Here is a 108,206-nt window from a genome sequence, read left to right as displayed (position 1 = left end):
GCATTGCGTCGGCGTCATCCGCATCCCATTCCAGCTCTGGTGGAACCGATTGTTCAGCGATAAACACCGCCTCACGAATGCGCCGAATCTCAGCGATATCCTTTTGCCAGTCCGCGACACTTACGTGAATCTTATTCATCGGCAAATCCCAGGCTTCCTTGCTTGACCAGTTCGCACAGCAGGTCACGACCGTCTTCGTCGGCCAGCCAGGTGCCGAGGTTTTCGCTGTGCAGGGCGTCGGCCGAGCAGACCAGTTTCAACAGTTCGCGCAGTTTGCCTGGCAGATAACGGCTCTGGCCGCTGGCAAACAGCAGTACGTCATCGTCCACTTCCGACCACGCCATGCGCGCGCTCGGGTTGCGCACCAGAATCGCGCCGTTTTCCAGGCTGCTGATAAAGTCTTCTTCGCCCAATTCTTCACCGGCGACCAGTTCCGGGTAGCGCGGCTCGGTCATGAACTGGCCGAACCAGGTCAGCAGCATGCGCTCGTCGCTCATGTGCTCGGCCAACAGACCTTTGAGGCGGTCGAGTGCATCCGCCTGAATCTGGTGCGGGTCGCTGACTGGTTGGGCGTCGGCGTCCGTGTAGCGCTCTTCATCGGTCAGGTACTGGCTGAGGAAGTCGGTGAAGTGGGTCAGCACTTCGGCGGCGCTCGGTGCGCGGAAGCCCACCGAATAGGTCATGCAGTCATCTTCGGCGATGCCGAAGTGCGCCAGGCGCGGCGGCAGGTAAAGCATGTCGCCCGGTTCCAGCACCCATTCTTCGCTCTGTTCGAATTCTGCGAGGATGCGCAGGTCGGCGTGCTGCAGCAGCGGGCTTTCGGAATTGCACATCTGGCCGATTTTCCAGTTGCGCTTGCCTTGGGCCTGCAGCAGGAACACGTCGTAGTTGTCGAAGTGCGGGCCAACACTGCCGCCGGGTGCGGCGAAGCTGATCATCACATCGTCGATGCGCCAGCTGGGCAAAAAGCGGAAGTGCCCGAGCAATTCGGCAACTTCGGGTACGAACTGGTCGACTGCCTGCACCAGCAGGGTCCACTCACGCTCTGGCAATGTGCTGAACGCATCTTCGGCGAACGGCCCGCGGCGCAGTTCCCATGGGCGCTCGCCGTGTTCGATTACCAGGCGCGATTCAACTTCTTCTTCCAGGGCCAGGCCGGCCAGTTCGTCGGCGTCGATCGGGCTTTCGAAATCAGGGATGGCCTGACGGATCAGCAGCGGTTTTTTCTGCCAGTAGTCGCGCAGGAATTCGCGTGCCGTGATGCCGCCCAGAAGTTGAAGAGGAATATCAGGATTCATGTGTAACCTATTGAAAAAAAGCACTTTTAAGACAGGAATAAAAACGCCCGGCGCGGCCGGGCGTCTCAAGAGGGCTTGCGCTAAATCAGATGCGCTTGGCTTGGGCCACCGCATTGCCGATGTAGTTGGCCGGGGTGAGCAATTTCAGCTCGGCCTTGGCGGCGGCTGGCATGTCCAGGCCGTCGATGAAAGTTTGCAGCGCCTCAGGGCTGATGCCCTTGCCGCGCGTCAACTCTTTCAGCTTCTCGTACGGGTTTTCGATGTTGTAGCGGCGCATTACGGTCTGGATCGGCTCGGCCAGCACTTCCCAGCACGCATCCAGGTCAGCGGCGATCTTCTGCGCGTTGAGCTCAAGCTTGCTGATGCCTTTGAGGCTGGCTTCGTAGGCGATCACGCTGTGGGCAAAGCCCACGCCGAGGTTACGCAGTACGGTGGAGTCGGTCAGGTCGCGCTGCCAGCGCGAGATCGGCAACTTGCTGGCCAAGTGCTGGAACAGGGCGTTGGCGATGCCGAGGTTGCCTTCGGAGTTTTCGAAGTCGATCGGGTTGACCTTGTGCGGCATGGTCGACGAACCGATCTCGCCGGCGATGGTGCGCTGCTTGAAGTAGCCCAGGGAGATGTAGCCCCAGATATCGCGATCGAAGTCGATCAGGATGGTGTTGAAGCGCGCAATGGCGTCGAACAGTTCGGCGATGTAGTCGTGCGGTTCGATCTGCGTGGTGTAGGGGTTGAAGCCCAGGCCCAGCTCATCTTCGATGAAGGCGCGGGCATTTTCTTCCCAGTCGATTTCCGGGTAGGCCGACAGGTGGGCGTTGTAGTTGCCCACGGCGCCGTTGATCTTGCCCAGCAGCGGCACGGCGGCGACTTGAGCGATCTGGCGCTCCAGGCGATACACCACGTTGGCCAGTTCTTTGCCCAAAGTGGTCGGCGAAGCTGGTTGGCCGTGGGTGCGCGACAGCATCGGCACGTCGGCGAAACGGATGGCCAGTTCGCGGATGGCGTCAGCGGTCTGGCGCATCAGCGGCAGCATCACGTCATCACGGCCTTCGCGCAGCATCAGGGCGTGGGACAGGTTGTTGATGTCCTCGCTGGTGCAGGCAAAGTGGATGAACTCGCTGACCTGGGCCAGTTCCGGCAGCTTGGCCGCTTGCTCTTTGAGCAGGTATTCGATGGCTTTAACGTCGTGGTTGGTGGTGCGCTCGATCTCTTTCACACGCTCGGCGTGCTCCAGGGAGAAGTTTTCCGCCAGGGTGTTCAATACAGCGTTGGCTTCGGCGGAAAACGCCGGCACTTCGCTGATGGCGGGGTGAGCGGCCAGGCGCTGGAGCCAGCGCACTTCAACCAGAACACGAGCACGGATCAGACCGTATTCGCTGAAAATAGGGCGCAGGGCCTGGGTTTTGCCGGCGTAGCGGCCGTCAACAGGGGAAACCGCAGTGAGCGAAGAGAGCTGCATGGGGTGTTCTCGGACAGTCGGGCAACGAAATGGGGCGCGTATCATACATGAAAAAATCCGCCGGTCCGTCGCCAACTGACCGGCGTATTACGCGTGAGGCTATAAAAAAACGGGTCGCTGCGACTTATTCGTTGCGCATCAACGGGTAAAGCTCTTTGAGCAATTTGCGTCGGCTGATCACCAACTGCCAGCGATGACCGCCCAACTGGCGCCACAACCGCGCCGAACGAATGCCGGCCAGGAGCAGGGCGCGGATTTTCGAGGCGTTGTTCGGTTGTTGCAGGTTGCGCATGTCGCCGTGCACCTGGATGCGTTGGCGCAAGGTGCTCAACGTGTCCTGGTACAGCGCGCCACAGGCGGCAATCACGTTTTCGTGGGCCGGGCCGAAGTGCTCCACCTGGGACTGAATCTGCGGCAGGCGTTTGCCGATGGTTTCGAGCAGGTCGTCACGCTTGGCCAGTTGCCGTTCAAGGCCGAGCATCGACAGCGCATAGCGCAACGGCTCACGTTGCAAGGTGCTTGGGTCGCGCTCCAGGGCGCCGATCAGCGCACGGTAGCCTTCGCGTAGCGCCAGATCATCACCGCCGTAGACTTCCAGTGTGTCCTTGGGGTCGCGAATCAGCAGGCTGCCGAGCATGCAGGTCAGGCCTGCCTCGGTCACCTGGCCGGTCTTGGCAATCTTGTCGACCAGCACCGCGGCGAGGAAAACTCCGCCGAGCGCCGTCAATTGCTCCTGGGTCGGGCTCATGCCGGGTTGCTCCAGGCTTCGGCGACTTCAATCACGCCGCCACCCAGGCAGATTTCACCGTCATAGAACACCACCGATTGGCCGGGCGTGACCGCGCGTTGCGGGTCATCGAACGTGGCGCGATAGCCGCTGGCGGTTTTTTCCAGGGTGCAGGGCTGGTCGCTTTGGCGATAGCGCACTTTGGCGGTCAGGCGGCGTGGCGTGCTCAGGTCGATCGGGTTGACCCAATAGATTTCCGAGGCCAGCAGCGCGCCCGAGAACAGCAGCGGGTGCTCGTTGCCCTGGCCGACGACCAGCACGTTGTTTTCCAGGTCCTTGACCAGCACGTACCAGGGTTCTTCACCGGCGTCTTTAAGGCCGCCGATGCCCAGCCCCTGACGCTGGCCAATAGTGTGGTACATCAAGCCATGGTGACGGCCGATCACTTCACCGTCGGTGGTTTTGATCTCGCCTGGTTGTGCCGGCAGGTATTGCTTGAGGAAGTCGTTGAAGCGGCGCTCGCCGATAAAGCAGATCCCGGTGGAATCCTTCTTCTTGGCGGTAGCCAGGCCGTGTTTTTCGGCGATCTTGCGCACTTCGGGTTTTTCCAGCTCGCCGACCGGGAACAGGGTCTTGGCGATCTGTTCACCGCCCACGGCGTGCAGGAAGTAGCTCTGGTCCTTGTTCGGGTCCAGGCCTTTGAGCAGTTCGGTACGGCCATCGATATCGCGACGGCGCACGTAATGGCCAGTGGCAATCAGGTCGGCGCCAAGGATCATGGCGTAGTCGAGGAACGCCTTGAACTTGATTTCGCGGTTACACAGGATGTCCGGGTTCGGCGTACGGCCGGCCTTGTATTCGGCCAGGAAGTGCTCGAACACATTGTCCCAGTACTCGGCGGCGAAATTGGCGGTGTGCAGCTTGATGCCGATCTTGTCGCACACGGCCTGGGCGTCGGCCAGGTCGTCCATGGCGGTGCAATATTCCGTTCCATCGTCTTCTTCCCAGTTCTTCATGAACAGGCCTTCCACCTCATAACCCTGCTCCATGAGCAGAACGGCGGAAACGGAAGAATCCACGCCGCCGGACATGCCGACGATGACGCGCTTCTTTTGTGTGTCAGAAGGGGCTGGATCACGCATAGGGTTTCAACGGGTGTCTTGAAAAAGGACGCGATTCTAACAGGCTCACGCCCGCAAGGCTAAAGAGAAGGGCGGATCAATTCGAGGCTATGGCGCTGGCCGGCCAGATAATCATCGATACAGCGGATGATCAGCTCACTGCGCCAGTCGTCGCGCAGGGCCATCAGCTCCTCACGGGTCAGCCAGCGGGCGCGGACGATGCCTTCATCGAGTGTGTAGTCGGGGTGATGTTTCAAGGCTTTGGCGGTAAAGCACACGCGCTGATAAGTCACGCCATTGCTGGGCGCGGTGTACAGGTAGATGCCGACAATGCCGGTGGCCTCGACGTCCCAGCCGGTTTCTTCGAGGGTTTCACGCACGGCAGCTTCGATGAGGGTTTCATGCGGGTCCAGATGGCCGGCCGGCTGGTTGAGCACGGCGCGGCCGCCCTTGAGTTCCTCGACCATCAGGAAGCGGCCGTTGTCTTCGACGATAGTGGCGACGGTGATGTGGGGTTGCCAGGTCATAGGTGCCTCAATGTGTAGTGACTGAAGAAACTCGTTCAGTGTGGGAGCTGGCTTGCCTGCGATAGCAGTCTGTCAGTTGACCCAGATGCAGCTGAACCACCGCTATCGCAGGCAAGCCAGCTCCCACATTTGATCGGGGTTGTTCAATGAAATCGGGGGCACAAACAGAAACCCCGGCACGGGGCCGGGGCTTCTTTGCATCCTTACAACCTTACTTCAACTTGGCAATGGCCGCGTTGAGGGTGTTGCTTGGGCGCATGGCTTTGCTGGTCAGCTCCGGGTTCGCCGCGTAGTAGCCGCCGATGTCCACTGGCTTGCCCTGTACGGCGTTCAGCTCGGCAACGATGGTTGCCTCGTTGTCGGCCAGGGTTTTGGCCAGTTCGCCAAACTGCGCTTGCAGTGCAGCATCTTCAGTCTGTGCGGCCAGGGCTTGAGCCCAGTACAGCGCCAGGTAGAAGTGGCTGCCGCGGTTGTCGATGTTGCCGACTTTGCGCGATGGCGACTTGTTGTTGTCCAGGAACTGGCCAGTGGCCTGGTCCAGGGTCTTGGACAGCACCAGGGCTTTCGGGTTGTTGTAGGTGACACCCAAATGCTCAAGGGACGCGGCCAGGGCCAGGAACTCGCCCAGGGAATCCCAGCGCAGGAAGTTCTCTTCAACCAGTTGCTGCACGTGCTTTGGAGCCGAACCGCCGGCGCCGGTTTCGAACAGGCCGCCGCCGTTCATCAGCGGCACGATCGACAGCATCTTGGCACTGGTGCCCAGTTCCATGATCGGGAACAGGTCGGTCAGGTAGTCACGCAGAACGTTACCGGTCACCGAGATGGTGTCCAGGCCCTTGCGGGTGCGCTCCAGGGTGAACTTCATCGCGTCGACCGGCGACATGATGCGGATGTCCAGGCCTTCGGTGTTGTGGTCTTTCAGGTAAGCCTGAACTTTCTCGACCACCACACCATCGTGGGCACGCTTAGGGTCCAGCCAGAAAATGGCCGGGGTGTTGCTGGCGCGAGCACGGTTGACGGCCAGTTTGACCCAGTCCTGGATCGGCGCGTCTTTGGTCTGGCACATGCGGAAGATGTCGCCGGCTTCGACAGCCTGTTCCATCAGCAGGTTGCCCTTGCTGTCGGTGACGCGGACCACGCCGTCAGCCTTGATCTGGAAGGTCTTGTCGTGGGAACCGTACTCTTCGGCTTTTTTCGCCATCAGGCCAACGTTCGGCACGCTGCCCATGGTGGTTGGGTCGAAGGCGCCATTGGCCTTGCAGTCTTCGATCACTGCCTGGTAGATGGTGGCGTAGCAGCGATCCGGGATCACGGCCTTGGTGTCGTGCAGTTGGCCGTCGGTGCCCCACATTTTGCCTGAGTCACGGATCATGGCAGGCATCGAGGCGTCGACGATAACGTCGCTCGGCACGTGCAGGTTGGTAATGCCTTTGTCCGAGTTGACCATGGCCAGGGACGGACGAGCGGCGTACACCGCCTGGATGTCGGCTTCGATCTGCGCTTGCTGATCGGCCGGCAGGGCCTTGATGCGGGCGTACAGGTCGCCGATGCCGTTGTTCAGGTTAAAGCCGATCTGCTCCAGCACGACAGCGTGCTTGGCCAGTGCGTCTTTATAGAACTCGGCAACGATCTGGCCGAACATGATCGGGTCGGAGACCTTCATCATGGTGGCTTTCAAGTGGACCGACAGCAGTACGCCTTGTTTCTTGGCGTCTTCGATTTCAGCGGCGATGAAGCTGCGCAGGGCATTCTTGCTCAGCACGGCGGTGTCGATGATCTCGCCAGCCTGCAAGCTGGTTTTTTCTTTCAGGACGGTAGCGGTACCGTCCTTGGCGATCAGTTCGATCTTGACGGCGTCAGCCGCTTCGATCTGTACGGCTTTCTCGCTGCCGTAGAAGTCGCCGTTGCTCATGTGTGCGATGTGCGACTTGGAGTCGGCAGCCCAGGCGCCCATTTTATGCGGGTGCTTGCGCGCGTAGTTCTTGACCGACAGCGGTGCGCGGCGGTCGGAGTTGCCTTCGCGCAGTACCGGGTTCACGGCGCTGCCCTTGACCTTGTCGTAACGTGCGCGGGTTTCTTTTTCCGCGTCGGTGGTTACGGTTTCCGGGTAGTCCGGCAGGGCGTAGCCCTGGGCCTGCAGTTCCTTGATCGCCGCTTGCAGCTGCGGGGTCGAAGCACTGATGTTAGGCAGCTTGATGATGTTGGCTTCAGGCGTAACGGCCAGGTCGCCCAGTTCGGCGAGGTGGTCCGGGATAGCCTTGGTGCCCAGTTGCTCGGGGAAGCTTGCGAGGATGCGCGCGGCCAGGGAAATGTCGCGGGTTTCCACGGCAATATCAGCGGAAGCGGTGAAGGCCTCTACGATAGGCAGCAGTGAATAGGTGGCGAGGGCTGGGGCTTCGTCGGTGAAGGTGTAGATGATCTTCGAGCGGGTGGGCATATTCGGATTAACTCTCTTCTTTGCTGAAAGCGTGCGCAGAAACTCGAGATGCGCCGGGTGGAGCGCGTTCGTTCAAAGTCATCCATGAGCGAAATGTCGAGGTTTCTTCGCGGTGATGTTGGGTTGCATCAGTCGAGCGTCAAGCGGGTGGACTATTGTATTAGTCCTGCTTTGTAGCGGAAGGCTTTGTTCTAGAGCGGTCCGCCGTCGTGACTCTTTGGTCAGCGGCGGCATTATACATAGGTCGCTATGCTTACGCTGAGCCTTCATACAAAAGGTGTGTCGTCCATTGGTCTAAAGGTCGCAGGGCCCAGACTGCGACCAAAGTCGCACGATGTGCTCAAGATTGGCGATTTTGTCTTTGCTTTCAGGCTTGTAGGCGACAAATTATGCTGTTTTCGATGCAAATGAGCATGGCGTGAGGTTTCAGTCGCCATTTATCTGGAGTAGGCTCGAACGCAGCCAGATGTTCAATCCATAGATGGAGTTCAGCATGGGATACAAGAAGATTCAGGTTCCGGCAGTCGGCGACAAAATCACCGTCAATGCAGACCATTCTCTCAATGTTCCTGACCAACCGATCATCCCTTATATAGAAGGCGACGGTATTGGCGTCGACATCAGCCCGGTGATGATCAAGGTGGTCGACGCAGCTGTTGAAAAGGCCTACGGCGGAAAACGCAAAATCTCCTGGATGGAGGTGTATGCCGGCGAGAAGGCGACTCAAGTCTACGACCAGGACACCTGGCTGCCCCAGGAAACCCTGGATGCGGTCAAGGATTACGTGGTTTCCATCAAAGGCCCGCTGACCACGCCGGTTGGCGGCGGCATCCGTTCGCTGAACGTGGCCCTGCGTCAGCAGCTCGATTTATATGTGTGCCTGCGCCCGGTGCGCTGGTTTGAAGGCGTGCCCAGCCCGGTCAAGAAGCCTGGCGACGTCGATATGACCATCTTCCGTGAAAACTCCGAAGACATTTACGCCGGTATCGAGTGGAAGGCCGGTTCGCCGGAAGCCATCAAGGTGATCAAGTTCCTCAAGGAAGAAATGGGCGTTACCAAGATCCGTTTCGACCAGGACTGTGGCATTGGCATCAAGCCGGTTTCCAAGGAAGGCACCGAGCGCCTGGCGCGCAAAGCCCTGCAATATGTAGTGGATAATGATCGTGATTCGCTGACCATTGTGCACAAAGGCAACATCATGAAGTTCACCGAGGGTGCCTTCAAAGAGTGGGCCTACGGTATTGCCGAAAAAGAATTTGGCGCGACCCTGCTCGACGGCGGCCCGTGGATGCAGTTCAAAAACCCGAAGACCGGCAAGAATGTGGTGGTCAAGGACGCGATTGCCGATGCCATGCTCCAGCAGATTCTACTGCGCCCGGCGGAATATGATGTGATCGCCACGCTTAACCTCAACGGTGACTACCTGTCTGACGCGCTGGCGGCGGAAGTGGGTGGTATTGGTATTGCGCCGGGGGCCAATCTCTCCGACACCGTGGCAATGTTCGAGGCCACCCACGGTACTGCGCCTAAATATGCCGGCAAGGATCAGGTCAACCCGGGTTCGCTGATCTTGTCGGCGGAAATGATGCTGCGGCACATGGGCTGGACTGAGGCGGCGGATTTGATCATCAAAGGCACCAATGGCGCGATTTCGGCGAAGACCGTGACCTATGACTTTGAGCGTTTGATGGACGGCGCGAAGCTGGTGTCGTCGTCAGGGTTTGGTGATGCGTTGATTGCGCATATGTAAAGCGCTGCTGTAAAAAAGCCGGCCATTCTGATGACTCAGAATGGCCGGCTTTTTTGTGCCGTATTGCTTAAGGCGTTATCAGGCCGTTTGTTTCTTTTTTGATGGGGTGGCCTGACTTGTCCTGGGCTTTGTTTCGTGCGTTTCGTCGTGGATTGTTCCCGATGTAACTGCGCAGGCTGCACAAATTTCGACGGCGTGCAGCCCTTTCGGCCCTTGAATGATTAAAAACTCCACAGGCTGGCCCGCTTTTAGGGTCTTGTACCCATCCATGGTAATCGCTGAATAATGCGCGAAGAGGTCTTCTCCGGATTTTCCATCTGCGTTGATGAACCCATATCCCTTGGCGTTGTTAAACCATTTGACCTTGCCACTGACCTTGACGCCAGACATAACCATATCCCTCTGCACCAGACTCCATCACTGGAGTATCATCCAGTTTATCCGTCCTAACCCGAATAAATAAGGTTGACTGCGCGGACCTTTTTTACCCACTGTGGGTTCTATTGGTTGTAACACCGTTTCGCCGATAGTCAAGGCGACCAACCGGTCAGTAGTTGAAAATCTGACAGGTCGCCCCCACCACTGTATTTGAACCACTGACGAACCTTTCTTTCCATGCATGCAAACAGCCAGATTCGACTAACATTCAATCAGGATCGCCCGGATCAGGAACACGATGACGACGGTTCTGCAGGCATTGCTGTCCAGGAGGCGAAGCCTGCTCTTCAGGCGCCGCCGATGTACAAGGTGGTTTTGTTTAATGATGACTACACACCGATGGATTTCGTCGTCGAAGTGCTCGAGGTGTTTTTTAACCTGAACCGCGAGCTGGCGACCAAGGTAATGCTGGCCGTTCACACAGAAGGACGGGCAGTATGTGGAGTGTTTACCCGTGACATCGCCGAGACAAAGGCCATGCAGGTCAACCAGTACGCCAGGGAAAGCCAGCATCCGCTACTCTGTGAAATCGAGAAGGACGGTTAACGCCGACCACTTGGGTATGAGGTGAAGCTATGTTAAACCGCGAGCTCGAAGTCACCCTCAATCTTGCCTTCAAGGAGGCTCGTTCGAAGCGTCATGAATTCATGACCGTCGAGCACCTGCTGCTGGCACTTTTGGATAACGAAGCTGCCGCCACCGTTCTGCGTGCGTGCGGCGCCAACCTCGACAAGCTCAAGCATGACCTGCAGGAGTTCATCGACTCCACCACGCCACTGATCCCCGTGCATGACGAGGACCGTGAGACCCAGCCAACCCTGGGCTTCCAGCGGGTATTGCAGCGTGCTGTCTTCCACGTACAGAGCTCCGGTAAGCGTGAGGTCACGGGCGCCAATGTGCTTGTGGCGATTTTCAGCGAACAGGAAAGCCAGGCAGTGTTCCTGCTCAAGCAGCAGAGCGTTGCCCGTATTGATGTCGTCAACTACATCGCCCACGGTATCTCCAAAGTGCCAGGGCACGGCGATCATTCCGAGGGTGAGCAGGATATGCAGGACGACGAGGGCGGTGAGTCTTCTTCTTCGGGCAATCCACTGGATGCCTATGCCAGCAACCTTAACGAACTGGCGCGCCAGGGGCGGATTGATCCGCTGGTGGGGCGTGAGCTTGAGGTTGAGCGTGTAGCGCAGATCCTCGCGCGTCGTCGCAAGAACAATCCGTTGCTGGTGGGTGAGGCCGGCGTGGGTAAAACCGCAATTGCCGAAGGCCTGGCCAAGCGCATCGTTGATAACCAGGTGCCTGATCTGCTGGCCAACAGCGTCGTCTACTCCCTTGATCTTGGCGCATTGCTCGCCGGGACCAAGTACCGTGGCGATTTCGAGAAGCGCTTCAAGGCGCTGCTCGGCGAGCTGAAAAAACGCCCGCAGGCGATTCTGTTTATCGATGAAATCCACACCATCATTGGCGCCGGCGCGGCGTCCGGTGGGGTGATGGACGCCTCCAACCTGCTCAAGCCGCTGCTGTCGTCGGGTGATATCCGTTGCATTGGTTCGACCACGTTCCAGGAGTTTCGCGGCATCTTCGAAAAAGACCGTGCCCTGGCGCGTCGCTTCCAGAAGGTCGACGTGTCCGAGCCTTCGGTTGAAGACACCATCGGCATCCTGCGCGGCCTCAAGGGACGCTTCGAGGCGCATCACGGCATCGAGTACACCGATGAAGCCCTGCGCGCTGCTGCTGAGCTGGCGTCGCGCTACATCAATGACCGGCATATGCCGGACAAGGCCATCGACGTGATCGACGAGGCGGGTGCCTACCAGCGCCTGCAGCCGGTCGAGAAGCGTGTGAAGCGCATCGACGTGCCTCAAGTCGAGGACATCGTGGCCAAGATCGCACGTATTCCACCCAAGCACGTCAACAGTTCCGACAAGGAACTGCTGCGTAACCTGGAGCGCGACCTCAAGCTCACGGTGTTCGGCCAGGATGCCGCTATCGACGCGCTGTCCACCGCAATCAAGCTCTCGCGTGCAGGCCTCAAGTCGCCGGACAAACCGGTCGGATCGTTCCTGTTCGCAGGCCCGACCGGCGTCGGCAAGACCGAAGCGGCGCGGCAATTGGCCAAGGCCATGGGTATTGAGCTGGTGCGTTTCGACATGTCCGAATACATGGAGCGCCACACCGTGTCGCGCCTGATCGGCGCGCCTCCGGGCTATGTCGGGTTCGACCAGGGCGGCCTGCTGACCGAAGCCATCACCAAGCAGCCACACTGCGTGTTGTTGCTCGATGAAATCGAGAAGGCTCACCCGGAAGTCTTCAACCTGCTGCTGCAGGTCATGGACCACGGTACCCTGACCGACAACAACGGGCGCAAGGCGGACTTCCGCAACGTCATCGTGATCATGACCACCAACGCCGGTGCCGAGACTGCTGCGCGAGCCTCTATTGGCTTTACGCATCAGGATCACTCGTCCGATGCGATGGAAGTGATCAAGAAGAGCTTCACGCCGGAGTTCCGCAACCGTCTGGACACCATTATCCAGTTTGGTCGCCTCAGCCATGAGGTCATCAAAAGCGTGGTGGACAAGTTCCTTACCGAGCTTCAAGCGCAGTTGGAAGACAAGCGCGTGCAGCTTGACGTAACGGACGCGGCGCGCAACTGGCTGGCCCAGGGTGGCTACGATTCGGCAATGGGCGCTCGTCCAATGGCGCGTCTGATCCAGGACAAGATCAAGCGGCCACTGGCCGAAGAGATCCTGTTTGGCGAGCTTTCCGACCATGGTGGCGTGGTGCACATCGACCTGAAGGATGGCGAGCTGACCTTCGAGTTCGAAACCACCGCCGAAATGGCCTGATAGCTGATCGCAACACAGTAAAAAGGCGCCCAAGGGCGCCTTTTTGCTGTCTTGAATACGTTGGAGATCTACTGTGGGGGCTGGCTTGCCTGCGATAGCGGTGGGTCAGCTGAAGAATATTTTCCTGATAGACCGCCATCGCAGGCAAGCCAGCTCCCACAGGGATTTGTGGTGTTGAACAAAATTGCGCACACACAAAAACGCCCGGTATAACCGGGCGTTTTGTATTGACTTGCTTAACGAGCGCGGTAAGTGATGCGCCCTTTGCTCAAGTCATAGGGCGTCAGCTCGACGCGCACTTTGTCACCGGTAAGAATACGAATGTAGTTCTTGCGCATCTTGCCGGAGATATGCGCGGTTACGACGTGCCCATTTTCCAACTCCACACGAAACATGGTGTTGGGCAGGGTGTCGACGACAGTGCCTTCCATTTCGAAGCTGTCTTCTTTCGACATGCAGTAAAGCCCTCGGTATCCAGTGAATGGCCCGGTGCAACTGCGCCAGGCAAAAGCGGCGTGCATTGTGCCCGAAAAAGGGTGTTTAAGCCAAGGGGTTCTAGTTAAGCGTTACCCATCTTTGATTAATCAGTAGCTCAATGGGCCGATATTGGGTCTTGTAGTTCATCTTTTTGCAGTTCTTGATCCAGTATCCGAGGTACACCGCCTCCAGTTCCAGGCGCGCGGCTTCACCGATTTGCCACAAAATCGCAAAGCGCCCAAGGCTGCGGCGTTCTTCGGCCGGCTCGTAGAAGGTGTAGACCGCCGACAGGCCGTTGGGCAGCAGGTCGGTCACCGCCACCGCCAACAGGCGGCCGTCCAGGCGGAACTCATAGAAGCGCGAGAAGGGCAGGTCGCGCACCAGGAAGGTCGAAAACTGATCGCGGCTGGGCGGGAACATATCGCCGTCCGCATGGCGTTGTTCGATGTAGCGTTGGTAAAGATCGAAATATTCTTCGCTGTACTGCGGCTTGGTGGCCGTGACCGTCAGGTCGGCGTTACGTTTGAGGATGCGTTTCTGGTTGCGGTCCGGCAAAAACTGCGCAACCGGGATGCGTGCAGGCACGCACGCATTGCAGTTCTGGCAATGGGGCCGGTACAGATGATCGCCGCTGCGCCGAAAACCCATCTCTGAGAGGTCGGCATACACATGCACGTCCATCGGCTGGCTGGGGTCGAGGAACAGTGTGGTGGCCTGCTCGTCAGGCAGATAGCTGCAAGAGTGAGCTTGAGTGGCATAGAACTTCAAGCGTGCCAGCTCGGTCATGATCAACCCTCGGGATAAGCTTTGAAATAAGTGTAAGCCAGGTACGAGGAAGTCGCCTAGGAAACCCACGGGCCAGAGCTGGGCTGGTCTAAATGGTTACGCAGGAAGCCGGCAAATTCACTGCGCGGTATGGCGCGGGCGCCGAGGCTGTGCAGGTGATCATTGGGCATCTGGCAGTCGATCAGTACAAAACCCCAGGCCTGCAACTGGCGGGTCAGCGTGGCAAAGCCGAACTTGGAGGCATTGTCGGCGCGGCTGAACATCGATTCGCCAAAAAATAACTGGCCCATTGCCAGGCCATACAGGCCGCCGACCAGCTTGCCTTCATCCCATACTTCGACGGAATGCGCGTAGCCGCGCCGGTGCAGCTCCAGGTAGGCGCTTTGGATACCTTCGGTGATCCAGGTGCCGTCTGCATAAGCGCGGGGCGCGGCGCAGGCCTGGATGACGGCGGCGAAGTCCTGATCAAAGGTCACGCTGTAGCGCTGCTGACGCAACAGTTTGCCGAGGCTGCGTGACACGTGCAGCTCGTCGGGGAATATCACCGTGCGCGGGTCTGGAGACCACCAGAGGATCGGCTGGCCGTCGGAGAACCACGGGAAACAGCCATGGCGGTAGGCCTGGATCAGTCGCTCGGCCGACAGGTCGCCACCGGCGGCCAGCAAGCCATTGGGTTCACGCATGGCTTTGGCCAGCGGCGGGAAAGTCAGGGAATCGCGTTGCAACCAGGTCAGCATGGTATCCAGGCTTACGGTAGGGGAGGGGAGTGGCAGGTATGACGCCTGCCGCATGTGGGATAATTATTGTCGACATGGCGCTGTGGGGCCAGCCCGAATCGGGCATCCGCGCGCAATAGCGTTAATAGGTGTTTCTGCAACTCTACCCTTTGGGCGCGGTCGTAATCGGGTCTGGGCCATGCAGGCCAATTGCCAAGCTTGCCTGCTTTGATAAAAACAGCGCATAAGCCTTTGTCAGCAAAGACAATGCGTGATCAAATTGAACAGGCTATGACACATCATCTGTGCAGGCCGTCGGGTGAGGGCAAGTACGTGGCATCGTCGACGCAAACCCGTACAATGCGGGCATTGTGGCGTTTTCGCCCTTTCACCTGTTCATCACCCAATGTTAAAAGTAGTTTCAGCGACATTCGTTCATTTTTCAGCTGCTCGGATTGAGCAGTGTGCAGTCATTCAACAGATGGACGCGCTAAAGGCGCAGGAATAGACCCGTTTTGAAGAAATCCGCCGCAACACCTAAAGCAGCAGTCGTGCCGGCCTGGCGCCAGCACCTGCATTACCGACTCAAGGAAGGCGCGCTGATCGCTATCGGCGCCCTGTGCCTGTTCCTGATGATGGCCTTGCTTACCTATGGCAAGGACGATCCGGGCTGGAGCCACAACAGCAAGATCGAAGACGTGCAGAACTTCGGCGGCCCCGCCGGTTCCTACAGCGCCGATATCCTGTTTATGGTGCTCGGCTACTTCGCGTATATCTTCCCACTGTTGCTGGCGATCAAGACCTGGCAGATCTTCCGCCAGCGTCACGAACCGTGGCAGTGGAGCGGCTGGCTGTTCTCCTGGCGCCTGATCGGCCTGGTGTTCCTGGTGTTGTCCGGCGCGGCGCTGGCGCACATTCATTTTCATGCACCTACCGGCTTGCCGGCGGGCGCGGGCGGGGCGTTGGGCGAAAGCCTCGGCGACCTGGCGCGCAAGACCCTGAATATCCAGGGCAGCACCTTGATGTTTATCGCGCTGTTCCTGTTCGGCCTCACTGTGTTCACCGACCTGTCGTGGTTCAAGGTGATGGACGTGACCGGCAAGATCACCCTGGACCTGCTCGAATTGTTCCAGGGCGCCGCCAACCGCTGGTGGTCGGCCCGGGTCGATCGCAAACGCATGGTCGCGCAACTGCGTGAGGTGGACACCCGCGTTAACGAAGTGGTGGCCCCGAGTACGCCGGACCGCCGCGAGCAAGCCAAGGTCAAGGAACGCCTTATCGAGCGCGAGCAAGCCCTGAGCAAGCACATGTCGGACCGCGAGAAGCAGGTGCCGCCGGTGATTGCCCCGGCACCGCCCAAAGCGCCGGAGCCGAGCCATCGTGTGCAGAAAGAGAAGCAGGCGCCGTTGTTCGTCGACAGCGCCGTAGAGGGCACCTTGCCGCCGATCTCGATTCTCGACCCGGCCGAAAAGAAACAACTCAATTATTCTCCGGAATCCCTGGCGGCCGTCGGCCACCTGCTGGAAATCAAGCTCAAGGAATTCGGCGTCGAAGTCTCGGTAGATTCGATCCACCCAGGCCCGGTGATTACCCGTTACGAAATCCAGCCGGCAGCCGGCGTCAAGGTCAGCCGTATCTCCAACCTGGCCAAAGACTTGGCCCGTTCCCTGGCCGTGACCAGTGTGCGTGTGGTGGAAGTGATCCCCGGCAAGACCACCGTCGGCATCGAGATTCCCAACGAAGACCGTCAGATCGTGCGGTTCTCCGAGGTGCTGTCGACGCCGGAATACGACAACTTCAAGTCACCGGTCACCTTGGCCCTCGGCCACGACATCGGCGGCAAGCCGGTGATCACCGACCTGGCAAAAATGCCGCACTTGCTGGTGGCCGGTACTACCGGTTCCGGTAAGTCGGTGGGCGTGAACGCGATGATTCTGTCGATCCTGTTCAAGTCCGGCCCGGATGACGCCAAGCTGATCATGATCGACCCGAAGATGCTCGAATTGTCGATCTACGAAGGCATCCCGCACCTGCTGTGCCCGGTGGTGACCGATATGAAGGACGCCGCCAACGCCTTGCGCTGGAGCGTCGCCGAGATGGAGCGTCGCTACAAGCTGATGGCGAAGATGGGCGTGCGTAACCTGTCGGGCTTCAATGCCAAGGTCAAGGAAGCCCAGGACGCCGGTACACCGCTGACCGACCCACTGTACAAGCGCGAAAGCATTCACGACGAAGCGCCGCTGCTGACCAAGCTGCCGACCATCGTGGTGGTGGTCGATGAATTTGCCGACATGATGATGATCGTCGGCAAGAAGGTGGAAGAACTGATCGCGCGTATCGCCCAAAAGGCCCGTGCGGCCGGTATTCACTTGATCCTCGCCACCCAGCGGCCGTCGGTGGATGTGATCACCGGCTTGATCAAGGCCAACATTCCAACGCGGATGGCGTTCCAGGTTTCCAGCAAGATCGACTCGCGCACTATCATCGACCAGGGCGGCGCCGAACAACTGCTGGGTCACGGTGACATGCTCTATATGCCTCCGGGCACCAGCCTGCCAATCCGGGTTCACGGCGCCTTCGTCTCCGATGATGAAGTTCACCGCGTGGTGGAAGCCTGGAAGCTGCGCGGCGCGCCGGAATACAACGACGACATCCTCGCAGGCGTCGAAGAGGCCGGCAGCGGCTTCGACGGCGGTAGCAGCGGTGATGACGATGCCGAAACCGACGCGCTCTACGACGAAGCCGTGGCATTCGTACTCGAAAGCCGTCGCGCCTCGATCTCTGCGGTGCAGCGCAAGCTCAAAATCGGTTACAACCGCGCCGCCCGCATGATCGAATCCATGGAAAACGCTGGCGTCGTAACCGCCATGAACACCAACGGTTCGCGTGAAGTCATCGCTCCCGGGCAGATGCGCGACTGATTCCGTGCTGCGTGACAACACGCAGCGCGCCCTGACGACTCAATGAGGATTCCCATGCGCTTTATCCGCATGCTGTTGTTGCCTGCACTGGCCCTGACTGCTGTTTCGGCCCACGCTGATCCGGCCTCGGTGGCCAGCCTGACTAACCTGCTGGACAAGTCCAAGACCCTGACCGCACGCTTCTCCCAGTTGACCCTGGATGCCGGCGGCACCCAGTTGCAGCAAACCGAAGGCGAAATGGCCGTACAGCGTCCTGGTCTGTTCTACTGGCACACCGAAGGCAAGGCCGAGCAGACGATTGTTTCCGATGGCCAGAAGGTCACCCTGTGGGACCCGGACCTGGAGCAGGCGACCATCAAGAAGCTCGACCCTCGTTTGAACCAGACGCCGGCGCTGCTGCTGTCGGGCGATGTATCAAAGATCAACGACAGCTTCGATATCACCTCCAAGCAAACCAGCAACGTGATCGAGTTCACCCTCAAGCCTAAATCCAAGGACACGCTGTTTGACAGCCTGAACCTGTCGTTCGGCAATGGCGTGATCAACAACATGCGCCTGATCGACAGCGTGGGCCAGCGGACCGATATCCTGTTCTCCGGCGTCAAGGCTAACCAGCCAGTGGACGCATCCAAGTTCAAGTTCGTCATCCCCAAGGGTGCCGACGTGATCCAGGAATAACCTGTCTAGAGGTTTCAAACGCTGCCCATGGATTTGTTTCGAAGTGACCCGATTGCTCAGCCTCTGGCGGCGCGTTTGCGCTCGACCAACCTGGATGAGTACGTCGGGCAGGAACACCTGCTCGCTCGCGGCAAGCCTTTGCGTGAAGCCCTGGAGCAGGGTGCGCTGCACTCGATGATTTTCTGGGGGCCGCCGGGCGTGGGTAAAACCACCCTGGCGCGGCTGCTGGCGAAAGTCTCGGATGCACATTTCGAAACGGTTTCGGCGGTACTGGCCGGGGTCAAAGAGATTCGCCAGGCGGTAGAAGTTGCCAAGCAACAGGCTGGGCAATACGGCAAGCGCACCATCCTGTTTGTCGACGAAGTGCATCGTTTCAATAAGTCGCAGCAAGACGCGTTTTTGCCGTATGTCGAAGACGGTACGTTAATCTTTATTGGCGCTACCACCGAAAACCCTTCGTTTGAACTCAACAATGCCTTGCTCTCGCGAGCGCGTGTCTATGTGCTCAAGAGCCTGGACGAAGCGGCGATGCAAAAGCTGCTGCATCGGGCTCTGAGCGAAGACAAGGGCTTGGGCAAGCGCCAGCTGAGTGTCAGCGAAGAAGGCTTCAAAATTCTGCTGGCCGCCGCCGATGGCGATGGTCGCCGCTTTCTGAACCTGCTGGAGAATGCCTCGGATTTGGCCGAAGACGGCAGTGAGATTGGCGTCGACCTGTTGCAAAGCCTGCTCGGCGACACGCGCCGCCGTTTCGACAAGGGCGGCGAAGCCTTTTACGATCAGATCTCGGCACTGCACAAGTCTGTGCGTGGCTCCAACCCCGACGGCGCGTTGTACTGGTTTGCACGCATGATCGACGGCGGCTGCGACCCGCTGTACCTGGCGCGCCGCGTGGTGCGCATGGCCAGCGAAGACATCGGCAACGCCGACCCGCGCGCCTTGAGCCTGTGCCTGGCCGCCTGGGATGTGCAGGAGCGCCTGGGTAGCCCGGAAGGCGAGTTGGCCGTGGCCCAGGCCATCACCTACCTGGCCTGCGCGCCAAAAAGCAACGCGGTGTACATGGGCTTCAAATCCGCCCTGCGCGCCGCTGCCGAATACGGCTCTCTTGAGGTGCCGATGCACCTGCGCAATGCGCCGACCAAGCTTATGAAACAGTTGGGTTATGGCGACGAATACCGCTATGCCCACGATGAGCCGGACGCCTACGCGGCCGGCGAAGACTACTTCCCCGATGAGCTTGAGCCCTTGCCGCTGTATCAGCCGGTGCCGCGTGGCCTGGAGCTGAAAATCGGTGAAAAGCTCAATCACCTGGCCCAACTCGACCGTCTCAGCCCAAAACAGCGGAGAAAGTAGTGCTCAAGACCATTCTTGCCGTGTCCGCCGCGGGCATCGCTGGTACATTATTGCGTTTCGCCACTGGCACTTGGGTCAGCGCCAATTGGCCGAAGCATTTTTATGCGGCCACTCTGGCGGTCAACCTGGTGGGTTGCCTGATTATCGGCCTGTTGTACGGCTGGTTCCTGTTGCGCCCCGAAGTGCCGATTGAGGTTCGCGCCGGCTTGATTGTCGGTTTTGTAGGCGGTCTTACGACCTTTTCATCCTTTTCACTGGATACGGTGCGCCTGCTGGAAAGCGGGCAAGCTTTGGTAGCTTTCGGTTACCTGGGCATCAGCGTGTTCGGCGGGCTGCTCGCCACCTGGGCTGGCCTGTCCTTGACCAAACTTTGATAAACGAGAGACCGACATGCTCGATTCCAAACTGTTACGTAGCAACCTTCAGGACGTAGCGGACCGCCTGGCATCCCGTGGCTTTGCCTTGGATGTTGCGCGCATCGAAGCGCTGGAAGAACAGCGCAAGACCGTCCAGACCCGCACCGAAGCGCTGCAGGCTGAGCGTAATGCGCGTTCCAAATCCATTGGTCAGGCCAAGCAGCGTGGCGAAGACATCGCGCCGTTGATGGCGGACGTCGAGCGCATGGGCACCGAGCTGTCCGACGGCAAAGTCGAGCTGGAAGGCATTCAGACCGAGCTGGATTCGATCCTGCTGGGCATCCCGAATATTCCGCACGAATCCGTGCCCATTGGTGAAGACGAAGACGGCAACGTCGAAGTGCGCCGTTGGGGCACGCCAAAAGCCTTTGATTTCGAGATCAAGGATCACGTTGCGTTGGGCGAACTGACCGGCGGCCTGGATTTCGAAACGGCCGCCAAAATGTCCGGCGCACGCTTTGCTCTGCTGCGCGGCCCGATCGCGCGCATGCACCGTGCCCTGGCGCAGTTCATGATCAACCTGCACACCGCTGAACACGGCTACGAAGAAGCCTACACGCCGTATCTGGTGCAGGCGCCGGCGCTGATGGGCACCAGCCAATTGCCTAAGTTCGAGGAGGATCTGTTCAAGATCAGCCGCGACGGCGAAGCCGACCTGTACCTGATCCCGACCGCCGAAGTGTCGCTGACCAACATCGTCGCCGGCGAAATCCTCGACGCCAAGCAGCTGCCGATCAAGTTCGTGGCCCACAGCCCGTGTTTCCGTAGCGAAGCCGGCGCTTCGGGGCGTGACACGCGCGGCATGATCCGCCAGCACCAGTTCGACAAAGTTGAAATGGTGCAGGTTGTTGAACCGTCGACCTCCATGGAAGCCCTGGAAGGCCTGACCGCCAACGCCGAGCGCGTCCTGCAACTGCTGGAGCTGCCTTACCGCGTACTGGCGCTGTGCACCGGCGACATGGGTTTCAGCGCTGTAAAAACCTACGACCTCGAAGTGTGGGTGCCGAGCCAGGACAAGTACCGCGAAATTTCGTCGTGCTCCAACTGCGGTGATTTCCAGGCCCGTCGCATGCAGGCGCGTTTCCGCAACCCGGAAACCGGCAAGCCGGAACTGGTACACACCCTCAACGGTTCGGGCCTGGCCGTAGGCCGTACCCTGGTGGCCGTGCTGGAAAACTACCAGCAGGCCGACGGTTCCATCCGCGTGCCGGAAGTGCTCAAGCCGTACATGGGCGGCGTTGAGGTCATCGGCTAAATGGAATTTCTGCCGCTGTTTCATAACCTGCGCGGCAGTCGTGTGTTGGTCGTCGGTGGCGGGGAGATTGCCTTGCGCAAATCCCGGCTGCTGGCCGACGCCGGTGCGTTGCTGCGGGTGGTTGCTCCCCAGATCGAAGACCAGTTGCGAGAACTGGTGCTGGGCAGTGGCGGGGACCTGATTCTGCGCGGTTATCAGGAGGCCGACCTTGACGGCTGCGTTCTGATTATCGCGGCCACGGACGACGAGCCGCTGAACGCGCAAGTGTCCAGCGATGCCAAGCGCCGGTGCGTACCGGTCAATGTGGTGGACGCGCCAGCCCTGTGCAGCGTGATCTTCCCGGCGATTGTCGACCGTTCACCCTTGGTGATTGCGGTGTCCAGCGGCGGCGATGCGCCGGTGCTGGCGCGCTTGATCCGCGCCAAGCTGGAAACCTGGATTCCGTCGACTTATGGCCAGTTGGCCGGTTTGGCGGCGCGTTTTCGCGCCCAGGTCAAAGGTTTGTACCCGGATGTGCAGCAGCGTCGGGCCTTTTGGGAGGAGGTTTTCCAAGGCCCGATCGCCGACCGTCAATTGGCCGGGCAGGGCGACGAAGCTGAGCGTCTGTTGATCGAAAAGGTCAACGGCGCGCCGCCGTACGCGCCGGGCGAAGTCTATTTGGTCGGTGCAGGCCCAGGTGATCCGGACCTGCTGACCTTCCGCGCCTTGCGCCTGATGCAGCAAGCCGACGTGGTGCTGTATGACCGCCTGGTAGCGCCGGCGATTCTTGAGCTGTGCCGACGTGACGCCGAGCGTATCTACGTCGGCAAGCGTCGCGCCGACCATGCCGTGCCGCAGGACCAGATCAACCAGCAACTGGTGGACCTGGCCAAGCAGGGCAAGCGTGTGCTGCGACTCAAAGGTGGCGATCCGTTCATCTTCGGCCGTGGCGGCGAAGAGATCGAAGAACTGGCGGCCCATGGCATCCCGTTCCAGGTGGTGCCGGGGATCACGGCAGCCAGCGGTTGCGCGGCGTATGCGGGGATTCCGCTGACGCACCGTGACTATGCGCAGTCGGTGCGCTTTATCACCGGGCATTTAAAGAACGGGACCTCGGACCTGCCCTGGCATGACCTGGTGGGGCCGTCGCAAACGTTGGTGTTCTACATGGGCCTGATCGGCTTGCCGATCATCTGTGAGCAACTGATCAAGCACGGGCGCGCGGCAGATACCCCGGCGGCGTTGATCCAGCAGGGCACCACGTCCAACCAGCGCGTGTTTACCGGCACCCTGGCGGATTTGCCGCGCATGGTGGCGGAGCATGAAGTGCATGCGCCGACACTGGTGATCGTCGGTGAGGTGGTGGTGTTGCGCGAGAAACTCAAGTGGTTTGAAGGCGCGCAATCCCAGGTCTGACATCGCCGCTGTGGTGAGTGATCTTAATGTGGCGAGGGAGCAAGCTCCCTCGCCACAAGGTGTTTTCAGTTCCAGACACCTTTACCGCTCAACCGCACCCGATCATGCTCGGCATCAAACCTCTGCAACGGCCCCTTCGGCACAATCCCGGTCGGGTTGATGGTCCGATGGCTCGCATAGTAATGCCCCTTGATATGCGCAAAATCCACCGTCTCGGCCACGCCTGGCCATTGATACAGCTCCCTTAGCCAGTTCGACAAGTTCGGATAATCGGCAATCCGCCGCAGGTTGCATTTGAAGTGGCTGTAATACACCGCATCAAAGCGAATCAGCGTGGTGAACAGCCGCACATCGGCTTCGGTCAGGTATTCACCGGCCAGGTAGCGCTGCTCAGCCAAGTGCTGTTCCAGGCAGTCCAGCTCGGTAAACACATCATCAAATGCGCTTTCATACGCCTGCTGCGAAGTGGCAAACCCTGCGCGGTATACGCCATTGTTCACCGCGGGGTAGATGCGCTCGTTCAACGTATCGATCGTCGAACGCAGGGCTTCGGGGTAGAAATCCAGAGTATTGCCGGTCAACCGGTTAAACGCGCTGTTGAACATGCGGATGATCTCCGCTGATTCATTGCTGACGATGCGCTTGAGCTTCTTATCCCACAGCATTGGCACGGTGACACGCCCGGTGTAATCGGCGGTGTCTGCGGTGTAGCGCTGGTGCATGAAGTCGAAGCCGTCGAGCTTATCGCCCGTCGAGCCGTGAGCCTTGTCGAAGGTCCACCCATTTTCCAACATCAGCCAACTGACCACAGACACGTCGATCAAGCTTTCCAAACCCTTGAGTTTGCGCATGATCAGCGTGCGATGGGCCCACGGGCAGGCCAGGGAAACATACAGGTGATAGCGATCAGCCTCGGCTTTGAAACCGCCGTCGCCGCTGGGGCCGGGCTCGCCATCGGCGGTCACCCAATTGCGCCGTTGCGCCTGCTCGCGCTGGAACGCGCCGTCTGCGCTACTTTCGTACCACTGGTCTTTCCAGTGTCCTTCGATCAGCAAACCCATGACTGGCTCCTTGGCTAATAAGCGTTGGAGCCCAGTCTAAAGGGATGAGTTCGAACTAAAAGCGCAAAGACCGGGCGGGAATCATCGATTAAATCGATTTGTCCCGCGCATCCCAGTATTGCTGGGCCAATTCGAACGCCTGTTCCCGAGCGTGGCCGAGGCCGCGCAGGGCCAGGGCCATGGTTGCGATCAGCGCGAGTTGCGGGTAACTGTCCTCGACATCACCGCGCCACAAGGCTTTTAAATGCTCGGGTTCCAGGCTGGCCGGTTTGACGTGCCGCTGGGCGGAGAGGGCGGGCCACTCTTCGTCCCAGCTCTGGCCGCCGGTGGTGCCATACAAATGGCTGAGGGTGTCCGGGTTGATCTCGACTTCGCCGCCATCACCCTTCACCACAATCACATTATCGCCCAGCAGGCCGCTGGCATCGCGGTGTACGCCCTGGTAACCGGGGTGGAAAATACTTTGCAGGCCGCAACGTGCATTCAGCGGGTTGAGCAGGCGCGCCAGGGAGTGAATCGGTGAGCGCAGGCCCAAGGTGTTACGCAAATCGATCATGCGTTGCAGTTGTGGCGCCCAGTCACCCAGCGGGATAAACGCCAGGTTGCCTTGCTCGAACGCCGTCTCGACCTGTTGCCAATTGCGACACAGCGGGATTTGCAGGCCTTGCAACAATTGCTCGGTGTACAAGCGGCCCGCCGTATGGGCACCACCGCCGTGCATCAGAATGCGCACCCCGTTTTGCGCCAGGCACTTGGCCGCCAACAGATACCACGGCAGATGGCGTTTTTTACCGGCGTAGGTCGGCCAATCGACATCCACATTCAGCGCTGGCGCATTCAGGCGCTCGCGCACGGCTTCGGTGAAACCGGCGAGCTCTTCCGGGCTTTCTTCCTTATGGCGCAGCAGCATCAGGAAGGCGCCGAGCTGGGTGTCTTCGACTTTTTCGTCGAGCAACATGCCCATGGCTTCGCGGGCTTCCTCACGGGTGAGGTTGCGCGCGCCGCGCTTGCCTTTGCCCAGGATGCGCACGAACTGCGCAAACGGGTGCTCGGCGGGGGTTTCAAGGGTCAGAGGGGCAAAGTCGGTCATAAGCAATTCGTCGGCCTGGGCAGGCCCGCCAGCTTGGCGGCAAGTTTGGCGGGGGTGCCATTGAAGAGTTTGTTGAGGTGCAGGCTGTTGCCCTTGTCCGTGCCGAGCTTTAAAGCGGTGTACTTGATCAGCGGGCGTGTGGCCGGGGACAGCTGAAATTCTGCGTAAAACCCGCGCAGCAGTTCGAGGATTTCCCAATGTTCGGCGGTCAATTCCAGGGGTTCAGCGGCGGCCAGGGCATTGGCCACGTCGATGGACCAGTCATCCAGGTTGACGAGGTAGCCGTCCTTGTCCAGTTCCAGCGTGCGTTCGCCTACGGTCAGGGTGTTCATAACCAGGTGTTGACCTTGTCGTAGTCGATCGACAGCTGCACAAAACCTGGGTAGTCGACGCTGTCGGCCCAGTCCGGCAGGGGCAGGTTGCGTGCCTGCATGTCTTCGGCCAGGACAAAGACCTTCACGCCCCGGGTTTGCAGGGCTGCGTTGTGCAGGCCGTAGGCGCCATCGCCACACAGCAGGATAGCGTCCTCGGCGCCGCACACGCGCAGGCAACTGGCCAGGCGGCTATCGGTAAACGGGGAGTGAGATACCACGTGCAAAGTCGACATCAGAGGGTCATCACCTGGTCATAACGGTCAATCAATTCGGCGATCGCGGCGCTGTCCAGCGCCTGCGCGCTGGCAGGTGTTGCGAGGCTGCGTTCGGCAAGGCTGTGGCTGCAAGCAAACACCTCATCAATGCCGAACAGGCCCAACGCCTGCAGGTTGGCGCTGAGGTCTTTTTGCTGCACGGCCTTGGCATCCTGATGAGTTGCCAGCTGGAACACGCCATCGTCCATAAACAGCAGGCCGATCGGCAGGTCAAAAGCGCCACCGGCCAATACGATATCCAGCGCCTCGCGCGCACTTGGCCCGGACCACGGTGCCTGGCGGCTGATCACCAATAAAGACTTGGCCATCTCACGGCCCTCCAAAACAGATCAGGCGGTCGGCAGCCTGGATGGCGTCATGCAATTGCCCCAGGCCCGACAACGCCCACGGCGCGTCGAGGTTCACCGCGCTGCGTTGATAACGCGTGGCTTCCTCAGTATTGAGTACGCCACGGCGCAAGGCGGCGGCGATGCACACCACGCCGTCGAGCTGATGCTGGCTGACAAACTCACGCCACTTGCGGGCAATGTCTTGCTCATCCTGGGGCGCAACGATGTTATTGGCAGCGCTGTACACGCCGTCCTGATAAAAAAACAGCCGCACAATCTCATGCCCACCGGCAAGCGCTGCCTGGGCGAATAGCAAGGCGCGGCGCGAGGAGGGCGCATGGGCGGCGGAAAATACTGCAATCGCAAACTTCATGGAACACTCTGCAAGCAAACCTGAGCCAATGATAAAGCCGCCGCCGCGAAAAAGCCCGCCGTGATCAAAACGGTCACTGTCGCTGATCGTTCTGACGATTGCCGCCAGGCGCAAGGCTGCCTAGGCTGTGGGCAGTCGCTACCCAAATGGAGTCTTTATGTCAGGTCCCTTGGCGTCCCTCAAAGTGCTGGATTTTTCCACCTTGCTGCCTGGCCCGTTCGCGTCCTTGTTGCTGGCGGACATGGGTGCCGAGGTGCTGCGTATTGAATCGCCCACGCGTATGGACCTGTTACGCGTGCTGCCGCCCCATGACCAGGGCACCTCGGCGAGCCACGCATACCTCAATCGCAACAAGCGCAGCCTGGCACTGGACCTCAAGCAGGCCGAGGCGCTGCAGATCGTGCGTGAGCTGGTCAAGGACTATGACATTGTCCTTGAGCAATTCCGGCCTGGGGTAATGGAGCGTCTGGGCCTGGGTTATGAGGCGCTGAAGGCGCTCAACCCCCGGCTGATTTATGTGTCGATCACCGGCTACGGTCAAACCGGGCCTTATAAAGACCGCGCCGGGCACGATATCAACTACCTCGCGTTGGCTGGCGTGGCCAGTTACACCGGCCGCCAGGACAGCGGGCCGTTGCCGCTGGGCGTGCAATTGGCGGATGTCGGCGGTGGGTCGTTGCACGCTGTGGTGGGGGTGCTCGCCGCCGTTATTGCCCGCCAGCACAGTGGCGTCGGCCAATACCTGGATGTGAGCATGACCGATTGCTCGTTCAGCCTGAATGCCATGGCCGGTGCGGGCTACCTGGCCTGTGGGGTCGAGCCGGATTGGGAGAGCCATGTGCTCAACGGCGGCAGCTTCTACGATTACTACCGCACGCGTGATGGGCGCTGGATGTCGGTGGGTAGCCTGGAACCGGCGTTTATGCGGCAATTGTGCGAAACGTTGGGAAGGCCGGAGCTGGCCATGCAAAGCTTGAAACCCGAGCAGCAAAAAGCCCTGAAGCTGGCGTTACAGGTCGAGTTTGAGAAGCGCAGCTTTGACGAGCTGCGTGAGTTGTTCGCCGGGGTGGATGCGTGTGTCGAACCGGTGCTGAGCCTGAGTGAAGCGCTGGAGCACCCACAGTTGAAGGCGCGCGAGCTGGTCAGCCAGGTGCCCCGGGGTGATGGCTCGACCCAGGCGCAACTGGCTTGCCCGCTGAAGTTTTCCGAGGGGTTGCCGCAGCCTCGGCATATTGGCGTGGCGGTGGGGGCGCACAGTGATGAAGTGCTGGCTGGGTTGGGGCTCAGTGCTCAGCGGATAGACGAGTTGCGGCGGGCCAAGGTTGTTGGGTGACTGATCGGGCCTGCGATGAGGCCCTTACTCCACCCGAGTTTCCCCGGTGAATACCAAGGTGTGCCGACACCGCCTGCACAAATACCGCCGCCCCTGATTCACCAGCCCATGCCGCTGGGCCGAAAACGGGAAATCGCTGTCGGCACACGGGCAGCGATAGATATACCGGGTCACCTGGCGGCGCTTGATCTCATAAGTGTGGCAACGATCCGGCGGCAGTTCGTAAACCCCGCGCATGATCAATTGCCATTCCTCGCCATGGGGCTGGATGCGCTCGCCAAACAACTGGTGGGCGATCAGATGCGCCACCTCATGGGCCACGGTCTGTTTGAGGAAGTGCTGGCTGTTTTCGCGGTACAACTGTGGGTTGAAGCGCAGCAGGTTCTCGTGCAAATGCGCGACACCGGCCTTCTGGCCCCGCAGCTTGAGGCTGACCTGGGGGCGTTTGAAGCTTCGTTTAAAAAAGGATTCGGCTTGTAGGAAACAATCTTCGACGCGGGTATTGAGTTGCTCGGGCATGCTGACCATATCTCCAGAGACGTCCAGTATGCCGCAAAAGCAGGTGTTTCCGAATCTGTCAGGCGCCGAATGGTCATGCATGACGCACAAAGCCACCTTGCGGTGGCTTTGCCTGCGGTTGATCAGCTTAGTTGGTGTAGATCGGGCCTACGCCCAGCCCCCAGACGATCACGGTAAACGCCATGATTGCCACCAGTACCACCAGGCCCACGGCCAAAACCGAGCTGGAAAACAGAAAGCCCTCGTCCGGGTCGATGTTCATAAACGTCGGCAGCCCCACATACAGCAAGTACACCGTGTAACAGATAGCCGCCGTGCCCACGACCATGCCCAGCCACATATGCGGATAGAGCGCCGCCAGCCCGCCGATAAACAGCGGGGTCGCGGTGTAGGTGGCAAACGCTACGCAGCGCGCCATGCTGGGGCTGGCGTCGTAGGTGCGGGCCATCCAATGGATGAATGCGCCCATCACCGCCACGCCACCGAGCATCGCCGCGTAGGACATGAGGGTCATCCACAACGCACTTTCCTGGGTCAACATGACCGGGGCGCGGCTGCCGATCACCCAGCCGACCCGGGTGGTGCCGATAAAGGCCGATACGGCGGGGATCGCCGCGAGAATCAAAGTGTGAGTGAGGTACATGTGGCCGATACTTTCTTCCTTATCGCCACGAATTTCCCGCCATTCCTGGTCGGGATGGGTAAACAGCCCCACGACGTGATGGATCATGCCAGTCACTCCTGTCGTTATTACCATCGCCCCCCATCGGAGCGCCCACGGGCCAAATGGCCACATAAGGTCCTGGATAGTTGTGCGACCTTACGTCGCAGTATAGGAAGTGATGACCGGAAAAACTGTAGGGCTTTAGAGCAAATTGCGCTGTAAACATGGGCGCTAATCGCGCTGAGGTCTGTCAGTGACCACTGGTCCTACTGTGGGAGCTGGCTTGTCGGGTCGCCGCATCGCTGCGATAGCGGTGGATCAGTGATGTATTAGTTGCTGACACACCGCCATCGCAGGCAAGCCAGCTCCCACATTGGATCGGCGTCGCCCATTGAAGTATTTTTGCGTAAAATGCTGCGCTTTTCGTCACACACCTCTAGCGGATCCAAGCGCCATGGGCACTCTTACGGTCAACCAGAACAAACTGCAAAAACGCCTGCGTCGCCTGGCCGGGGAAGCGGTCGCCGATTTCAACATGATCGAGGACGGCGACAAGGTCATGGTCTGCCTCTCCGGCGGCAAAGACAGCTACACCCTGCTCGACGTGCTGCTGCACCTGCAAAAGGTCGCGCCGATCCAGTTCGAGATCGTCGCCGTCAACATGGACCAGAAACAACCGGGCTTCCCCGAACACGTGCTGCCGGCCTACTTGAAAGACCTGGGCGTCGAGTACCACATTGTCGAAAAAGACACCTATTCGGTGGTCAAGGAGCTGATCCCCGAGGGCAAAACCACCTGCTCGCTGTGCTCACGCCTGCGCCGTGGCACGCTTTACACCTTTGCCGATGAGATCGGCGCGACCAAGATGGCCCTGGGGCATCACCGTGATGACATCGTTGAGACCTTCTTCCTCAATATGTTCTTCAACGGCTCGCTCAAGGCCATGCCGCCCAAGCTGCGTGCCGATGACGGGCGCAACGTGGTGATCCGCCCGCTGGCGTATTGCAACGAGAAAGACATCCAGGCCTACTCCGACTTCAAGCAATTCCCGATCATCCCGTGCAACCTGTGTGGCTCCCAGGAAAACCTGCAGCGCCAGGTGGTCAAGGACATGCTGGTGGACTGGGAGCGCAAAACCCCAGGCCGCACCGAAAGCATCTTCCGCAGCTTGCAGAATGTGCAGCCGTCGCAACTGGCCGACCGCAACCTGTTCGATTTCAGCAGCCTTAAAATTGACGAAACCGCCGCTTCGCGCTTCGTCAATGTGGTGAACCTCTAAGACGTTTCAACGCTCTGAAAGACGGCGCTTACGGGCGCCGTTTTCAATTCAACTGCCAGGAGAGGGCATGCGCGATTACAAGTGGCTGCACGAATATTGTCTGAACCGCTTTGGTTCAGCGGCCGAACTGGAAGCCCACCTGCCTGTACCCAAGACCCCGGCGCAATTGCGCAAGATCAGTGATGATCGCTACCTGTCGACCCTGGCGTTGCGCGTATTTCGCGCGGGCTTGAAGCACAGCGTGGTGGATGCCAAATGGCCGGCGTTCGAGCAGGTGTTCTTCGGTTTTGACCCGGAAAAAGTCGTGCTGATGGGCGCCGAGCACCTGGAACGCTTGATGCAGGACACGCGCATCATCCGCCACCTGGGCAAGCTCAAGAGTGTGCCGCGCAATGCGCAGATGATGCTGGATATCGAGCAGGAAAAAGGCAGCTTTGGCGCGTTTATCGCCGACTGGCCGGTGACTGATATCGTCAGCTTGTGGAAGTACCTGAGCAAGCACGGCCACCAGTTGGGCGGGCTGTCGGCGCCGCGCTTTTTGCGCATGGTCGGCAAGGACACGTTTGTACCGAGTGATGACGTGGTGGCGGCCTTGAATGCACAGAAGATCGTCGACAAGGCGCCGACCAGCCTGCGGGATTTGGCGACGGTGCAGGGTGCGTTTAACCAATGGCACGCCGAGAGTGGGCGGCCGATGTGTCAGTTGTCGATGATGCTGGCTTACACGGTGAATCATTGAGACTGAGTTGATCCGATCGCAGGCAAGCCAGCTCCCACATTTATCCGCGTACATACTTTGGAATGCGGTCGAATGTGGGAGCGGGCTTGCTCGCGAAGACTGACTGTCCGGCGCCAAATTCCTATCAGACTTGCGCCAACCGCCGATTCAACTGATGCCGCCACCGCACATACAACAGCGCGGAACAAAACACCGCCAGACTCGCCAGCATCTCCAGCACCCCGAACCACTGCCGGTTCGGGTCATATGCCGCCAGTGCGCCCTTGATGAAATACAGGTTCACCACAAAGCACATCCACGAATGCCCGCGCGCACTGCCTAACAGCATGCCCGGCGCCAGCACCAGCAGCGGCACCAGCTCGATCAGCAGGATCACCCATGGGCGCGCACCGTGCAGGTCGGCGATGAACAGGTAATACACGCACAGCAAGCCCACCAGCCCTAAAAAAGCCACCAGGCTCAGTACGCGTGCCACCTTGACCCGTGGTTCCAGCCACGCCTGGGGCGGCAGGACCTTAGGCTTTCTGGCCACGGCCGTTCTCCAGCAGCGTGGCGGTGGTGGCAAGACGCAGGCCGAGTGCCCGGCACAGGGTGATTTCGTGCTGATCGAGCATGCGTTTGCCGTCCGGCCCGGAATGGTGGCTGGCGCCATATGGCGTGCCGCCGCCCTGGGTGTCGAGCAAGGCTTGTTCGCTGTAGGGCAGGCCGGTGATCAGCATGCCGTGGTGCAGCAGCGGCAGCAGCATCGACATCAGTGTGGTTTCCTGGCCGCCGTGCAGGCTGGCGGTGGAGGTGAACACGCCGGCTGGCTTGCCGACGAGTGCGCCGGTGAGCCACAGGTTGCTGGTGCCATCGAGGAAGTACTTGAGCGGCGCGGCCATGTTGCCAAAGCGCGTCGGGCTGCCCAGGGCCAGGCCCGAGCAATTCTTCAGATCATCCAGGCTTGCATACAACGCGCCTTCGTCCGGGATGCTCGGCGCCACGGCTTCGCACTCGGTGGAAATCGCCGGTACGGTACGCAGGCGGGCTTCGAGGCCGCCTTGCTCGATGCCCCGGGCAATCTGCCGAGCCATTTCGCTGACCGAGCCATTGCGACTGTAATACAGCACCAGCACATAGGGCGCGGTCACGGCAGCAACTCCAGCACGTTTTCCGGTGGGCGGCCGATGATGGCTTTTTCGGCGGTTGCCAGGATCGGGCGTTCCATCAGCTTCGGGTGCTCGGCAATCGCGGCAATCAACTGCGCCTCGCTGAGGCTGGCGTCGGCCAGGTTGAGGGTTTTGTATTCGTCTTCGCCGGTGCGCAGCAGTTGGCGTGCGCTGAACCCCAGTTTGCTGAGCAAGGCCTTGAGTTGCGCGGCGTCCAGCGGCGTTTCGAGGTAGCGCACAACGGTCGGGGTCAGGCCGCGGGCTTCCAGCAGTTCAAGCGCACCGCGCGATTTCGAGCAGCGCGGGTTGTGATAAAGCGTCAGATCGGTCATGTGCGGGTCGCATCTTGCGTAAGGTGGCGGGTATTCTACCTGCGCGGCGACCCGTCCTTAAACCGTAAGAGGCGATAGGTCGCAGCCAACGTTCATTTTTTGCGAAGGATTTCCCCATGACTAGGCGACTGATCGGTGCATTGGCGATCATCACAACCCTGCTGCTCAGCGGCTGCGGTAACGATTACGGCGTTGACCAATATGGCAAGAAAGTGGCGGCCGAACGCCTGGACAAACAATGGGTGGTGGTCAATTACTGGGCCGAATGGTGTGGCCCGTGCCGCACGGAAATTCCGGAACTGAATACCTTGGCCGAACAGTTGAAAGGCCAGAACGTGGGCGTGTTCGGGGTCAATTTCGACAACGTACAGGGTGAAGAACTCAAGGCCGCCAGCGAGAAGCTGGGGATCAAGTTCACGGTGCTGGCGCAGAACCCGGAAGAGATTTTCGATATTCCGCGCAGCGAGGCGCTGCCGGTGACTTACATCATTGATGACAAAGGCAAGGTGCGTGAACAGCTGATGGGTGAGCAGACGGCAGAAGGCGTGTTGGCCAAGCTCAAAGCCCTGCGTGGTTAAATCTGTGGGAGCAGGCAAGCCAGCTCCCACAGAAAAGCCGATCCAGTCTGACTTTGGATCAGCCTTCTTCCAGCCACAGTCGAATCGGCTTGCCTTCAGCCGGCCAGAACCGGGTTTGCTCGATCGGTGAGATATCCCAGCGCTGCACACCTTGCAGGGCCTGGAAGAAGCGGTGCTCCTGCTCCATCAAGGCTTCGGCGCAGAGTTTGCGGGTGCTGCCGATCTTGCCGAAACTGAGCGTCCGGCCTTCGACGGTGTACGGCGCAAACCAGTGGTTGCAGCCGCCATTGCCGTAGGCGCGGCCATCGGCGCCGAGGGTGACGGTCAGGTGCGCGTAATCCATCAACGGCCGTTCGCCAATCCACTCCACCACGTAGCTGTGGTCTTGCTGCAGCTTTACCGCGTCACCGGCACAGCCCGTCAGGGCTACACCGAGGGCGGCGAGCAGCAGGCCTTTCATTGCGCAGCCTGCTGGCATTTCGGGCAGCGGTGCTTGTCGCCTTCGCTGGCCCAGCCCAGTTCCTTGATGCGCGCATTGGCGGCCGGTTGCAGCGGCTCTTTGGCCAGCTTGGTTTCCACGGCGAATTCAAACTCCAGCAAGCTGTCGCAGCTGTCGCAGTTGACCTTCCAGGTGTGAATTTCCAGCTCGCCGAATTTCGGCCCCTGGGCCATGGCGACCCACTGGCCCGCCGGGCGAATGGAATAGCGCGCGTCACCTTCGACGGTCAGGCGCATCGACAGGGTTTTACTGCCGCGCAGGGTGACGATCAAGACGTCGCCATGCTTGATCGAACCACCGTTGCCGGTGACCTGGTAACGGCCCGGCACCAGGGCGCGGCATTCGATCAGGGTGTGTTGCGGGCTCAGCAAGCTGAAGCGGAAATCGTGTTCGGCCATGGATCCTCCAAATAGGCGCGGCATCCTATCACGGGTGCCGGCCTATCATGAGCCTGGTATATGACCGCTGATCAACCTTGCACAAGGTTCTGCGGCTGGCCATCGGCCCACGCGGCAATGTTGGCCAGCGTGGTGGCTGCGATTGCCGCCAGGGCTTCACGGGTCAGGAATGCCTGGTGGGCAGTGATGATCACGTTGGGAAAGGTCAGCAGGCGTGCGAGTACGTCGTCCTGCAGCGGCAGGTCGGAGCGATCCTCGAAAAACAACTGGGCCTCTTCCTCATACACATCCAGGCCCAGGTAGCCGAGTTGGCCGTTCTTGAGGGCCTCGATCAAGGCTGGCGTGTCCACCAGGCCACCGCGTCCGGTGTTGATCAGCATGGCGCCAGGCTGCATCTGTGCCAGGGAACGTGCGTTGATCAGGTGTTTGCTGTCGGCGGTCAGTGGGCAGTGCAGGCTGATGATCTGTGCCTGGGCCAATAGCTCTGGCAGGTTTACATAGCGGGCGCCAAGGGCCTGGACCTGCGGATTGGGGAATGGGTCGTAGGCGAGTAACTGGCAGCCGAACCCGGCCATGATCTTGGCAAAGGTGGCGCCGATCTGCCCGGTGCCGACCACGCCGACGGTTTTGCCGACCAAATCGAACCCGGTGAGCCCGTGCAGGCTGAAATCGCCATCGCGGGTGCGGTTATAGGCGCGGTGCAAGCGGCGGTTGAGGGCCAGGATCAGCGCAACCGCATGCTCTGCCACCGCGTGGGGCGAGTAGGCCGGTACGCGCACGATACTCAGGCCCAGGCGCTGGGCGGCGGCCAGGTCGACATGGTTGTAACCGGCCGAGCGCAGGGCAATCAGGCGCGTGCCGCCGGCGGCCAGGTGTTCCAGCACCGGTGCGCTGAGGTCATCGTTGATAAAGGCGCAGACCACTTCGTGGTGTTCGGCCAGGGCCACGGTGTCGAGGTTCAGGCGGGCCGGTTGGAATTGCAGCTCTACACCTGCCGGCAGCGGCTCGCCGAGAAAGCTGTCGCGGTCGTAGGTCTGGCTGCTGAAAAGAATGACGCGCATTAAAAATGCTCCCTGCAGTCACTGAGTTTTAGGTAGGCCGATGTGGGCACCGGGCTTTTTGTGGGAGCTGGCTTGCCTGCGATGCGGGCAACTGGGTCTGGCTGTTCACCGCGTTGATGCTATCGCAGGCAAGCCAGCTCCCACACAAGCCCGCTCAACACAGGCCTGGAGAAGCCTCAGGCGCTGACCCGTGCCTCACTGGCCAACCGCGCAATCGCCATGTCCAGTTCATCCAGCGCGGCGATGGCCTTGGCGTCGTCTTGCTTGAGCAAGGTTTCCGCGCGCTGGCAGGCGGCGCGCAATTGAGGCACGCCGCAGTAGCGGGTGGCGCCATGCAGGCGATGCACGCGTTCAATCAGCGCATTGTTGTCTTTGGCTTCACGGGCGGCGGTGATCGCCAGGCGATCGGCTTCCAGCGAGGCCAGCAGCATGGCGAGCATGTCGGCGGCCAGGTCGGCCTTGTTGGCCGCCAGGCGCAGGCCTTCCTCATGATCCAGTACCAGCAGTTGCACGCCGGGTGCCAAGCCGTCAGTCGCGCGCTCCGGCCCTTGATTGCGCAGGGCCAGGCCGGTCCACTTCAACACTACTTGGGCCAACTGCCGCTCGCTGATGGGTTTGGTCAGGTAATCGTCCATACCGCTTTGCAGCAGCGCGCGTTTTTCGTTGGCCATGGCGTGGGCGGTGAGGGCGACCACCGGCAGCGGCGTACCGTGGCGTTCGCTTTCCCATTGGCGGATCGCCTCGGTGCTTTGGCGCCCGTCCATGCCGGGCATTTGTACGTCCATCAGCACCAGGTCGAAGGTTTCCTGCTTCACCGCGTCAATGGCCGCATAACCGCTTTCGACCGCGTGCACCTTGGCGCCCATGTCTTCGAGCAACGTTTGCACCAGCAACAGGTTGGCCGGGTTGTCGTCCACGCAGAGTACGCGCGGCGCTCGGCTGGAGAGCGGTTCGCCGGGTTCGCTGCGCAATGGCCGCGGGCTGATCAAATCGGCCAGTGCACGGCGCAGTTTGCGCGTACACGCAGGTTTGGCCTGCAACTGGCTGTTGGGGTTGGGCACTGACTGGTTGAACAACATCTGTTCGGTGGTCGGGCACAGCACCAGCACCTTGCAGCCCAGGTGTTCCAGGTCCCATAGATGCTGGTTGAGGCGTTCGGGCGGAATGTCATTGGCGGTGACACCGAGCACTGCCAGGTCGATTGCCTGTTCAGTCTGGTGTGCGCTGGTGATGCCGTTGGTCAGGCTTTCCAGGGTATTGAACGGTGTGACTTGCAGGCCGCAATCTTCCAGTTGGTGCTGCAACGCCTGGCGCGCGAGCTCGTGGTTTTCCAGCACGGCCACACGACGGCCGAGCAGCGGCGGGGAGGGCAGGTCTTCGGCGTCGTCGCGGGTTTTGGGCAGGCTCAGGCTGATCCAGAACTCCGAGCCTTCGCCCGGTGTGCTGTCGACGCCGATCTCACCGCCCATTTGCTCGATCAGCCGCTTGGAAATCACCAGGCCCAGGCCGGTGCCGCCGGGTTGGCGCGACAGCGAGTTGTCGGCCTGGCTGAAGGCCTGGAACAACGCACGCACGTCCTGGTTCGACAGGCCGATGCCGGTGTCTTGCACACTGATGCGCAGTTGCACGCTGTCTTCCTGTTCGTCTTCGACCATCGCGCGGGCAACGATAGTGCCTTCGCGGGTGAACTTGATCGCGTTGCTGATCAGGTTGGTGAGGATCTGCTTGAGGCGCAACGGGTCGCCCACCAGCGCCAGCGGCGTGTCGCGGTACACCAGGCTGACCAGCTCAAGCTGTTTGGCATGGGCGGCGGGGGCGAGGATGGTGAGGGTGTCTTGCAGCAAGTCGCGCAGGTTGAAGGGCACACTGTCGAGCACCAGCTTGCCGGCTTCGATTTTCGAGAAGTCGAGGATCTCGTTGATGATACCCAGCAGGTTGTCGGCGGATTTTTCGATGGTGCCCAGGTAATCCAGCTGACGCGGCGACAGCTCGCTTTTTTGCAGCAGATGAGTAAAACCCAGGATGCCGTTGAGCGGCGTGCGGATTTCATGGCTCATGTTGGCCAGGAACTCCGACTTGATCCGGCTGGCCTCCAGGGCCTCCTTGCGCGCCAGGTCCAGCTCGATGTTCTGGATCTCGATGGTTTCCAGGTTCTGACGCACATCTTCGGTGGCCTGATCGATACTGTGTTGCAGTTCTTCCTGGGCATTTTGCAGGGTTTCGGCCATGCGGTTGATGCCCGAGGCCAATTGGTCCAATTCCTGGCTGCCCAACGGCGGCAGGCGGGTTTCGAGGTTGCCGTCCTTGAGTTGGGCCACAGCTTGCTTGATCTGGCCGATGGGCGAGTTAATCGTGCGGCTGATGCGCAATGCCAGGGCGGCCGTGCAGATCAGGCCGATGGCGATCAGCAGCAGGCTGGCAAACAGGCTGCGATAACCGCGCAGCAACATGCCATTGTGCGACAGCTCCACTTCGACCCAACCCAGCAGGCGATCGGCTTCATCGGGGATCAATTCGCCCGCGAGGTTGCGATGGCGACCGAACACCGGCAGCAGGTAGCGCGTGGCGTCATTGCCACTGCGCTGCAGCAGGTGCGAACTGTTGCCGACCGGCGCGAGGTTAAGCATGGTCGGGCCGGCGTGGGCCAGGGACGAGCGGTCCGGTGCCAGGAACGACACCGCGCGCACGTCCGGTTGCTCCAGCGACTGGGTGGCGATGCGTTCAAGCAGGTCGGTGTTCTTGCTGCTCAACGCCGGGGCCACCAGCGGCGCCAATTGCTCGGCGATCATTTCGCCGCGTTGCAGCAATTGGGTCTGCAACTCCGACAGCTGCATCCAGGTGAAATAGCCCCCCAACAACAGGGCCATCAGGCTAGTCGGTAATAAGGTCAGCAACAGTACGCGGCCTTTTATCCCCATTCTTCTAAGCACGCCACTCTCCTGCTACCACACTGTTTTCGTTTATCTGCGCGGGCATCCGGCCCACGCCACCTGCGCAGTGTAGCCATTTGCGCGGTGTGGAACCTCGCAAATTAATGATCGACGTCAATCTCCGACGTCAATCGCCGAGCGCAATCTTCGAACCATTGGCAGCCGGGTGGCGATTGCCTGTCACCGTTTAATCTTGAATAATCAGCGATTGAGAATGACTTGCAGACGCTAATGAATCCCGCAGTTGGCCTACCCAGTATCCTGGCAATCGAAGACGACCCTGTATTGGGCGCCTATGTGCATGAGCAACTGGGCCGCTGTGGCTTCCAGGTCACCTGGTGCCAGAACGGCCAACAGGGCCTGCAGATGGCACGTGACCAGGCGTTCGACGTGGTGTTGATGGACATCCTGCTGCCGGGCATGGACGGTTTGTCGATTCTTACCCATTTGCGCCAGCACCATGCGACGCCGGTGATCCTCATGTCTGCGCTGGGCGCCGAGGCCGATCGCATCAGCGGTTTTCGCCTGGGTGCGGACGACTACCTGCCCAAGCCGTTCAGCATGGTTGAACTGCGCGTACGCATCGAAGCCATCCTGCGCCGCGTGGCCCTGGACCGGCGGCCGTTGCCGCTGCGTTTACCGGCGCATGACGATGCCCGCAGCCTGCGTTTTGACGATGAACTGTACGACGTGTTCTTTCAAGAACACTGGGCCGGGCTGACGCGCAGCGAGTATCGCTTGCTCGAGACCTTGCACCGTAGCGCCGATGAAGTGCTCAGCAAAGCCTTCCTTTACCAGCATGTGTTGCAGCGCGGTTACGCGCCTCACGATCGCAGCCTGGACATGCATATCAGCCAGATTCGCCGCAAGCTCAAGGCCATCGGCTACAGCGAGCGCGAAGTGCGCACGGTGTGGGGCAAGGGTTATGTACTGAGCGGCCATGATGAAGGGCTTTGAGCGGCTGCCCGGCCGGCACTCGTTATTCTGGAAGCTCGCCTGCCTGCTGATCGCCTTCTGTTTGCTGATGATCTGGCTCAGTTGGTCCTGGGGCCGCTATATGGAAGAGCAGAGCGCCTATGTGGCCGAGGAGTCCCGCGAGATTTTGCGCGGCTATGCCGCGGGCGCGGAATTGGCCTGGAGTACCCAGGGCAGTGCTGGCGTGGACGCCTGGTTGCAGCTGATGGCCACGCGCGAATCGACCTGGATCGGGGTGATCGGCCACGACTTGCAGTCGCTGAGCAGCCTGCCGCTGAGCGACAAGGAAAGCCAGCGCCTGACTTTTCTGCGCGGGCTGGAGTGGCCGGTCAGCCGACACGTCAAAGGCCTGCCCTGGGTGAAAATCCCATTCCCGGTCAACCCTGGCGCCGGCTCGCTGGTAATCGAATTACCCAAGCGCTTTATGCCGGGGCGCTATCAGGTGTTCTGGCGCGTGGTGACCAACGGCGTGATTCCCGGCCTGTTTACCTTGCTGCTGTGCGTGGGGCTCTATCGGCTGCTGATCATGCCGCTGAACCAGTTGCGCGAGCAGGCCAACGCCTGGCGCGCCGATCAATTGAATACGCGCATGTCCCGCGAGGCCACCAGCCGCCAGGATGAATTGGGTGAGTTGGGCCGCGCCTTTGACCACATGTCCGAGCGTTTGCAGGGCACGGTGGAGTTGCAGCAACAGTTATTGCGGGACATGTCCCATGAGCTGCGCACGCCGTTGAGCCGTTTGCGCGTGGCCTGTGACAGTGAGCAGGATCTGGCGCAGTTGCGCGAGCGCCTGGGCCGGGAGATTGACGCCATGCAGCGCCTGGTGGAAGACAGCCTGCAACTGGCCTGGCTGGACAGCGAGCGAACGCGGTTACCCGAGGAAGCCATCCAGCTTCCGGCCTTGTGGGACATGCTGCGGGAAAACGCTTGTTATGAAAGTGACTGGCCAGCAGCGCGTTTGCCGTGTCTGTTGCCCGTCGACTGCTGGGTGCGCGGCAACCTGAATGCGCTGGCCCAGGCCCTGGAAAATATCCTGCGCAATGCCATCCGACATTCCCCCGCTCAGGGGCAGGTGACGCTGGACGGCTGTCGCGAGGGCGATGATTGGCATATCTGGCTGCAAGACCAGGGCGGCGGTATTGATGAGCAGGACTTGGAACGTATCTTTGCGCCGTTCACCCGCCTCGAAGGCTCACGGCCGGGTGATGGCGGTTTTGGTCTGGGCTTGAGCATCGCCCGCAATGCGGTACAGCGCCAGGGTGGGACGTTGTGGGCGCAGAACAGCGCGCAAGGTTTGTGCGTGCACCTGCGGCTGCCAGCGCGCTAGCTGTCAGGTGCGTCGTTGTTTGCGCTTCTTCCACTGATGCGCGACCCACCAGCGCCAGTAGCCCATCGTCAGGCAATAGGCCAGCGCGGCCAGCACCAGCCCGCACACCACGGAACCCAACAGGAACGGCTGCCACAGTGTGCCCAGTTGGCTGCTGATCCACTCCCAGGTCAGGTTGTCGGGCAGGCTGCGCGGCGGCGTGTTCATCAGCCAGGCGCCGGTCAGGTAGGTGCAGAAGAACACCACCGGCATGGTGATCGGGTTGGTCAGCCACACCAGGCTCACGGCAATCGGCATATTCCCGCGCACAGCGATCGCCAGGACCGCCGCCAATAACATCTGCAACGGAATCGGGATAAACGCCGCGAACAGGCCCACTGCCATGGCGCGGGCGACGGAATGGCGGTTCAGGTGCCAAAGGTTGGGGTCATGCAACAACGTGCCGAGAAATCGTAAGGACTTGTGTTCCCGGATACTCGTGGGGTCGGGCATGTACCGTTTGAATAAGCGCCGGGGCATAAGGGGTCCAGGTCAGTTCGAGGGGCAAGTATGCCCGCATTCTATAAACAGAAAATTCAGACTTTGTGACAAAACATCAGAGGCCGCGCGGGGTATCCGACTAAGACTAGTGGATCACTGGAAAAGGATGATTCATGAGAACAGGGATGTTCGCGTTCGGAATGGGCTTGTTGTCGCTGCGATTTTTACCCGCATTGCCCGCCACCGCGTGGCTGCTGGCCATGTTGGTAGTGGCCTTGATGTTGCTGCCGTTTCGTACCTATCCGCTGGCGTTTTTGCTGTTGGGCGTGAGCTGGGCGTGCATGAGCGCGCAATGGGCGTTGGACGACCGATTAAGGCCGGCTCTGGACGGTCAGACTCGCTGGGTTGAGGGGCGCGTCATCGGGTTGCCGCAAACTACCAGCACCGGCGTGCGCTTCGAACTGGCCGACAGCCGGTCACGCAAGGCCCGGCTGCCCAAGCGTATCCGGCTGTCCTGGCATGGCGGCCCGCAGGTTAACAGCGGCGAGCGCTGGCGTCTGGCGGTTACGCTCAAGCGGCCGGCGGGCCTGCTCAACTTCCAGGGGTTTGACTACGAGGCCTGGCTGCTGGCCCAGCGCATCGGTGCCACCGGCTCGGTGAAAGATGGCCAACGCCTGGCGCCGGCTCGCCATGCCTGGCGTGACAGCGTCCGCCAGCGCCTGCTGGCGGTGGATGCTCAGGGCCGCGAGGCGGGGCTGGCAGCCTTGGTGCTGGGCGACGGCTCGGGGCTGGCAACCGAGGATTGGCGGGTGTTGCAGGACACCGGCACGGTGCACCTGCTGGTGATTTCCGGCCAGCACATTGGCTTGCTGGCCGGTTTGATCTACGCGTTGGTGGCCGGGCTGGCGCGCTACGGTTGCTGGCCCCGCGCCTTGCCCTGGCTGCCGTGGGCCTGCGGCCTGGCATTTACTGCCGCGCTGGGGTATGGCCTGCTGGCGGGGTTCGGTGTGCCGGTGCAGCGGGCCTGCGTGATGGTCGGGTTGGTGCTGCTGTGGCGTTTGCGGTTTCGCCACTTGGGTGTGTGGTGGCCGTTATTACTAGCGTTCAATGCGGTGCTGGTGCTGGAGCCGCTGGCCAGTTTGCAGCCAGGGTTCTGGTTGTCGTTTGCCGCCGTGGCCGTGCTGGTATTGGCGTTCAGCGGGCGTTTGGGCGCGTGGAGCGTCTGGCAGGCCTGGACCCGCCCCCAATGGCTGATCGCCATTGGTTTGTTTCCGGTGTTGCTGGTGCTGGGGTTGCCCATCAGCCTCAGTGCGCCGGTGGCCAATCTGTTTGCCGTGCCGTGGATCAGCCTGGTGGTGCTGCCGTTGGCACTGCTGGGCACCGCACTGTTGGCGGTGCCGTGGGTGGGAGAGGGCCTGTTGTGGTTGGCCGGTGGCGCACTGGATGGCCTGTTCACAGGCTTGGCGCTGCTGGCCGGGCTGCGCGCAGCGTGGGTGCCCGCCGACGTGCCGTTGGGTTATTGGTTGATCAGCGTCGCGGGCGCGGTGCTATTACTCTTGCCCAAAGGCGTGCCATTACGGCTGCTGGGCTGGCCGATGCTGCTGTTGGCCGTCTTTGCCCCTAAACCATTGGTGCCGCACGGGCAGGTGGAGGTGGTGCAATTGGATGTCGGCCAGGGGCAGGCGGTGATCCTGCGCACGCGCCATCACGCCATGCTCTACGACGCAGGCCCGCGCTCGGGGGTGGTTGACCTGGGCGCGCGCGTGGTGCTGCCATCCCTGCAAAAGGTTGGGGTGGCGGCGTTGGACGCGATGGTGATCAGCCACGCTCACGCTGACCATGCCGGCGGTGCCGCAGCGGTTGCCCGTGTGCTGCCCGTCGGGAGGGTTATGGGCGGAGAGACCGAAGGGCTGCCGGCTTTTCTCGCCGCCCAGCCCTGTAACAATGGCGAGCGCTGGGAGTGGGATGGCGTGTCATTCGAGGTGTGGCGATGGCCTGGCGCCACCAGCAGCAATCCGAAATCCTGCGTCTTGCAGGTACAGGCCCGTGGCGAGCGGTTGCTACTGACGGGCGATATTGATGAGGCGGCTGAAACAGCCTTTCTCGCTTCGCCCTTGGCGGTGCCGACCGATTGGCTGCAAGCGCCGCACCATGGCAGTCGCAGTTCCTCGTCCTGGGCGTTTTTACAGCGGCTTGCGCCCAAGTCGGTGCTGATTTCCCGCGGCCGTGGCAACGCATTCGGGCATCCCCATCCGCAGGTGATGGCGCGTTACCAGGCGCTGGGCAGCCGGGTCTACGACAGCGCCGAGCAAGGTGCCGTGCGTGTGCAACTGGGCAGTTTTAGAGCACCGGTTGTTGCGCGCAGTCAACGGCGATTCTGGCGCGAAGCGTTACCGTAATACAGGCTTACCAAACACCTGGGCCTGCGACAGGCGGGCCTGGCGCCTGCGAACCACGCGGGTGAACCTATATGGTAAAGTGGCGCACTTTTTCGAGGGGACATTCACTGTGTGGGAATTGGTCAAATCCGGCGGCTGGATGATGTTGCCGATTATCTTGAGCTCCATCGCCGCACTCGGCATCGTTGCCGAACGTTTGTGGACCCTGCGCGCCAGTCGCATAACCCCCGAGCATCTGCTGGGGCAGGTGTGGGGCTGGATCAAGAACAAACAGCTGGATAAAGAAAAACTCAAGGAGTTACGCGCCAACTCGCCGTTGGGTGAAATCCTCGCAGCGGGCCTCGCCAATTCCAAACATGGTCGCGAGATCATGAAAGAATGCATCGAAGAGGCCGCTGCCCGCGTCATCCACGAAATGGAGCGCTATATCAATGCTCTCGGCACCATCGCAGCCATGGCGCCGCTGCTTGGTTTGCTGGGCACGGTGCTGGGCATGATCGACATTTTCAGCTCGTTCATGGGTTCAGGCATGACCACCAACGCTGCCGTCTTGGCCGGTGGTATTTCCAAGGCCTTGATCACCACGGCAGCCGGCCTGATGGTCGGTATTCCGTCGGTGTTTTTCCACCGCTTCCTGCAGCGTCGCATCGATGAACTGGTGGTCGGCATGGAGCAGGAAGCCATCAAGCTGGTGGAAGTGGTGCAGGGCGATCGTGATGTCGATTTCGTTGAGGGTCGAGCGTGAAATTTCGCCGCAAGCAACGGGAGAATGTTGATATCAACCTGGCGTCGCTGATCGACGTGGTCTTTATCCTGCTGCTGTTTTTTGTCGTGACTACCACCTTCACCCGCGAAACCCAACTGCGCGTTGATTTACCCGAAGCAGTGAGTGGCTCACCGGCCGAAGACCAGGAAATTAAGCAGCTGGACATTGCCATCAGCGCCGACGGGGTGTTTTCGGTAAATAACCAATTGCTCGAAAAAAATGACCTTGCCAGCCTGATGGATGCCCTGCAGAAAGAGTCCGGCGGCGATACCAATATGCCTCTTTCCATCAGCGCTGACGGCAAAACCCAGCACCAAGCCGTGATCACCGCCATGGACGCCGCCGGCAAGCTGGGCTTCAGCCACCTGCGCATGACCACCGTCGAGGCGGCGAGCCCGCCCTGATGGCTATGTCCGATCGTTTGCTCAAGGCGTGGTACGAGGGCCATCCGGCACTCGTACTGTTGCGGCCGCTGGAATCTATGTACCGTCACGTTGTACAGCGCAAACGCGCGCGCTTCCTGGCGGGCGAGGGTGAGATTTACCAACCGCCGGTGCCTGTGGTGGTGGTGGGCAATATCACCGTCGGCGGCACCGGCAAGACGCCGCTGATCCTGTGGCTGATCGAACACTGCCGGCGCAGCGGCCTGCGGGTCGGCGTGGTCAGCCGCGGCTATGGTGCCAAGCCGCCGCAGTTGCCGTGGCGGGTCGAGGCCAGCCATAGCGCCGAAGTAGCGGGCGATGAGCCGTTGCTGATCGTTCAGCGCTGCGGCGTACCCCTGATGATCGATCCAGACCGCAGCCGCGCCGTCAAAGCCTTGCTGGCCAGTGAACCCCTTGACCTGATCCTCTCCGACGATGGCCTGCAGCATTACCGCCTGGCCCGCGACCTGGAACTGGTGCTGATCGACGCCGCCCGTGGTTTGGGCAACCGCCGTTGCCTGCCAGCCGGGCCTTTGCGCGAACCGGTGGAACGCCTGCATAGCGTGGATGCGCTGTTGTACAACGGCGCCGGAGCCGATCGCGAGGATGGGTTTGCCTTTCGCCTGCAACCCACGGCGCTCATCAACTTGAAAACCGGTGAGCGCCAATCGGTGGAGCACTTTGCCGCCGGCCAGCGGGTCCATGCCGTCGCGGGTATCGGTAACCCGCAACGTTTCTTCAATACCCTCGAAACGCTACACTGGCAGCCGATTCCCCATGCATTTGCCGACCATGCGCCGTACAGCGCAGAGGTGTTGAATTTCACACCGTCATTGCCGTTGGTGATGACCGAAAAAGACGCGGTGAAGTGCCGCGCCTTTGCCCAGCCCGACTGGTGGTACCTTGCAGTGGATGCATTGCCGTCACCGGCGTTTGTGGCCTGGTTCGACACGCAATTGATGCGCCTGCTGCCCGCCCGACTTTTGCCTTAAACCGCTTTTTCCAGGAAATACTCATGGACACCAAACTGCTCGACATCCTCGCTTGCCCGATCTGCAAAGGCCCGCTCAAGCTCAGCGCCGATAAAACCGAGTTGATCAGCAAGGGCGCCGGCCTGGCTTATCCGATCCGTGATGGCATCCCGGTGATGCTGGAAAGCGAAGCCCGTACCCTGACCACCGATGAGCGCCTGGATAAATGACCACCGCCTTTACCGTTGTCATTCCTTCGCGCTACGCCTCCACGCGCCTGCCGGGCAAGCCGCTGCAATTGATCGGCAACAAGCCGATGATCCAGCTGGTGTGGGAACAGGCCTGCAAAAGCAGCGCCGAACGCGTGGTGGTTGCCACCGATGACCCGCGCATTATCGAAGCCTGCAAAGGTTTCGGTGCTGAAGCAGTGCTGACCCGTGAAGACCACAATTCCGGCACCGACCGCCTGGCCGAAGTCGCCACGCAGTTGGGGTTGGCGCCCGACGCGATCGTGGTCAATGTGCAGGGTGACGAACCCTTGATCCCGCCGTGCGTGATCGATCAGGTCGCCGCCAACCTGGCCGCCCACGGCGAGGCGCGTATGGCGACCTTGGCCGAACCGATCGAAGACATCGACACCCTGTTCAACCCGAACGTGGTCAAAGTGGTCAGCGATATCAATGGCCTTGCGCTGACCTTCAGTCGCTCGACCCTGCCTTGGGCGCGGGATGCGTTCGCCAAACAGCCCGACGTATTGCCCCAGGGCGTACCGTACCGTCGCCATATTGGCATTTATGCCTATCGCGCCGGTTTCCTGCATGACTTCGTCAGCTGGGGGCCGTGCTGGCTGGAAAACACCGAGTCCCTGGAACAGCTGCGTGCCCTGTGGCACGGTGTGCGTATCCACGTGGGCGATGCGCTGGAAGCGCCGCCAGCCGGTGTCGACACCCAGGAAGACCTTGAGCGCGTCCGTCGCCTGCTGGGGGCCTGATGGAGGTTCTGTTCGTCTGCCTGGGTAATATCTGCCGCTCGCCCACCGCCGAAGGTGTGCTGCGCCATAAATTGCGCGAAGCGGGGCTGGCCGGCCAGGTTGAAGTGGCGTCTGCCGGCACGGGTGAATGGCACATCGGCAACCCGCCGGACCAGCGCAGCCAGCGCGCGGCGCTGGTGCGCGGTTACGACTTGTCGGCCCAGCGTGCCCAGCAGGTTTCCCGTGCAGACTTTGCTCGATATGACCTGATCCTGGCCATGGATCACAGCAATCTGCGCAACCTCAAGGCGTTGCATCCTGGCCAAGGTAAAGCCGAGCTGGACTTGTTCCTGCGTCGCTATGACGCCGAGGTGAACGAAGTGCCAGACCCTTACTACGAAGGCGAGCAAGGCTTCGAACGGGTTCTGGACCTGATCGAGCGGGCCTGTGATTTATTGGTGATCGAATTGAAGGGGCGGTTATGACCTTGCAAGTGCTTGCGCAGGTATCGCTCAAGCCATTCAACAGCTTTGGCATCGACGTGCGCGCCCAGTGGTTTGCCGAGGCCCGCAGCGACGCCGATGTGCGTGAAGCCCTGGCCTATGCAACGGCGCAGTCATTACCACTGTTGGTGATCGGCGGTGGCAGCAACCTGCTGTTGACCCAGGATATCCAGGCGTTGGTGTTGCGCATGGCCACCCAGGGCGTTCGGGTGCTGCAGGACGACGGTGTAAACGTGGTGGTCGAAGCCGAAGCGGGCGAAGCCTGGCACCCGTTTGTAGTGTGGACCTTGGAACACGGCTTCTGCGGCCTCGAGAACCTCAGCCTCATCCCAGGCACCGTCGGTGCTGCGCCGATGCAGAACATCGGCGCCTACGGTGTGGAGATCAAGGACGTGTTTGCCGGCCTCACCGCACTGGATCGCCACACCGGCGAACTGCGCGACTTCAGCCTGCAAGAATGCAACTTCGCCTACCGCGACAGCCTGTTCAAGCACGAAACCGGGCGCTGGCTGATCCTGCGGGTGCGTTTCGCCTTGAGCCGCGCCAGGCTCCTCAAGCTCGACTACGGCCCGGTGCAGCAGCGCCTGGCCGGGCAGGGCATCACTGAGGCGACGCCGAGTGATGTCAGCCGTGCCATTTGCAGCATCCGCCGTGAAAAACTGCCCGACCCGGCAGAACTGGGCAATGCCGGCAGTTTCTTCAAAAACCCACTGGTGTCCCATGTGTTGGCGGCTGAGCTGAAGGCGCAGTATCCGGATCTGGTGGCATACCCGCAGGCCGATGGGCAGATGAAGCTCGCCGCTGGCTGGTTGATCGATAAAGCCGGTTGGAAAGGCTTTCGCGACGGCGATGCCGGCGTGCATAAACTGCAGGCGCTGGTGCTGGTCAACTATGGCGCGGCCACTGGGCATGACATTGCCAACCTGGCACTGCGCATCCAGCGTGATATTGCTGAGCGTTTCAAGGTCGATCTGGAAATGGAACCTAACCAGTACTGAGCGTTTGCAATCCCGTGAAAACAAAAATGCCCCGTATCTTTCGATACGGGGCATTTTTTATTGCGCTAGCAATCAGTCATCGCGGCTCATGATGCCGAAGATCTGCAGCAGGCTGATGAACAAGTTGTAGATCGACACATACAGGCTGATGGTCGCCATGATGTAGTTACGCTCACCGCCGTGGATGATGGCGCTGGTCTGGAACAGGATGCACACGGAGGAGAACAGCACAAAACCCGCGCTGATCGCCAGCTGCAAGCCGCTGATCTGGAAGAACATGCCGGCAACCACTGCCGCCAGCAACACGAAGAAGCCTGCGGTAATGAAGCCACCCAGGAAGCTCATGTCCTTACGGCTGATCAGCACGTAGGCCGACAGACCACCAAACACCAGGGCCGTCATGGCAAATGCCGAGCTGACCACTTCCGCGCCGCCGGCCATGCCGAGGTAACGGTTGAGGATCGGGCCAAGGATAAAGCCCATGAAACCAGTCAAGGCAAACGCCGACACCAGGCCCCAGGCCGAGTCACGCAGTTTGTTGGTCAGGAAGAACAGACCGTAGAAACCAATCAGCACGACAAAGATATTCGGGTAGCCGACGCGCATCTGCTGCGCCACATACGCCATTACGCCGCTGAACGCGAGGGTAAGGGCGAGCAAGCCGTAGGTGTTGCGCAACACGCGGCTGACTTCAAGCTGCTCAGCCTGCGCGTTACCATTCAGTGCGTAATTCTGTTCGCGCATGGCGACACTCCTTCAGTTTTGAAACATTCAGTCGCAAGGATCATAACAGACGCTCTGTAACAAGCCATGGCAAGAGTTTGACAGTGTGTTTCATTCGGGTATTATGGCGCCCGCTGACACGGGATGGGCTATCATAATCCTGTGAAGCAAAAGGGAAATTGGCAGAGTGGTTGAATGCACCGGTCTTGAAAACCGGCGAACGTTAATAGCGTTCCCAGGGTTCGAATCCCTGGTTTCCCGCCAAATTAAACGATAAGGCCTCGATTAGTCGGGGCTTTTTCGTGTCTGGGGTTTGAGAAGGTTTCTTTCGCTTTTGGCAGGCGTTCCGAAACTTTCGGGTAGGAGTTCCGAAACTTTGCCTATCTGGACGGTTTCGCGGTGGCGCCAATCCTCCTGTAAACCCGCTTTGTGATCTCCTGTTTGCTGTGTCCCAGCAGCAGGCTGGCATCCCCGATATCTATGATTTCCGACGCGGCCTTCGGCCGGATGTCGCGGAACTGAAACCCTCCGATCTTGGCCGCGAGCAGCGGGTCGCCTTGTTCGATGGCGTTCTGCTGGGCTTTTTCCCGCGCCTTGTCCCAGCGCAAGCGCAGCATCCCCTTCGTCATCCGCTTTCCATGCATGTTGATCAACAAGTACTTGGACGGATGCGCGACATTCCTTTCACCGATCTCCCTGACCAATCTCCCCAGGCTATTTTCCCCTGCATCGGTACGCATCAGGATTCGAAGCTTCTGGCCGGTCTTGCCCTGCGTTACCAGGAAGTAGTCACCCTCAGTATCGTCGCTGCGCATGATCAGCACGTCAGCAGGCCGCTGTCCGGTCAAATAGCCCAGGTCCATGGCTTCCTTGAGTTCTTGTTCGGCAACCGCGTAGACGGCATCCCAAACAGCCGCGTTGGCGTAGTAATCACGCGGCGCCTCCTTGTTCTTCCTGATGCCCTGGCAAGGGTTCTCCCGCTCAGTGAGCCCCCACTCCCTGGCCATGTTGAAAACGTGGGACAGGAGCGCGATCTCGCGGTTGGCACGAACCTTTGCTGAGCGGGCATCACGGTAACCGGCGATGTTGAACGGTGTAATTGAGTCGATGGGCGCCTCATCAAACGTAGGACGAAGCTGTTTCAGTTCGGCCATGTTGTCCTTCTGGGTCCGCTCCCCCTTTTTTGGGATGACGTCGCGCACGTATCGGTCGAAGATGCCCTTCATCGTTTTCAGGTCGGCAGGCTTTTCTTTGGCCTCCAGTTCGGCCCACTTCAGCCGGGCTTTGCTCAGGTCTGTTCCAAGCGGAATCTCTTTTCCTGATGAGTCACGGTAGTAGTAGCCGATCCAGACCTTGCCATTTTTCCTTGGGCGCTTGCGGCGCATCATTCCTGGCGGCAAGTCCCTGTTTTCCGTGTTCCGGGGGCGCATATCAGTTCACTCTGGAGAAATCAGGCGTCCAAGCCGGACGCGCCGGCGGCGGGTTTGGGTCAATGATGGTTGCGTTGATCATGCCCAGCTTCATACGGGCAAACATGCGGCCCACCAGCGGCCGGCCACCACGGCTTTCGACGTAGACCCAGTTGCGGTCTTTGAGCCACTTCCGCTGGTGGGCTCGGTGCTTGTAGCCCGTGAGATGAATAAGGTCATCATCTGATAAAATTTCGGTTTCCATAAATACCTTTAGAGTGGCGTTTTTTGAGGTGAGTTTGTCTCGTTGAAATTTCTTGACGTGAGAGGGCATTCGTAGGAGAAAAGAGGCCAAAGTGAAATTGGCTAAACTCAGCGTACCCGGGAGGAATTACAGGCAACTGAAAAGCATACGGACAAAAGCCGCAATGAGTTGATAGAGAGTCTTTTGGTGTAAAGTGTTGTTGTGTAAATGCTCTAGCTTTTGGTTTAGACGGTTTTAAGTTTTAGTTGGTGCTAGTTGTGTCTTGATATGATTATGTCTAATGTAGATAAAATACTAAGGGATTGGGATGAAATATACAGTTTTAGATGATAAGAAAGAGTCTGGCAGGACATGTTTTTTGATAAGGGCGACTTTGTCAGACTATCTGAATACACTGCCCCCTGATTATGCTGCATACGATATACAGCGAGCAATTATAAATAATGTATATCTAGATGGTTTAGTACATACGGTTTTGGGTAGGGGGCATATTCCTTCTATTACCCTTATAGCTAATGGTGAAGATTTTAAAGAGGGTGAGAGCTTAGAGAGCTTCAAGATACTGGATGGTCTGCAACGTACTCATCGTTTGAAGATGATCAGGGATACGAAGGATTTATATCTAGATCGCTTGCTTGATGTTACTCAGGGTATGAGTGACTTCCAGATAAAACGAAAGTTTAGGAGAGAGATTTCCGAAATAGGATCTACGGGGAATATACTTGTCGCCATTAAATCTTTTTATGAGAATCATGGCGAAGATCAGCTGAAGGCATGTTTCGATGATAATTATCAATGGTTTGAGTTGTGGAGGGATTTGACACCTCAGGACGAAGTTAGAAAGATGCTGTTGTTGAATGCGGGTCATAAGCCAGTTAATATCAAGCATCAGTTGGAGTTGCTTTTTAATAATATACTTCCAGTGATGGAGCAGGTGAAGTCTAGATCGGTATATATAATTAAAGAAAAGAATGTATCCTCCTCTAATTTTAATAGTAAGCGTGCTGTCGGCGAGTACCACTTTTCTCACCTTATATCGGCGCTTCTCTCATACGTCCAGAAACGGCCAGTGACTACAAATTCTGACCTCATTCAGAAGATGCAAAATGACGAGGATGGGTACGCTGCTTTAATTGAGTTGTTTACTTATGATTTTTTAGATGGTTTTTTAAGGGCTGTTAAGTTTTTAGATGATCGCGTCTCGGCAGTTTTTGGGGAAGAAGGTGTTTTGTGGTTTGGTCGAGAAGTGACCTTGGCAGCCTTGTTTGCAGCGATTGGAAGCGAGGCGAAGGATCTGAATGATATTCAAAAAATTGTTGAGCCTTTAGGTCACAAAATAGAGCTTTGTAACTTATTGGATTACGAAAGGTCACGTAAAAATTTAGACCCGGCCAAGGTTAATCTTGGTGGGGTTAATAAAAGATATATATTCAATGCTTTCTCTGGTTTTATAAGGTCAGGTTTTCACGATCCTATAAATTGGGTGTCTGTGTTTAAAGGGGCATCCAATGAAGAAGATTAATGCGTTGTATGATTTTTTGATATCTCAGCTTGATATTTTATGTTCCGATAATATCGCAGATATTGAGAGGTATTACGAAGATTTAAGTGATAATGATGCTTTGCTGTTTGATGCATATTTTGAAAAATTAAGTCTTCATCGGGATGCTCTTTGCGCTCATCGAGATGACGCGAATGATGATGGTCACCGAAAAGTTTATCCAGGATTTTCCGAGCTTCTCCTGGAGTTTGAAGATTTTTCATCGAACTTTCAAATGTGCCCGTTGTTGGAGTTTGAACGCATAGGCTTCGTTGTGAAAGTTGCAAAAAAAATTGGTGATCTTACAACAGATATAAATGACCAGGATGTTTTTGGAGGGTTCGATTTTTTTGTCTCGCAGTTAGGGTTTGAGTCAAAAGCATTTTGCTCTAATGTTTCTGATTTAGAACGAAACGTTATCTGGTTTAGAACCTGTGATCAGGAGTCTCTTGATGCGCTGCTGTCCAAAGCAGTTAACTCAGAGCTTCTGTATGTCATTCTGATGATTTCTTCCCGACTGGATTTTACACGTGGTTGCGACGTTGTTGTCTGTCGGGCAGATGGCGCCGTAGAAGCATCTCAGAAGAACGTAATCACATTGTTGAAGCTGTACATGGTTTCATGTGGTGAAAAGATCAATAAGATTAATAAATACCCTTCAAGGCCTGTCAACTCGTCAGTAAGTAAGTTTGACCCGTCTCATAATTACGCCCAGTTTGTTGAAGTAGTTGGGATACTTGGTGAATATATTGAGCGTGAAGATGCTTTATCTAAGTTTTTGTCGATATATCATGTTGTCGAAAATTTTATGTTTCGTGCTCCGATCGTAAAGCTCGAGCGATCTAATAATGGAGCAATGTTTTCTATTCGTGACTTTAAGAGACTGTACAAAGGTGTTGATGTAAATGAGCTTGGTGCATTGGAGTACCTAGTTAGGTCTTCTTTCTCGTTAATCCATCATGTGCCTGAGCCTGTAGCGGTGCCAGCGGTGCCAGCGGTGCCAGCGGTGCTAGCAGTGCCTGTAGCGGTGCCAGCGGCACCTGTGAGTTTTGGACAATTCGCCAAAACCTCTTGGGTAGGTTTTCTTGCTACAAACGTCCAGCAAAAAAATCTGATTGATGATTTTTTGGCGAAGGTTGGTTCCTCATACAATGGAGTGTCCTTTGATAAGTTTTTTGCTTCTCTAATTTATAGGATTAGATGCTCTATAGTTCACAATAAAGAAACTGAATATCATATTTCTTCTGAGAACTATTTTGGCGCTTGCTGTCTGATATTTGAAGGTTATCTTTTACCGATGCTTGAGGAGTTTGTGTTCTTGCTTCTTTGTGAGGATAACTCTTTGGTATGGTATCGGTCTTCTTCGATTGCTCTATGGGACACCGCGTAACACTCATAGCTTGGGCATCGAAAGCTCCTTGGAAAAAGTGCGTTGTTCATCCTGAGATGCTTTCACGTGCGGGTAAGATCTAAGAATGAGTATTTTGCCACTCTTGGAACTTGCCCATTCCCAATGGCTTTAAGTCTGTCCATCCTATAGGCCACCCCATCAGCCACTCGACCCACGCTGGGTTCAGGTGGCCATGGTCGGATGCAAAAACCGCGTGATCCAGTCGATCGTTTACCCTTGATGTTCCGGATTTGCGCGTCAACGTCCCGTTCGAAGATCCTTTCGCCATGCAGGCTACTGGCGTTGGCCACCGGCGGCCGATGTAACCCCAATCCGACGTTTTCTTCATTTCGAAGAATTGCAACGAGCCAAGTCCGATCTCGCTTGTGGGGCGCTCCGCAATCGGATGCTGAAACAATGCACCACTTCGCGTCATACCCCATTTCGGCAAGGTCACCAAGGACCAATGCAAGTCCTCTTCCCACAAGCAGCGGTGAGTTTTCCAAGTAGACGACCTTAGGTCGAACCTCACCGACGATTCGAGCCATTTCACGCCAGAGGCCAGAACGGGCTCCATTGATGCCATCACCGTTCCCCGCAGTTGATATGTCTTGGCATGGGAATCCGCCAGAAACCACGTCAACAAGGCCTCTCCATGGTGTTCCGTCAAAATTACACACGTCAGACCAAATCGGGAAAGTTGGGAGGGTTCCATCGTTCTGTCGTTGCGCCAGAACTTGTGCGGCGTAGGCATCACGCTCAACTGCACAGACGATTCTCCACCCGAGCAGGTGGCCGCCGAGTATTCCGCCACCAGAGCCTGCGAAAAGAGCCAGCTCATTCATTTATCCTCCGTGCTGCCGACATCTTCGCCGGCTGGCGTGATTCGTTGATATGGGGTATTACGGGTGACCGGCATGGGGCCGGATCAAGGAGTGACTGATGCAAGAGATTCGATTGGCGGAAGACCATCTGAGGCCGGCCAAATTTGAGTACAAGGGGATCATTCTGCGGATCAGGTTTAGCTATCCTCAGGGAAGCAATGTGCCGTTGGGTGCTACCATCACAATAGATGACGCACCCAAGCTATTGGACGCCCTTGAGTTGAATGAGCCCACTTATGAGGCGGCGCTTTCTGTCGCACAGCAAGCGGCCAAAGATTGGATCGATAACAATCCATCTACTTAAGCCGCCGCACGCTTTACCAGTACCTGTTGCCGTGCCGCTTCGAACTCGCTGCCGAGGATCTCGGCGGCGCCCTCGATGTTCTCGTTTCCATCTTCAAGCCTGATGCCAAGGTTGAGGTAAACGACCCCATCCAGTTCGAAGAAAACGCCGCCACACATCCATAGGGCGCCTGCGCTCAGGCCGATCGCCTCCCAGGCTTCGTCCATGTCGATGCTTGCCGGGCAATGCTCCTTCCACAGCGCCGACAGGCGCTCATGCTCGGCGGCCTGTGCGGCGCGCGCTTCCTTTGGTGTTCCTTTCGCCGGCTTGGCGCTTGAGCGCAGGGCGCGGTATTCATACTGGTCGGGGCGGCACCAGTGCACATCCAGTTCGCGGCTATCACTGATCTTCACACCGCCGACGTAGCTTCGATTGCCTGACCGCATCGGCGAGGCCGCACCACCGAACACCTGGCCAAGTTTGGCGCGCTGGGCGTCCCACTCTTTGCGTTTTGCTTCCCAGGCTATTACCGCGGCAACCACGGCCGGGGCGGTGGTCTTGTACATGTAGTTGCTCATGGATTATCTCCAGTCAGGCGCCGCCCCCAGTTACCGGTGGTGGCTATGTTTGGGGTGGTTGTGTTTTATAGTGCGACTGACAGCAGCCAAGGAGTAACGGGGCATGAACCAAGTCACAGTCGATGACTTAAATCAGAAAGGCTTTCTATCCCAGGCGATTGAAGTGGTAAGGACGAACCTGAAGGTGACTTACCAAAAAGCGTTCGATGAGGCGGAAGCTGCATCTGGTATTGCTCAGATTTTGGTTATGGGCGCCGGTGCCAAGCGAGATGCCCCTCATCAGATGGCATCACTCGTTTTTTTTCATAAAACAGTTAGGAGCTGCCAGGCGGCAATTTTACTCTGTGAAAGAGGGCTTGTTGTTGATGCTCAAACCTTGAGTCGGTCAGCTGTCGAGGCTCTGTTTCATGCTGCGGCTCTGATCAACGATCCCTCTGTGTTTGCTCGCATGGGTAGGGCTGGGGATATCGAAGACCGAAAGCAGGCAGAGGCTATGATCAGATCATTAACTGGGCTGGGGCTTACTGATCAAAATATCCAAGACTTGAACGAAGTTATCAGTCGAGCTGAAGGCGAAGGCCCCGGATTTTCGACTTATGACGCAGCCCAAGTTGCTGGCTTGACACCTCTTTACGAGACCATGTACCGAGGGCTTTCATCTGTAGCTAGCCACGCAACCTTCAGATCAATGGATTCATCGCTCCTGGTGAGGGATGGCGAGCCTGTGCTTGTCACCGGCCCAACTGAATATCACTTGGAGTTTACACTTGGAATCCTTAAGACCTGTTTGGAAATCGCAAGCAATAGGTTGCGCGATAATTTCGTCTATGAGCAATGAGGCGCGCTTATAAAACCTATGCAGGCTCGATGATCTCGTCGCCCGGGTCTTTCTGGATGGCGAGCAGGCTTTTATTGCGGAATTCCCGCGCCACACTTTCCGTAGGTTCGAAAACGTGGCGCGGCGGATTCAGTAGTGGCTGACACTTCGCGGAGCCCAGCGCATGCAGGTGATGAATCATCAGCGTCATCGCCTCGCCCTGCTCAGTAATGCCTGACCACTCCATCAGGTCGGCCAGCGCCTGCCGCGTACCGGGACGAACCCTGAGCCTCAATTCCTCTTCGGCAAGTGCCACACGCTTCCTGGCGGTTTTCGCCGAGCGCTCCTGCACAGTCTTGGCCATGGCCTACCTCTTCTATTCCGCTGGCCGGCAGTGCGAGCCAGGTTTGTCGTTTACGTTGCTGGGTGCGGGCTATCCGGCGCATGAAGTGCTGCCACGTTGCGCTTTGGGGTAGTCGATGCCGTGGGCGGCAATGATCCGCTCGAAGGCCTTGTTGCCGATCGCCAGCCTGCCACAGCACTGGCGACGGGTGATCCCCAGTTCCAAGAAGGCGCGAATCCGCTCGGCGTACTTCGCGTCGCGGGCCTGAACCTGTTCGCTTCGAACTGCGCCGTTGGCGCCGCCCCGGGTTGGCTTCTTGAAGGTGATGCCGTACTCCTTCGCGAAGCTGTAGAGGGTGCGCCGGCTCAGGCCCAGGGCAACAGATGCCTCCGTCTGCGTGTGAGTGGCTCCCAGTTCCCGAATACGTTCGGCGAGCTCGTCGCGTTCCTGCTGGCGAATATCTTTCGAGTGCAGGGGCAGGGGAGTCGCCTCAATCCGACGACGAACAAATGGCTTCGGCGCTGGCGGCATCTGGTTGCTGTAGGTGATGGGCTTGGGCTTGTAGCCGATGGGCGCCGCTTCTTCAATCTGGCCTCCGGCCGCCAGGTACTGCTCGACCTGCGCGGCCAGTTCATCCGAGACCGGGCGAGCCTGCTCGACCATGCTGAGGTGGTTGCTGATCATGCTGCGATCCCCAAGACCCGATTCATCCGGTCGTCCAAGATTTCGTAGAAGGTGCTGACCCGCTCCGACAGCTTGCGGATCATCGCCTCGTCACGGTAGGCGCGCTTGATGAACAGCGGCATGCCGGGCCAGTAGCAAACGAAGTCGATCCACTCACGCTCCGACACCCATAGCCCCCCCTGGCATTGGGCTACGTGTTCTTTTGGAATCTCGCCGGAGAGGATTACCTCGACCTGGAATTTCGGCAGCTTGGTTTTGATTTCAGTCAGGCCCTTTGCGCTTACCAGCGAGTCAGGCGAGTACCCGGCGCCGTGGTTGAGGATGATCGCTACCTGTTTGGTCTCGATCTCTTCACGCTGTTCGTACAGCTTTCTGGCAACGCCTTCCAGCTCATGGCCGCGCTCGGTGTGCCGGTTGCCCGTGAACGGGTCAGCAGCTTCGCCGGTGATGCGCTCGCCGATGAGCGTGTTCATGTAGGTGAAGGCTCCAGCGCCGAAACCTGCCTCGCCTTTTCCGTTGACCAGCAGGCATTCCAGCTCGGAGCAGGTGACGATACCCAGGCGCAGGGCCAGCCATTCCGGTGAACCCTGTTCTACCTCAGTGATTATCTGCATCAGTATTCTCCTGAGAGGCGGCATGCTGTGCTGCCGACTTGGTGAGCATGCCCAGCACCTGGTCAAAAACTGATTTCTCCACGGATGCTGGGGCGCCGTGGATCTTCTTGAATGCCTCCTTGGCCTTGTCGCTGCACTTTTCAAGCAGCGTCGCCAGTTGTGTGGCCTGGGCCGAGGTAACTCGAGGCGTTATCTGCGCCGCCGGTCCATTGCCATCATCATCTTCGCCAGTGGTGGTGATGTTCAGCAGCAGCCCGGCGGTATAGCGCTTGCCGTAGCTGACACTAGAGGCCACGGCCTGTACGCCGTTTTTGCTGCCAGTGGCATCTACAGGCAGGACGATTGAGGTCACTTCACGGTGCCCGGCGCGGTGACTGAGAACACCCTCAACCTCGATGCCTCGCTCGTTGCGCGGCGTGCGAAAGGTGATGGCGAACCCGTGTTTCGCCATTACCGGCTTGATCATCTCGTTTACGTCCTCCCAGAGCGCATAAGTGCTCTGGATGCGTCCGTTTTTATCCTTGATCCCGCCTCGCTCGCCGATTACGGGCATTTCTTCCTGCATCTGTGCCAATGCTTCGTCGTACAGCTGCTTTGCACTGTGCGCCTGCATGCGCTCATGCATTTCCATCAGGCGTTCAAGCTTGTTGATGTCACAGGAAGGATCGGAAGCCGCACGGCTAATGACAGCCATGATGCTGGTGTCCATTGCGGCCGGGGCGGTCACCTGGCGGCGCGGCTCCGGCATGATGATGTCGGTGGACATGCTGAATACCTCAGAATTGAATGGATACGTTCGGGACTTCGCCGCGAGCGATCTTCAGGACGATGGCCTTGGCCAGCTCTTCGCTGATGTTCATGTCGATCAAAGCCTGCTTGGCTTCGCCCAGGATTTTCGACTTGTGCGCCATGTCGGCCTGGCGCTCCTGCTGTTGGCGCAGGATTTCGTCTGCCGCTGCGTTCGCCCGGGCAACCTCAGCCAGTCGAGCCTGCTCCACGGCTTCCTCTTGTCGGCGGATGGCCGCGAGTCGGTCTTGCTCGGCTCGCTGTTCGGCAGCGACACGGCTCGCTTCTGCCTGGGCCGCCGCTGTGCGTGCCTGTTCGGCCTGTAGCTCCAGTTGCAGGCGTTGGCGTTCGGCGGCTGCCTCGGCGTCCAGTGCCGCCTGTGCAGCGGCGCGCTGAGTGGCAGCGGCCTGGTCCAGCAGTTCCTGCTCACGTCGTGCGGCAGCTTCGCGCTCCGCCTGGGCCTGCTGGTCGGCTTGGAGCCTGGCTTGTTCGGCGGCGACGCGGGCAATCTCTGCATCGCGATCACGCTGGGCCTGTGCTTCAGCCTCGGCGCGCAGGCGCACCAATTCAGCCTGTTCGGCTTCGTACTGAATGCGGTCAGTGTGCAGTGTGCGCAGCTTGACCAGCGTTTCGTCCTTCACCTGGGCGGCCTCGGGCAAAAACTCTTCCCAACTGTCGTTAATCGCAACCAACTCAAGGATGGCAATGATGTGGCCGACCTGATCGGCACTCGGTGCGCCTTCGAAAATTAGAAAGTCCTTCATGGCTTGGATGCCATCGACGTGCTTGTCTTTGCGGGCCTGATCGGCATCTTCCCAATCCGTCAGAGGCTTGCGGGTGGCATCGCGTAAGCTGTCCATCTTGATCACGAACTCTCGCAGCTCAGCCTCGACCACCTTCGGCATTTCCTTAAGGCGCTTCAGGTAGTCGCGGCCAGGTGTCTCGACTGCCTTTTTGGACTTACTTACGGTTGCTGCCAGGCTGGCGATGCGGGCACGGCCTTTAGCGGTCTTGAGGTCTGGAACCTCGGTAGTTACTTCGGCCTTCACCGCATCGAAGAACTGGCTCAGGCCACCGGCTACGTAAATGGCCGGCGCGTTGTCGGCGCTGATGTCGTCGATGGTGATTACTTGCTGTTGTGCGGACACGGTGACTCCCTGCCGCGATGCTCGCAGCGATTGAATGTGTTGGTTATTGAGTGATTCGATCAGCGAGGGCGCTGAGCAACATCAGGAAGGTGCAGATGGAGAGGGCAGAGAAGGAGCCGCGCCAGATGAGTAGGCGCCGGGTGCGCTGGCGGGTGGTCATGGCATGCACCATTGGCTGCCGCAGTAGTAGCGACCATCATCAAAGTTCGGGGGGCCGGATTTGCGCCCGCACCCGCACTCAACTTCCGCCTCGATTTCTTCCTCTGCCTGATCTGGATGATCGGCCAGTTGGCAGTTGGTACCGCCGCAGTGAGGGCATTTGGTCCCGGTGAGATTTCCATATGGCCCAACCCAGTGGATGCCGATCTTGTTGCAATTGCCACAGATCATCACGGCCGAACCCTCACCGCGATCCGTCCGCCCTTGATCGCAGCAGCAAGCTTTGGCGGCAGTGCCGACACAGGCAGGTCGCGCGGCAAGCCGGCGCCGAGGATGATCAGGCTGCGTTCGATCTCGGCGATCTGCTCGTCGATTAGCGATTTAACCGGTGCGGTAGTCATGCGTCCTCCTTGCGCTGCGTGGTGATCTTCAGCAGCCGCTGGCAGTAATGGTTGAATTCTTCGACGGTGATCGCGTCGCCGGTGAGCATGTTGGTGATCATTGGTTGCACTACCACCTGGGCGCCCGGCTCGCTGGCAGGGTGCTCAAGGCATTCAAGCGCCTCATCGATCAGGATGTGCGGGCTCATAGGTCTGCATCCACGTCGTCTTCGCGCTCTTCCCGTTCCGCTGCTACAGCGTCTTCGGCATAGGGCCTCAGCAGCGCCACGGCGATCTTCTCGACCGCTTCAATGGGCCGTTGCTGGCCCAGCAGGTCGGCAGCGTGGGACCGGGCATCGCTCTGGCTGCCGAGCATCGCCGACAGCAGCAGGCGGGCAAACGAATCACGCTGATCCAGGCCGTCTATCTGGCGCTGGTTCAGGTGGCCCTGCAGGACAGTGCAGAACCGGTCGAACGTCACAACCTGCGGCTGGCCGTAGCGCCGCTTCCACTTGATGTCGACGCCGCACACCAGGCGCTCCGCCGAATGCTCAAGCCAGTCAGCCACCTCATCGCTCTCGCTGACCTCTGGAGGCAACTCAGCGTCGAAACGCTCCTGGCAAATATTCAATGCTGCGTTCATGGTCGCCTCCAAGGTGGCGGGTTGTTCACCTGTATTCGTCAACACTCATGCCTCCCGCTGGTTGCCGATGGGCGCGGGGGAGGAGTGCTGACGTAATAGAGGTGGGGAAGGGTAGGTGCCGGTCTTTCCCGGCTGTCATGGGGCTGGTCGTCAGGCTGCGGCCGTGATCACCACCAATACGGTGTTGACCATCGTTCCGGCTTGCTTGAATGAGGCTTCTGGTAGGGTTTCGATACTGCCCCCGCGCTGCTCTACGATCCCGCGAAAGTCCCGGGTCAGAGCGTCATCGCGGAAGGTCACACCGGAAGGCATGATCGCCACAAGCCGACCACCGGGCTTGAGGAACTTCAGGGCGTGAACTACGTGGTGAATGTCGCTGCGCTTCTTGTCGAATGGCGGATTCATCAGCACCCGGTCATAGATGGGCTTCGGCTCGACCTGCAGGAAGTCGCCGGGTTCGAAAACTCCCGACAGTGGCAGCTTCAGCTCGATCAGAGCTTTATGGTTGTCCGGTAGTAGTTCGTGCATGTCGACCATGACGCCTACCGCTGCACCGTTGGCGGCCACCGCCAGAGCGCCGCGCCCTGCGCTTGGCTCCAGCACCATCATTCCGTCACCGATCATGGCGAGATCAGCTGCCTGTTTTGCAACGTGTGGCGGAGTGGGGAAGAAGCCGAAGTCCTGCGGCACGGTAACTTCACCAGTCATCAGGATGTTTTCGATTGCGTCTGCAGCGTCACCGGCGAACAGGTGTGCCTTTGCCTTGGTATTCCACTTGCCGCCGGCGGCCTTCAGCGTCTTATCGAGGCGCTGGTACAGGCTCTTATCGAGCTGGCCGCCCGTAATGAACAGCTTGTTGTCTTCGGTGCGCGAGGCGCTGAGCAGCGCCATTACTTCGTTGTCGACTTTCATGTGTTGCTCTCCGTTGATTTCCAATGCCGCCTCATAGAAGCGGCATCAGTAAATCTGTGGCGCCGTGACCCGCTACTGGCGTCGGTCACTGGCTTGAATCAATTGTTCTTCCAGCCGCGGGCCTTTCGGCTTGTTCTCCCGCTGGATAACTGTTCTTGGCGCTTTACGCTGCACGCCCGGGTCAGTTGCCAACCCTCTGAACCGTTTAGGCCGGTTCATCGCTGCCTTTGAATCTGGGCCGGTGGTGATCCGGCAAGGGGTGTCGCTAAAGAGCGGCGCAGGTTTAGCTGCTGGCCGGCGTTCTTCGTAGCTGGCTTGAGTTGAATTTAAGCAAGCTGAAATTAACGTGTCAAGCATGCTTAATTAAATAATTCAGATTGCTGAAATTTACAGGCGATAAAAAGCCCGCTCATCGGCGGGCTCTTTTATGAGTCGCAGTACTCGCGCCAGCCGATCCGGACGGCTCCGCCTTCCAGGTGCTCGACCCTTATGCCGGCGGTGTCGCCGATATCCTGGATGACCTGGCGCCACGCTTCAGGGCTTTCGTCGTCGCGTCTGGATACCTCCACCAACTGAATCCTCTGGACCCGGGGAGAAGTGATCAAGCCTTGCAGGCGGCGGCCAACAAGCTCGTAGGAGTTTCGTGGTTTTGATGCGGAGTAGGGTGCCTGGTTCATGCGTCGCTCCTTGCGAATACTGTATACATACACAGTATTTGTACTGACATATCTTGGCAAGAGGCCGGCAGCAAGTTTCATGCATAAATGCATATTTTGACGTAAAGGCGAGAGTCGCCAAGGATGCCTGAGCCGCAGGCAAAGAAAAGCCCGCGATGGGGAGTAGCGGGCTTAAAGGGATGTTCACTAGGAGCTGAGGTAACCATAGGTCCTCTACTGTGAAAAGGTTGTGAAAGGTGGCGCTCAGTAGGACGTAGCGATTGCATGAGCCAGTTGCATGTCAGACATCAGTGGCGAGCTGAAGGTCGAGCGATAGTACCTAGATGCTTGCTCAAACTGAGCGCCGCGAATCTCGCCGTCCGATCCGATGAACGCAAGGGCGTCAGCCTTTGCAGGCTTGAAGTTATTCGATGCGAGCATGGTGAACCCGGTAGTGCCTGCAACGGTGTAGGTTGGAGCCATCAGTACAGACAGCATCGAGTTGTTATAGGAGTCATCGGACCCCTCAGAGGCATGAGCGTTGATCGATACCAGTAGGGCTACCGTCATAATCTTCCATGAATCCATTCTTCGTTGCTTCCATTGCGTTTAAAGTAGAGCGCGATCGGGTTCCAGCGGGGGGGAGCCAGAAGGCCGTCACTCAGGCATCTTTAGGTCGACATCAGAGCGAGGTCGCTATCGCCTGCGCCAGCTGCATGTCGGACATATGAGGCGATGTGTAGGCCGAACGATAATACCGGGACGCCTGCTCAAACTCCGCACCGCGAATCTCGCCGCCTGAGCCGATGAATGCTAAAGCGTCGGTCTTGGCCGACTTGAAAACCTTTGGCGGCTCGGTCGTGAGGGATGTGGTCGCCCCAATTAAAATGGTTGGCGCGGAGATTGTGAGAAATATTGCTGCAGCGATAGGGTTAGCGCCATCACCTGATACGGCCTGCGTGCTGACCGATGCCAGTAAGGCGATCGCCAGGGTCTTCCATGAGTCCATGCTTCGTTGCGTCCACTGCGATCAGAGGGGCCACCATAGCAGAGGAGGGCGCTTGGCAGAAACAAGAAGCCCGGCGCTGGGTCGGGCTCGATGATGGCTGCTTATGCTGCTACCGCCAGGGTAACAGCTCTCACAAGCACCAGGATCTTCACAAGGCGGCCTTCAGAAGGACTTTGCATTCGGCGTCGTATTTTTCACGCAGCTTGGCAGTGCTAGCTGGCGTCATCCGCCCTGGTGTCTCTTTGTGCAATTCCACCATTTTTTGCGCAACTTCTTCCTGAGCCTGCGGGGTATAGCCAGCATGCACCAATAGTAAATAGGAGGCTCTTGAGGACTGACTGCGGCTTATGTCTGGCTGGTCACCAGCTACTGAAAGCACTTCGTAGTAGGCCGCGCAGTGGAGATCTCTCTCTTTTGGGGTTTCTGCTTGAGCGGTTAAGGAAATGCAGGTGAATATGGCGCAGAAGGCCAGTGGCATCGAGGATAGGCGCATGAAAACGAGTCCATTCGAGAGGGGCGAAGATTTTATCAGCTCAGATGACAGATACAAGAAGCCCGGCGCTGGGCCGGGCTCTTAATACTCGCAGCAGGGCGAGCAAGAATTACAGAATACTTACAAGATACTTAAGCTCTTTTTTGTAGCGCTCTGCCGAACTATTGACCTGTAGGCGCTTGCCTTCAACATTATGGAAGCTACCAACTTTTAGCTTTTCAATTGGAATACTCTTTGCGCCACTAATTCGGCCGGTAGATACAAAGTCATCAGTAATCACGATGGATTCTGCCGGGTCGCCAAAATCAAAAAGATCAGGGTATTTTTCTGCAACTGAGAGGGCTCTCTCTATATACATGCGAGAGGCACTGTCAGGGGTAGACTTTAGCCTGCTTTTTGCGCCAGCCATAGTTATTACAATGGCCGCCACTTTAGGGGATGATCTGCCTCCGGCCCGATGATTCCATACGGAAAAGTCTTTTTTAGGGTTTGATAGATGATCGAGTGTCAGATCGAGAGAATCTATAGAGTGCTCATCCACCCGAACCGGAATGATAACTGCGTCGGCTGCGCACCACGCCAAGTGAGTACCACCAGCGTAGAAAGGGCTGGTATCCATCAGTATTTTTTCTAGCTTCCGCTCCTTAGCCTCCTTGTCCAGTACAGCCCTGAGGATCTCAAGGAGATTCTTAATGGCCTTGGTGTTTTGCTGGGCATTTGCAATCTGCAACTGCTGGTAAAGAGTCGATGGGAACGCAAACATTTCGGCGTCACCAGGTATTACATAAGAGGTCTTGCCGCCTTTAAATGAATCGCAAGACTGGCTAGCTCGGTATGAAATATCATCTGGCACGTCACCAAACGCCGCGCCTAGTAGCGCGGGCTGCAAGGCGTCGAGCAGCGTGTACTCTGGTTCTATACCTCGCATCAAGTTTTCTGTCAGATTACGTTGCGCACAAAGATCTGCAATCAATAGCGAATGTTTTCGAGAGATTTCATAAGCCAAGTTGAATGAAAGAGTTGACTTCCCCACGCCTCCGCGAAGGGTGGTAACGGCATAATTCCTATATTTTAAATCGCCCTCGCGGACAAAGCCCTCTTCAACCACAAGCCGGTGGTTTTCCAAAATCGTATCAATACTTGAAGTCAATTGAATATCCTTTCGCAAGAGGGCTCGAAATGAGCGTTTCGGCGAAATTAACACGCAGGCGGTGCAGGTGCAACATGATCGTGCAGGCGCAGCAGGTCATGCAGGTGTGGCAGGAGCTGAATAGGTGTGCAGGTGGTGCAGGTGGTGCAGGTGGTGCAGGCGATGCAGGTTAATCCAGTGCCCGTACAATCTTTCCCGCCTTCACCTCATCCGCACGCCATAGAAGTGGTTCAGCGCTATCAGCTCAACCACAGCCACGATGGTGCAAAGCACAACGAAGCCAGGGCTGAACACCCGCTTGCGATTAGATGAACTGTCGTCCGGCCAAATGCCAGCTTCGGCTGTGAAAACCACCATGAGCGCCAGCAGAGTATAGGTCCACACCTTGCTCCAAAAGCTTTGCTCTCTCCATGCGGTCATTGGCACATCCTGGGCAGCCGCATCAGGAAAACCAGCCATACCCAGGGCACTTCATGGCTCTAAGGCGACGCGAAAGCGCTAGAGACTCTGTAAATTGAAAATACGAGGCGCCGAGCTTGGATCGCTGTGAGTACTGCAAAATATCCAAAGTCCGCTGGTAATCTGCGCTTTGCTTGAAGTTACGACACTGCTCAACCCGTTCAGCTTCCGTTACAGGCATCGGTACTGCGTCGATCTGTTTTTCGTACTCAGTTTTTTCTTTTGGCGTGCTGTAGCAGCCGGAGATGAAAAGCGGGGCGACTATTAGAGTCGCGATCCGAAAGGCATTCATTACCACATTCCCTTGTGTATACGAGCGCTAATCAGCTCGCGATATTTCGATTTAGCTTGCCGCTCGGGCATATCCCCCGGGCACACTTGCGGATCAGTAAAACTTCTGCAGCGCCTGCACAACCACGCCCACGATCCGGCAGTGCTCGTCGACGGCCTCGATCGGGTAGCTTGGGTTCAGCGGCTTCAGGAACAGCCGACCACCATCACTGACCAGCTTCTTGAATGTGGCTTCGTTGCTGTCCGGCAGCTTGGCCACGACCAGCTTACCTGGTGCAACCTCAGCCTCAGTGTCCACCAAGATCAGAGTGCCCTCAGTAATGCTCTGGCCGGCGGGCGCCGTCATCGAGTCGCCTTTGACTGTCAGCCAGAACGCAGGGCCTTTGGAGTCGTACTCCGAAAACTCGTAGGTGTCCGAGATACCGGCCGGGTAGGGCTCCACTGCTTCCGCCCAGGCGCCGGCGGCAACCCAGCTCACAACCGGGTAGCGGAATGATTTGGTGGGCTGGGCGGCAGGGGAGACGTTCGACTCTGAAACCTCACGCTCTTCCCCTTCGCCAATAGCAAGCCACTCAGCCCGGAAGCCGGTCGCTTTCGCCAGGGCGTAAAGATTCTCCGGCCGGAGGCTTTTGCTCTCACCAGTGATCCATTGAGTGACGGCAGAGTTTGCAACACCACATAGCGCTGCAATCTCGCCCTTCTTTTTCCCGCTGAGCTGTATGGCTCGGGCAATACGTTCGTGTCTTTCCATGGACTCAATATTAAGTTAACTGAATTTAAGCATGCAGTAGGCAGAAAACGCCGTTGACTCGATAACTTAAGCATGCTGAAATTGCGTCAGAGTCGAACGAGGATGCGCAATGAATACGCATGAAGTCGCCGAATTCTTCGGCAGCAAGACAAAGCTGGCACTGGCCTTGGGCATCCGCCCGAGCGCAGTGACCATGTGGGGGGAAACCATTCCCGAATCCCGGCAGTACCAGATTCAGGTTCTTTCCAAGGGCAAGTTCAAGGCAACAAAGAAGGCCCAGGCCGCCTGACATCCATGTCCGCCGATCCATTGAGCAAATGATCGCTTCTGCATCGGCAGGGCGCCACGGAAACAAATTTGAGGTTTTACGAATGGAAGACTTTTTGGATGCGTGCCAGGCAGCAGTGAAGGGCAACGAGCCCAAGAATCTGGCTGCAAAGATGGGTGTTCCACACGTTGGCCTGCTTCAGCGCGCGAACCCGGACAACGAGGCTCATCACCTGACCGTGGAGCATCTGTTCGGGATCTTGCTGCACACCGGCGACATGCGCCCATTGCAGGCCCTGGCCAATGAGTTCGGCTTTGACCTGGTATCGAAGTCGGCGCCGGAGCCGCAAGCGCTCACCAAGTCGCTGATCAACGTAGGTAAGGAAGTTGCCGACCTGACGATCGCGGTGCACGAAGCGCTGGACGACAACCACGTCAGCTCTTTCGAAAAGAGCCTGATCCGCCAAGAGATCAATCACGTTCGGCAGAGCCTGGACGTGATGGATGCGTCGGTGAAGGCAGCCTGAATAGCAGGCACAAAAAAGCCGACGTTCGAGGTCGGCTTTTTCTACAGCGGTAAACAACTGGAGCGAATCATGCACCAACACACAGAATCGATCAATACCCCCAACATTCCCGCGCCACGTTTTTCGCAATCGCAAAACGTGGCGCGGACAATGTCATCTCGGGAAATCGCCGATCTGGTCGAGGCCCGGCACAACGATGTGATCACCACCATCGAGCGTCTTTTTGCCAAAGGGCTTTTACGATCAGATCGTAAAACTCGTCGTGAAGCCACCGGCGGCCGACCGATTGATGTCTACGACCTGACCGAGCGTGACACGCATCTGGTTGTGGCTGGCTACAGCGACGAGCACCGCGCACGAGTTATCGACCGCTGGCAGGAACTGGAAGGGCAGGTTGCGCAACCACAACAGCTTTCCACCATCGAAATCCTGCAGATCGCCATGGAGTCTGAGAAGGCCCGCTTGATGCTCACCGCCCAGGTCGAGCAGCAGGCGACCAAGATCCACTCCCTGGAGAACCTGTTCAAGGAAGGCATGACCCACACCCAGTTCTGCAAGGGCCTCAATGGGGTCAACGTCATGCAGGTGGGCAAGTACCTGGAAGCACGCAGCTGGCTCTACAACGAGAGCAAGTCCGGCCTACGTCACCGTGTTGGCTCCTATGCGCGCGACAAGTACATGACCGAGCACCAGGTCGAAGTCACCCCGCACGGTAAAGACCCTTTCATCTCCTACACACCGGTTCTGCTGAAGAAGGGCGCCACACGCCTGTACGACCTGTACCTGGCTAGCGAGCTGCCCATGAAGAAGACCTGGGACGGCTTGTTCACGCACGAAAAAGCAATGCGAGGTGCTGCGTGAGCATGGGTCTTATGGTCGCCGCGATGAAGCTTCGCGTCGGCAATCCATTGCGCAAGCTTGTCCTGATCAAGCTGGCCGACAACGCTAGCGACATCGGCGAGTGCTGGCCGTCCTATCAGCACGTTGCCGACCAGTGCGAAATAAGCAAGCGTTCTGTCATGAACCACATCACTGCCTTGTGTGAGGCGGGGCTGTTGCGCAAGGAGATCCGGAAGGGTGGCCCAAAGGGGAATTCGTCAAACGTTTACTTCCTCACCCTCGACGGTGGTGGTGCACCTCCTGCACCAGGGGTAGTGCAGCAGGTTCGCCAGGGTAGTGCAGCAGGTTCACCCCCTGGTGAATCTCCTGCACCAGGGGGTAGTGCAGCAGATGCACCCAGAATCAGTAACTCTCTTGAACCAGTCATGGAACCGGTCATTGAACCAATTACGCCCCAGGCTGCCGCCAAGGTCGTGACGGGGCAGGTCTTGCCATTCGCTCCCCAGCAACCACGAGTTGAGATTCCCGCCGACATGCCGGGGCCGAAAGACCAGGCCTGCAAAACCTTTAAGGTCTGGGCGAACTACGCCATGGCCTACCGCAAGCGTTACGGCGCCTGGCCGGTGTGGAACGCAAAGATCGGCAAGCAGATGGCGCTGCTGGTCGACCGCCTTGGTGCTGACGTCGCACACCACGTCGCCGCCCACTTCCTGAAAGCCAGCGATGCCGCCGTTCTGCGCAAGTGCCACAGCGTCAACGAGCTGTTGGTCAATGCCGAGAGCTATCACACCCAGTGGGTAACCGGGCAGCGCATCAACGGCACAACTGCTCGCCAGATGGAACGGACCGAGGCGAACCATTCCGCAGCCGAGCAGGCCGCCCAGATGGTTCTGGCCAAACGCCAAGCAGGTGACCGCAATGAATACCTTTGAAATGAACGACCAGCAGGTTGCCGGGCTGGCCGCCGCGATCTGTGCCACCGCCGAGGCCATGGGCCAGGAAATGAACCCAGGCACTGCCGCAATGATGGCCGAAGATCTTTGCGCCTACCCGGTGCCGGTCGTCAAAGCCGCGTTGAAGGCCTGCCGCTTTGAGGTGAAGGGCAAGCTGGCGATGGCCGACATCCTGCAGCGCGTCCAGTCCTCCGATGGGCGCCCCGGCAAGGACGAGGCCTGGGCCATCGCCATGACCACCAACGACGAATTTGAAACCGTGGTGCTGACCGACGAGATCCAACTGGCCCTGGCTGCTGCGAAACCCATCTTGGATGGCGGCGACAAGATCGGTGCGCGCATGGCGTTCATTGATGCCTACCAGCGTTTCGTAGGGCAGGCCCGCGAGGATGCGAAGGCAGTCAATTGGCACGTGTCGGTGGGCTTCGACGCCAACCGCCGCATCCAGGCCGTCACCAAGGCTGTGGAACTGAAACGCATTCCCCAAGAGCACGGCCAGAAGTACTTGGCTGACCTGAGCATTGTTCCAGTTACCGAGGATGGCCGCGCCATTGCTGGATTGCTCACAGGCACCGTCACCCAGCCAAAGCCGCTGCTGCGCGCAAAGCTCGAGATTGTGAAGAGCTCGATGCTGGAAATGCGGAATGCCAGCGCCGTGAGAAAAGACGAAATGCGGATTGAAGCTGCCAATGAACTGGCGGATCGCCGGGCGCTGCTGGTCAAGCAGGCCCGGGAACTGGAAGCGAAGAGGGCGGCGCAATGACCGACAAAATCAGCGTCAACTGCCAGGCCAAGCTCTCCGAGGTCATCACCAAAATCAGCGCCATGTACAAAGACAAGAAGTTTGTCGTGGTGACCCTGCGCCCGGGCAAGGACCGCACGCTCGACCAAAACCGGCTGTGGTTCGGGATGTACAAGCGCATCGCCGAGATGACCCAGATCGGCGATGCGGCCGACGCTCGCCGTTACTGCAAGCTGCACTTCGGCGTGCAGATCCTGCTGAATGAAGATGCTGGCTTTCAGGCCGAGTGGTACCGGGTAATGCGTCATCTGCCCTACGAAACGAAACTGGCCATGATGGGCGAGTGCCACTTGTTCGGCCCCGACGGCTTTCCGGTGACCAGCCTTTTCAACCGCGCCCAGGGCATCAATTACACCGATCGCATTGCGGCCTATTTCACAGGCCAAGGTGTGGTTTTCACTGATCTACTCAGCAAGGAGGCTGCATGATCGCCAAGCAACCCAAACCGAAGAAGTGTAGGAACCCAGCATGCGGCATCAGCTTTCCGCCGCAGCGCCTGGGCCAGGCCGTATGCAGCCCGAAGTGCGGCCTGGCCATCAAGGACGTGAACCAGGCGAAGGCGCGCAAGTCGCTGGCCCAGGTCGAGCGCCGCGAGATCAAGATCCGCAAGGAGAAACTGAAGAGTCGCGGCGAACACATGCGCGAGGCTCAGCAGGCGTTCAACGAATACATTCGCGCCCGGGACCAGGCCGCCGGGCACCTCTGCATCTCCAGCGGCAAGCCGTTGGACTGGAGCGGCAACGCAGTCGATGCCGGCCACTACCGCAGCGTTGGCTCCGCGCCGCACCTGCGCTTTGATGAGCGTAACTGCCACGCCCAGAGCAAGCAGGACAACCGATTCCTTTCGGGCAATGCCGTGGATTACCGGATCGGCCTGATCGCGCGAATCGGCCAGGAAGCGGTTGACGCCCTGGAAGCCGACCAGAGCGTGCGCAAGTACTCCGTCGAGCAGATCAAGGGCATCAAGGCCTACTACAGGGCAAAGACCAGAGAACTGAAGAGGGCTGCAGCATGAAGATCAATTCAGCACGCCAGGCGTGGCATGACTGCAACTACAACCCCGCGCCGGGTCAGTCCTCAGATGCCGCGGAGCTTGGGGTGGTGGTGCAGAGCAGCGAACGGGGCCCTACGGCAAATCATGCGGTGCACGGTGCTTTGGCCGGCCATATCCAGTCAGCGATAGCGCGTCTCCACTACCAGTTGCGGGCCTTCGGCAACGCCATGTACGCGGCAGAGCCGACCGATGATGATCGGGAGGAGGCGGAAGATGCGGTTTTCAACCTGGCGTGCTCTCGGGTAGAGCGCATGACTTCCAGTAAGCGTGAACGTGCCGCGTACGTTGCAAAGGGCGTGTTTCGCCGCTATCGCTACATGCACCAGGGGGGGCAGTCTTCCAACCCTGATCCGCTCATCAAGCCAGAGGTCTTTCGTGCATGGGTGGAAGGTCAGTACGGCATCAAGCTCTCCTCAGCAGCTTGGGGGAGGGATTGGGAGCCTTTTGTGCAGCTCTGCTTCGATGCCTGCTACGACATCGACGCCAAAGCACTGAGCCCAATTGGCGGGATAATTTACAAGATGAAAGAGGCCGCTTGACTTCCCGCACGGCTGAGGGCATTATTTCCCCATAGTTAGTATTTTGCCTTCGGCAACTTGCACTGGAAGTTCAAGAAAACCCGGCCATCGAGTCGGGTTTTTTATTGCCCACGGAAAGGGCGATTCAGCAAAAGGAATTTGCAGATGTTGAAAGAATTCAGATGCGGTAACTGCAAAAGACTTCTCGCCCGTACGGGTGGGTTTACAGAGCTCCAGATCAAATGTTCCCGATGCGGGACGTTGAATCATGTGAAGGCCACGAGCCTCGAGCAATCGCCTTTGAGCGACATGAGTGCGGAATCCTCCGCGAACAATCAGTCGACTCAATAGGTAAACAATATGAGTTTTCAATTTACTCCGTTCACAGCCAATGGCAGCTCCGTGCTTCCGCCGCGAAACCTCATGAGCGCTGGCCAGTTTCTGCAGTCTCCTAATAAGCGCTTCCGACTGGTTTATCAGCCGGACGAGAATCTGGCGCTATACGATGGCGAATCAATCGTATGGATCGCAGACGCAAGTAATGCGTACGTGACCCAGATGATTTACAAGTGGAAGGCCGTTTCGACGCCTCAGCTTTTCATGAACTACAGCCTGGTGCTGAACGACTTTAGGCGTCAGCGCATTTGGCAGACAAAAAACAGCGACGTTCCGGGCGGCGATAAGTACTTCGATACCCTTGCACAGCGAACTCATCTTCAGCTGCAGGATGACGGCAATATGGTGATCGTTGAGCTGGCTCCGCTTTGGACCACCTCCGGCCTGCCAATTGTTTACGATCAGCCTTCATACATCTTCCCTCCCAACACTTTCCTTGAGGTCGGCAAGATCTACAGCGTTGGTAGCTATGGCGTGGTATTCCAAAGTGATGGGAATCTGGCTGTCTACGGCCCAGGCAACGCTCTTGTTTGGGCGAGCAACACCCAGGGCAAGGGCGGTACCAGTTGCTTGATGCAGGGTGACGGCAACTTGGTGATTTTCAACGCCAGCGGTGTTGCGTTGTGGCATACGAATACAGGCGGGAATCCAGATGCGGTTCTGAGCCTTCAGGCAAACGGCCGCCTCACCATCACTCAGGCGCGTCCCGCTTGGGCTCGATTTGGCTACACGCCGACGATCCGCGCTCGCAAAGTGTACTACCCGAACAACGCTGATCCGGAGCAAAACAGCACCAGTCCGTACCCGACTTATGGCCATATCGGCTATGAGTTCTAAACACTGACGGATGTGCCTATTCAGGCCTTCGGCATTGCAGTGGGCCTGATTACAAGAAGGTCGAGAACCTCACCTCATCGCCTCTGAGCGACATGAAAGCGGAATCCTCCGCGACAAATCATTCGACTCAATAGGTGACAATATGACTGTACGTACACTCGGTAAAAAATTTCAAAACATCACTATCAACGGCAACGCGGTCTTTATCGCAACATTGATCGCGCCGCAAGACAACCCGCATGGTCTAATTCTGCGATCCTTAACTAACGGCCGCGAAATTACCTATGGCACAAGTCGCCCAACCGGCGACCGGTTTGACTTGACCCAAATTCGAGTTCCGAGTGGGTATTTGCTTACGAACGATCTATTTGTTCCCGCAGGAAATGGTGTATTCATGAATACAAGTGCGGATTTCGTGATCCCAGTCCAGATGTCTTGGGATGTACTAAGCGCCGACGGTACTGTTGCATAAGTTACGACGAAGGACGAGCCCTGCAGCGGTGTAGCGATGCAGGGCTTTCAAGCAATACCGCGCGGCTAAGGTCGCGCACCCATTCAAGGCCCAGCCATCAAGCTGGGCTTTTTCGTTTTCGGCCCCGCCACACCCTTCGCTCTAAGCAGGGAGTGCCGTCGGGGCTGACCTATTTCAAACATGCCCCACGGAGTCGAGCGCATGGAGTATCTACAGCGCCTGCTCGACAAGATCGACAGGTTCGAATTACTGATCGCGGGCCTTGTTGGGGCTGTGATCGCCAGCTGGTGGCACAAGGACGACTTGAACGACTGGCGTGCCTGGATGATCTTCCTCATCACCGGTATGGCCTGTTCGATCTACCTCACCAGCATGGTCAGCACTTACCTCGGCGTGACCGAGCCGAAGATCGTCGCCGGCATCGGCTTCCTGCTGGGGGCATTCGGCGGCTCGCTCCTGGCAGCCATCAATCGGGCCATCAAATCCGCTGACCTCTGGGCGCTCATTCGCCAGCGGTTCGGGGGAGGCAATCCACCATGAATCTTGAACTGATCAACTCCATCGCCTGCGGCCTTATCGCGCTGTGGGCAGCCTGGTGCGTACTGAGTGGGAAGGTGAGGGATGGCATCCTCGGGAAGCTGATTTATTCGGCCATCGCCATCAGCGGTTTTGTCGTTATGGCTCGCAGCCAGAACATCTTCTTCGGCCCGACCAGTGCTGGACTGACGCTGCATGTGTCCCTGGCCCTGGCCGGAGCCCGGCATGTCTTCATGGTCACGTACTGGCAGCCGGTAAAAGCCTGGCTGTGCCGGACGCTGAACTGCGAGCACTGCATGAGCTGTGACAAGGCGCCAGGTGGTGTCGAGCGCCGAGGCAAGTAATCCGCGCCACGTTTTCGAATGCGCCAAATCGTGGCGCGCAATCATGAGGGTTTCAGATGACGACCATTGCCTACAAAGACGGCGTGATCGCCTATGACTCCCGCTGCACCCGTGGCACCACCATCCTGGATGACGACGCCAACAAGCTGTACGCGGTCAAGGGCGTCTCCTTTCTCTGCACTGGTGCGAACTGCGACTTCCCGGCGCTGATTGACGCCTTCTTCGGAGGTGAGGCCCCAGCCGCAGTAGAGGCTTCAGCCTTGGCTTGGGATGGGTGCACGCTTTGGCTGGTCGGGCACGATGACAAGACTGGCGGGTGGAAAGATGCCCTTGAGCTTGATCGGCCATATGCGATTGGCAGCGGATCAGCTCACGCCTTGACTGCTATGGATATGGGCGCCACTGCATCTGATGCGATTCGAATGGCGAAGAAGCGCGACACCTGCACTGGTGGGCGAGTTCGCAAGCTGATGATTCGCAAGGCAGGGTAGGTGTGCCGCAGGTGAGTGCGGCACGCTTTGAGGTTAAGACTATTTGATCACTTTCACCGTGGCGGTGATCTCGTAGGTAGAGAAACCCTTAGCCTGGAAGTCATCCCAAACAGTTTGGGGGTCGAAGCCGATCAGTTTTTCGGATGTATCGAGCTCTCTGAGCTGCTCCTCCACTTGCGGGCCTATCCAGAGCTTTTGTTCATCCGATAGATCGTTCAGCGCTTTGTCTTCTGGAATGGCTAGCGCCCGATGTTTTGACTGGTTGTAGTAAGCCCTTACCTTGAATTTCATCGTCTTGCTCCTTGAGTGTTGGAGCAACATCAATACTGGTAAATGTTCGCATCATCAAGTTACGCGGAGCTTTCAAGAGGGTGATATGACACTAGCTCGCCCATACCCACCATCGACACTGCTGGAGCTGTCCGACCTGAGCGACTTCGGCATCCGCCTCACTCCAGCACCCGAGGCATGGGAATGGTTCCAAACCGAGATACTTGCCGACACCGGCAGCATTCACAACGAAGACCATGCCCATCTACTGGATGCAGACATCCGGATTATGTGGGCGTCGTCGAGCTTCGAGAAGCAGGGCCGCACAGTCCTGGGTCAGGCCGAGCAGGTAGCGTTCCGCGCTGGTGGCTGGCAGAAAGCCCGAATGGAACAACAGATGCGTGATTGGTTCGGCGACGTGCCTGCCTTCATCATCACGTTGGCTGCTGACTACTGCGCCCAATGCAGCGACACCGACTTCTGCGCGCTGGTAGAGCATGAGCTTTATCACATCGCACACGCCAACGATAAGTACGGTCAGCCAGCCTTCACCAAGGAGGGGGCGCCGAAGCTAGAGATGTGTGGACACGACGTCGAAGAGTTCGTCGGTGTCGTCCGCCGCTACGGTGCAAGCCCTGACGTTCAAGCGTTGGTGGATGCTGCAAACAGTCCTGCTGAGGTGGGGAAATTGAACATTGCGAGGGCCTGCGGAACCTGTCTGCTCAAGTCGGCCTGATTTTTGACAGGCATTAGACGGAATTCAACCTATGGCAGCCCTGAAAAATGAGGTGAAAGGCTTCATCGTTCAGGCGTTGGCGTGTTTTGACACTCCCTCCCAGGTGGTGGAGCAGGTCAAACAGGAATTCGGCGTTGAGATATCTCGCCAACTATGTGAATCGCACGATCCCACCAAGCGCGCCGGGGTGAACTTGGCGGTCAAGTGGGTGACGCTGTTCCATGACACCCGCAAGCGGTTCCGCGAAGAGACTGCTGAGATTCCAATCGCCAACCGCGCCTATCGCTTGCGCGCGCTTGGACGCATGGCTGTAAAGGCCGAGAACTCAAAGAACATGGCACTCACTGCCCAGCTACTGGAGCAGGCCGCCAAAGAGGTCGGCGACGTCTACGTGAACCGCCGCCTTGAACCTGAAAAACCCCTTGGCTCCCATGCGGACCAACAGCACGCCGTTGCTGAATACACGCTGGAGCCTGATGAGAATGTCCCGACTACCCCGCACCTTTGATGCTCCGGTCAAACTGACGCCCAAGCAGGCGAACATTTACTGCTGGGGCTTCCAGCCTGAGGCCCGATTCCGCGATGCGGTGTGTGGCCGCCGGTTCGGTAAAACGTTCCTGGGCAAGGCGGAGATGCGCCGCGCGGCTCGACTGGCAGCTGAGTGGGGCGTGAGTGTTGAAGACGAGATCTGGTACGGCGCACCGACCTTCAAGCAGGCCAAGCGCGTGTTCTGGCGGCGCCTGAAGCAGGCAATTCCCGAGGCATGGCGTGCACACCGCCCAAACGAGACGGAATGCTCGATCACGCTCAAGTCTGGCCACGTCATGCGCGTGGTGGGGCTCGACAACTACGACAACCTGCGGGGCTCCGGCCTGTTCTTCGTCCTGGTGGATGAATGGGCAGACTGCCCGTGGGCGGCGTGGGAAGAAGTGCTGCGGCCGATGCTATCGACTTGTCAGTACCAGATTCCAGGCGTTGGTATGCGCAAGGGCGGCCATGCGCTGCGCATTGGCACTCCGAAGGGCTTCAACCACTGCTACGACACTTATTTGGACGGTAAAACAGGCGGCGAGCCGGATCACAAGAGCTGGCAGTACACCTCGTTACAAGGCGGCAACGTTCCTCCAGAAGAGCTTGAAGCTGCCCGCCGCAAGATGGACCCGCGCACCTTCCGGCAAGAGTACGAAGCTGGCTTTGAGAACTACGCGGGTGTCGTCTACTACACGTTCAATCGCGACGAGTGCCGAACCAGCGAGCGAATCAAACCGGGCGAGGCGTTGCACATCGGTATGGACTTCAACGTCATGAAAATGGCCGCCGTCGTCTATGTCGTGCGTAACGATCTGCCAATGGCCCTGGATGAGTTTCACGGTGTTCGGGACACGCCGGAGATGATCGAGAAGATCCAGGCACGGTTCCCTGGGCACTCGGTGGCGGTCTATCCCGACGCTAGCGGGCAGAACACCAGCAGTAAAAACGCGAGCGAGTCCGATTTGTCGCTGCTTAAAAAAGCAAAATTCACGGTGATCGTCGACTCCACAAACCCAGGCGTGAAAGATCGCGTGAACTCGGTAAACGCCATGCTCCTAAACGCCTACGGCGAGCGACGACTGAAGGTCAACATCGATCAGTGCCCTCAGCTCACCCTGTGTCTTGAGCGACAGACCTACACCGACAAGGGTGAGCCGGACAAAGATCCGAAAAAGGGTCATGACCATATGAACGATGCCGCCGGCTACTTCATCGCCAAGCGCTATCCGATCAAAGCGATCGTCACTTCTATCAAAATGGGATACGCCCGATGAGCAACGACGTCTCCTTCAAGCGGGCGGAATACACGGCAGTGCTGGACCGCTGGGCGACCGTTCGCGACGTCTGCGCGGGCCAGCACCGTGTTGTCGATCGGCTGCCGTACATCAACTCGCACGACAAGTCGCCGGAGAACGAAGACCGGAACCGGGCTTACCGCGAGCGAGCAGTGTTCAAGAATGCCACCGGGCACACCCGTAACGGTCTGCTGGGCCTTGCCTTCCACAAGGACCCGACGCTGACAGTGCCGAATAAGCTGGAGTACCTGCAGGACAACGCCAACGGCTCCGGAGTGAGCATTTACCAGCACTCACAAGGCACGCTTGAGAAGGTGCTTGAGGCTGGCCGTCACGGCCTATACGTCGACTATCACCAGGATGACGGCATCGGCGGGCACTCGGTGATCCTGTCCTATTGCGCCGAAGACATCATCAACTGGCGTACAGGCATGGTAAACGGCCATAGCGTGCTGACCCTGGTGGTGCTGCGCGAGTCGCCGGAGATCCCGGAAGGGTTCGGCTACAAGACGGCTGAGCAGTACCGGGAGCTGGCGCTTGAGGATGACGGTTTCGTTTGCCGTGTTTGGCGCCGGTCCGGGCCGGAAGGTGGCGGGCCGCTGGCGGTCATCGAAGAGTTCAGGCCGGAAGGCGTCACCGGGCGCCTCAAGGAGATCCCGTTCACCTTCGTCGGCGCGCAGAACAACGACCCAAGCATCGACGAGTCACCGCTCTACGACATCGCCATGATCAACCTGGGCCATTACCGGAACAGCGCCGACTACGAAGACAGCGTCTTCTGGTGCGGTCAGGCCCAGCCGTGGATCAGCGGGCTGGATGAGCCCTGGCGCGACTGGATGGAGAAAAACGGCATCTATGTCGGTTCCAGAGCCCCGATGATGTTGCCGGTCGGAGGCGCTTTCGGCTACGCCCAACCTGCACCGAATACGCTGGTCAAGGAGGCCATGGCTGACAAGAACCAGATGATGATCGAACTGGGTGCGCGGATGGTGGTGGCGTCACTTGCCACCAAGACCGCTACCGAGTCACGCGGTGATCAGTCGGCCTCCACATCAGTCCTGGCTGGCTGTGTTGCCAACGTCAGCGAGGCCTACACGCGAGCCATTATGTGGTGCTGCATGTACATGGGTATTGCCGACAAGAAGGTCGCCTATCAGGTCAACCAAGAGTTCGTCGAACTGACGGCTGATCCGCAGATGATCACCGCACTGGTTGGCTTGTGGCAGCAAGGCGGTTTCGCCAAGGCAGACCTTCGGGCCTACCTGCGCAAGCTGGGCCTGATCGCACCAGAGCGCACTGACCTGCAGATTGACGGCGAGCTGGAAGAGCAGGGCGACGGCCTGGACCTGGACGACGAGGACAAACCAAATGGCGGCAAACCAAGCAATCCTTGATGCCACCATCCGGCACGCGGTCTTCCTCGAAAAACTCAAGGCGGGGGAGGTGGGCAAGTTTGCTCCCTTCCTCAAGGAGATTGACCGCTCGATCCGTGACAGGCTCACTCAGTCCGACCTGACCGAGTACAACGTCAAGCGTCTGGAAGCGCTGCTGAAGGAGGTGGATAGCCTGCTGCTGGGTATCTTCGACCGGTACAGCGCGCAGTTGAACCTCGACCTGGTGGACATCGCCAACTACGAGGCCGATTTTGAGGCAACCAGTCTTGCCAGATCGGCGCCGGTTGGCGTGTCGCTGGATGTGGTCGCGCCGACGGCTGCTGCAATCCGTACCGCAGTACTGACCAATCCGCTCAGCGTGCGCGGTACAGGCGGCGGGAAGCTGCTGAAGGCCTTCATCAAAGGCTGGACCAACGCAGAGCGTGAGCGTGTCACCGGCACCATTCGGCAAGGCTTCTTCGAAGGTCAGACAAACTTCCAGATCACCCGCAACATTCGCGGTACCAAGGCGGCAGGTTACAAAGACGGCATCTTGGCCGTCACCAACCGCAATGCCACCACGGTCGTGCACACCGCGATTCAGCATGTGTCGTCCCAGGCCCGAATGGAGGTGGCCAAGGCCAATACGGATATCGTCGAAGAGATCCAGATGGTGGCGACGCTGGACAGCAAGACCAGCCAGCAATGCCGCTCTATGGACAAACGCAAGTTTCCGGTGGATTCAGGCCCAAGGCCGCCGTTTCACCCGAACTGCCGCACCACGTTCATTCTGCTCACCAAGCTCAGCGAGATGTTCTCCAAGGGCGCTACGCGTGCCTCGGTGGGTGCTGATGGTGGACAGCAGGTCAGTGCCGACCTCGATTACTACCACTGGCTCCAGCAGCAGCCGGCCTCGTTCCAGGACGTCGCCATCGGGCCCGTCCGGGCCAAGCTGTTCCGTGAAGGTGGCTTGACCGTGGAGCGATTCGCCGAGCTTCAACTAGACCGTAATTTCACGCCATTGACTTTGGTACAGATGAAAGCGCTTGAGCCTCTGGCGTTTGAAATGGCAGGGCTCTCGAAATAATGGCACTCTGGTGGCGTTTTGTATCTCAGCGAGAAGAGAGCCATGGAGTTTCAAAAGGACAAGCGTCATTACCTAACCGATGAATTCTTAGGGACAGATGAGGGTTGCGGTATCTTCATCCCGGCTAACAAGGCGCTGTATAGCTTTGTCAGGGAGAACTCAAGTCACACCGATCCAGCGCAGGTCGCATCTAAGGCGCTGATCATTGGTCGAAGCTTGGCGGCATCAGTGGAACGTCGAAAAAAGGATGACGATGATGACTATGAGGGATCGACGGGAAGCTTCTACGCTCGACTTGCTGAGTCTATTTGCAGTTCGGACCTAGCACTTGAAGCATCTTTTTTACCAGTCGGGAAAAGGCTTACTGGAAGCGCCACGACTGCGGTTAACAAGGTGCATTCTCGGCTCTGCGACGCAATAACCAAAGTGACCAAAAAAGACGCTAGTAGCTTTGCTTCCAAATATCTTCATTTTCATTACCCGACGTTGTTCCCGATGGTCGACTCGCGTGCTCGCGAAGCTCTCAAGTGGATAGCTGATGAAGAGTCCATGGTTTTTGCTCCCACAACAGCTGGTATGTCGAAGAACTACGCAGTCTATATGGCGTTTTACTTAAAGGTTCGAGACCTCTTTGAGGAGGAGTTGGGTTACGAAATCAGTCTTAGACATATCGATAATATTTTGCTCAATCGCTACGACAGTTGGATTTAGAGAACAAACAAATAGACCCGCCTCGGCGGGTTTTTTTACGCCTGCAAAGCGGGCAACTCATACCCAAGGGGTGCATCAACGTGGCAGAAGAAAACGAAATCGACCTGGAAAACCCGGCAATCAAGGCCGCTATCGCGACTGCCGTTGAAGCCTCCGTTTCCGGTTTGAAAACCAAGAACTCGGAACTGCTGGGCAAGCTGAAGGAAACTTCCGGCAAGCTGACCCAGTTCGAAACCCAGTTTGAAGGCATCGACATTGATGCAGTGAAAGGCCTGCTCAGTCGTGCTGGCCAGGACGAAGAAACCAAGCTGCTGACTGAGGGCAAGGTCGACGAGGTCTTCAACCGCCGCACTGAGCGCCTTCGCGGTGACTACGACAAGCAGTTGAAGACCATCAGCGAGCGCGCCGAGAAGGCTGAATCCTTCGCTGCCAAGTTCCAGGGCAAAGTCCTGGGCGACTCGGTACGCGGCGCAGCGCTGAAAGCCGGCGCTCTGCCAGAAGCAACAGATGACATCATCCTGCGCGCCAAAGGCGTGTTCACCCTTAACGAAGATGGCGATGCAGTCGCCGTTGATGAATCCGGCCAGGTCATCCTCGGTAAAGACGGCAAGACCCCTCTGACTCCGCTCGAATGGGCGGAATCTCTGCGCGAAAGCGCACCTCATCTGTGGCCTAGGGCTTCAGGGACATTTGCCCCGGGCGGGGGTGGCGGCAAGGCTGCATTCAAGCGCTCCGAAATGACCTCCGAGCAGAAGCGCGACTTTCAGCGCAAGCACGGCCAAACCGCATATCTCGCATTGCCAAAGTAAGGGGATTGACCCATGGCTACAACCGTTAACAGCGACCTGATCATCTACAACGATGAGGCGCAAACTGCATACCTGGAGCGTGTCCAGGACAACCTGGATGTATTCAACGCATCGTCCAACGGCGCAATGGTGCTGGACAACGAGCTGATCGAAGGCGACTTCCGCAAGCGCGCTCTCTACAAGCTGAACGGCTCTCTGGAGCACCGCGACGTCAACTCTGACGGCAAGGTAACTGCCAAGAAGATCTCCGCCGGCGAAGCTGTTGGCGTCAAAGCTCCATGGAAGTACGGTCCATACCAGACCACCGAAGAGGCGTTCAAGCGCCGCGGTCGTCCGGTCGAGGAGTTCTCCCAGATCGTCGGTGCCGACGTTGCAGACGCGACCCTGGAAGGCTTCATCCAGTACGCAACCGCCGGTCTGCGCGCCGCCATCGGTTCCAACGCTGACATGGTGGTTTCGGCCAACATCGAAACCGACGGCAAGAAGACGCTGACCCGCGGCATGCGCAAGTTCGGTGACAAGTTCGGCCGTATCGCTCTGTGGGTCATGCACTCCAGTGCTTATTTCGACATCGTCGACGAAGCGATCACCAACAAGATTTACGAAGAAGCCGGTGTCGTGATCTACGGCGGCCTGCCTGGCACCCTGGGCAAACCTGTACTGGTGACCGATACCGCGCCGGCGGACGTGATCTTCGGCTTGCTGCCAAACGCGGTAACCATCACTGAGTCTCAGGCTCCGGGCTTCCGTTCCTACGAAGTGAACGACGAAGAGAACCTGAGCATTGGCTACCGCGCTGAAGGCACCGTGAACATCGACGTGCTCGGCTACAGCTGGAAAGCCACCACTGGCGGTTCCAACCCGACCTTGGCTGCCGTCGGTTCCGCTGCCAACTGGGTCAAGCATGCGGGCAGCAACAAAGTCACCGCCGGCGTGATGATCACGCTGACCGCAACGCCTCCTATTACTGGCGGCTAAGTCTCAAACTCAACGCGTGGCCAGCAATGGCCGCCTTGGAGAAACACATGGAACTGACTTACAGCAACCAGCTGAGCGGCTTCGACCCGGAGAAGCGTTACCGCAATCCGGAACACTTCGATAAGCCCGAAGCGGGTGTGACCAGCGTGCTGGTGATTGGCGATTGGCCGAGCGTGGTCAATGCGTACGAAGCATCCGGCATCGATGTGTCGGTGAAGGAGGCCAAGCGTGCGCAGATGGTTGGCGCGGGCAACCAAGCCGAACTGGAAAAGGTGATCGCTGCTTTGCGTGCTGAGCATGGATCGATCAAGATCCTTGTTGACGGCCTGGAAGCTGGCGAAATCCATCGTCCAGAGTCCGGCGACCTGTCGTTGCGCTTGTTTGAAGTGATGGGCGCCATCCATGCCTCGGTTGGTGAGTTGACCACTGAACGTGACGACCTGGCCTTGACTGTCGACGCACTTCGCGGAGAGGTTGAAGCGCTGAAGAAGTCTGCCCTCACGCCGCCGGCTGATGAGGCCGGTGAAATCGCGGCGCTGAAAGCAAAGCTCGACGACGCCAAGGTCCAGTATCGGGCAAACGCCTCAAAAGAATCCCTGGAAAAGCTCGTAGCTGAACTGCCCAAGGAGTAATACTGATGGCTGTCGGTGATCCGGCGGCCAATCTACAAACCATTCCAGCGAGCTGACGCATGACACTCATCATCGAGACCGGACAAGGGCTTCCTAACGCCGAAAGCTACGCGAGCGCCGAGGACCTGGTCATGTATGCCGTGAAGTTCGGCACGGTCATTCCCGAAGGTGTTCCATCGCAGGAAGCGTTGCTGCGACGGGCCGCGCTAGCGATGGATGGCATGACCTGGAAGGGGCGCAAGACACACAGCGAGCAGGGGCTGGCCTGGCCGCGCCGGGAGGTGCGGTTGGATCACGAGATCAAACCGAACAATTACCTTCCGGCGCGGATTCAGTACGGCCAGATGGCCCTGGCCGCCGAAATCCATCAGGACGACATTGACCCTGTGGAGAGGCGCAAGGGGGCGGTGCTGCTCGACCGTGTTGAGGGGGCGGTGACACGGCAGTACGCGGCGATCCCCAACACCAGCAACCGACTGCTGCCGGCGGCACCGGATCGGCCGAGCGTTACGCAGTTTGCCGACTACCTACAAAAGCGTGGTCTTTTCGCTGTGCGCGCTTAGTGCTAAGTTCATTGCTCATTGAAACGGAGCATCATCTTATGAGTGAAGTCGAAGCATGGAAGTACTTTGCAGGTCAGGCGGTAGCCGGATATATGGCAGGTAGAACTGGAGCCGTAACTGACGAAGCCGTTGTCGAAAAAGCAGCAAGCGTCGCAGATGAAATGACCAAGCTATACAAAGCGAAATATTTGGCGATCACTCATACACAACTCCCTAATAAATAGTTCTTTAGAAGCCCAGCCATCGTGCTGGGCTTTTCACATCTGGAGCCACCATGGCCTTTTACGACGAAATGGCCGTGATGGCTCTGGAGATGATCAAAGAGTTCGGCCAGCCCGTGACTATAAGCAAGACGGCACCGGGCGAGTACGACCCGGAGACGGGCGGCGAAGCACCGGGCAGCACTGTCGAGCAAACCGCACGGGGCATCCTGCTCGACTTCACCGGCCAAGAATTCCAGAACAACAGCCTCATCCGGCAGGGCGACAAAAAGCTCAAGATCGCCGCGCAGGGTTTGACGTGGGTGCCGGGTCTGCTCGACAAAGTGGTTGCTCAGGGTCGCACCTGGTCAATCGTGCCTCCGCTGAAAGAGATCAACCCGGCTGGCACGCCGATCTTGTATGAGCTGCAGGTGCGGTCGTGACGAACAAGTACGCGAGCATGAACGGCAGCTTTGCCGAGAACATCCGCGACTTCGCTGAGCGCGCCCAGGCTGGTATTGACGCAACCATCCGAGAGATCGTTATCGAGATCGGCAGCAGCGTTATCCGCATGTCGCCGGTGGGCAATCCTGAAATCTGGGCGGCGAACCTTGCACACCGCCAAGCGAACACCCGGGCAGCCGACGACTATGACTTCAAGGTCGCGGTGCGCAACACGATCATCAACCTCAATGAATCGAACTTCACCAAGACCGGCAAGCTGCGGCGCGGCGTGAAGTACGCCAAGCCCCTGACAAAGACCGAGCGCGACCAGAACTTCAACGTGAACGGTTTGGTGGCAGGCAAGGACTACGTCGGTGGGCGGTTTCGGGGGAACTGGCAGTTTTCCATCGGTACGCCGGCGGAGGGCACTCTTGATCAGGTCGACCCGGCTGGTGGTGTGACGCTGGCCAAGCTGCGACTACAGGTCCAGGCACTTACGGCCGGCGAGACAGCCTACATCGTCAACAACCTCCCGTACGGCATCCCGCTTGAGTACGGGCACTCGACCCAAGCACCCGGCGGCATGGTCCGAATCACCCTGGCCCGATTCCAGCAGATCGTCGATGAAGCCACAAGGAACAACCAGGTATGAGCCACGCCATCATTGCGTCCATTTACGAGACCAAGCTGATTGCCTGGAGCAAGGCCCGGGCCGAGCCGATCAAGGTTGTGTTCGAGAACGTCCAGTACGACCCGGCCGACGGCGAGACCTATCTGCGGGCGTTCTTGCTCCCGGGCGATACCGCGAGCAGCACGCTTGCCGGCGACCACCGCGCTTTCATCGGCGTCTACCAGGTCAGCATTGTGGCTCCGGCCAATACCGGAAAGACCAAGACGAACCCGCTGGTAGCTGAGCTGACCGCGCTGTTTCCTCTGTACGTGAGAGACACGAAAGCGGGCGTCACCGTCGTCACCATGTCACCGGTCGACCCCGGCCCTGGCATTCCCGATCCACCCACGTTCACCGTGCCGGTATCGTTCGAATATCGAGCCGACACCGCCTGATTCCGCCCATTGGGCAAACCAAGAACCCGCCATTTAGCGGGTTTTGTCATTTCTGAAAAGAGGAAACACCCATGGCCGGCATCCAAATGCCCAACGGCGCCACCCTTGAGATTGCATCGACTTACGGCGTTGCAATCCCGTTCACTGCGCTGACCAACGCCAATCCGGCTATCGCAACGGCTGCGGCGCACGGCTTGGCCGAGGGCGACATCATCGCCGTAAACTCCGGCTGGACGCGCCTCGACGGTCGCGGCGTTCGAGTTGGCGTGATTGCCAGTGGTACCTTCGCCCTGGCAGGCGTGAACACCACCAACGCTCAGCAGTACCCAGCGGGCTCCGGCATCGGCTCTGTCCGTGAGGTGACTGCCTTCACCGAGATCTCGCAGGTCACCGAAATGAACTCGGCCGGTGGTGATCAGCAGTTCCTTACCTTTGGTTTCGTGGCCGACGACAACGACCGCCAGATGCCGACCACCAAGAACCCGATCACGCTGACTTACACCGTCGCAGACGACCCATCCAAGCCCTATGTGGCTGTCTGCGAGGCAGCGGACGACGACAAGCAGCCTCGCTTGCTCCGACTGAACCTTCCGGGGGGTAGCAGCATTATCTACAACGGCTACGTGTCGATCACCGCGACGCCAACCATGTCGCGTAACAACCTGATGACCCGTGTAATCAGCGTTGCTCTGACTGGCCTTCCAACTCGCTACGCGGCCACGGTGTAACCAATGGCCAAGTTCAAGCTGATCCAAAAGCCGACGTTCAAGGCAACGGTGTTGATCCAGCGGGCTGGCTACAACGCCGAAAAGGTGGAGTTCGAGTTCAAGTATTTGGACCGTACCGCGCTCGCTGAGCTGTACACCGGTTGGAACGAGCGGCACGACGAGTTGGGTAAGCAGGTCGGGGATATGGACCTCAAAGCTTTCACCGCCGCCCAGATCGCCCTGCAAGCTGACCAACTGCTGGATGTGGTGGTGGGCTGGGATATCGAAGAGGAATTCACGCCTGAGAACGTGCGCATCCTCGTGAATTCGATCAACTCGGCGCCGAAGGCAGTACTGAACGCGTACGCCGAAGCTTTTAGCGAGGCCCGCCTGGGAAACTCCTAAGCGCCTCGCGCGCGCTGTATGAGCCAGGGCTCTCAGACGCTGATCTGATGGCCTTTGGTTTGTCTCGCCAGGACATTCCCGACAAGGAAGTAGGTATCTGGCCAGACAACTGGGACGCCTTCAAGGTCTTCGAGGCCATGAGCACCCAGTGGCGCACAGGCGCGTGCGGCGCAACTGGCATGGATTACAGCGTTCTCTCCGGTGTGATTCGGATGTGTGGCGTACCGATCAGGCAGCGACAAACCATTTTCAGCGACTTCCGGCGGATGGAGGCTGAAGCTCTGCAGGTGATGGCGGAGCAGCGGGAGAGCGCGCGGGGCGCTTGATCCTCAGGCACAAAGACGCAAGACAACCAACATGACGCGGCGTGGCCGCAGGCGGATTATATGAAAATCGTTCTTGTAAAAACCACGAATGGATGTGTGGCTGTTGCGGGTATCGGACTTGGAGAAGCGCGGGCGCAGACGCGAAAACAACCGACGCCCGACTCCAAGTTAGGAGATGTTAGATTGCAGGATGGACATAATCTGTAGGTAGTTGGCTTGATGGCCGTTCACGACTTGAACGGATTTTGCGCCCTCTAAATCATCCCAGAGGGCCTGTCTGTCGATTGAATCCAGCTTGGTAACAACCTTGATAATTGAGCCAAGAGCATTAAGTGTGGCGGCGGACATGGTGTTTGCCGCTTGCTCAAGTGCTACTAGGCGTTGATCTACAGTTTGCATTTGACCTCCAGGTCATAAACGCGCCGATATTGGCGCAACCCCAGTCCTTGGGCTTGCAGGCGAAGGACTGGGTAATCCTTGCGTGTGGCAGGAGGCTACTACTGGCCGATGTTCGGGTGTTACTGGGGATTCGTACAGCCGATAGGGTTAGCAGAACTATCTACGCCCCCAGAAAATCTATCAGCTCCATGGGTGTGAGGTTGCTTTTTTCGTCAAGAGTAGTCTCATCATTTATGTGGGTAAGTAAGTGACCGATGGTGTCACGAGAGCTTTTTCGGATAGGTCGTCCCCAGGGAAGTAGATAATCAGCGACCCGGTATTTTTCGTTTGGCCAATCCTCTAACGCCTCAAGCAGCAAACCCCGCATCTTCTCGATGGCGTAAGGGCCGTCGGCCGGATCGTCAAGAATGTGCTTCAACCTCGTGAAGTCTCGTTTCATAAGTTGGCCTCCATGCGTTGTTTGGGGCATAACGCTACTACGACGAACTCGAGCCCCGCCACTGGCATTCCATCCACACTGGATGCCTGGACAGGCTAGCCTGGATTAGTGGCTCATTGCTATCCTCGGATTTTTAAAGCCGAGGGAATAGAGCTCAATGCAAGGATATGATCGAGAGTCCAGCTTTTACAAAGTTACATTTCATTGGGTTGATACAGCCACTGGCCAACCTGTCATTCATAAAGCTTCGGAGTTTCACCCTGGGCAGAACATTGGGATAGTAAGGCAGTATTTTGCTGGAAATACTGGAGTTATGATCGAGACCGAACCTTATTGGTATGATCTACTTGAGATCGTGGACGCAGATGTTGGAATCGGATTTCAATTTGCGATAGGGACCTATGATTCGTCCAGGCCCGGATTTGTATATCTTCAGGCGCGCTATGAAGATTTCGTAATAGCGCGGGAAAGAGCATACAGAGAGAGCTTTAATTAGCATTGTCCTCACTAAGTCCGGCCCCGCGCTGGGCTTTTTGCGTCTGAGGGGCATGAAAAAGCCCGGACGGGTTGGTGGTGACGCCAGCCTTTAGGCGCTTGCGATCATCGAAAGACTTTTCTGACGTCGAAGTTCGATAATAGAGGTGGCGGCAAGCCACACAAAAGAAAGCATCCAAACGTAAAATCCGTAGCTGTAGCTAGTGATGCTTATCCTTCCTGCGCCATCGTTCCAGATGCTGGTGTAGGAGAACGAGGTCAGGCCCATCGCGATTGCTATGATTGAGCAAATCATCGAGTTTCTTGCATTCCTGTATAGATACGCTGGTATGAACGCGATGTTTGCAAGCCACGCGATACCTCCGTCCATCACGGCAAGAATACCTAACAGTAAAATTTCCCAGCCATATGAGTTTGGACTTACGTCGAAAACCTCATGATGCTCGTTTGTAGCTGGCAGCATCAGGCTCAAGCCGTACAGTGCAAGGGCGAAGTCTTTCAACTCAAACTGAAATGGGCGTATTTTCATCGGTAATCCGTATTTCACGGTATGAAGAAGCCCGGCGGGCCGGGCTTGGGTTCAATCGAGCACTGGTCTCAAGAAGGTTCTCTCGGAGCTGACGATGAATCGCTTCTCCGCTGCCAGCGCGAAAGTACTAACGCACTCGGGGTCAGTTTTGGACTCTTCGCGATAACGCTCGTACTCCGCAAGGCTCGGAAAGCTGAAAAGGCAATAGGCGACGTTGCTGGCGCCCTCGGCAGGAAGGAAGTACCCGTGGTGGGTGCCTCCCATTCGGTTGACTATGCCAATCCAAAGTCTCGAGTAGTTTTCAAAGGCGTCGATTTGGTAAGGGTCAATCTGATACTTCAGATGGCAAGTGATCACGCTGGCTTTCCTTGCTTGCTGGGAGGAAGGGTAGGCCCGGCGGGCCGGGCTTGGGTTATTCGGCGGCCTCTTCAGGATAAAAGGTAATGTCGATCTCGTAGAAGCTGAAGCGGTCAGCACCGTAACCGGCCTCGCGGAGCTCGCGGACGACATCACTCATGATCGCTTCATGTGCCTCGACATCAGGGTCCAGCCCGAGGTATTGGCCTGAGACAACAACGCCGCCAGCTCCACCTTGCGCGGCAGAGTAGATTTCAGCTTGGAAAGCATCCCTCAGCTTCTTTGGGAGGTTTCTTTCGACAATATCCGAAAGCTCTCGGGCGCGTTCGGCGCTTATGAACTCAGTCAGCCGCTGCTCTGCAGCCAGGCTCAGCTCAAGGCGACTAATGATTTCCGCATTGACGGAGCGCTTTGACTCATGAGCGGCTTGCTCTACGGCCTCCCGGAGCGATGGCGGCATCCTGAGTGGGTACGCTGCCTGCTGCTTTTTGTCGCTCATCTATTTGGTGTCCAATTTCGTATTGAAGGCAGTATGCGAAAAGATTCTGTTTGAGATCAAAGAATCTATTTGACATCTATTTATCCGGTGACATCTAATAGAATCATTCTAGGGGGGGGAAGACATGCAGAAATCAAAGCAGAGGCCGTCATACCCGCTTCGGCTGCCTATTGATGTACGAGGGAAGGCGGAAGGAGAGGCTCAGGAGAACCATCGTAGCCTAAACGTGGAACTGGGTTTGCTGATTGAGGATGGACTGAAATGGCGAAATATGAAGAAAGACCAGGCGGAAGCATGAAAACGAAGAAGCCCCAGTGCTGGAACACTGAGGCTTCGGGAAACGAGATCAACTTCGGAGAAGAAATCGTCATGAGCGATATTAGCACAGCTACATCCAATGTCATCCCCTTCAAGTTCGGCAAGCAACAGGTCCGCACGCTGCTGATCGACGATCAGCCTTGGTTCGTGGCTAACGATGTTTCTGCTGCGCTTCAGTATAGCGAAGCGTCGGCGATGACTCGCCATCTGGACGACGACGAAAAGGGTCTGTCTATTGTGCAGACCCTTGGCGGCGATCAGGAGATGCTGGTCATAAACGAATCCGGCCTTTACTCGGCGATCCTGCGCAGTCGCAAGGCCGAAGCCAAGCGCTTTAAGAAGTGGGTCACTGCTGAGGTTCTTCCGGCGATCCGCAAGCACGGTCGATATGAGGACCACGGCAAGATGGCGACCCTCATGGACGAGCTTATCGGCATGAGCGAGCTGAATGTCATCAAAGGCTTGATCCGCGACAAGTCTAAGGTGGTTCCGGCTGATCAGCGCCAAGGCTTTCAGCTGGTGATGCATAACCGGCTGCATACCCGCTTCAATGTTCCGCGCACTGAGCTGATCCCTGCTGCCCAGTTCGATCAAGCCTGCAACTTCATCGGTGCCTACGCGCTTGAGGGCGAATTCATCCCTAAGCAGTTGGAAGCCTCGATCAAGCTGACGAATGAGTTGGCGATGAAGATTCACCATCTTGCTCACCACGCCGCACTGGTCTCGCACTACTGGCACACAAGCATCGGTCCGGCACTTAAGCAGGTACGCAGCGATATCTACCCAGGCTGCAATGAGCATTTGGAGTGCATGGATCGCCATCGCCGATTTCTTGATGCTGAGCTTCTGCCAAACATCCGTGAGTATCTGTCACCTTCTTTGATGCCGAGCTACGGCTGGGGCGTTCGTCCGGAGAACAAGGCTGTGGCGGCATGAACTTCACCCTCAAAGCAGGCGGTCGCGCTCTGATCCTTTCCCCGGAGCGGCCAAATCTGGTAGGCCGCTCCGGTCAACTGATCCGCAAGGTCGAAGAAAACTGGCTGATGCTGGTCGAGGGCAAGCGCTACTCGGTAAGCGAGAAGAGCCTGATGCCGCTGGACGGCTTCAATCCAAATGTGGCCGCGTCGATTGAACTGAGGAAGATGGCATGAATTCGAATGTGATCCCCTTTGATTTTGATGGTCAGCCAGTTCACTTCAGTCTTGATGGCTGGCTGAACGCGACAAAGATCGCTGGTCGCATGGGTAAGGAGCCGACTGCTTGGCTGCGTCAAATCGAGACGCTTGAGTATATTTCCTTCATGGCCGAAGCTCTTGGATTCAATTCTGTCCCCAGGACAGAATTGGAAGAGATCAAGGCATTGGGCACATCTGCGCCAGGTGCCAAAAAAAGGATTCTTGAGCTTTCGAAGTCGACCGGCATGGTGCGAAGCAAGGCAGGTGCCAACGGCGGCACTTGGCTGCATCCGAAGCTGGCGATTGTTTTTGCCCGCTGGCTGAATACTAAGTTCGCAGTTTGGTGTGATCTCAAGATTGAAGCCATCCTGCACGGCGGCATGAGCGCCCGCGAACAACTTGATCGCGCCTGCAAGGCTCTTGATGACCGAAAGTCTCAAGCAAGCGAGGACGGAAAAGGCCTGTCGTCTTGGCGCTGGGATAAGCCGCCGCTCGAGCAAAGTGTTGAGTACTGGCTTGGCCAAGTGCAGCTGACGCTCGGCCTCGACGCAGCCTAGCCTCCCACGAACCCGAAGAACCCCGCCCATGCGGGGCTTTCGTGTTGCTCTCTCGTTGGTGATAAAGTCTCCGCATATCTCAACGAGGGAACGCTATGAAAATGTTCGTGGGGGCGCTGGCACTGGTAGCACTGGCGGGGTGCCTGGAGCAAGGAAAGACAAGCGATGGTCTATCCAAGGCTACAAAGTTAGTAGAGTCGACACCAATTGCTGCCAATTCTCCTGATGCGGCGGTTAAGTCTTGGTGGGCGGTAAAGGACGCAAGCATCATGCTTGACCGACAAATCTGTACTGAGTATTCAAGGATGAAAGCCCCTGTTAAGGAAAAGCTGGGGGCGCTTGCCTCCGACAGTTTTCCCAAGGTCAGCGACTGCTTTGATGGAATGATTTCGTTTGATCGGAAAATTGCAAAGGTCGAAATTGAGTCAGATACCAGGGCGGTGGTGAATGCAGTTATAAAGAACTCTGCGCCGCCTGAGCCGGGAGCCGTTCTGGATGATGGCGACCGATCAGCCAAAGAGGCTGGCGAGCGCTATAGGTATACGCTGGAGAGAAAAGGCCCAACAGACAGCTGGAAAATATCTTCAATTGAGAATTATCCATCCTATGCGCGTGACTGGGAGAGTGCTTACAAAGCGCCGAAGCCGTCTAACAATCGCTATGTCTACGAGCAGTTTCAGTGATTTTCAGCTTTGAATAATTCCAGGGCATATCAGTCGGGCATCGCTTGGTAACGAGCAAATAGATAAATTTTTAATCAGACCGCCTCCGGGCGGTTTTTTATTGTCCGGAGAAAACATGGCTACCAATTTCGCCTCCTTGGGTATTTCTGTTGAGTCTTCTCAGGCGGCGAAAGCGGCTGATGACTTGGATAAACTGGTTGATTCGGCGGAGGGTGCTCAGAAGGCAATTGACGACCTAGGAAAGTCCGGTGAAGGCCTGGCGAACACCGGCAAGAAGATCACGCAGGCAGAGAGCGAAGTAGCTCAGGGCGTTGAAAAGTCGACTAACGCAATAGATCGGCGGTCCGGAGCAAGTCGCAAGGCGGCCGACAGCGCTGTTGCTGAGATAAATGTAATCGCCCAGCTCGATCGAGCTATGACCGGCAACATTACCAGTATGGAGTCGCTGATTCAGGCGGAAGGCTTGCTTGAGCGCGCGCGCAAAGGCGGGCTGGTCACCATTGAAGAACAGGCGAAGTACCAAGATCAACTGGGCCGAGCCTATGACAAGATCGAGAAGGCCGAGGCGAAGGAGCTGACTCAGAAACAGAGGCTGATCGAAGCCGAAAACCGGCAGATAGAGGCACTGAAGCGGACAGTTAACGGAATCGATCCTGTCACTTCCAAGCTGGCGAAGTTGGAGGCTCAGGAAAAGGCTGCTCATGAGGCTTTTAAGGTCGGCGCAATCAATGCTGATCGCTATGCTGAGTCACTAGCAAAAATCGGGAAAGATCGTGCGGGACTGACCGAGACCAACGGTGCCTTTGACAAGCTAAAACTCAATACCCGTCAAGCTCAAGAAAACGTAATGCAGTTGACGAACGCCCTCCAGTCAGGTGATTGGGGGAGCGGTGTCAGAGCCGTGACTCAGCTTGGGGTAGGTGCTGGCGCTTCAATTACCAGTATGGCAGCTCTCGCTGCGCCAATCGCACTTGCAGTCGCCGCTATCGGAACACTTGCTTATGCATATTATAAGGGCGACCAAGAGCAGCAAGAGTTCAACAAGTCGTTGATCCTGACTGGCAACGCCGCCGGCACTACCAGCGGGCAACTTAGTGATATGTCCCGTCAAGTTGGCGCGACGATAGGAACAACAGGAGATGCCGCAGCAGTATTGGCGACGCTTGCAGGTAACGGCAAGATCGCGAGTGGAAGCTTCATCGAGATCGCTGAAGCGGCCATTTCAATGGAGAAAGCTACAGGAAAATCTGTTGATGCAACCATTGCCGAATTTATAAAAATTGCTGAGGATCCCGTCGCCGCAGCGAAGTCGCTTAACGACCAATACCATTTTTTGACTGCGAGCGTGTACTCGCAAGTCGTTGCCTTGAAAGAACAAGGCAATGAGATTGGTGCCACAAAATTATTGACTGACACCTATGCAGAGACGGTGCAGACACGCTCAAATAGCGTTCTTAACAATCTGACCCTTTGGGAAAAAGCTTGGCGAAAGATCAAAGAAACCACCAGCGAGGCAATTGATGCTGTTGGAAACTTTGATCGGGAGAAGGGCTTAGAAACTCAGCTAAAGGAAGCTCAGGACAGGCTCGGGCAATTAACCGCTAACGGCAGAAATGCCGAAAGGGAAGACCCTTACCGATTCAAGGAAGTGACGGCCGAGATCAATTTTCTTCAACTTCAAATTGAGGGAGAGAAATCCAAGAATAAATACGTGTTCGACCGCAGAAAGATCGAAGACGACGCGGTGGATGCAACTGCTCGCGCTGACGCCAGGCACTTGGCCAACCTGTCTAATGAAGGAAAGCGCGCCCTCGAAATCAAAAAAATCAACGAGGATACTGCGAAGATCCGCGCGGCGAACCCCAACGATAAGAGGGTAGATCCGAAGTACGTCGCCGAGCAGATAAAGGACGTCAACGACAAGTACAAAGACCCCAAAGCAGCCTCCACCCAGATCGATCTGACCAACTTCAACAACGCCAAAAACAACCTTTCCGACATCGTCAATGAATACCGGAATGCCCAGAAGGAGCTGGAGGCCGAGCAGAAGGCTGGTGTGGTATCGCTGTCGGACTATGCCAAGCAACGGTCGGCCCTGATCAATCAGGAAAAGGACGATGTTACCGCGGCGTACCAGGCTGAGATTGATGCCCTCGAGGCGGCGAAAGGTAAGAAGTCCACGACAGCAGCGCAAAGCATCCAGCTTGACCAGAAGATCGCCGATGCTCGCACTGGAATGGTTAAAGCTCAAAAGGATGCCGACAGTCAGCTGACGATCATCGCCACAAGCGAGAAGGGTCGCCTTGAGCAACTGACGGCCGCCTCGGAGGCGTACGTCAATCAGCTGGAGCGACAGCGGGCCGCACTGGAAGCGGCCGGCTCCCGCGCAGCAAACGGGCTGGGCCTGGGTGACCGGCAAGCAGCACTGCAAGCGAATCTCGACGCAACCACGGACAAGTTCAACGACGAGCGCGCCAAGCTTCTGGATCGCCGCAAGACAGCGCCTGACAAGTACAGCCAGGAAGACTACTTGCGCGACCTAGCCAGCCTGGAAGATGCGGAGAGGAAGTACCGCGACACCGTGGTCGACAACTACGACAAGATGTCGGAAGCCCAAGGCGATTGGCGCAGTGGTGCTTCGTCAGCTTTCCAGAACTACCTGCAGTCTGCCAATGATGTGGCTGGCCAGACCAAGAGCCTGTTCACCAATGCCTTTTCCAGCATGGAGGACGCGGTCGCGAATTTTGCTGTCACCGGCAAACTTTCGTTTTCCGACTTCACCAAGTCGATCCTGGCGGACATGGCGCGCATCGCCACTCGGCAAGCGGCGTCCAGCATTTTTTCAAGCCTGGCCGGCAGTGCCTTGGGGGCATATTTCGGTGGCGGAGCTACAACCAGCTTCGGCTCAAGCATCGGCAGCGCTCTGGTCGAGGGAAGGGCGTCTGGCGGGCCTGTCGATCCGAACACCCTGTATGAGGTGAACGAGAAGGGGCCTGAGCTGTTCAGTCAGGGTGGCCGCTCGTACATCATGACAGGTGCTGAGGGTGGTAGCGTCACGCCTCTGATGACGGGTGGAGGGTCTATTGCGGCGGCTTCTGGTGCCGGTGGCGGGGGAGGCGGCAACACCTACAACTTCCCCATATCGGTTTCCGTGCAAACGACGGGCGACGGCGGCACAGCCACGCAAGAAGACACCACGCAGCTCGGCAAGGGTATTCAGCAGGCAGCGAAGACCGAGGCGGAAACCGCAATTGCCAAGGGCCTTCAGCCTGGCGGCTCAATCTGGCGAGTCATCAACGGGAGATAACCATGGCGATTGAGACATTCACCTGGGCCACCCAGAACGGGGAGGCGCCCGATATTACCTATCGGGTGCGCACCTCGCAGTTCGGGGACGGCTACAAGCAAGAGGTCGGGGACGGCATCAACAACAAAGTCGATTCCTACCCGATCACCCACACGGGCGGACAGGCCAGAGCGCTGGAAATTATGGCGTTCTTCGACCGGCACCAGGGCGCCAAGGCTTTTCTATGGACCACGCCCCTTGGCCAGCTTGGCCTATTCACCTGCAAGAACCCAACCCCTACCCCTATGGGTGGTGGCGTTTTCAAAGTGACGGCGACGTTCGAGCGCGCTTTCCACCCGTAAAGGTCAATCCATGTCGCTGATCAATGCTATCCAGACTCTTGAGCCTGGGAACGAAGTCATGCTGTTTGAACTGGATGGCAGTGATTACGGCGCAGATGTCCTGCGTTTCCATGGCCATGCAATCCCGCATACGCCTGCCGAGCTGATCGCCGCCGGCGTCGACGCCGACCAGTTACCGGCCAAGTCGATCTGGTGGAAGGGTGAAGAGTACGGCGCCTGGCCGATGCAGTACGAGGGCAGCGAGGCGAACGGCGACGGAACGGCGGTTAGGCCGAAGCTGTCGGTCGGCAACGTCAACGGGCGCATCACAGCCTTGTGCTTGGCCTTCGAGGATCTGCTGGAGTTCAAACTGACGATACGCAACACGCTGGCTGAATTCCTGGATGCGGTGAACTTCGAAGGCGGCAACCCGACGGCAGACCCTACTCAGGAATCGATTGAGGTCTGGTACGTCGACCAGAAGACCAACGAGGATGGCGAGACGGTTAGTTGGGATCTTGCCAGTCCGGGCGATGTCGGCGGCGAGACGATCGGCCGGCAGATGACCACGCTATGCCACTGGGCTCTAACCGGAGGGTACAGAGGGCCGGATTGTGGCTACACCGGGCCGTACCGGGACAAAGATGGAAATCTCACGGATAACCCAGAAAACGACATACCTGATGGGACGCTAGGGCGCTGCTGCATTCCCCGCTTCGGTGAGGGCAACCCTTACCCGTTCGGGGGATTTCCCGCTGTGTCACTCATTGCCCGGAGCTGAAAAATGCGCAAACACATCATTGCGGCCATCCAGGCGCATGCAGCAGCCGAGTACCCGAAAGAGTGCTGTGGGCTGGTGCTGGCCGTGGGCCGGGCGCAGAAGTACTTCCCGTGCCGGAACATCGCTACGGAGCCGAACGAAGAGTTCAGGCTTGATCCAGAGGACTACGCAGCAGCGGATGATCAGGGAGAGGTGATCGGCATCGTTCACTCGCACCCAGACGCAACCAGCAGGCCGTCATCGCGCGACCTGGCCATGTGCGAGGCCACGGCCTTGCCCTGGCACATTCTGTCGTGGCCCGAGGGAGATTTGCGGACGATCACGCCAACCGGCAGTACGCCGCTGCTCAAGCGCCCGTTTGTACACGGCGCCTGGGACTGCTGGCAGGTTTGCGCTGATTGGTATCAGCGGGAATGGGGTCTTGATTTCGAAGCCTTCCAGCGCACTGATGGCTGGTGGGAGAGCGCGGAGAACGCCAGCCTGTACGAACAGCACTACGAGGCCGCCGGGTTTTTTCGAGTCGACCGGCCAGAACGCGGCGACCTGATCGTCATGCATGTCGGGCGCTCGGTTCACCCGAATCATGCCGGGATCTACCTGGGCACTGATCCGACGCTGCCAGGGGAAGAGTCTGGTGTGTTCGGCCCAGGGCCTTTCGTCCTGCACCACCTGTATGGCCGGCCGTCAGAGGTGATCGTCTATGGGGGCCCCTGGCTGCATCGCACTCGCTTAATTCTTCGACACAAGGAGGCCCGATGAGCGCCATCACTTATTCGCCGATGACCACTATCAAGATGTCGGGCTCGCTTGCGCAGAAGTTTGGCCGCCTGCACCGGCGCCAGGTTGGATCGGGCGACACCTGGGAGAGTTTCCGGGCGCTGAACGCAACCATCGACGGATTCGAGGAAGAGATCCGCCGCCTTGACCGCCTTGGGATGCGCTTTGCCATATTCCGCAACCGAAAAAACGTCGGTGCCGATGAGTTCGGCATGGGCGGTGCCAGGGAGATACGCATCGTTCCGGTCGTAGAAGGCAGCAAGCGCGGGGGCATTCTGCAAATTGTGCTGGGCGTCGTGCTCATCGCAGCCAGCTACTTCGGTGCGCCGACGGCGCCCGCCGGTATCGCGCTGCTGGCGGGAGGCGTGATCCAGATGCTAAGCCCGCAGGCCGCGGGCCTCAAGCAGAGCGCATCGCCAGAAAACATGCCCAGCTACGCATTCGGCAGCGCCAAGAACACCACGGCCAGTGGCAACCCCGTCCCGATCTGCATCGGTGAGCGCCGGTGGGGCGGCGCAATCATCTCGGCATCGATCTATGCCGAGGACAAAACGTAGGCACAACGCACCAAACAAGCCGGCCATGAGCCGGTTTTTTATTGCCTGGAGGAAAGCATGGGCGCAGCACAAAAGCTGGATATTCACGGCGCCAAGGGTGGCGAGAGCAAGCCAAAGTCGCCTGTAGAGTCACCCGATAGTCTGCGCTCAACCAACGTGGCCAAAATCCTGATCGCCGTGGGCGAGGGCGAATTCGACGGCACACCCACTGCGCGCGATATCTTCCTCGACAACACCCCAATCCAGGATGCCAGCGGCAACTACAACTTCACCAACGTGAAGTGGGACTGGCGGCCGGGTTCTGTAGAGCAGACCTACATCCCTGGTATTCCGTCTGTCGATAACGAGACCTCACTGAATATCGAGTTGCGCAGCGGCACGCCGTGGGTTCAAACGCTGACCAACCTGCAACTGTCGGCGGCACGCATCCGTCTGGCCACGCCGCGGCTTGCGAGCCAGGACGCAGAAGGGAACATCGGTGGTTACAGCATCCAGTATGCGGTTGATGTGGCGACCGATGGCGGGGCCTATCAGGAGGTATTGGTTGGTGCAATTACAGGCAAGGCCACCACTCGCTACGAAAAGTCCATGCGCATTGATCTGCCGCCGGCAACCAGTGGCTGGCTGATCCGTGTTCGCCGCATTACCCCAAACCAGAACACCGACAAAATAGCGGACAGCCTTTTCATCGCCGGCTACACCCAGGTGATCGACGCAAAGCTGCGATATCCAAACACTGCACTGCTATTCGTCGAGTTCGACGCTGAGCAGTTCACCAACATCCCGGCCGTCACCGTTAAATGCAAGGCCCGCCGCTGGCAGGTGCCGAGCAACTACGATCCGGTGGCCCGCACGTACTCTGGCGCTTGGGATGGCACCATGAAGGAGGCGTGGACGAATAACCCGGCTTGGGTAACCTATGGCATTTGCACCCAGGACCGCTTCGGCCTGGGCCGCCGCATTAAGCCGTGGATGGTGGACAAGTGGGAGCTGTACCGCATCGCGCAGTATTGCGATCAGATGGTGTCGAATGGCGCTGACGGCGTTGAGCCGCGCTTCCTGTGCGACATGAACCTGCAGGGCAAGGCCGATGCCTGGTCACTGTTGCGCGACATCGCCGGTATTTACCGCGGCATGACGTATTGGGCGCAGGGCCAGCTGGTCATGCAGGCCGATATGCCTCGGTCGCAGGATATCGACTACGTCTTCACTCGCTCCAACGTCATCGACGGCAAAATCTCCTACGGTAGCGCTTCGGCAAAGACGCGGTTCACCCGATGCCTGGTCAGTTACGACAACCCACTGAACAACTACGACACCGACGTCACCGTTTATGCTGATCTGCCGCTCCAGCGCCGCCTGGGTGATAAGCCGACGGAGATCAGTGCTATCGGCTGCACTCGGGCATCTGAGGCTCAGCGTCGCGCTAAGTGGCTGGTACTGAGCAACAACCAGGACCGCACCATCAGCTTCCGGACCGGCATGGAAGGCCGAATCCCGCTGCCAGGATTCATCATTCCCGTGGCTGACTCGCTGCTGGCGGGCCGGGAGATCGGCGGGCGGATAGCGGCGGCGTCGGGGAAGGTCATCACCCTGGACCGCGATACCCAGGCCAAGGCTGGCGACCGACTTATGATCAACCTTCCCGGGGGGCGGGCAGAAGGCCGGACAGTGGAAAGCGTGAACGGCCGCAACGTAACCGTGACCGTTGCCTACAGTGAGGCACCAGCTGTAAAGCTTCAGTGGGCAATCGACGCTGACGACCTGGCAATCCCTCTATACAGGGTGATGAGGACTGCACGCACGCCTGAGGGCGATTACGACATCAGCGCTTTGCAGTACGAGCCAAGCAAGTTTGCCAGTATCGACACCGGTGCTCGCCTGGAAGAGCGTCCAATCAGCGTGATCCCGATCACCGTGGTACCGGCGCCAGCCAGCGTCACGTTGACGTCGAGCTACGCCGTGAACCAGGGCATCGCCATCAGCACAATGAACATTTCTTGGCCCGCCGTGGCTGGTGCTGTCGCGTATGACGTGGAGTGGCGCAAGGACAGCGGCAACTGGATCAAGGTGCAGCGTACCGGCTCGACGAGCGTGGACGTCACCGGCATCTATTCGGGCGCCTATCTGGCCCGTGTGCGGTCGGTGAGTGCGTTCGAAATTTCGTCGATCTGGAAAAGCTCCAACCTGACCAACCTGGAAGGGAAGGTAGGCCTGCCGCCGGCGGTGTCGTTCCTGACCACCACCAGCCTGGTCTACGGCATCGGCATACAGTGGGGTTTTCCACCTGGTGCAGAGGACACGCAGCGGACAGAGCTTTGGTACAGCCAGTCAGCCGACCTGGCAACCGCTGCAAAACTTAGCGACTTCAGCTACCCGCAGGCCAAACATGAGATGCACAGCTTGCTGGCCGGTGCGAGCCTGTTCTTCTGGGCGCGCCTGGTTGACCGGACTGGCAATGTCGGGCCGTTCTTCCCAGTGCCCGGCGCGGTCAACGGCCAAGCCAGTTCGAAGCAGAGCGACTATGAGGCGTACTACGCCGATAAGATCGGCAAGGGTGCGCTCTACCAGAGTCTGCGCGAAGAGATTGAGTTGATTTCGGGTGATGGTCCAGAGTCGGTTAATGCGCGCCTGAAAGAGGCCAAGGCGGAGCTTGAGGGGCTGCTCGGCCAGATCACCGGCGCCGCGCCATTCGATCCGGCAAAGCCATACCTTGCCGGCTCATTCGTTCAGCGGGACGGCCGCATCTACCAAGCCACCCAGGCGGTGCCGGCAGGCGTAACACCTCCTAATGCGACCTACTGGAAGGACATCGGCACGATCCTGGAAACGACCAACGCGCTCACCCAACAGGTTGCCCTGGTCAGCAACAAGATCGAAGAGATCGACGGAAAGATCGTGGCCACCGCCACCTCGGTGGAGGCTTTGCGCTCTGCTGCTCGTGGTGATGACGGCGCCGGCGACCTGGCCGGTGCAATCAAAGGATGGAAGTCCACGGCGGATCTTGCTGTCGAGCGTAAAACCCGGACCAGCGAAAACGATGCGATGGCCCAGCAACTGCTTACCCTAGGGGCTCAGGTAGGCGACAACAGGTCATCACTGGTTGTCCTTGAACAGGTGGTGGCCAGCAACCGCGAGACGTCCGCCGCGCAGATAACCCAGCTCAAGAGCGATCTGTCTGCGGTTGATACAAAGGCGACCGGCAACGCCCAGGCGCTCACCAGCCTGGATACAAAGGTTGCCAACCTCGACGGGAAGATCACATCCCAGGCGTCCAGCAATGAGGCGCTGCGGGCTTCCGTTCGTGGGGACGACGGTTCCGGCGAACTGGCTGGGGCGCTTAAAGCGTGGGATTCCACCGCCAGATTTGCAGCAGAGAAGGTAGTACAGGCAAGCGCCAACGAAGCTCTGGCGAAGACCACCGAAACGCTGCAGTCGAGCATCGGCCAGACAAGTGCATCGGTGCAAACGGTGAGCGAGACGGTCGTGCAGCTCAACGGCAAGGTACTGGCTCAGACAACCATGAAGGCGCAAACAATTGTCGACGGCCGACGGGTTGTGTCTGGCCTTGCTTTTGGTGCAAACGGGGATCAGTCGGAATTCCTTATCTTCGCGCAGAGGTTCGGCGTCGTTAACGAGGTAGACGGCAAGATCGACCCCATGTTCGTCATTGAAAACGGCCAGGCCGTGTTCAACACGGCGATCATCAGCAAGGCGATCATTCAGGAAATTGTTCTGGGGATGGTGCTTCGGTCGCCGGCAGTGGACTCAAAAGGCCGGCCTTTACTGGAAATCAATATTCCGGCGGGTACTTTCACACTTCGTGGTGAAGGTACTGATGGCTCAACCCTGCTCGACAGTACTGGCCTGGCTGTGTACGACGGAAACGAGAAGCGGCGCGGCAAGTTCGGGAGGATTTCTTGATGGAGGAATATGGCCTGGGAACGTGGGACGGAAACGGCGTTCAGCTGCTCGGCCCCGCTTCATTCACGATGAGGGTGGTGTTATCCACCCTTGTTACTTTCACTGGTGGCGGGGGAGCCTCGACCCAATCATTCAGCGTTCCTGGCTGCACGCCGGAAAACAGCTTTGCGGTAATCGTGCCTATTGCTGCGTACAACGCAGGCAACCAATTGCACCAAGTTCAATTTGAGCCAGAGATATTGAATGGTTCGGTGCGAGTTTGGCGAGGGCATCGAACAGCTGTGAATGGCTTGTATGCCTTCGGAACTCAGCGACTTATCGTGGCGAGGTTCAGGTAATGCCCTACGGGTTTGAGTTCATCAATAATTCCAATGCAGTGACGGTTGACTCGGAGTTTGCTCGCATTGTCGTTCTGTCTAAAGGCCGCTTTATCCCAACCCAAGAGTCAGGAATGGGGTCGATGACTTACTTCGAAAAAGTAGTCACCACTCAGGAACCGCCGTTGGTTTTCGTAAAGCCGGATCGTGTCGCTTCGGTCGCTGGCCTTTGCAGGGTTCTTATCACGGGATCGGCGGGTAACTGGACGGGCTTCTACCTGAGGGCTTACAGCAATGCTACGGCGCAGCCAAATGGCAGCTACTTTGTGGCCGCATTTCAGGTGAGCCCCAGTTCTGGATATGGCGCCCAACTATTTGATGCGAATGAAAGTCTGATATTTGACTCCGATAGTCCCGTCGCTGTGTTCACGAAGTCCTATCAGTCTTGGTCATTCGTAATGTCGGGCACGGACTCTCAGGGAATACCCATGGCTTACTTCAGTGTGCCGTTTGATTTTTCCTCGCCCGACTACATGCTGCTTAACAATTTCGGCATGGATATGGCTGGAGCACAAACGCGAGATGTCAGCCTTTATTGCTGGTGGGACTTCCCCGGTAACCGACTATGGGCGATCACAATCGGCGCAACAGTTATGAGCACTCTCTACCTGCCCGCTGTCTTTGCACGCAGCCAAGCGTAGGTCTTAATTGATATAGAACCCGCCAAGTGCGGGCATTTTTTTGCCTGGAGAAACCTATGGCTTCTTGGTACACAGAAGGAACGGTTACGGTCACGAACGGCAGCACCGTAGTGGCAGGCGCTGGCACAAAGTTTTCAAACTGTCGTTCTGGGGACTTGTTCGCCGGGCCCGACAACGGCATCTATCAAGTGATCAATGCGGCGAGCGATACATCTGTATCAATCTCGCCGGCCTACCGCGGCCCTACTGTCGCCGGCGCGGCTTACGGCATCGTGCCCGTCAACGGCTACCCTAAAGCGCTTGCAGACGCGGTAAACCAGATGCTGCTTCAGTGGGGCGAAAAGCTCGCCGCTTTGGGCACGACCGGCAATTACGACACGCTACCGATTTCAAAGGGCGGCACTGGAGCAGCCACGCAGGCTGGTGCAAGAACTGCGCTTGGGATGGGAACTGCAGCAGTTGCCACTTTGGTAGGAACGCCATCCGACTCTGCTTCTGGTCGAGTTCTAACAGTTGGCTATGGCGGGATTGGCGCCAAAGATAATGCCGTATTTGAAGGGACGTTCTTGGGAACTGAGTACTTCCGCACAGGGGGCACCGTAACGGGGAACTTCAATATCCTGGGTGGGGCCTTGACCGGATCGCTCACCACTCACGCTGGCAGTAATGCAAGCGTGGGCACTCATGTTTTTTTCGATTGGAATGACGGGCAGCAGTACAACCAAGTGATGAATAATGGCGCGTGGAAGGCCTGGACTAAGGTTTACACCACCGCCAACACCACCCGCGCAGCTGATGGCACCCTAAAGGCGATTTGATCATGGCAAGAGCAGCAATAAACGTACTCGGCGCCACTGGCGCGACTTATGACTTTGTGACCGCCGGGGCGGGCGTGGTGGCTTCTTCGCGCAAGTCGACGGGGGTTTACCAGATCACCGGATGCCTGGGCATGGTTCCGTTCCCACCGATTGATGATGGCTGGGGCTACACGGTGAACCAGATCGACAGTCGGGCAGACGTGGAAATTCAGTTTGAGGATGGAGTGATGACAGTCACGGTGACCAAGGACGATAAGCCGTATGACCTAAAGCACATGATTACTTTGCACATCCTTGTGCCGGATGCTCCCGAACTGGAGATCCCGCAACAGCCGGCAACAGAAGAGCCCGGCGTAATTGCAGACGCCTGATTCCATCTGCAACGCCATCGTCGCCTTGAGCGGTTTTTTTTCGCCTGTAGAAAGGATTCGGACCGCTGCAAGCGTTAAAAGCCACCACCACGAATGAAAAAATGGCTTGGTAGCATGCTCCACCAAGAGGGTGGCGGGGAATAGCAGCCGGGCTGATTCACCGGGGCTTCATCGCAACGGATCTGGAGTCCTGCGGCCTTAATGTCGGGGCCGTCTTGTCCGCCGTTGTACGTTTCACAGCCGCCAAGAGTAAAGACGGTTAAGAGAAGTATTCCGTATTTCATGGGATCCATTCCTGTTCGCTCCGATAATTCACCGCAGTATATAGAAAGCGTATCGCCCGCCAAGTCGCGGGCTTTTTTTCGCCTGGAGAAAAGTATGCCGATCACTGAAACCCGTGGGGTACGCAACCGAAACCCCGGCAATATCGATTACAACCCGGCTAACCAGTGGCAAGGCCAGCTTGGCATGGAGGTCGGCGTACCGAGACCACGCTTCGCCCGTTTCGATACGCCCGAGAACGGCATCCGAGCCCTTGGCCGGGTTCTGCTGACCTATCAGCGCAAGCATGGGCTCAAGACCGTGAAGGCCATCATTGGCAGGTGGGCGCCGTCGGTAGAGAACGACACGGCGGCATACGTGCGCGCCGTCGAGGCGAACACCGGCACCAGGCCGGGCGCCGAGATCGACTTGAGCATGCCATCGCTCATGGCCGGTTTCGTCAAAGCGATCATCCATCATGAGAATGCGGGATATGCCTACCCTGATGCAGTGCTGGCCGAAGGCGTGCGGCGGGCGCTGGCATGACGTCGGTGCAGAAGCTGGCCGGTCTGGTGTTGCTGGCGCTTGTGTTGATGGCCGGTACAGCCGTTGCCACCTGGGAGGTGCAGGCCTGGCGCTTGGGCAAGCAACTCGCCGAGCAGCTCACCGAGCAAGGTGCCGCGCACCAGAAACACCTCGACGCAATCACCAGCGAGGCCTGGCGTCAGCAGCAGGCCGAGCAAGACAAGCGCTTGGCCACCGAGCGTCAGCTCGCCACCCAGGACCAACAGCTCACCAAGGAATTATCCGATGCCCAGCGCAATCAGACTCGCGTGCGTGACCAGCTTGCTACTACTGAACTGCGGCTGTCAGTCCTTCTCACCGCCACGGATTCAGCCAGTGGTTGCAACGTGCCTACCGCCCCCGGCGCCGCCGGCGTGGTTCATGCAGCCCGTCGAGCCCAACTTGACCCAGCGCATGCTCAAAGAATTATCGCCATTACCGACGACGGAGATAACGCCGTAATCGCGCTGCGGGCGTGCCAGGCTTATGCCAAGGCGCTATCAGCAGGTGGTTGAATGATGAGTATCAGTGACCAGCCGATGCTCGGTGAGTTTGACCCATCTCAAATTTTGAAACGGCTTGAACCCAATAGCGGCGATACTTAGTCTGATCAGGTGGAATTGGCTCTTGAAGAGACCAAGATCTCTCGGCATTCAAAGCATCTCGGTAGGCCTGCCATTCCTTCGCTTCTGCGATGTCGGATGCGTTTTTTTTGTCGTCAAACCATCCTAAAATATAAACCTCACCCTGATCACGGCCGTGTTCTACAAGTAAATAAATATCGTTCATAACCTAAAATCCGCCGAAACATTTCTCAATTTTCTCAGCACTGGGTGCTTACTCCATGTTATCGGCTCAAGCATCTGATTGTTGAGACTTCTTTACGTGCAATATGCCTCAGTGTGCATCTGCGCCTGCTGTTGCGCGCTGATTCATATGAAGTAGTCTTTGCCGGGGCGTTCGTATTGCGATCATTGAGTTTATTAACGGGGCACCATGGATAAGCGGCTTGCTGGCCTTTCATTTCTGCTTACCCTAGGCTGGGTCGTCACCGTTGTGTTCGTCATGTGGTTTTTCAGTTGATGGTGCAGGCTCTATAAGTTCTGACCCCTGATTTCTGACGTTGCCAATGGCCTTCCCAACGGGAAACCACTCAAACTCTTCAGTAGGCTGACAGAACTCTTTCGCCATTTCCTCGGCTCTGGCCGGTGGAAATTCTGGATCAAGCCATTCATTGGCGTGTTTTGGGATGAGTACGAGAGGCCGGCGGTCATGGATGTCGACCATGCCCTGATCGCTCGCGGCGGTGATGATGACGAAACCGTCATCTTCGTGTGGTTCAAGGCCCGGATGTACCTGGCCCAAGGCACCAAAGAACATAGGTTTTCTGCTTTTCAGTCGAATGAAGTAGGGCTGCTTCTTTTTCGGGTCGTTTGGGTCTTTCACCCATTCATACCAGCCTTCGCTGGGCACGATTGCTCGGGCATTTGGCCAGAGCTGCTTGAAAAATTTGCCAGTGGTGACGGTCTCGACTCGAGCATTTATCGGATCAGGTCATTTTCCTTTTGCCCAGAACGGCGCCCACCCCCAGCGCACGGCATCAATGTGCAGCCCATCCTCTTTGCTGTGCAGCAACTGCACACGCGTCGTAGGCGCGACGTTAAACCGATTGATCGGCTGTGCGTCGTAGCCACTGAACAATTCGATCTGAGGGCTCAACTCCTCGATGTAGATTGCCATGCCCTCGTACTGAACAAATCGGCCGCACATAGAACACCTCCGCCTGTCGCAATCCCCTACAGAGAAATTGACCGCAAGCCGCTTACAAAGTTAACTGTACATTCGTACAGTATTTGCATAAGGCATTGCCATGAGCTTCAACATCTTGGGTCCAATCGCTAACGGGGGCGTCAAACTGCCTCTGTGCTCGTTCCACGTGCCGGCTGGCTTTCCATCGCCGGCAGCGGACCACATTGAGCAGCATATTTCCCTGGATGAAGTACTCAATATCAGAGCCCCTCACGTGTACCTGGTGATGATCACAGGGGAGAGCATGCAGGGTGCCGGGATTTTTGAAGGTGATTTAGCAGTGGTAGATCGCTCGATAGAGCCCGCCCACGGGCACATTGTAGTAGCGCTCTTGAACAACGACCCGATGTGCAAGCGCCTCTGCAAGCGCGGCAAGGAAGTGATCCTGCTATCCGAAAACCCTAAGTACCCGGCGCGCTATGTTCTGGAGGGTGACGAGCTTTCGATCTGGGGTGTGATCACAAACACAGTCCGCAGTCATGTCTAACACGCCAGTTTTCGCACTGATCGATTGCAACAGTTTTTACGCCAGTTGTGAGCGCGTATTCCGCCCCGATCTGGCCAAGACGCCGATCGTAGTGCTCAGCAACAACGACGGCTGCGTGATCGCCCGCAGCTACGATGCAAAGCCCTTCATCAAGATGGGCGAGCCGTATTTCCAGATCAAACACAAGCTCAAGCAGCACGGCATTGTCCCGTTTTCCTCAAATTACGCCCTGTACGGGGACATGAGTGAGCGAGTTATGACACTGATCGAGAGCATGGTGCCCGCCGTCGAGATCTACAGCATCGACGAAGCCTTTGCCGATCTCACCGGAATTGGTGGGCTTGACGCACTCGGGCGGCAGATCCGAGCCCAGGTGCTTCGATGCACGGGCATCCCTGTAGGCGTCGGCATTGCCAATACGAAGACCCTGGCCAAGCTCGCGAATCACACTGCGAAGCGCCTTCAAGCGCAGACCGGCGGTGTGGTGAACATCACTGATCCGATCAAGCGAGACTGGGTACTTCGCAACACCGACGTTTCTGAGGTGTGGGGCGTTGGCCGAAAAATGAAACTCCACCTCGACGCTCTGGGCATTAAGTCCGCTATGGACTTGGCTAAGGCGGATCCCTGGACGCTCCGCAAGAAGTTCAGCGTTGTTATCGAGAAAACGGCGCGGGAGCTTGCGGGTACATCGTGCCTCGAACTGGACGAGCCAGACCCTCCGAAGCAGGAAATTTGCTGCAGCCGGATGTTCGGCAAGCGGCTGACAGAGTTGGCACCCATCCAAGAGGCGGTGGCCACCTACATGATGCGAGCCTCGGAAAAGCTTCGAGCTCAGAACTCACTATGCAAAAAGGTCCGAGTCTGCATCCGCACCGGGATGTTCAACCCGGAGGAAGCGAAGTATGCCAATGGGGTGGTGGTGGATATGCCATATCCAACAGACGACGTGAGATTGCTGACAAAGGCTGCCGTCGATGCGCTCGACCGCATTTTTCGGCCTGGCTTCAACTACAGCAAGGCAGAAGTGATGCTGCTGAACCTTTGTCAGCCAGGTGAATACACAGACGATCTGTTCGCGATATCGCAGCCGGCAGAGGCAACAAGAGTTATGACGGTGCTGGACCAGATCAACGAAAGGTGGGGAAGGGGGACGCTACGTTCGGCCAGTGTGCCGACGAACCCCGACTGGGGGATGCGCCGGGAGATGATGAGCCAGAGCTACACCACCAAGCTGGACCAGCTCTGGTCAGTGGCTTGCAAGTAGTGATTACTCGGGTGCCATTAGTACCGCCAAGGTCAGCTTGATGAACTCTTCATTCTTGTCGATGGTATTTAGGGCACCTCGAACGTTCTCAGCCACGTCGGCCGAGCCGCGCTGCTCAACCCAATTCGATATCTCGATGATGGACGCTTCAAGGGCCAGCTGGTTTTCGTAAAGCTTCGAGAGCAGGGAAGGGATCAGATCTGAGTTTGGCATCGGCGTTCCTCTGGTAAAGTGAACAGCGGAGCAGCAGAAGTTTGGTCGCCTGCTCCAAAGTTATAAGTGTACGCTCTCGTCCCAGACCTACCCCCCACGAAGGGCTGGAATCGGCCAGTAGCTGCCGGTCGCTATGGGCTGTAACCGGCCCAAAGCCGTCGTAGGCGGTGAACTGCTTCCGGCCAAAAGTGGTCCCGCGAGCTATGTCAGCATGTGAAGCATGTCCATGAAAATCGGACCTGAGAGATCACGTATTTCTCCCTTGTCAGCAACCAGGCTACCTACAGCACCGGCGAATGACGTTTGGTCATGCGCTGGGATGTCCAAGCTGCCAATGATCTTGTAGCGAAACAGCCA

Annotated in this window: 133 protein-coding genes, 1 tRNA gene and 1 pseudogene (1 of these 135 only partly in view); 77 read left to right on the top strand and 58 right to left on the bottom strand. The window is 58.1% G+C overall.

Annotated elements, in window-relative coordinates:
* The 7 genes from AOA62_RS04840 to AOA62_RS04810 form a co-directional block, all read right to left on the bottom strand.
* Positions 1-139, bottom strand: partial view of a GNAT family N-acetyltransferase gene (locus tag AOA62_RS04840; protein WP_017137513.1) — the start only. Its footprint begins 284 nt before the window's first position; 139 of the gene's 423 nt are visible here — the first part of the coding sequence; its start codon is at positions 137-139; its stop codon lies off the left edge, out of view.
* Complete coding sequence (locus AOA62_RS04835) at positions 132-1,298, bottom strand: cupin domain-containing protein (protein WP_017137512.1); 1,167 nt, start codon at positions 1,296-1,298, stop codon at positions 132-134. The genes AOA62_RS04840 and AOA62_RS04835 overlap by 8 nt, the downstream gene beginning before the upstream one ends.
* An 85-nt stretch (positions 1,299-1,383) precedes the next feature.
* A complete protein-coding gene (gene purB / locus AOA62_RS04830; RefSeq protein ID WP_017137511.1) occupies positions 1,384-2,754 on the bottom strand; it encodes an adenylosuccinate lyase in 1,371 nt (456 codons plus the stop codon).
* A 124-nt stretch (positions 2,755-2,878) separates the two neighbouring features.
* Positions 2,879-3,502, bottom strand: a complete 624-nt coding sequence (hflD, locus tag AOA62_RS04825) for a high frequency lysogenization protein HflD (protein WP_017137510.1) — start codon at positions 3,500-3,502, stop codon at positions 2,879-2,881.
* Positions 3,499-4,623: a tRNA 2-thiouridine(34) synthase MnmA gene (gene mnmA / locus AOA62_RS04820; protein WP_099548027.1), complete on the bottom strand. Its 1,125-nt coding sequence runs from the start codon at positions 4,621-4,623 to the stop codon at positions 3,499-3,501. The genes hflD and mnmA overlap by 4 nt, the downstream gene beginning before the upstream one ends.
* A 59-nt stretch (positions 4,624-4,682) precedes the next feature.
* Positions 4,683-5,129: an NUDIX hydrolase gene (locus tag AOA62_RS04815; protein WP_017137508.1), complete on the bottom strand. Its 447-nt coding sequence runs from the start codon at positions 5,127-5,129 to the stop codon at positions 4,683-4,685.
* A gap of 211 nt (positions 5,130-5,340) precedes the next feature.
* Positions 5,341-7,566 (bottom strand): NADP-dependent isocitrate dehydrogenase, encoded by a 2,226-nt coding sequence (locus AOA62_RS04810; protein ID WP_099548026.1) that lies wholly within the window; start codon positions 7,564-7,566, stop codon positions 5,341-5,343.
* A gap of 493 nt (positions 7,567-8,059) precedes the next feature.
* Here AOA62_RS04810 and icd point away from each other — a divergent pair, with 493 nt between their 5' ends.
* On the top strand, positions 8,060-9,316 hold the full coding sequence (gene icd / locus AOA62_RS04805) for an NADP-dependent isocitrate dehydrogenase (RefSeq protein ID WP_017137506.1): 1,257 nt from the start codon (positions 8,060-8,062) through the stop codon (positions 9,314-9,316).
* 78 nt (positions 9,317-9,394) lie between these two features.
* Here icd and AOA62_RS04800 read toward each other — a convergent pair whose 3' ends face one another.
* Positions 9,395-9,706: a cold shock domain-containing protein gene (locus AOA62_RS04800; protein ID WP_099548040.1), complete on the bottom strand. Its 312-nt coding sequence runs from the start codon at positions 9,704-9,706 to the stop codon at positions 9,395-9,397.
* A gap of 225 nt (positions 9,707-9,931) precedes the next feature.
* On the opposite strand from AOA62_RS04800, the gene clpS reads away from it, so the two are divergent.
* Positions 9,932-10,300: an ATP-dependent Clp protease adapter ClpS gene (gene clpS, locus AOA62_RS04795; protein ID WP_005789091.1), complete on the top strand. Its 369-nt coding sequence runs from the start codon at positions 9,932-9,934 to the stop codon at positions 10,298-10,300.
* A 29-nt stretch (positions 10,301-10,329) separates the two neighbouring features.
* Positions 10,330-12,600, top strand: coding sequence for an ATP-dependent Clp protease ATP-binding subunit ClpA (gene clpA / locus AOA62_RS04790; protein ID WP_053256828.1), 2,271 nt, complete (start codon positions 10,330-10,332; stop codon positions 12,598-12,600).
* A 236-nt stretch (positions 12,601-12,836) separates the two neighbouring features.
* Here the strand turns inward: clpA and infA are convergent, their stop codons facing one another.
* The 3 genes from infA to aat form a co-directional block, all read right to left on the bottom strand.
* Positions 12,837-13,055 carry a translation initiation factor IF-1 gene (gene infA, locus AOA62_RS04785; protein WP_002553999.1) on the bottom strand — a complete coding sequence of 73 codons (219 nt, stop codon included), beginning with the start codon at positions 13,053-13,055 and terminating at the stop codon, positions 12,837-12,839.
* Between the two features lie 100 nt (positions 13,056-13,155).
* Complete coding sequence (locus AOA62_RS04780) at positions 13,156-13,863, bottom strand: arginyltransferase (protein WP_017137504.1); 708 nt, start codon at positions 13,861-13,863, stop codon at positions 13,156-13,158.
* A 56-nt stretch (positions 13,864-13,919) separates the two neighbouring features.
* Positions 13,920-14,600 carry a leucyl/phenylalanyl-tRNA--protein transferase gene (gene aat / locus AOA62_RS04775; RefSeq protein WP_017137503.1) on the bottom strand — a complete coding sequence of 227 codons (681 nt, stop codon included), beginning with the start codon at positions 14,598-14,600 and terminating at the stop codon, positions 13,920-13,922.
* Positions 14,601-15,094: 494 nt separating this feature from the next.
* Here aat and AOA62_RS04770 point away from each other — a divergent pair, with 494 nt between their 5' ends.
* The 6 genes from AOA62_RS04770 to cysG are packed head-to-tail and all read left to right on the top strand — an operon-like array spanning position 15,095 to position 22,594.
* A complete protein-coding gene (locus tag AOA62_RS04770; protein WP_069788233.1) occupies positions 15,095-17,500 on the top strand; it encodes a DNA translocase FtsK in 2,406 nt (801 codons plus the stop codon).
* 54 nt (positions 17,501-17,554) lie between these two features.
* On the top strand, positions 17,555-18,178 hold the full coding sequence (gene lolA, locus AOA62_RS04765) for an outer membrane lipoprotein chaperone LolA (protein ID WP_017137501.1): 624 nt from the start codon (positions 17,555-17,557) through the stop codon (positions 18,176-18,178).
* A gap of 27 nt (positions 18,179-18,205) precedes the next feature.
* Complete coding sequence (locus tag AOA62_RS04760) at positions 18,206-19,528, top strand: replication-associated recombination protein A (protein WP_099548025.1); 1,323 nt, start codon at positions 18,206-18,208, stop codon at positions 19,526-19,528.
* Positions 19,528-19,902, top strand: coding sequence for a fluoride efflux transporter CrcB (gene crcB, locus AOA62_RS04755; RefSeq protein WP_017137499.1), 375 nt, complete (start codon positions 19,528-19,530; stop codon positions 19,900-19,902). Before AOA62_RS04760 ends, crcB begins: the two co-directional genes overlap by 1 nt.
* 16 nt (positions 19,903-19,918) lie before the next feature.
* Entirely contained in the window at positions 19,919-21,199 is a 1,281-nt protein-coding gene (gene serS / locus AOA62_RS04750) for a serine--tRNA ligase (RefSeq protein WP_017137498.1), read from the top strand.
* A complete protein-coding gene (cysG, locus tag AOA62_RS04745) occupies positions 21,200-22,594 on the top strand; it encodes a siroheme synthase CysG (protein WP_017137497.1) in 1,395 nt (464 codons plus the stop codon).
* Positions 22,595-22,659: 65 nt separating this feature from the next.
* Here the strand turns inward: cysG and AOA62_RS04740 are convergent, their stop codons facing one another.
* The 6 genes from AOA62_RS04740 to tusD form a co-directional block, all read right to left on the bottom strand.
* A complete protein-coding gene (locus AOA62_RS04740; RefSeq protein ID WP_099548024.1) occupies positions 22,660-23,655 on the bottom strand; it encodes a glutathione S-transferase family protein in 996 nt (331 codons plus the stop codon).
* An 88-nt stretch (positions 23,656-23,743) separates the two neighbouring features.
* The gene (locus AOA62_RS04735; RefSeq protein ID WP_099548023.1) at positions 23,744-24,745 is read right to left on the bottom strand and encodes a glycosyl transferase family protein; all 1,002 of its coding nucleotides are present in this window, start codon (positions 24,743-24,745) and stop codon (positions 23,744-23,746) included.
* On the bottom strand, positions 24,742-25,077 hold the full coding sequence (locus tag AOA62_RS04730) for a TusE/DsrC/DsvC family sulfur relay protein (RefSeq protein ID WP_099548022.1): 336 nt from the start codon (positions 25,075-25,077) through the stop codon (positions 24,742-24,744). The genes AOA62_RS04735 and AOA62_RS04730 overlap by 4 nt, the downstream gene beginning before the upstream one ends.
* Complete coding sequence (gene tusB, locus AOA62_RS04725) at positions 25,074-25,352, bottom strand: sulfurtransferase complex subunit TusB (RefSeq protein ID WP_065931003.1); 279 nt, start codon at positions 25,350-25,352, stop codon at positions 25,074-25,076. The genes AOA62_RS04730 and tusB overlap by 4 nt, the downstream gene beginning before the upstream one ends.
* Positions 25,352-25,702, bottom strand: coding sequence for a sulfurtransferase complex subunit TusC (gene tusC / locus AOA62_RS04720; RefSeq protein WP_099548021.1), 351 nt, complete (start codon positions 25,700-25,702; stop codon positions 25,352-25,354). The genes tusB and tusC overlap by 1 nt, the downstream gene beginning before the upstream one ends.
* 1 nt (position 25,703) lies before the next feature.
* Positions 25,704-26,096 carry a sulfurtransferase complex subunit TusD gene (gene tusD, locus AOA62_RS04715; protein ID WP_056861885.1) on the bottom strand — a complete coding sequence of 131 codons (393 nt, stop codon included), beginning with the start codon at positions 26,094-26,096 and terminating at the stop codon, positions 25,704-25,706.
* A gap of 157 nt (positions 26,097-26,253) precedes the next feature.
* Between tusD and AOA62_RS04710 the strand changes: the two genes are divergently transcribed.
* The gene (locus tag AOA62_RS04710; protein ID WP_099548020.1) at positions 26,254-27,429 is read left to right on the top strand and encodes a CaiB/BaiF CoA-transferase family protein; all 1,176 of its coding nucleotides are present in this window, start codon (positions 26,254-26,256) and stop codon (positions 27,427-27,429) included.
* Between the two features lie 24 nt (positions 27,430-27,453).
* On the opposite strand, the gene AOA62_RS04705 is transcribed toward AOA62_RS04710, so the two are convergent.
* A complete protein-coding gene (locus tag AOA62_RS04705) occupies positions 27,454-27,948 on the bottom strand; it encodes a SprT family zinc-dependent metalloprotease (protein WP_026013658.1) in 495 nt (164 codons plus the stop codon).
* Between the two features lie 127 nt (positions 27,949-28,075).
* Complete coding sequence (locus AOA62_RS04700; protein WP_099548019.1) at positions 28,076-28,678, bottom strand: Yip1 family protein; 603 nt, start codon at positions 28,676-28,678, stop codon at positions 28,076-28,078.
* Positions 28,679-29,066: 388 nt separating this feature from the next.
* Here AOA62_RS04700 and ttcA point away from each other — a divergent pair, with 388 nt between their 5' ends.
* Together ttcA and AOA62_RS04690 are read left to right on the top strand one after the other, a co-directional pair.
* Positions 29,067-29,891 carry a tRNA 2-thiocytidine(32) synthetase TtcA gene (gene ttcA / locus AOA62_RS04695; protein ID WP_099548018.1) on the top strand — a complete coding sequence of 275 codons (825 nt, stop codon included), beginning with the start codon at positions 29,067-29,069 and terminating at the stop codon, positions 29,889-29,891.
* Positions 29,892-29,958: 67 nt separating this feature from the next.
* Complete coding sequence (locus AOA62_RS04690) at positions 29,959-30,630, top strand: DNA-3-methyladenine glycosylase I (protein WP_099548017.1); 672 nt, start codon at positions 29,959-29,961, stop codon at positions 30,628-30,630.
* 124 nt (positions 30,631-30,754) lie between these two features.
* Here AOA62_RS04690 and AOA62_RS04685 read toward each other — a convergent pair whose 3' ends face one another.
* From AOA62_RS04685 to arsC, 3 genes are read right to left on the bottom strand one after another with little or no spacing between them, the layout of a single operon-like run.
* Positions 30,755-31,162 (bottom strand): DUF2069 domain-containing protein, encoded by a 408-nt coding sequence (locus AOA62_RS04685; RefSeq protein ID WP_099548016.1) that lies wholly within the window; start codon positions 31,160-31,162, stop codon positions 30,755-30,757.
* Positions 31,146-31,760, bottom strand: a complete 615-nt coding sequence (gene wrbA / locus AOA62_RS04680; RefSeq protein WP_017136576.1) for an NAD(P)H:quinone oxidoreductase — start codon at positions 31,758-31,760, stop codon at positions 31,146-31,148. The genes AOA62_RS04685 and wrbA overlap by 17 nt, the downstream gene beginning before the upstream one ends.
* Positions 31,757-32,110 carry an arsenate reductase (glutaredoxin) gene (arsC, locus tag AOA62_RS04675; RefSeq protein ID WP_099548015.1) on the bottom strand — a complete coding sequence of 118 codons (354 nt, stop codon included), beginning with the start codon at positions 32,108-32,110 and terminating at the stop codon, positions 31,757-31,759. Before arsC ends, wrbA begins: the two co-directional genes overlap by 4 nt.
* 116 nt (positions 32,111-32,226) lie before the next feature.
* Between arsC and AOA62_RS04670 the strand changes: the two genes are divergently transcribed.
* Positions 32,227-32,688 (top strand): TlpA disulfide reductase family protein, encoded by a 462-nt coding sequence (locus AOA62_RS04670; protein ID WP_017136574.1) that lies wholly within the window; start codon positions 32,227-32,229, stop codon positions 32,686-32,688.
* Positions 32,689-32,746: 58 nt separating this feature from the next.
* On the opposite strand, the gene AOA62_RS04665 is transcribed toward AOA62_RS04670, so the two are convergent.
* The 4 genes from AOA62_RS04665 to AOA62_RS04650 all read right to left on the bottom strand — a co-directional run bounded on the left by AOA62_RS04665 (position 32,747) and on the right by AOA62_RS04650 (position 37,576).
* Positions 32,747-33,148, bottom strand: a complete 402-nt coding sequence (locus AOA62_RS04665; protein WP_099548014.1) for an META domain-containing protein — start codon at positions 33,146-33,148, stop codon at positions 32,747-32,749.
* Positions 33,145-33,585 (bottom strand): hypothetical protein, encoded by a 441-nt coding sequence (locus AOA62_RS04660; RefSeq protein ID WP_017136572.1) that lies wholly within the window; start codon positions 33,583-33,585, stop codon positions 33,145-33,147. Before AOA62_RS04660 ends, AOA62_RS04665 begins: the two co-directional genes overlap by 4 nt.
* A 71-nt stretch (positions 33,586-33,656) precedes the next feature.
* The gene (locus AOA62_RS04655) at positions 33,657-34,646 is read right to left on the bottom strand and encodes a 2-hydroxyacid dehydrogenase (RefSeq protein ID WP_017136571.1); all 990 of its coding nucleotides are present in this window, start codon (positions 34,644-34,646) and stop codon (positions 33,657-33,659) included.
* A 176-nt stretch (positions 34,647-34,822) separates the two neighbouring features.
* Positions 34,823-37,576 (bottom strand): response regulator, encoded by a 2,754-nt coding sequence (locus AOA62_RS04650; RefSeq protein ID WP_017136570.1) that lies wholly within the window; start codon positions 37,574-37,576, stop codon positions 34,823-34,825.
* A 231-nt stretch (positions 37,577-37,807) separates the two neighbouring features.
* Here AOA62_RS04650 and AOA62_RS04645 point away from each other — a divergent pair, with 231 nt between their 5' ends.
* A complete protein-coding gene (locus tag AOA62_RS04645) occupies positions 37,808-38,533 on the top strand; it encodes a response regulator transcription factor (protein WP_099548013.1) in 726 nt (241 codons plus the stop codon).
* Positions 38,520-39,878: a sensor histidine kinase gene (locus tag AOA62_RS04640; RefSeq protein ID WP_099548012.1), complete on the top strand. Its 1,359-nt coding sequence runs from the start codon at positions 38,520-38,522 to the stop codon at positions 39,876-39,878. Before AOA62_RS04645 ends, AOA62_RS04640 begins: the two co-directional genes overlap by 14 nt.
* Before the next feature lie 3 nt (positions 39,879-39,881).
* Here AOA62_RS04640 and AOA62_RS04635 read toward each other — a convergent pair whose 3' ends face one another.
* Positions 39,882-40,397 (bottom strand): DUF2062 domain-containing protein, encoded by a 516-nt coding sequence (locus AOA62_RS04635; RefSeq protein ID WP_017136567.1) that lies wholly within the window; start codon positions 40,395-40,397, stop codon positions 39,882-39,884.
* A gap of 134 nt (positions 40,398-40,531) precedes the next feature.
* Between AOA62_RS04635 and AOA62_RS04630 the strand changes: the two genes are divergently transcribed.
* The 8 genes from AOA62_RS04630 to murB all read left to right on the top strand — a co-directional run bounded on the left by AOA62_RS04630 (position 40,532) and on the right by murB (position 47,387).
* The gene (locus AOA62_RS04630) at positions 40,532-42,757 is read left to right on the top strand and encodes a DNA internalization-related competence protein ComEC/Rec2 (protein WP_099548011.1); all 2,226 of its coding nucleotides are present in this window, start codon (positions 40,532-40,534) and stop codon (positions 42,755-42,757) included.
* A 109-nt stretch (positions 42,758-42,866) separates the two neighbouring features.
* Positions 42,867-43,502 carry a MotA/TolQ/ExbB proton channel family protein gene (locus tag AOA62_RS04625; RefSeq protein WP_016969293.1) on the top strand — a complete coding sequence of 212 codons (636 nt, stop codon included), beginning with the start codon at positions 42,867-42,869 and terminating at the stop codon, positions 43,500-43,502.
* The gene (locus AOA62_RS04620) at positions 43,499-43,927 is read left to right on the top strand and encodes a biopolymer transporter ExbD (RefSeq protein WP_017136564.1); all 429 of its coding nucleotides are present in this window, start codon (positions 43,499-43,501) and stop codon (positions 43,925-43,927) included. The genes AOA62_RS04625 and AOA62_RS04620 overlap by 4 nt, the downstream gene beginning before the upstream one ends.
* Positions 43,927-44,937 (top strand): tetraacyldisaccharide 4'-kinase, encoded by a 1,011-nt coding sequence (gene lpxK, locus AOA62_RS04615; protein WP_099548010.1) that lies wholly within the window; start codon positions 43,927-43,929, stop codon positions 44,935-44,937. Before AOA62_RS04620 ends, lpxK begins: the two co-directional genes overlap by 1 nt.
* Positions 44,938-44,960: 23 nt before the next feature.
* Entirely contained in the window at positions 44,961-45,146 is a 186-nt protein-coding gene (locus AOA62_RS04610; RefSeq protein ID WP_003174668.1) for a Trm112 family protein, read from the top strand.
* Complete coding sequence (kdsB, locus tag AOA62_RS04605; RefSeq protein ID WP_017136562.1) at positions 45,143-45,907, top strand: 3-deoxy-manno-octulosonate cytidylyltransferase; 765 nt, start codon at positions 45,143-45,145, stop codon at positions 45,905-45,907. Before AOA62_RS04610 ends, kdsB begins: the two co-directional genes overlap by 4 nt.
* A complete protein-coding gene (locus tag AOA62_RS04600; protein WP_099548009.1) occupies positions 45,907-46,371 on the top strand; it encodes a low molecular weight protein-tyrosine-phosphatase in 465 nt (154 codons plus the stop codon). Before kdsB ends, AOA62_RS04600 begins: the two co-directional genes overlap by 1 nt.
* Positions 46,368-47,387, top strand: a complete 1,020-nt coding sequence (murB, locus tag AOA62_RS04595; protein WP_099548008.1) for a UDP-N-acetylmuramate dehydrogenase — start codon at positions 46,368-46,370, stop codon at positions 47,385-47,387. Before AOA62_RS04600 ends, murB begins: the two co-directional genes overlap by 4 nt.
* Before the next feature lie 72 nt (positions 47,388-47,459).
* Here the strand turns inward: murB and AOA62_RS04590 are convergent, their stop codons facing one another.
* The gene (locus tag AOA62_RS04590) at positions 47,460-48,131 is read right to left on the bottom strand and encodes a Bax inhibitor-1/YccA family protein (RefSeq protein WP_058419884.1); all 672 of its coding nucleotides are present in this window, start codon (positions 48,129-48,131) and stop codon (positions 47,460-47,462) included.
* Positions 48,132-48,283: 152 nt separating this feature from the next.
* Between AOA62_RS04590 and AOA62_RS04585 the strand changes: the two genes are divergently transcribed.
* Positions 48,284-48,374 (top strand) — tRNA-Ser (locus tag AOA62_RS04585).
* A gap of 116 nt (positions 48,375-48,490) precedes the next feature.
* Here the strand turns inward: AOA62_RS04585 and AOA62_RS04580 are convergent.
* Together AOA62_RS04580 and AOA62_RS04575 are read right to left on the bottom strand one after the other, a co-directional pair.
* Entirely contained in the window at positions 48,491-49,540 is a 1,050-nt protein-coding gene (locus tag AOA62_RS04580) for a tyrosine-type recombinase/integrase (RefSeq protein WP_099548007.1), read from the bottom strand.
* A gap of 1 nt (position 49,541) precedes the next feature.
* Positions 49,542-49,784: a DUF4224 domain-containing protein gene (locus AOA62_RS04575; RefSeq protein WP_099548006.1), complete on the bottom strand. Its 243-nt coding sequence runs from the start codon at positions 49,782-49,784 to the stop codon at positions 49,542-49,544.
* A gap of 307 nt (positions 49,785-50,091) precedes the next feature.
* Between AOA62_RS04575 and AOA62_RS04570 the strand changes: the two genes are divergently transcribed.
* Both AOA62_RS04570 and AOA62_RS31710 read left to right on the top strand, forming a co-directional pair.
* Positions 50,092-51,306 carry a hypothetical protein gene (locus AOA62_RS04570; RefSeq protein WP_099548005.1) on the top strand — a complete coding sequence of 405 codons (1,215 nt, stop codon included), beginning with the start codon at positions 50,092-50,094 and terminating at the stop codon, positions 51,304-51,306.
* Positions 51,293-52,714: a hypothetical protein gene (locus AOA62_RS31710; RefSeq protein ID WP_158235117.1), complete on the top strand. Its 1,422-nt coding sequence runs from the start codon at positions 51,293-51,295 to the stop codon at positions 52,712-52,714. The genes AOA62_RS04570 and AOA62_RS31710 overlap by 14 nt, the downstream gene beginning before the upstream one ends.
* 62 nt (positions 52,715-52,776) lie before the next feature.
* On the opposite strand, the gene AOA62_RS04560 is transcribed toward AOA62_RS31710, so the two are convergent.
* Complete coding sequence (locus AOA62_RS04560; protein WP_099548004.1) at positions 52,777-53,559, bottom strand: DNA cytosine methyltransferase; 783 nt, start codon at positions 53,557-53,559, stop codon at positions 52,777-52,779.
* Positions 53,560-53,656: 97 nt separating this feature from the next.
* Here AOA62_RS04560 and AOA62_RS04555 point away from each other — a divergent pair, with 97 nt between their 5' ends.
* Positions 53,657-53,902 (top strand): hypothetical protein, encoded by a 246-nt coding sequence (locus AOA62_RS04555; RefSeq protein ID WP_099548003.1) that lies wholly within the window; start codon positions 53,657-53,659, stop codon positions 53,900-53,902.
* On the opposite strand, the gene AOA62_RS04550 is transcribed toward AOA62_RS04555, so the two are convergent.
* Positions 53,899-54,459 (bottom strand): hypothetical protein, encoded by a 561-nt coding sequence (locus tag AOA62_RS04550; RefSeq protein WP_099548002.1) that lies wholly within the window; start codon positions 54,457-54,459, stop codon positions 53,899-53,901. The genes AOA62_RS04555 and AOA62_RS04550 overlap by 4 nt on opposite strands.
* A 103-nt stretch (positions 54,460-54,562) precedes the next feature.
* Between AOA62_RS04550 and AOA62_RS04545 the strand changes: the two genes are divergently transcribed.
* Positions 54,563-55,297 (top strand): DUF5677 domain-containing protein, encoded by a 735-nt coding sequence (locus tag AOA62_RS04545; protein ID WP_099548001.1) that lies wholly within the window; start codon positions 54,563-54,565, stop codon positions 55,295-55,297.
* 16 nt (positions 55,298-55,313) lie between these two features.
* Here AOA62_RS04545 and AOA62_RS04540 read toward each other — a convergent pair whose 3' ends face one another.
* The 17 genes from AOA62_RS04540 to AOA62_RS04470 all read right to left on the bottom strand — a co-directional run bounded on the left by AOA62_RS04540 (position 55,314) and on the right by AOA62_RS04470 (position 65,754).
* Complete coding sequence (locus tag AOA62_RS04540; protein ID WP_099548000.1) at positions 55,314-55,640, bottom strand: hypothetical protein; 327 nt, start codon at positions 55,638-55,640, stop codon at positions 55,314-55,316.
* Between the two features lie 69 nt (positions 55,641-55,709).
* Positions 55,710-56,303 carry a hypothetical protein gene (locus AOA62_RS04535; protein WP_099547999.1) on the bottom strand — a complete coding sequence of 198 codons (594 nt, stop codon included), beginning with the start codon at positions 56,301-56,303 and terminating at the stop codon, positions 55,710-55,712.
* The gene (locus AOA62_RS04530) at positions 56,300-56,917 is read right to left on the bottom strand and encodes a lambda exonuclease family protein (RefSeq protein WP_099547998.1); all 618 of its coding nucleotides are present in this window, start codon (positions 56,915-56,917) and stop codon (positions 56,300-56,302) included. The genes AOA62_RS04535 and AOA62_RS04530 overlap by 4 nt, the downstream gene beginning before the upstream one ends.
* Positions 56,901-57,683: an ERF family protein gene (locus AOA62_RS04525; RefSeq protein ID WP_099547997.1), complete on the bottom strand. Its 783-nt coding sequence runs from the start codon at positions 57,681-57,683 to the stop codon at positions 56,901-56,903. Before AOA62_RS04525 ends, AOA62_RS04530 begins: the two co-directional genes overlap by 17 nt.
* Positions 57,684-57,693: 10 nt before the next feature.
* The gene (locus AOA62_RS04520) at positions 57,694-58,851 is read right to left on the bottom strand and encodes a hypothetical protein (RefSeq protein ID WP_099547996.1); all 1,158 of its coding nucleotides are present in this window, start codon (positions 58,849-58,851) and stop codon (positions 57,694-57,696) included.
* A gap of 389 nt (positions 58,852-59,240) precedes the next feature.
* A complete protein-coding gene (locus AOA62_RS32000) occupies positions 59,241-59,411 on the bottom strand; it encodes a hypothetical protein (protein ID WP_178075616.1) in 171 nt (56 codons plus the stop codon).
* Entirely contained in the window at positions 59,408-59,599 is a 192-nt protein-coding gene (locus AOA62_RS04515) for a hypothetical protein (protein WP_099547995.1), read from the bottom strand. Before AOA62_RS04515 ends, AOA62_RS32000 begins: the two co-directional genes overlap by 4 nt.
* Positions 59,596-60,033, bottom strand: a complete 438-nt coding sequence (locus tag AOA62_RS04510) for a hypothetical protein (RefSeq protein WP_099547994.1) — start codon at positions 60,031-60,033, stop codon at positions 59,596-59,598. Before AOA62_RS04510 ends, AOA62_RS04515 begins: the two co-directional genes overlap by 4 nt.
* Before the next feature lie 150 nt (positions 60,034-60,183).
* The gene (locus tag AOA62_RS04505) at positions 60,184-60,945 is read right to left on the bottom strand and encodes a class I SAM-dependent methyltransferase (protein WP_099547993.1); all 762 of its coding nucleotides are present in this window, start codon (positions 60,943-60,945) and stop codon (positions 60,184-60,186) included.
* Positions 60,946-61,370: 425 nt separating this feature from the next.
* Positions 61,371-61,622, bottom strand: coding sequence for a DUF1654 domain-containing protein (locus tag AOA62_RS04500; protein WP_099547992.1), 252 nt, complete (start codon positions 61,620-61,622; stop codon positions 61,371-61,373).
* Positions 61,623-61,865: 243 nt separating this feature from the next.
* Positions 61,866-62,189, bottom strand: a complete 324-nt coding sequence (locus tag AOA62_RS04495; RefSeq protein WP_099547991.1) for a DUF2388 domain-containing protein — start codon at positions 62,187-62,189, stop codon at positions 61,866-61,868.
* A gap of 94 nt (positions 62,190-62,283) precedes the next feature.
* Complete coding sequence (locus tag AOA62_RS04490; protein ID WP_099547990.1) at positions 62,284-62,610, bottom strand: DUF2388 domain-containing protein; 327 nt, start codon at positions 62,608-62,610, stop codon at positions 62,284-62,286.
* 148 nt (positions 62,611-62,758) lie between these two features.
* Positions 62,759-63,103, bottom strand: coding sequence for a hypothetical protein (locus AOA62_RS31325; RefSeq protein ID WP_143521741.1), 345 nt, complete (start codon positions 63,101-63,103; stop codon positions 62,759-62,761).
* A 109-nt stretch (positions 63,104-63,212) separates the two neighbouring features.
* A complete protein-coding gene (locus tag AOA62_RS04485; RefSeq protein WP_099547989.1) occupies positions 63,213-64,253 on the bottom strand; it encodes a ParA family protein in 1,041 nt (346 codons plus the stop codon).
* A 201-nt stretch (positions 64,254-64,454) separates the two neighbouring features.
* Positions 64,455-64,673, bottom strand: a complete 219-nt coding sequence (locus AOA62_RS04480; protein ID WP_099547988.1) for a hypothetical protein — start codon at positions 64,671-64,673, stop codon at positions 64,455-64,457.
* Positions 64,674-64,695: 22 nt separating this feature from the next.
* Complete coding sequence (locus AOA62_RS04475) at positions 64,696-65,004, bottom strand: hypothetical protein (protein ID WP_099547987.1); 309 nt, start codon at positions 65,002-65,004, stop codon at positions 64,696-64,698.
* 93 nt (positions 65,005-65,097) lie between these two features.
* Entirely contained in the window at positions 65,098-65,754 is a 657-nt protein-coding gene (locus AOA62_RS04470; protein ID WP_099547986.1) for a LexA family transcriptional regulator, read from the bottom strand.
* A 109-nt stretch (positions 65,755-65,863) separates the two neighbouring features.
* On the opposite strand from AOA62_RS04470, the gene AOA62_RS04465 reads away from it, so the two are divergent.
* From AOA62_RS04465 to AOA62_RS04405, 14 genes are all read left to right on the top strand, one after another.
* Positions 65,864-66,043 (top strand): Cro/CI family transcriptional regulator, encoded by a 180-nt coding sequence (locus AOA62_RS04465; RefSeq protein ID WP_099547985.1) that lies wholly within the window; start codon positions 65,864-65,866, stop codon positions 66,041-66,043.
* A gap of 82 nt (positions 66,044-66,125) precedes the next feature.
* Positions 66,126-66,548 (top strand): phage regulatory CII family protein, encoded by a 423-nt coding sequence (locus AOA62_RS04460; protein WP_099547984.1) that lies wholly within the window; start codon positions 66,126-66,128, stop codon positions 66,546-66,548.
* A gap of 69 nt (positions 66,549-66,617) precedes the next feature.
* On the top strand, positions 66,618-67,409 hold the full coding sequence (locus AOA62_RS04455; protein ID WP_244657789.1) for a Rha family transcriptional regulator: 792 nt from the start codon (positions 66,618-66,620) through the stop codon (positions 67,407-67,409).
* Positions 67,406-68,320, top strand: coding sequence for a helix-turn-helix domain-containing protein (locus AOA62_RS04450; RefSeq protein ID WP_099547983.1), 915 nt, complete (start codon positions 67,406-67,408; stop codon positions 68,318-68,320). Before AOA62_RS04455 ends, AOA62_RS04450 begins: the two co-directional genes overlap by 4 nt.
* On the top strand, positions 68,307-69,104 hold the full coding sequence (locus tag AOA62_RS04445) for a hypothetical protein (RefSeq protein WP_099547982.1): 798 nt from the start codon (positions 68,307-68,309) through the stop codon (positions 69,102-69,104). Before AOA62_RS04450 ends, AOA62_RS04445 begins: the two co-directional genes overlap by 14 nt.
* A complete protein-coding gene (locus AOA62_RS04440) occupies positions 69,101-69,571 on the top strand; it encodes a hypothetical protein (RefSeq protein ID WP_099547981.1) in 471 nt (156 codons plus the stop codon). The genes AOA62_RS04445 and AOA62_RS04440 overlap by 4 nt, the downstream gene beginning before the upstream one ends.
* Entirely contained in the window at positions 69,568-70,158 is a 591-nt protein-coding gene (locus tag AOA62_RS04435) for a recombination protein NinG (protein ID WP_099547980.1), read from the top strand. Before AOA62_RS04440 ends, AOA62_RS04435 begins: the two co-directional genes overlap by 4 nt.
* Positions 70,155-70,736 carry a hypothetical protein gene (locus AOA62_RS04430; protein WP_099547979.1) on the top strand — a complete coding sequence of 194 codons (582 nt, stop codon included), beginning with the start codon at positions 70,155-70,157 and terminating at the stop codon, positions 70,734-70,736. The genes AOA62_RS04435 and AOA62_RS04430 overlap by 4 nt, the downstream gene beginning before the upstream one ends.
* A gap of 144 nt (positions 70,737-70,880) precedes the next feature.
* On the top strand, positions 70,881-71,066 hold the full coding sequence (locus tag AOA62_RS04425; RefSeq protein WP_099547978.1) for a Com family DNA-binding transcriptional regulator: 186 nt from the start codon (positions 70,881-70,883) through the stop codon (positions 71,064-71,066).
* A gap of 9 nt (positions 71,067-71,075) precedes the next feature.
* Entirely contained in the window at positions 71,076-71,948 is an 873-nt protein-coding gene (locus tag AOA62_RS04420) for a putidacin L1 family lectin-like bacteriocin (protein ID WP_099547977.1), read from the top strand.
* A gap of 142 nt (positions 71,949-72,090) precedes the next feature.
* A complete protein-coding gene (locus tag AOA62_RS31320) occupies positions 72,091-72,420 on the top strand; it encodes a 3-methyladenine DNA glycosylase (protein WP_143521739.1) in 330 nt (109 codons plus the stop codon).
* A 201-nt stretch (positions 72,421-72,621) separates the two neighbouring features.
* Complete coding sequence (locus AOA62_RS04415; RefSeq protein ID WP_003218335.1) at positions 72,622-72,960, top strand: hypothetical protein; 339 nt, start codon at positions 72,622-72,624, stop codon at positions 72,958-72,960.
* The gene (locus AOA62_RS04410) at positions 72,957-73,301 is read left to right on the top strand and encodes a hypothetical protein (RefSeq protein WP_099547976.1); all 345 of its coding nucleotides are present in this window, start codon (positions 72,957-72,959) and stop codon (positions 73,299-73,301) included. The genes AOA62_RS04415 and AOA62_RS04410 overlap by 4 nt, the downstream gene beginning before the upstream one ends.
* 56 nt (positions 73,302-73,357) lie before the next feature.
* On the top strand, positions 73,358-73,792 hold the full coding sequence (locus AOA62_RS04405) for a proteasome subunit beta (RefSeq protein WP_099547975.1): 435 nt from the start codon (positions 73,358-73,360) through the stop codon (positions 73,790-73,792).
* Between the two features lie 39 nt (positions 73,793-73,831).
* Here AOA62_RS04405 and AOA62_RS04400 read toward each other — a convergent pair whose 3' ends face one another.
* Entirely contained in the window at positions 73,832-74,083 is a 252-nt protein-coding gene (locus AOA62_RS04400; RefSeq protein WP_099547974.1) for a hypothetical protein, read from the bottom strand.
* An 85-nt stretch (positions 74,084-74,168) separates the two neighbouring features.
* Between AOA62_RS04400 and AOA62_RS04395 the strand changes: the two genes are divergently transcribed.
* From AOA62_RS04395 to AOA62_RS04315, 17 genes are all read left to right on the top strand, one after another.
* Positions 74,169-74,798: a putative metallopeptidase gene (locus AOA62_RS04395; RefSeq protein WP_099547973.1), complete on the top strand. Its 630-nt coding sequence runs from the start codon at positions 74,169-74,171 to the stop codon at positions 74,796-74,798.
* 31 nt (positions 74,799-74,829) lie between these two features.
* Positions 74,830-75,306, top strand: coding sequence for a DUF2280 domain-containing protein (locus tag AOA62_RS04390; protein WP_099547972.1), 477 nt, complete (start codon positions 74,830-74,832; stop codon positions 75,304-75,306).
* Positions 75,281-76,603 (top strand): terminase, encoded by a 1,323-nt coding sequence (locus AOA62_RS04385; RefSeq protein ID WP_099547971.1) that lies wholly within the window; start codon positions 75,281-75,283, stop codon positions 76,601-76,603. Before AOA62_RS04390 ends, AOA62_RS04385 begins: the two co-directional genes overlap by 26 nt.
* Positions 76,600-78,018, top strand: coding sequence for a DUF4055 domain-containing protein (locus AOA62_RS04380; RefSeq protein ID WP_099547970.1), 1,419 nt, complete (start codon positions 76,600-76,602; stop codon positions 78,016-78,018). The genes AOA62_RS04385 and AOA62_RS04380 overlap by 4 nt, the downstream gene beginning before the upstream one ends.
* Positions 77,993-79,084 carry a minor capsid protein gene (locus AOA62_RS04375; protein ID WP_099547969.1) on the top strand — a complete coding sequence of 364 codons (1,092 nt, stop codon included), beginning with the start codon at positions 77,993-77,995 and terminating at the stop codon, positions 79,082-79,084. Before AOA62_RS04380 ends, AOA62_RS04375 begins: the two co-directional genes overlap by 26 nt.
* Positions 79,085-79,126: 42 nt before the next feature.
* Positions 79,127-79,795, top strand: coding sequence for a hypothetical protein (locus tag AOA62_RS04370; protein ID WP_099547968.1), 669 nt, complete (start codon positions 79,127-79,129; stop codon positions 79,793-79,795).
* 80 nt (positions 79,796-79,875) lie between these two features.
* Complete coding sequence (locus AOA62_RS04365; RefSeq protein WP_017479625.1) at positions 79,876-80,604, top strand: hypothetical protein; 729 nt, start codon at positions 79,876-79,878, stop codon at positions 80,602-80,604.
* A gap of 12 nt (positions 80,605-80,616) precedes the next feature.
* Positions 80,617-81,582 carry a major capsid protein gene (locus AOA62_RS04360; protein ID WP_099547967.1) on the top strand — a complete coding sequence of 322 codons (966 nt, stop codon included), beginning with the start codon at positions 80,617-80,619 and terminating at the stop codon, positions 81,580-81,582.
* A 47-nt stretch (positions 81,583-81,629) separates the two neighbouring features.
* Complete coding sequence (locus tag AOA62_RS04355; RefSeq protein WP_178075615.1) at positions 81,630-82,214, top strand: hypothetical protein; 585 nt, start codon at positions 81,630-81,632, stop codon at positions 82,212-82,214.
* A 59-nt stretch (positions 82,215-82,273) separates the two neighbouring features.
* Complete coding sequence (locus AOA62_RS04350; protein ID WP_099547965.1) at positions 82,274-82,777, top strand: DnaT-like ssDNA-binding protein; 504 nt, start codon at positions 82,274-82,276, stop codon at positions 82,775-82,777.
* Positions 82,778-82,815: 38 nt separating this feature from the next.
* The gene (locus AOA62_RS04345) at positions 82,816-83,001 is read left to right on the top strand and encodes a hypothetical protein (protein ID WP_099547964.1); all 186 of its coding nucleotides are present in this window, start codon (positions 82,816-82,818) and stop codon (positions 82,999-83,001) included.
* A gap of 50 nt (positions 83,002-83,051) precedes the next feature.
* Positions 83,052-83,420, top strand: coding sequence for a hypothetical protein (locus AOA62_RS04340; protein WP_099547963.1), 369 nt, complete (start codon positions 83,052-83,054; stop codon positions 83,418-83,420).
* A 17-nt stretch (positions 83,421-83,437) separates the two neighbouring features.
* Positions 83,438-84,073, top strand: a complete 636-nt coding sequence (locus AOA62_RS04335; protein WP_099548038.1) for a hypothetical protein — start codon at positions 83,438-83,440, stop codon at positions 84,071-84,073.
* Positions 84,070-84,486 (top strand): phage tail terminator-like protein, encoded by a 417-nt coding sequence (locus AOA62_RS04330; protein ID WP_099547962.1) that lies wholly within the window; start codon positions 84,070-84,072, stop codon positions 84,484-84,486. Before AOA62_RS04335 ends, AOA62_RS04330 begins: the two co-directional genes overlap by 4 nt.
* 71 nt (positions 84,487-84,557) lie before the next feature.
* Positions 84,558-85,214 (top strand): phage tail protein, encoded by a 657-nt coding sequence (locus AOA62_RS04325; RefSeq protein ID WP_099547961.1) that lies wholly within the window; start codon positions 84,558-84,560, stop codon positions 85,212-85,214.
* A 3-nt stretch (positions 85,215-85,217) separates the two neighbouring features.
* Positions 85,218-85,598 (top strand): phage tail assembly chaperone, encoded by a 381-nt coding sequence (locus AOA62_RS04320; RefSeq protein ID WP_099547960.1) that lies wholly within the window; start codon positions 85,218-85,220, stop codon positions 85,596-85,598.
* A gap of 47 nt (positions 85,599-85,645) precedes the next feature.
* Positions 85,646-85,924: a DUF1799 domain-containing protein gene (locus AOA62_RS04315; RefSeq protein ID WP_099547959.1), complete on the top strand. Its 279-nt coding sequence runs from the start codon at positions 85,646-85,648 to the stop codon at positions 85,922-85,924.
* 168 nt (positions 85,925-86,092) lie between these two features.
* On the opposite strand, the gene AOA62_RS04310 is transcribed toward AOA62_RS04315, so the two are convergent.
* The 5 genes from AOA62_RS04310 to AOA62_RS04285 all read right to left on the bottom strand — a co-directional run bounded on the left by AOA62_RS04310 (position 86,093) and on the right by AOA62_RS04285 (position 88,642).
* The gene (locus tag AOA62_RS04310; RefSeq protein WP_099547958.1) at positions 86,093-86,323 is read right to left on the bottom strand and encodes a hypothetical protein; all 231 of its coding nucleotides are present in this window, start codon (positions 86,321-86,323) and stop codon (positions 86,093-86,095) included.
* 160 nt (positions 86,324-86,483) lie between these two features.
* Positions 86,484-86,762 (bottom strand): hypothetical protein, encoded by a 279-nt coding sequence (locus tag AOA62_RS04305; protein WP_099547957.1) that lies wholly within the window; start codon positions 86,760-86,762, stop codon positions 86,484-86,486.
* A gap of 586 nt (positions 86,763-87,348) precedes the next feature.
* Positions 87,349-87,786: a hypothetical protein gene (locus tag AOA62_RS04295; protein WP_099547955.1), complete on the bottom strand. Its 438-nt coding sequence runs from the start codon at positions 87,784-87,786 to the stop codon at positions 87,349-87,351.
* Between the two features lie 51 nt (positions 87,787-87,837).
* On the bottom strand, positions 87,838-88,143 hold the full coding sequence (locus tag AOA62_RS04290; protein WP_099547954.1) for an NIPSNAP family protein: 306 nt from the start codon (positions 88,141-88,143) through the stop codon (positions 87,838-87,840).
* A gap of 55 nt (positions 88,144-88,198) precedes the next feature.
* On the bottom strand, positions 88,199-88,642 hold the full coding sequence (locus AOA62_RS04285) for an Arc family DNA-binding protein (RefSeq protein WP_099547953.1): 444 nt from the start codon (positions 88,640-88,642) through the stop codon (positions 88,199-88,201).
* Between the two features lie 124 nt (positions 88,643-88,766).
* Here AOA62_RS04285 and AOA62_RS32635 point away from each other — a divergent pair, with 124 nt between their 5' ends.
* From AOA62_RS32635 to AOA62_RS04200, 16 genes are all read left to right on the top strand, one after another.
* Entirely contained in the window at positions 88,767-88,940 is a 174-nt protein-coding gene (locus tag AOA62_RS32635) for an Arc family DNA-binding protein (RefSeq protein WP_099547952.1), read from the top strand.
* Complete coding sequence (locus tag AOA62_RS04275; protein WP_256592282.1) at positions 88,904-89,896, top strand: Bro-N domain-containing protein; 993 nt, start codon at positions 88,904-88,906, stop codon at positions 89,894-89,896. Before AOA62_RS32635 ends, AOA62_RS04275 begins: the two co-directional genes overlap by 37 nt.
* Positions 89,893-90,111, top strand: coding sequence for a hypothetical protein (locus AOA62_RS04270; RefSeq protein ID WP_099547951.1), 219 nt, complete (start codon positions 89,893-89,895; stop codon positions 90,109-90,111). Before AOA62_RS04275 ends, AOA62_RS04270 begins: the two co-directional genes overlap by 4 nt.
* Positions 90,108-90,692 (top strand): KilA-N domain-containing protein, encoded by a 585-nt coding sequence (locus tag AOA62_RS04265; RefSeq protein WP_099547950.1) that lies wholly within the window; start codon positions 90,108-90,110, stop codon positions 90,690-90,692. The genes AOA62_RS04270 and AOA62_RS04265 overlap by 4 nt, the downstream gene beginning before the upstream one ends.
* 95 nt (positions 90,693-90,787) lie before the next feature.
* On the top strand, positions 90,788-91,375 hold the full coding sequence (locus tag AOA62_RS04260) for a hypothetical protein (protein WP_099547949.1): 588 nt from the start codon (positions 90,788-90,790) through the stop codon (positions 91,373-91,375).
* Between the two features lie 115 nt (positions 91,376-91,490).
* Complete coding sequence (locus AOA62_RS04255; RefSeq protein ID WP_099547948.1) at positions 91,491-94,682, top strand: phage tail tape measure protein; 3,192 nt, start codon at positions 91,491-91,493, stop codon at positions 94,680-94,682.
* A 2-nt stretch (positions 94,683-94,684) separates the two neighbouring features.
* Positions 94,685-95,023: a phage tail protein gene (locus tag AOA62_RS04250; protein WP_099547947.1), complete on the top strand. Its 339-nt coding sequence runs from the start codon at positions 94,685-94,687 to the stop codon at positions 95,021-95,023.
* Positions 95,024-95,033: 10 nt separating this feature from the next.
* Positions 95,034-95,783 (top strand): phage minor tail protein L, encoded by a 750-nt coding sequence (locus AOA62_RS04245; protein ID WP_099547946.1) that lies wholly within the window; start codon positions 95,034-95,036, stop codon positions 95,781-95,783.
* Positions 95,784-95,786: 3 nt separating this feature from the next.
* A complete protein-coding gene (locus AOA62_RS04240; RefSeq protein WP_099547945.1) occupies positions 95,787-96,542 on the top strand; it encodes a C40 family peptidase in 756 nt (251 codons plus the stop codon).
* The gene (locus AOA62_RS04235; protein WP_099547944.1) at positions 96,539-97,117 is read left to right on the top strand and encodes a tail assembly protein; all 579 of its coding nucleotides are present in this window, start codon (positions 96,539-96,541) and stop codon (positions 97,115-97,117) included. The genes AOA62_RS04240 and AOA62_RS04235 overlap by 4 nt, the downstream gene beginning before the upstream one ends.
* A 57-nt stretch (positions 97,118-97,174) precedes the next feature.
* Positions 97,175-101,041, top strand: coding sequence for a phage tail protein (locus AOA62_RS04230; protein WP_099547943.1), 3,867 nt, complete (start codon positions 97,175-97,177; stop codon positions 101,039-101,041).
* A gap of 337 nt (positions 101,042-101,378) precedes the next feature.
* Positions 101,379-102,059: a hypothetical protein gene (locus AOA62_RS04220; protein ID WP_099547941.1), complete on the top strand. Its 681-nt coding sequence runs from the start codon at positions 101,379-101,381 to the stop codon at positions 102,057-102,059.
* Positions 102,060-102,115: 56 nt separating this feature from the next.
* Positions 102,116-102,877, top strand: coding sequence for a phage tail protein (locus AOA62_RS04215; RefSeq protein WP_099547940.1), 762 nt, complete (start codon positions 102,116-102,118; stop codon positions 102,875-102,877).
* 2 nt (positions 102,878-102,879) lie between these two features.
* Positions 102,880-103,248, top strand: coding sequence for a phage tail protein (locus AOA62_RS04210; protein WP_099547939.1), 369 nt, complete (start codon positions 102,880-102,882; stop codon positions 103,246-103,248).
* 378 nt (positions 103,249-103,626) lie between these two features.
* On the top strand, positions 103,627-104,055 hold the full coding sequence (locus tag AOA62_RS04205; RefSeq protein WP_099547938.1) for a structural protein: 429 nt from the start codon (positions 103,627-103,629) through the stop codon (positions 104,053-104,055).
* Positions 104,052-104,588, top strand: coding sequence for a lysis system i-spanin subunit Rz (locus AOA62_RS04200; RefSeq protein ID WP_099547937.1), 537 nt, complete (start codon positions 104,052-104,054; stop codon positions 104,586-104,588). The genes AOA62_RS04205 and AOA62_RS04200 overlap by 4 nt, the downstream gene beginning before the upstream one ends.
* A gap of 10 nt (positions 104,589-104,598) precedes the next feature.
* On the opposite strand, the gene AOA62_RS04195 is transcribed toward AOA62_RS04200, so the two are convergent.
* Positions 104,599-104,862, bottom strand: coding sequence for a hypothetical protein (locus tag AOA62_RS04195; protein WP_099547936.1), 264 nt, complete (start codon positions 104,860-104,862; stop codon positions 104,599-104,601).
* A 246-nt stretch (positions 104,863-105,108) separates the two neighbouring features.
* A pseudogene (locus AOA62_RS04190) lies at positions 105,109-105,843 on the bottom strand (SOS response-associated peptidase family protein).
* A 100-nt stretch (positions 105,844-105,943) separates the two neighbouring features.
* Between AOA62_RS04190 and AOA62_RS04185 the strand changes: the two are divergent.
* Both AOA62_RS04185 and umuC read left to right on the top strand, forming a co-directional pair.
* On the top strand, positions 105,944-106,369 hold the full coding sequence (locus tag AOA62_RS04185) for a LexA family transcriptional regulator (RefSeq protein ID WP_099547935.1): 426 nt from the start codon (positions 105,944-105,946) through the stop codon (positions 106,367-106,369).
* Complete coding sequence (gene umuC / locus AOA62_RS04180; RefSeq protein WP_099547934.1) at positions 106,362-107,636, top strand: translesion error-prone DNA polymerase V subunit UmuC; 1,275 nt, start codon at positions 106,362-106,364, stop codon at positions 107,634-107,636. The genes AOA62_RS04185 and umuC overlap by 8 nt, the downstream gene beginning before the upstream one ends.
* A gap of 3 nt (positions 107,637-107,639) precedes the next feature.
* On the opposite strand, the gene AOA62_RS04175 is transcribed toward umuC, so the two are convergent.
* Positions 107,640-107,849, bottom strand: coding sequence for a hypothetical protein (locus tag AOA62_RS04175; RefSeq protein ID WP_056861811.1), 210 nt, complete (start codon positions 107,847-107,849; stop codon positions 107,640-107,642).
* Between the last annotated feature and the right edge of the window lie 357 nt (positions 107,850-108,206).

This window comes from Pseudomonas sp. 2995-3 (genome assembly GCF_002742565.1).
GTDB classification, from domain to species: Bacteria; Pseudomonadota; Gammaproteobacteria; order Pseudomonadales; family Pseudomonadaceae; genus Aquipseudomonas; species Aquipseudomonas edaphica.
Note: the sequence above shows the minus strand (reverse complement) of the source record. Positions and strands in the feature narration are given on the sequence as shown.

Bases quoted from the DNA above. Each gene is read 5' to 3' on its own strand.
- AOA62_RS04235 (WP_099547944.1), top strand. From the start codon at position 96,539: ATGAGCGCCATCACTTATTCGCCGATGACCACTATCAAGATGTCGGGC.
- purB (WP_017137511.1), bottom strand. From the start codon at position 2,754: ATGCAGCTCTCTTCGCTCACTGCGGTTTCCCCTGTTGACGGCCGCTAC.
- AOA62_RS04270 (WP_099547951.1), top strand. From the start codon at position 89,893: ATGAACTTCACCCTCAAAGCAGGCGGTCGCGCTCTGATCCTTTCCCCG.
- mnmA (WP_099548027.1), bottom strand. From the start codon at position 4,623: ATGCGTGATCCAGCCCCTTCTGACACACAAAAGAAGCGCGTCATCGTC.
- AOA62_RS04550 (WP_099548002.1), bottom strand. From the start codon at position 54,459: ATGAGCAACTACATGTACAAGACCACCGCCCCGGCCGTGGTTGCCGCG.
- AOA62_RS04275 (WP_256592282.1), top strand. From the start codon at position 88,904: ATGGCGAAATATGAAGAAAGACCAGGCGGAAGCATGAAAACGAAGAAG.
- AOA62_RS04690 (WP_099548017.1), top strand. From the start codon at position 29,959: ATGCGCGATTACAAGTGGCTGCACGAATATTGTCTGAACCGCTTTGGT.
- tusC (WP_099548021.1), bottom strand. From the start codon at position 25,702: ATGGCCAAGTCTTTATTGGTGATCAGCCGCCAGGCACCGTGGTCCGGG.
- AOA62_RS04320 (WP_099547960.1), top strand. From the start codon at position 85,218: ATGGCCAAGTTCAAGCTGATCCAAAAGCCGACGTTCAAGGCAACGGTG.
- AOA62_RS04600 (WP_099548009.1), top strand. From the start codon at position 45,907: ATGGAGGTTCTGTTCGTCTGCCTGGGTAATATCTGCCGCTCGCCCACC.
- AOA62_RS04240 (WP_099547945.1), top strand. From the start codon at position 95,787: ATGCGCAAACACATCATTGCGGCCATCCAGGCGCATGCAGCAGCCGAG.
- AOA62_RS04500 (WP_099547992.1), bottom strand. From the start codon at position 61,622: ATGAACCAGGCACCCTACTCCGCATCAAAACCACGAAACTCCTACGAG.
- AOA62_RS04510 (WP_099547994.1), bottom strand. From the start codon at position 60,033: ATGAACGCAGCATTGAATATTTGCCAGGAGCGTTTCGACGCTGAGTTG.
- AOA62_RS04445 (WP_099547982.1), top strand. From the start codon at position 68,307: ATGAATACCTTTGAAATGAACGACCAGCAGGTTGCCGGGCTGGCCGCC.
- lolA (WP_017137501.1), top strand. From the start codon at position 17,555: ATGCGCTTTATCCGCATGCTGTTGTTGCCTGCACTGGCCCTGACTGCT.
- AOA62_RS31320 (WP_143521739.1), top strand. From the start codon at position 72,091: ATGACTGTACGTACACTCGGTAAAAAATTTCAAAACATCACTATCAAC.
- AOA62_RS04205 (WP_099547938.1), top strand. From the start codon at position 103,627: ATGCCGATCACTGAAACCCGTGGGGTACGCAACCGAAACCCCGGCAAT.
- AOA62_RS04540 (WP_099548000.1), bottom strand. From the start codon at position 55,640: ATGGCCAAGACTGTGCAGGAGCGCTCGGCGAAAACCGCCAGGAAGCGT.
- AOA62_RS04555 (WP_099548003.1), top strand. From the start codon at position 53,657: ATGCAAGAGATTCGATTGGCGGAAGACCATCTGAGGCCGGCCAAATTT.
- AOA62_RS04420 (WP_099547977.1), top strand. From the start codon at position 71,076: ATGAGTTTTCAATTTACTCCGTTCACAGCCAATGGCAGCTCCGTGCTT.
- AOA62_RS04410 (WP_099547976.1), top strand. From the start codon at position 72,957: ATGAATCTTGAACTGATCAACTCCATCGCCTGCGGCCTTATCGCGCTG.
- AOA62_RS04265 (WP_099547950.1), top strand. From the start codon at position 90,108: ATGAATTCGAATGTGATCCCCTTTGATTTTGATGGTCAGCCAGTTCAC.
- AOA62_RS04245 (WP_099547946.1), top strand. From the start codon at position 95,034: ATGTCGCTGATCAATGCTATCCAGACTCTTGAGCCTGGGAACGAAGTC.
- AOA62_RS04535 (WP_099547999.1), bottom strand. From the start codon at position 56,303: ATGATCAGCAACCACCTCAGCATGGTCGAGCAGGCTCGCCCGGTCTCG.
- AOA62_RS04350 (WP_099547965.1), top strand. From the start codon at position 82,274: ATGACACTCATCATCGAGACCGGACAAGGGCTTCCTAACGCCGAAAGC.
- AOA62_RS04435 (WP_099547980.1), top strand. From the start codon at position 69,568: ATGATCGCCAAGCAACCCAAACCGAAGAAGTGTAGGAACCCAGCATGC.
- AOA62_RS04295 (WP_099547955.1), bottom strand. From the start codon at position 87,786: ATGAAAATACGCCCATTTCAGTTTGAGTTGAAAGACTTCGCCCTTGCA.
- AOA62_RS04630 (WP_099548011.1), top strand. From the start codon at position 40,532: ATGAGAACAGGGATGTTCGCGTTCGGAATGGGCTTGTTGTCGCTGCGA.
- AOA62_RS04460 (WP_099547984.1), top strand. From the start codon at position 66,126: ATGGAAGACTTTTTGGATGCGTGCCAGGCAGCAGTGAAGGGCAACGAG.
- AOA62_RS04710 (WP_099548020.1), top strand. From the start codon at position 26,254: ATGTCAGGTCCCTTGGCGTCCCTCAAAGTGCTGGATTTTTCCACCTTG.
- AOA62_RS04370 (WP_099547968.1), top strand. From the start codon at position 79,127: ATGGAGTTTCAAAAGGACAAGCGTCATTACCTAACCGATGAATTCTTA.
- AOA62_RS04440 (WP_099547981.1), top strand. From the start codon at position 69,101: ATGACCGACAAAATCAGCGTCAACTGCCAGGCCAAGCTCTCCGAGGTC.
- AOA62_RS04355 (WP_178075615.1), top strand. From the start codon at position 81,630: ATGGAACTGACTTACAGCAACCAGCTGAGCGGCTTCGACCCGGAGAAG.
- AOA62_RS04730 (WP_099548022.1), bottom strand. From the start codon at position 25,077: ATGAACACCCTGACCGTAGGCGAACGCACGCTGGAACTGGACAAGGAC.
- AOA62_RS04325 (WP_099547961.1), top strand. From the start codon at position 84,558: ATGGCCGGCATCCAAATGCCCAACGGCGCCACCCTTGAGATTGCATCG.
- AOA62_RS04345 (WP_099547964.1), top strand. From the start codon at position 82,816: ATGAGTGAAGTCGAAGCATGGAAGTACTTTGCAGGTCAGGCGGTAGCC.
- ttcA (WP_099548018.1), top strand. From the start codon at position 29,067: ATGGGCACTCTTACGGTCAACCAGAACAAACTGCAAAAACGCCTGCGT.
- AOA62_RS04380 (WP_099547970.1), top strand. From the start codon at position 76,600: ATGAGCAACGACGTCTCCTTCAAGCGGGCGGAATACACGGCAGTGCTG.
- AOA62_RS04375 (WP_099547969.1), top strand. From the start codon at position 77,993: ATGGCGGCAAACCAAGCAATCCTTGATGCCACCATCCGGCACGCGGTC.
- AOA62_RS04210 (WP_099547939.1), top strand. From the start codon at position 102,880: ATGGCAAGAGCAGCAATAAACGTACTCGGCGCCACTGGCGCGACTTAT.
- umuC (WP_099547934.1), top strand. From the start codon at position 106,362: ATGTCTAACACGCCAGTTTTCGCACTGATCGATTGCAACAGTTTTTAC.
- AOA62_RS04670 (WP_017136574.1), top strand. From the start codon at position 32,227: ATGACTAGGCGACTGATCGGTGCATTGGCGATCATCACAACCCTGCTG.
- AOA62_RS04760 (WP_099548025.1), top strand. From the start codon at position 18,206: ATGGATTTGTTTCGAAGTGACCCGATTGCTCAGCCTCTGGCGGCGCGT.
- icd (WP_017137506.1), top strand. From the start codon at position 8,060: ATGGGATACAAGAAGATTCAGGTTCCGGCAGTCGGCGACAAAATCACC.
- clpS (WP_005789091.1), top strand. From the start codon at position 9,932: ATGCATGCAAACAGCCAGATTCGACTAACATTCAATCAGGATCGCCCG.
- AOA62_RS04835 (WP_017137512.1), bottom strand. From the start codon at position 1,298: ATGAATCCTGATATTCCTCTTCAACTTCTGGGCGGCATCACGGCACGC.
- AOA62_RS04315 (WP_099547959.1), top strand. From the start codon at position 85,646: ATGGCCTTTGGTTTGTCTCGCCAGGACATTCCCGACAAGGAAGTAGGT.
- AOA62_RS04430 (WP_099547979.1), top strand. From the start codon at position 70,155: ATGAAGATCAATTCAGCACGCCAGGCGTGGCATGACTGCAACTACAAC.
- AOA62_RS04810 (WP_099548026.1), bottom strand. From the start codon at position 7,566: ATGCCCACCCGCTCGAAGATCATCTACACCTTCACCGACGAAGCCCCA.
- AOA62_RS04215 (WP_099547940.1), top strand. From the start codon at position 102,116: ATGGCTTCTTGGTACACAGAAGGAACGGTTACGGTCACGAACGGCAGC.
- AOA62_RS04330 (WP_099547962.1), top strand. From the start codon at position 84,070: ATGAGCCACGCCATCATTGCGTCCATTTACGAGACCAAGCTGATTGCC.
- AOA62_RS04395 (WP_099547973.1), top strand. From the start codon at position 74,169: ATGACACTAGCTCGCCCATACCCACCATCGACACTGCTGGAGCTGTCC.
- AOA62_RS04340 (WP_099547963.1), top strand. From the start codon at position 83,052: ATGGCCTTTTACGACGAAATGGCCGTGATGGCTCTGGAGATGATCAAA.
- AOA62_RS04575 (WP_099548006.1), bottom strand. From the start codon at position 49,784: ATGGAAACCGAAATTTTATCAGATGATGACCTTATTCATCTCACGGGC.
- AOA62_RS04800 (WP_099548040.1), bottom strand. From the start codon at position 9,706: ATGTCTGGCGTCAAGGTCAGTGGCAAGGTCAAATGGTTTAACAACGCC.
- AOA62_RS04200 (WP_099547937.1), top strand. From the start codon at position 104,052: ATGACGTCGGTGCAGAAGCTGGCCGGTCTGGTGTTGCTGGCGCTTGTG.
- lpxK (WP_099548010.1), top strand. From the start codon at position 43,927: ATGGCTATGTCCGATCGTTTGCTCAAGGCGTGGTACGAGGGCCATCCG.
- AOA62_RS04505 (WP_099547993.1), bottom strand. From the start codon at position 60,945: ATGAAAGTCGACAACGAAGTAATGGCGCTGCTCAGCGCCTCGCGCACC.
- AOA62_RS04640 (WP_099548012.1), top strand. From the start codon at position 38,520: ATGAAGGGCTTTGAGCGGCTGCCCGGCCGGCACTCGTTATTCTGGAAG.
- AOA62_RS04610 (WP_003174668.1), top strand. From the start codon at position 44,961: ATGGACACCAAACTGCTCGACATCCTCGCTTGCCCGATCTGCAAAGGC.
- AOA62_RS04470 (WP_099547986.1), bottom strand. From the start codon at position 65,754: ATGGAAAGACACGAACGTATTGCCCGAGCCATACAGCTCAGCGGGAAA.
- AOA62_RS04405 (WP_099547975.1), top strand. From the start codon at position 73,358: ATGACGACCATTGCCTACAAAGACGGCGTGATCGCCTATGACTCCCGC.
- AOA62_RS04660 (WP_017136572.1), bottom strand. From the start codon at position 33,585: ATGGCCGAACACGATTTCCGCTTCAGCTTGCTGAGCCCGCAACACACC.
- AOA62_RS04475 (WP_099547987.1), bottom strand. From the start codon at position 65,004: ATGAATGCCTTTCGGATCGCGACTCTAATAGTCGCCCCGCTTTTCATC.
- AOA62_RS31325 (WP_143521741.1), bottom strand. From the start codon at position 63,103: ATGCGCCTATCCTCGATGCCACTGGCCTTCTGCGCCATATTCACCTGC.
- AOA62_RS04220 (WP_099547941.1), top strand. From the start codon at position 101,379: ATGCCCTACGGGTTTGAGTTCATCAATAATTCCAATGCAGTGACGGTT.
- serS (WP_017137498.1), top strand. From the start codon at position 19,919: ATGCTCGATTCCAAACTGTTACGTAGCAACCTTCAGGACGTAGCGGAC.
- AOA62_RS04480 (WP_099547988.1), bottom strand. From the start codon at position 64,673: ATGACCGCATGGAGAGAGCAAAGCTTTTGGAGCAAGGTGTGGACCTAT.
- AOA62_RS04705 (WP_026013658.1), bottom strand. From the start codon at position 27,948: ATGCCCGAGCAACTCAATACCCGCGTCGAAGATTGTTTCCTACAAGCC.
- AOA62_RS04560 (WP_099548004.1), bottom strand. From the start codon at position 53,559: ATGAATGAGCTGGCTCTTTTCGCAGGCTCTGGTGGCGGAATACTCGGC.
- AOA62_RS04195 (WP_099547936.1), bottom strand. From the start codon at position 104,862: ATGAACGATATTTATTTACTTGTAGAACACGGCCGTGATCAGGGTGAG.
- AOA62_RS04545 (WP_099548001.1), top strand. From the start codon at position 54,563: ATGAACCAAGTCACAGTCGATGACTTAAATCAGAAAGGCTTTCTATCC.
- AOA62_RS04305 (WP_099547957.1), bottom strand. From the start codon at position 86,762: ATGAAACGAGACTTCACGAGGTTGAAGCACATTCTTGACGATCCGGCC.
- AOA62_RS04495 (WP_099547991.1), bottom strand. From the start codon at position 62,189: ATGGATTCATGGAAGATTATGACGGTAGCCCTACTGGTATCGATCAAC.
- AOA62_RS04735 (WP_099548023.1), bottom strand. From the start codon at position 24,745: ATGACCGACTTTGCCCCTCTGACCCTTGAAACCCCCGCCGAGCACCCG.
- cysG (WP_017137497.1), top strand. From the start codon at position 21,200: ATGGAATTTCTGCCGCTGTTTCATAACCTGCGCGGCAGTCGTGTGTTG.
- AOA62_RS04250 (WP_099547947.1), top strand. From the start codon at position 94,685: ATGGCGATTGAGACATTCACCTGGGCCACCCAGAACGGGGAGGCGCCC.
- AOA62_RS32635 (WP_099547952.1), top strand. From the start codon at position 88,767: ATGCAGAAATCAAAGCAGAGGCCGTCATACCCGCTTCGGCTGCCTATT.
- kdsB (WP_017136562.1), top strand. From the start codon at position 45,143: ATGACCACCGCCTTTACCGTTGTCATTCCTTCGCGCTACGCCTCCACG.
- AOA62_RS04390 (WP_099547972.1), top strand. From the start codon at position 74,830: ATGGCAGCCCTGAAAAATGAGGTGAAAGGCTTCATCGTTCAGGCGTTG.
- AOA62_RS04185 (WP_099547935.1), top strand. From the start codon at position 105,944: ATGAGCTTCAACATCTTGGGTCCAATCGCTAACGGGGGCGTCAAACTG.
- AOA62_RS04530 (WP_099547998.1), bottom strand. From the start codon at position 56,917: ATGCAGATAATCACTGAGGTAGAACAGGGTTCACCGGAATGGCTGGCC.
- AOA62_RS04285 (WP_099547953.1), bottom strand. From the start codon at position 88,642: ATGAGCGACAAAAAGCAGCAGGCAGCGTACCCACTCAGGATGCCGCCA.
- AOA62_RS04590 (WP_058419884.1), bottom strand. From the start codon at position 48,131: ATGCGCGAACAGAATTACGCACTGAATGGTAACGCGCAGGCTGAGCAG.
- AOA62_RS31710 (WP_158235117.1), top strand. From the start codon at position 51,293: ATGAAGAAGATTAATGCGTTGTATGATTTTTTGATATCTCAGCTTGAT.
- murB (WP_099548008.1), top strand. From the start codon at position 46,368: ATGACCTTGCAAGTGCTTGCGCAGGTATCGCTCAAGCCATTCAACAGC.
- AOA62_RS04335 (WP_099548038.1), top strand. From the start codon at position 83,438: ATGAACGGCAGCTTTGCCGAGAACATCCGCGACTTCGCTGAGCGCGCC.
- AOA62_RS04360 (WP_099547967.1), top strand. From the start codon at position 80,617: ATGGCTACAACCGTTAACAGCGACCTGATCATCTACAACGATGAGGCG.
- AOA62_RS04255 (WP_099547948.1), top strand. From the start codon at position 91,491: ATGGCTACCAATTTCGCCTCCTTGGGTATTTCTGTTGAGTCTTCTCAG.
- clpA (WP_053256828.1), top strand. From the start codon at position 10,330: ATGTTAAACCGCGAGCTCGAAGTCACCCTCAATCTTGCCTTCAAGGAG.
- AOA62_RS04230 (WP_099547943.1), top strand. From the start codon at position 97,175: ATGGGCGCAGCACAAAAGCTGGATATTCACGGCGCCAAGGGTGGCGAG.
- AOA62_RS04665 (WP_099548014.1), bottom strand. From the start codon at position 33,148: ATGAAAGGCCTGCTGCTCGCCGCCCTCGGTGTAGCCCTGACGGGCTGT.
- AOA62_RS04515 (WP_099547995.1), bottom strand. From the start codon at position 59,599: ATGAGCCCGCACATCCTGATCGATGAGGCGCTTGAATGCCTTGAGCAC.
- AOA62_RS04780 (WP_017137504.1), bottom strand. From the start codon at position 13,863: ATGACCGAGCTGGCACGCTTGAAGTTCTATGCCACTCAAGCTCACTCT.
- AOA62_RS04385 (WP_099547971.1), top strand. From the start codon at position 75,281: ATGTCCCGACTACCCCGCACCTTTGATGCTCCGGTCAAACTGACGCCC.
- AOA62_RS04175 (WP_056861811.1), bottom strand. From the start codon at position 107,849: ATGCCAAACTCAGATCTGATCCCTTCCCTGCTCTCGAAGCTTTACGAA.
- AOA62_RS04655 (WP_017136571.1), bottom strand. From the start codon at position 34,646: ATGCGCGTCATTCTTTTCAGCAGCCAGACCTACGACCGCGACAGCTTT.
- AOA62_RS04570 (WP_099548005.1), top strand. From the start codon at position 50,092: ATGAAATATACAGTTTTAGATGATAAGAAAGAGTCTGGCAGGACATGT.
- AOA62_RS04635 (WP_017136567.1), bottom strand. From the start codon at position 40,397: ATGCCCCGGCGCTTATTCAAACGGTACATGCCCGACCCCACGAGTATC.
- infA (WP_002553999.1), bottom strand. From the start codon at position 13,055: ATGTCGAAAGAAGACAGCTTCGAAATGGAAGGCACTGTCGTCGACACC.
- hflD (WP_017137510.1), bottom strand. From the start codon at position 3,502: ATGAGCCCGACCCAGGAGCAATTGACGGCGCTCGGCGGAGTTTTCCTC.
- AOA62_RS04310 (WP_099547958.1), bottom strand. From the start codon at position 86,323: ATGCAAACTGTAGATCAACGCCTAGTAGCACTTGAGCAAGCGGCAAAC.
- AOA62_RS04525 (WP_099547997.1), bottom strand. From the start codon at position 57,683: ATGTCCACCGACATCATCATGCCGGAGCCGCGCCGCCAGGTGACCGCC.
- AOA62_RS04490 (WP_099547990.1), bottom strand. From the start codon at position 62,610: ATGGACTCATGGAAGACCCTGGCGATCGCCTTACTGGCATCGGTCAGC.
- AOA62_RS04455 (WP_244657789.1), top strand. From the start codon at position 66,618: ATGCACCAACACACAGAATCGATCAATACCCCCAACATTCCCGCGCCA.
- AOA62_RS04425 (WP_099547978.1), top strand. From the start codon at position 70,881: ATGTTGAAAGAATTCAGATGCGGTAACTGCAAAAGACTTCTCGCCCGT.
- AOA62_RS32000 (WP_178075616.1), bottom strand. From the start codon at position 59,411: ATGACTACCGCACCGGTTAAATCGCTAATCGACGAGCAGATCGCCGAG.
- arsC (WP_099548015.1), bottom strand. From the start codon at position 32,110: ATGACCGATCTGACGCTTTATCACAACCCGCGCTGCTCGAAATCGCGC.
- AOA62_RS04415 (WP_003218335.1), top strand. From the start codon at position 72,622: ATGGAGTATCTACAGCGCCTGCTCGACAAGATCGACAGGTTCGAATTA.
- AOA62_RS04260 (WP_099547949.1), top strand. From the start codon at position 90,788: ATGAAAATGTTCGTGGGGGCGCTGGCACTGGTAGCACTGGCGGGGTGC.
- AOA62_RS04400 (WP_099547974.1), bottom strand. From the start codon at position 74,083: ATGAAATTCAAGGTAAGGGCTTACTACAACCAGTCAAAACATCGGGCG.
- tusB (WP_065931003.1), bottom strand. From the start codon at position 25,352: ATGTCGACTTTGCACGTGGTATCTCACTCCCCGTTTACCGATAGCCGC.
- tusD (WP_056861885.1), bottom strand. From the start codon at position 26,096: ATGAAGTTTGCGATTGCAGTATTTTCCGCCGCCCATGCGCCCTCCTCG.
- AOA62_RS04580 (WP_099548007.1), bottom strand. From the start codon at position 49,540: ATGCGCCCCCGGAACACGGAAAACAGGGACTTGCCGCCAGGAATGATG.
- AOA62_RS04645 (WP_099548013.1), top strand. From the start codon at position 37,808: ATGAATCCCGCAGTTGGCCTACCCAGTATCCTGGCAATCGAAGACGAC.
- AOA62_RS04465 (WP_099547985.1), top strand. From the start codon at position 65,864: ATGAATACGCATGAAGTCGCCGAATTCTTCGGCAGCAAGACAAAGCTG.
- AOA62_RS04815 (WP_017137508.1), bottom strand. From the start codon at position 5,129: ATGACCTGGCAACCCCACATCACCGTCGCCACTATCGTCGAAGACAAC.
- AOA62_RS04740 (WP_099548024.1), bottom strand. From the start codon at position 23,655: ATGGGTTTGCTGATCGAAGGACACTGGAAAGACCAGTGGTACGAAAGT.
- AOA62_RS04700 (WP_099548019.1), bottom strand. From the start codon at position 28,678: ATGATCCATCACGTCGTGGGGCTGTTTACCCATCCCGACCAGGAATGG.
- aat (WP_017137503.1), bottom strand. From the start codon at position 14,600: ATGCTGACCTGGTTGCAACGCGATTCCCTGACTTTCCCGCCGCTGGCC.